General features: G+C 66.2%; 110 protein-coding genes and 2 tRNA genes (2 of these 112 running past the window's edge). 45 read left to right on the plus strand and 67 right to left on the minus strand.

Going from position 1 to position 109,607, the window contains the following annotated elements; all coding sequences use genetic code 11:
• The 3 genes in view from cobT to cobC are tightly spaced (each overlapping or abutting the next) and all read left to right on the plus strand, a layout consistent with a single transcriptional unit that may run on beyond the window.
• Window positions 1-663: the 3' portion of a nicotinate-nucleotide--dimethylbenzimidazole phosphoribosyltransferase gene (gene cobT / locus CFB34_RS27865; protein WP_089440809.1), read on the plus strand. It extends 393 nt beyond the left edge of the window; the window shows 663 of its 1,056 coding nt (coding positions 394-1,056); the start codon falls outside the window, past its left edge; it ends in the stop codon at window positions 661-663.
• Window positions 653-1,429 carry an adenosylcobinamide-GDP ribazoletransferase gene (locus tag CFB34_RS27870; RefSeq protein ID WP_089440808.1) on the plus strand — a complete coding sequence of 259 codons (777 nt, stop codon included), beginning with the start codon at window positions 653-655 and terminating at the stop codon, window positions 1,427-1,429. Before cobT ends, CFB34_RS27870 begins: the two co-directional genes overlap by 11 nt.
• Window positions 1,414-1,998, plus strand: a complete 585-nt coding sequence (gene cobC, locus CFB34_RS27875) for an alpha-ribazole phosphatase (RefSeq protein WP_089440807.1) — start codon at window positions 1,414-1,416, stop codon at window positions 1,996-1,998. Before CFB34_RS27870 ends, cobC begins: the two co-directional genes overlap by 16 nt.
• A gap of 89 nt (window positions 1,999-2,087) precedes the next feature.
• Here cobC and CFB34_RS27880 read toward each other — a convergent pair whose 3' ends face one another.
• Genes CFB34_RS27880 through cobU form a run of 4 tightly spaced genes read right to left on the minus strand, consistent with a single transcriptional unit; the run spans window position 2,088 to window position 5,506 of the window.
• The gene (locus tag CFB34_RS27880; protein ID WP_089440806.1) at window positions 2,088-3,005 is read right to left on the minus strand and encodes a cobalamin-binding protein; all 918 of its coding nucleotides are present in this window, start codon (window positions 3,003-3,005) and stop codon (window positions 2,088-2,090) included.
• Entirely contained in the window at window positions 3,002-4,021 is a 1,020-nt protein-coding gene (cobD, locus tag CFB34_RS27885) for a threonine-phosphate decarboxylase CobD (protein WP_089440805.1), read from the minus strand. The genes CFB34_RS27880 and cobD overlap by 4 nt, the downstream gene beginning before the upstream one ends.
• Entirely contained in the window at window positions 4,014-4,958 is a 945-nt protein-coding gene (cbiB, locus tag CFB34_RS27890; RefSeq protein WP_089440804.1) for an adenosylcobinamide-phosphate synthase CbiB, read from the minus strand. The genes cobD and cbiB overlap by 8 nt, the downstream gene beginning before the upstream one ends.
• The gene (cobU, locus tag CFB34_RS27895; protein ID WP_089440803.1) at window positions 4,952-5,506 is read right to left on the minus strand and encodes a bifunctional adenosylcobinamide kinase/adenosylcobinamide-phosphate guanylyltransferase; all 555 of its coding nucleotides are present in this window, start codon (window positions 5,504-5,506) and stop codon (window positions 4,952-4,954) included. Before cobU ends, cbiB begins: the two co-directional genes overlap by 7 nt.
• A gap of 74 nt (window positions 5,507-5,580) precedes the next feature.
• Here cobU and CFB34_RS27900 point away from each other — a divergent pair, with 74 nt between their 5' ends.
• The 4 genes from CFB34_RS27900 to CFB34_RS27915 all read left to right on the plus strand — a co-directional run bounded on the left by CFB34_RS27900 (window position 5,581) and on the right by CFB34_RS27915 (window position 8,675).
• Window positions 5,581-7,083 carry a cobyric acid synthase gene (locus CFB34_RS27900; RefSeq protein WP_089440802.1) on the plus strand — a complete coding sequence of 501 codons (1,503 nt, stop codon included), beginning with the start codon at window positions 5,581-5,583 and terminating at the stop codon, window positions 7,081-7,083.
• 82 nt (window positions 7,084-7,165) lie between these two features.
• The gene (locus CFB34_RS27905) at window positions 7,166-7,306 is read left to right on the plus strand and encodes a hypothetical protein (RefSeq protein ID WP_174975942.1); all 141 of its coding nucleotides are present in this window, start codon (window positions 7,166-7,168) and stop codon (window positions 7,304-7,306) included.
• Between the two features lie 150 nt (window positions 7,307-7,456).
• Complete coding sequence (locus CFB34_RS27910) at window positions 7,457-7,870, plus strand: DoxX family protein (protein ID WP_089440801.1); 414 nt, start codon at window positions 7,457-7,459, stop codon at window positions 7,868-7,870.
• A 136-nt stretch (window positions 7,871-8,006) separates the two neighbouring features.
• Entirely contained in the window at window positions 8,007-8,675 is a 669-nt protein-coding gene (locus CFB34_RS27915) for a ParA family protein (protein ID WP_089440800.1), read from the plus strand.
• Between the two features lie 131 nt (window positions 8,676-8,806).
• Here CFB34_RS27915 and panD read toward each other — a convergent pair whose 3' ends face one another.
• The 4 genes from panD to CFB34_RS27935 form a co-directional block, all read right to left on the minus strand.
• Complete coding sequence (panD, locus tag CFB34_RS27920; protein ID WP_089426100.1) at window positions 8,807-9,193, minus strand: aspartate 1-decarboxylase; 387 nt, start codon at window positions 9,191-9,193, stop codon at window positions 8,807-8,809.
• 42 nt (window positions 9,194-9,235) lie between these two features.
• Window positions 9,236-10,075 (minus strand): pantoate--beta-alanine ligase, encoded by an 840-nt coding sequence (gene panC, locus CFB34_RS27925; RefSeq protein WP_089440799.1) that lies wholly within the window; start codon window positions 10,073-10,075, stop codon window positions 9,236-9,238.
• A gap of 265 nt (window positions 10,076-10,340) precedes the next feature.
• A complete protein-coding gene (locus CFB34_RS27930) occupies window positions 10,341-11,213 on the minus strand; it encodes a ScpA family protein (RefSeq protein WP_021164248.1) in 873 nt (290 codons plus the stop codon).
• 4 nt (window positions 11,214-11,217) lie between these two features.
• Complete coding sequence (locus CFB34_RS27935; protein WP_089426099.1) at window positions 11,218-11,406, minus strand: DUF3460 family protein; 189 nt, start codon at window positions 11,404-11,406, stop codon at window positions 11,218-11,220.
• Between the two features lie 248 nt (window positions 11,407-11,654).
• Here CFB34_RS27935 and CFB34_RS27940 point away from each other — a divergent pair, with 248 nt between their 5' ends.
• Both CFB34_RS27940 and CFB34_RS27945 read left to right on the plus strand, forming a co-directional pair.
• Window positions 11,655-13,469, plus strand: a complete 1,815-nt coding sequence (locus tag CFB34_RS27940) for an autotransporter assembly complex family protein (protein WP_089440798.1) — start codon at window positions 11,655-11,657, stop codon at window positions 13,467-13,469.
• A gap of 28 nt (window positions 13,470-13,497) precedes the next feature.
• Window positions 13,498-17,580, plus strand: coding sequence for a translocation/assembly module TamB domain-containing protein (locus CFB34_RS27945; RefSeq protein WP_089440797.1), 4,083 nt, complete (start codon window positions 13,498-13,500; stop codon window positions 17,578-17,580).
• Between the two features lie 58 nt (window positions 17,581-17,638).
• Here the strand turns inward: CFB34_RS27945 and metG are convergent, their stop codons facing one another.
• Both metG and CFB34_RS27955 read right to left on the minus strand, forming a co-directional pair.
• Window positions 17,639-19,792, minus strand: a complete 2,154-nt coding sequence (metG, locus tag CFB34_RS27950; RefSeq protein ID WP_089440796.1) for a methionine--tRNA ligase — start codon at window positions 19,790-19,792, stop codon at window positions 17,639-17,641.
• A gap of 376 nt (window positions 19,793-20,168) precedes the next feature.
• Window positions 20,169-20,813: an OmpA family protein gene (locus CFB34_RS27955; RefSeq protein ID WP_089440795.1), complete on the minus strand. Its 645-nt coding sequence runs from the start codon at window positions 20,811-20,813 to the stop codon at window positions 20,169-20,171.
• A 350-nt stretch (window positions 20,814-21,163) separates the two neighbouring features.
• On the opposite strand from CFB34_RS27955, the gene apbC reads away from it, so the two are divergent.
• From apbC to CFB34_RS27980, 5 genes are all read left to right on the plus strand, one after another.
• On the plus strand, window positions 21,164-22,255 hold the full coding sequence (apbC, locus tag CFB34_RS27960) for an iron-sulfur cluster carrier protein ApbC (RefSeq protein ID WP_089440794.1): 1,092 nt from the start codon (window positions 21,164-21,166) through the stop codon (window positions 22,253-22,255).
• 133 nt (window positions 22,256-22,388) lie between these two features.
• Entirely contained in the window at window positions 22,389-22,925 is a 537-nt protein-coding gene (gene sodC / locus CFB34_RS27965) for a superoxide dismutase [Cu-Zn] (RefSeq protein WP_089440793.1), read from the plus strand.
• A gap of 112 nt (window positions 22,926-23,037) precedes the next feature.
• Entirely contained in the window at window positions 23,038-23,607 is a 570-nt protein-coding gene (gene dcd, locus CFB34_RS27970) for a dCTP deaminase (RefSeq protein ID WP_006398615.1), read from the plus strand.
• Window positions 23,608-23,688: 81 nt separating this feature from the next.
• Window positions 23,689-25,968 carry an arginine/lysine/ornithine decarboxylase gene (locus CFB34_RS27975; protein ID WP_089440792.1) on the plus strand — a complete coding sequence of 760 codons (2,280 nt, stop codon included), beginning with the start codon at window positions 23,689-23,691 and terminating at the stop codon, window positions 25,966-25,968.
• On the plus strand, window positions 25,968-26,786 hold the full coding sequence (locus tag CFB34_RS27980) for a lysozyme inhibitor LprI family protein (RefSeq protein ID WP_089440791.1): 819 nt from the start codon (window positions 25,968-25,970) through the stop codon (window positions 26,784-26,786). Before CFB34_RS27975 ends, CFB34_RS27980 begins: the two co-directional genes overlap by 1 nt.
• A gap of 88 nt (window positions 26,787-26,874) precedes the next feature.
• Here CFB34_RS27980 and CFB34_RS27985 read toward each other — a convergent pair whose 3' ends face one another.
• The 3 genes from CFB34_RS27985 to CFB34_RS27995 all read right to left on the minus strand — a co-directional run bounded on the left by CFB34_RS27985 (window position 26,875) and on the right by CFB34_RS27995 (window position 30,008).
• Window positions 26,875-27,558, minus strand: a complete 684-nt coding sequence (locus CFB34_RS27985) for an HAD family phosphatase (protein ID WP_089440790.1) — start codon at window positions 27,556-27,558, stop codon at window positions 26,875-26,877.
• 94 nt (window positions 27,559-27,652) lie between these two features.
• A complete protein-coding gene (argH, locus tag CFB34_RS27990; protein ID WP_089440789.1) occupies window positions 27,653-29,062 on the minus strand; it encodes an argininosuccinate lyase in 1,410 nt (469 codons plus the stop codon).
• A gap of 136 nt (window positions 29,063-29,198) precedes the next feature.
• Window positions 29,199-30,008, minus strand: a complete 810-nt coding sequence (locus CFB34_RS27995; RefSeq protein WP_089440788.1) for a helix-turn-helix transcriptional regulator — start codon at window positions 30,006-30,008, stop codon at window positions 29,199-29,201.
• 215 nt (window positions 30,009-30,223) lie between these two features.
• On the opposite strand from CFB34_RS27995, the gene CFB34_RS28000 reads away from it, so the two are divergent.
• Complete coding sequence (locus CFB34_RS28000; RefSeq protein WP_089440787.1) at window positions 30,224-30,976, plus strand: class I SAM-dependent methyltransferase; 753 nt, start codon at window positions 30,224-30,226, stop codon at window positions 30,974-30,976.
• A gap of 119 nt (window positions 30,977-31,095) precedes the next feature.
• On the opposite strand, the gene ppc is transcribed toward CFB34_RS28000, so the two are convergent.
• Complete coding sequence (gene ppc, locus CFB34_RS28005) at window positions 31,096-34,122, minus strand: phosphoenolpyruvate carboxylase (RefSeq protein ID WP_089440786.1); 3,027 nt, start codon at window positions 34,120-34,122, stop codon at window positions 31,096-31,098.
• A gap of 207 nt (window positions 34,123-34,329) precedes the next feature.
• Between ppc and hemC the strand changes: the two genes are divergently transcribed.
• Genes hemC through CFB34_RS28020 form a run of 3 tightly spaced genes read left to right on the plus strand, consistent with a single transcriptional unit; the run spans window position 34,330 to window position 38,494 of the window.
• Window positions 34,330-35,334, plus strand: coding sequence for a hydroxymethylbilane synthase (hemC, locus tag CFB34_RS28010; protein WP_089440785.1), 1,005 nt, complete (start codon window positions 34,330-34,332; stop codon window positions 35,332-35,334).
• Window positions 35,334-37,304, plus strand: a complete 1,971-nt coding sequence (hemDX, locus tag CFB34_RS28015; RefSeq protein WP_089440784.1) for a fused uroporphyrinogen-III synthase HemD/membrane protein HemX — start codon at window positions 35,334-35,336, stop codon at window positions 37,302-37,304. Before hemC ends, hemDX begins: the two co-directional genes overlap by 1 nt.
• A 2-nt stretch (window positions 37,305-37,306) precedes the next feature.
• Complete coding sequence (locus tag CFB34_RS28020; RefSeq protein ID WP_089440783.1) at window positions 37,307-38,494, plus strand: heme biosynthesis protein HemY; 1,188 nt, start codon at window positions 37,307-37,309, stop codon at window positions 38,492-38,494.
• Between the two features lie 115 nt (window positions 38,495-38,609).
• On the opposite strand, the gene CFB34_RS28025 is transcribed toward CFB34_RS28020, so the two are convergent.
• The 4 genes from CFB34_RS28025 to CFB34_RS28040 all read right to left on the minus strand — a co-directional run bounded on the left by CFB34_RS28025 (window position 38,610) and on the right by CFB34_RS28040 (window position 42,715).
• Window positions 38,610-38,975: a DUF4180 domain-containing protein gene (locus tag CFB34_RS28025; protein WP_089440782.1), complete on the minus strand. Its 366-nt coding sequence runs from the start codon at window positions 38,973-38,975 to the stop codon at window positions 38,610-38,612.
• 18 nt (window positions 38,976-38,993) lie between these two features.
• Complete coding sequence (locus tag CFB34_RS28030) at window positions 38,994-40,298, minus strand: MFS transporter (RefSeq protein ID WP_089440781.1); 1,305 nt, start codon at window positions 40,296-40,298, stop codon at window positions 38,994-38,996.
• A 126-nt stretch (window positions 40,299-40,424) separates the two neighbouring features.
• The gene (locus CFB34_RS28035; protein ID WP_069248588.1) at window positions 40,425-41,183 is read right to left on the minus strand and encodes an SDR family oxidoreductase; all 759 of its coding nucleotides are present in this window, start codon (window positions 41,181-41,183) and stop codon (window positions 40,425-40,427) included.
• A gap of 92 nt (window positions 41,184-41,275) precedes the next feature.
• Window positions 41,276-42,715 (minus strand): aldehyde dehydrogenase family protein, encoded by a 1,440-nt coding sequence (locus tag CFB34_RS28040; protein WP_089440780.1) that lies wholly within the window; start codon window positions 42,713-42,715, stop codon window positions 41,276-41,278.
• Between the two features lie 374 nt (window positions 42,716-43,089).
• On the opposite strand from CFB34_RS28040, the gene ppa reads away from it, so the two are divergent.
• Window positions 43,090-43,617: an inorganic diphosphatase gene (gene ppa, locus CFB34_RS28045; RefSeq protein ID WP_034178734.1), complete on the plus strand. Its 528-nt coding sequence runs from the start codon at window positions 43,090-43,092 to the stop codon at window positions 43,615-43,617.
• A 54-nt stretch (window positions 43,618-43,671) separates the two neighbouring features.
• On the opposite strand, the gene CFB34_RS28050 is transcribed toward ppa, so the two are convergent.
• From CFB34_RS28050 to CFB34_RS28060, 3 genes are all read right to left on the minus strand, one after another.
• The gene (locus CFB34_RS28050) at window positions 43,672-44,493 is read right to left on the minus strand and encodes a GIY-YIG nuclease family protein (protein WP_089440779.1); all 822 of its coding nucleotides are present in this window, start codon (window positions 44,491-44,493) and stop codon (window positions 43,672-43,674) included.
• Between the two features lie 49 nt (window positions 44,494-44,542).
• On the minus strand, window positions 44,543-45,577 hold the full coding sequence (locus CFB34_RS28055; protein WP_089440778.1) for an AraC family transcriptional regulator: 1,035 nt from the start codon (window positions 45,575-45,577) through the stop codon (window positions 44,543-44,545).
• A 303-nt stretch (window positions 45,578-45,880) separates the two neighbouring features.
• Complete coding sequence (locus tag CFB34_RS28060) at window positions 45,881-47,059, minus strand: GNAT family N-acetyltransferase (RefSeq protein ID WP_089440777.1); 1,179 nt, start codon at window positions 47,057-47,059, stop codon at window positions 45,881-45,883.
• A gap of 110 nt (window positions 47,060-47,169) precedes the next feature.
• Here CFB34_RS28060 and CFB34_RS28065 point away from each other — a divergent pair, with 110 nt between their 5' ends.
• Both CFB34_RS28065 and CFB34_RS28070 read left to right on the plus strand, forming a co-directional pair.
• Complete coding sequence (locus CFB34_RS28065) at window positions 47,170-48,876, plus strand: NAD+ synthase (RefSeq protein ID WP_089441316.1); 1,707 nt, start codon at window positions 47,170-47,172, stop codon at window positions 48,874-48,876.
• Between the two features lie 83 nt (window positions 48,877-48,959).
• On the plus strand, window positions 48,960-49,298 hold the full coding sequence (locus CFB34_RS28070) for a P-II family nitrogen regulator (RefSeq protein ID WP_006398637.1): 339 nt from the start codon (window positions 48,960-48,962) through the stop codon (window positions 49,296-49,298).
• 181 nt (window positions 49,299-49,479) lie between these two features.
• On the opposite strand, the gene CFB34_RS28075 is transcribed toward CFB34_RS28070, so the two are convergent.
• Together CFB34_RS28075 and CFB34_RS28080 are read right to left on the minus strand one after the other, a co-directional pair.
• Complete coding sequence (locus tag CFB34_RS28075) at window positions 49,480-50,559, minus strand: porin (protein ID WP_071334967.1); 1,080 nt, start codon at window positions 50,557-50,559, stop codon at window positions 49,480-49,482.
• A gap of 562 nt (window positions 50,560-51,121) precedes the next feature.
• On the minus strand, window positions 51,122-52,048 hold the full coding sequence (locus tag CFB34_RS28080; protein ID WP_089441315.1) for a LysR family transcriptional regulator: 927 nt from the start codon (window positions 52,046-52,048) through the stop codon (window positions 51,122-51,124).
• 133 nt (window positions 52,049-52,181) lie between these two features.
• Between CFB34_RS28080 and CFB34_RS28085 the strand changes: the two genes are divergently transcribed.
• Window positions 52,182-52,679 (plus strand): GNAT family N-acetyltransferase, encoded by a 498-nt coding sequence (locus CFB34_RS28085; RefSeq protein WP_011352855.1) that lies wholly within the window; start codon window positions 52,182-52,184, stop codon window positions 52,677-52,679.
• Window positions 52,680-52,733: 54 nt separating this feature from the next.
• Here the strand turns inward: CFB34_RS28085 and CFB34_RS28090 are convergent, their stop codons facing one another.
• The 4 genes from CFB34_RS28090 to CFB34_RS28105 all read right to left on the minus strand — a co-directional run bounded on the left by CFB34_RS28090 (window position 52,734) and on the right by CFB34_RS28105 (window position 55,941).
• The gene (locus tag CFB34_RS28090; protein WP_039368539.1) at window positions 52,734-53,513 is read right to left on the minus strand and encodes an ABC transporter ATP-binding protein; all 780 of its coding nucleotides are present in this window, start codon (window positions 53,511-53,513) and stop codon (window positions 52,734-52,736) included.
• 17 nt (window positions 53,514-53,530) lie between these two features.
• A complete protein-coding gene (locus tag CFB34_RS28095; RefSeq protein ID WP_039368534.1) occupies window positions 53,531-54,244 on the minus strand; it encodes an ABC transporter permease in 714 nt (237 codons plus the stop codon).
• Entirely contained in the window at window positions 54,241-54,930 is a 690-nt protein-coding gene (hisQ, locus tag CFB34_RS28100) for a histidine ABC transporter permease HisQ (RefSeq protein ID WP_021158491.1), read from the minus strand. Before hisQ ends, CFB34_RS28095 begins: the two co-directional genes overlap by 4 nt.
• Window positions 54,931-55,158: 228 nt before the next feature.
• Window positions 55,159-55,941 carry an ABC transporter substrate-binding protein gene (locus tag CFB34_RS28105; protein WP_143329468.1) on the minus strand — a complete coding sequence of 261 codons (783 nt, stop codon included), beginning with the start codon at window positions 55,939-55,941 and terminating at the stop codon, window positions 55,159-55,161.
• A 369-nt stretch (window positions 55,942-56,310) separates the two neighbouring features.
• Here CFB34_RS28105 and CFB34_RS28110 point away from each other — a divergent pair, with 369 nt between their 5' ends.
• Window positions 56,311-57,006: a pirin family protein gene (locus tag CFB34_RS28110; protein WP_089440775.1), complete on the plus strand. Its 696-nt coding sequence runs from the start codon at window positions 56,311-56,313 to the stop codon at window positions 57,004-57,006.
• A gap of 70 nt (window positions 57,007-57,076) precedes the next feature.
• Here the strand turns inward: CFB34_RS28110 and CFB34_RS28115 are convergent, their stop codons facing one another.
• Window positions 57,077-57,628 (minus strand): periplasmic heavy metal sensor, encoded by a 552-nt coding sequence (locus CFB34_RS28115; RefSeq protein WP_089440774.1) that lies wholly within the window; start codon window positions 57,626-57,628, stop codon window positions 57,077-57,079.
• A 224-nt stretch (window positions 57,629-57,852) separates the two neighbouring features.
• On the opposite strand from CFB34_RS28115, the gene CFB34_RS28120 reads away from it, so the two are divergent.
• Both CFB34_RS28120 and CFB34_RS28125 read left to right on the plus strand, forming a co-directional pair.
• Complete coding sequence (locus tag CFB34_RS28120) at window positions 57,853-58,578, plus strand: response regulator (protein WP_009693256.1); 726 nt, start codon at window positions 57,853-57,855, stop codon at window positions 58,576-58,578.
• Entirely contained in the window at window positions 58,562-59,878 is a 1,317-nt protein-coding gene (locus tag CFB34_RS28125) for an ATP-binding protein (protein WP_089440773.1), read from the plus strand. Before CFB34_RS28120 ends, CFB34_RS28125 begins: the two co-directional genes overlap by 17 nt.
• A 42-nt stretch (window positions 59,879-59,920) precedes the next feature.
• On the opposite strand, the gene CFB34_RS28130 is transcribed toward CFB34_RS28125, so the two are convergent.
• Complete coding sequence (locus tag CFB34_RS28130) at window positions 59,921-60,187, minus strand: hypothetical protein (RefSeq protein WP_011545926.1); 267 nt, start codon at window positions 60,185-60,187, stop codon at window positions 59,921-59,923.
• A 502-nt stretch (window positions 60,188-60,689) separates the two neighbouring features.
• Between CFB34_RS28130 and CFB34_RS28135 the strand changes: the two genes are divergently transcribed.
• Both CFB34_RS28135 and CFB34_RS28140 read left to right on the plus strand, forming a co-directional pair.
• Window positions 60,690-62,447 carry an ABC transporter permease subunit gene (locus tag CFB34_RS28135; protein WP_089440772.1) on the plus strand — a complete coding sequence of 586 codons (1,758 nt, stop codon included), beginning with the start codon at window positions 60,690-60,692 and terminating at the stop codon, window positions 62,445-62,447.
• Window positions 62,448-62,469: 22 nt separating this feature from the next.
• Window positions 62,470-63,807, plus strand: coding sequence for a nitrate/sulfonate/bicarbonate ABC transporter ATP-binding protein (locus CFB34_RS28140; RefSeq protein ID WP_039368511.1), 1,338 nt, complete (start codon window positions 62,470-62,472; stop codon window positions 63,805-63,807).
• Window positions 63,808-63,874: 67 nt separating this feature from the next.
• Here the strand turns inward: CFB34_RS28140 and CFB34_RS28145 are convergent, their stop codons facing one another.
• Both CFB34_RS28145 and CFB34_RS28150 read right to left on the minus strand, forming a co-directional pair.
• Window positions 63,875-64,369: a hypothetical protein gene (locus tag CFB34_RS28145; protein ID WP_089440771.1), complete on the minus strand. Its 495-nt coding sequence runs from the start codon at window positions 64,367-64,369 to the stop codon at window positions 63,875-63,877.
• Window positions 64,366-64,917, minus strand: a complete 552-nt coding sequence (locus CFB34_RS28150) for a hypothetical protein (RefSeq protein ID WP_089426068.1) — start codon at window positions 64,915-64,917, stop codon at window positions 64,366-64,368. The genes CFB34_RS28145 and CFB34_RS28150 overlap by 4 nt, the downstream gene beginning before the upstream one ends.
• Before the next feature lie 288 nt (window positions 64,918-65,205).
• Here CFB34_RS28150 and CFB34_RS28155 point away from each other — a divergent pair, with 288 nt between their 5' ends.
• The 3 genes from CFB34_RS28155 (at window position 65,206) to CFB34_RS28165 (ending at window position 67,561) form a co-directional block, all read left to right on the plus strand.
• Complete coding sequence (locus CFB34_RS28155) at window positions 65,206-65,415, plus strand: hypothetical protein (RefSeq protein WP_089440770.1); 210 nt, start codon at window positions 65,206-65,208, stop codon at window positions 65,413-65,415.
• 138 nt (window positions 65,416-65,553) lie between these two features.
• Complete coding sequence (gene otsA, locus CFB34_RS28160) at window positions 65,554-66,975, plus strand: alpha,alpha-trehalose-phosphate synthase (UDP-forming) (protein ID WP_089440769.1); 1,422 nt, start codon at window positions 65,554-65,556, stop codon at window positions 66,973-66,975.
• Window positions 66,968-67,561 carry an AAA family ATPase gene (locus CFB34_RS28165; protein ID WP_089440768.1) on the plus strand — a complete coding sequence of 198 codons (594 nt, stop codon included), beginning with the start codon at window positions 66,968-66,970 and terminating at the stop codon, window positions 67,559-67,561. Before otsA ends, CFB34_RS28165 begins: the two co-directional genes overlap by 8 nt.
• Window positions 67,562-67,592: 31 nt before the next feature.
• On the opposite strand, the gene CFB34_RS28170 is transcribed toward CFB34_RS28165, so the two are convergent.
• On the minus strand, window positions 67,593-68,960 hold the full coding sequence (locus CFB34_RS28170) for an MFS transporter (protein WP_089440767.1): 1,368 nt from the start codon (window positions 68,958-68,960) through the stop codon (window positions 67,593-67,595).
• 159 nt (window positions 68,961-69,119) lie between these two features.
• Entirely contained in the window at window positions 69,120-69,500 is a 381-nt protein-coding gene (locus CFB34_RS28175) for a DUF5594 family protein (RefSeq protein ID WP_085041199.1), read from the minus strand.
• A gap of 156 nt (window positions 69,501-69,656) precedes the next feature.
• Between CFB34_RS28175 and CFB34_RS28180 the strand changes: the two genes are divergently transcribed.
• The gene (locus CFB34_RS28180) at window positions 69,657-70,019 is read left to right on the plus strand and encodes a hypothetical protein (protein WP_089440766.1); all 363 of its coding nucleotides are present in this window, start codon (window positions 69,657-69,659) and stop codon (window positions 70,017-70,019) included.
• Window positions 70,020-70,199: 180 nt separating this feature from the next.
• Here CFB34_RS28180 and CFB34_RS28185 read toward each other — a convergent pair whose 3' ends face one another.
• Complete coding sequence (locus tag CFB34_RS28185) at window positions 70,200-70,508, minus strand: hypothetical protein (RefSeq protein WP_046544669.1); 309 nt, start codon at window positions 70,506-70,508, stop codon at window positions 70,200-70,202.
• Window positions 70,509-70,650: 142 nt separating this feature from the next.
• Between CFB34_RS28185 and eco the strand changes: the two genes are divergently transcribed.
• Window positions 70,651-71,151, plus strand: coding sequence for a serine protease inhibitor ecotin (gene eco, locus CFB34_RS28190; RefSeq protein ID WP_089426062.1), 501 nt, complete (start codon window positions 70,651-70,653; stop codon window positions 71,149-71,151).
• Window positions 71,152-71,187: 36 nt separating this feature from the next.
• Here eco and CFB34_RS28195 read toward each other — a convergent pair whose 3' ends face one another.
• The gene (locus tag CFB34_RS28195; protein WP_089440765.1) at window positions 71,188-71,811 is read right to left on the minus strand and encodes a TetR/AcrR family transcriptional regulator; all 624 of its coding nucleotides are present in this window, start codon (window positions 71,809-71,811) and stop codon (window positions 71,188-71,190) included.
• Between the two features lie 115 nt (window positions 71,812-71,926).
• Between CFB34_RS28195 and CFB34_RS28200 the strand changes: the two genes are divergently transcribed.
• Window positions 71,927-72,667: an SDR family NAD(P)-dependent oxidoreductase gene (locus tag CFB34_RS28200; protein WP_089440764.1), complete on the plus strand. Its 741-nt coding sequence runs from the start codon at window positions 71,927-71,929 to the stop codon at window positions 72,665-72,667.
• 53 nt (window positions 72,668-72,720) lie between these two features.
• On the opposite strand, the gene CFB34_RS28205 is transcribed toward CFB34_RS28200, so the two are convergent.
• Together CFB34_RS28205 and CFB34_RS28210 are read right to left on the minus strand one after the other, a co-directional pair.
• Window positions 72,721-73,053 carry a hypothetical protein gene (locus CFB34_RS28205; protein WP_089440763.1) on the minus strand — a complete coding sequence of 111 codons (333 nt, stop codon included), beginning with the start codon at window positions 73,051-73,053 and terminating at the stop codon, window positions 72,721-72,723.
• Window positions 73,054-73,265: 212 nt separating this feature from the next.
• Window positions 73,266-73,342: transfer RNA gene (locus tag CFB34_RS28210), tRNA-Met, on the minus strand.
• 571 nt (window positions 73,343-73,913) lie between these two features.
• On the opposite strand from CFB34_RS28210, the gene CFB34_RS28215 reads away from it, so the two are divergent.
• The 4 genes from CFB34_RS28215 (at window position 73,914) to CFB34_RS28230 (ending at window position 76,040) form a co-directional block, all read left to right on the plus strand.
• Window positions 73,914-74,117, plus strand: a complete 204-nt coding sequence (locus CFB34_RS28215; RefSeq protein ID WP_059668540.1) for a hypothetical protein — start codon at window positions 73,914-73,916, stop codon at window positions 74,115-74,117.
• Window positions 74,118-74,385: 268 nt separating this feature from the next.
• The gene (locus CFB34_RS28220) at window positions 74,386-74,874 is read left to right on the plus strand and encodes a hypothetical protein (RefSeq protein WP_089440762.1); all 489 of its coding nucleotides are present in this window, start codon (window positions 74,386-74,388) and stop codon (window positions 74,872-74,874) included.
• A 12-nt stretch (window positions 74,875-74,886) separates the two neighbouring features.
• Window positions 74,887-75,465: a helix-turn-helix domain-containing protein gene (locus CFB34_RS28225; RefSeq protein ID WP_143329467.1), complete on the plus strand. Its 579-nt coding sequence runs from the start codon at window positions 74,887-74,889 to the stop codon at window positions 75,463-75,465.
• Window positions 75,466-75,860: 395 nt separating this feature from the next.
• Window positions 75,861-76,040 (plus strand): hypothetical protein, encoded by a 180-nt coding sequence (locus CFB34_RS28230; RefSeq protein ID WP_143329466.1) that lies wholly within the window; start codon window positions 75,861-75,863, stop codon window positions 76,038-76,040.
• A gap of 512 nt (window positions 76,041-76,552) precedes the next feature.
• On the opposite strand, the gene CFB34_RS28235 is transcribed toward CFB34_RS28230, so the two are convergent.
• Complete coding sequence (locus tag CFB34_RS28235; RefSeq protein ID WP_089440759.1) at window positions 76,553-77,044, minus strand: hypothetical protein; 492 nt, start codon at window positions 77,042-77,044, stop codon at window positions 76,553-76,555.
• A gap of 54 nt (window positions 77,045-77,098) precedes the next feature.
• Here CFB34_RS28235 and CFB34_RS28240 point away from each other — a divergent pair, with 54 nt between their 5' ends.
• Entirely contained in the window at window positions 77,099-77,800 is a 702-nt protein-coding gene (locus CFB34_RS28240) for an SOS response-associated peptidase family protein (protein WP_089440758.1), read from the plus strand.
• Window positions 77,784-78,074 carry a hypothetical protein gene (locus tag CFB34_RS28245; RefSeq protein ID WP_242808708.1) on the plus strand — a complete coding sequence of 97 codons (291 nt, stop codon included), beginning with the start codon at window positions 77,784-77,786 and terminating at the stop codon, window positions 78,072-78,074. Before CFB34_RS28240 ends, CFB34_RS28245 begins: the two co-directional genes overlap by 17 nt.
• Here the strand turns inward: CFB34_RS28245 and CFB34_RS28250 are convergent, their stop codons facing one another.
• From CFB34_RS28250 to CFB34_RS28370, 25 genes are all read right to left on the minus strand, one after another.
• Window positions 78,075-78,353, minus strand: coding sequence for a pyocin activator PrtN family protein (locus CFB34_RS28250; RefSeq protein WP_089440756.1), 279 nt, complete (start codon window positions 78,351-78,353; stop codon window positions 78,075-78,077).
• 91 nt (window positions 78,354-78,444) lie between these two features.
• A complete protein-coding gene (locus tag CFB34_RS28255) occupies window positions 78,445-78,966 on the minus strand; it encodes a hypothetical protein (protein WP_143329465.1) in 522 nt (173 codons plus the stop codon).
• Between the two features lie 171 nt (window positions 78,967-79,137).
• Complete coding sequence (locus CFB34_RS28260) at window positions 79,138-79,704, minus strand: hypothetical protein (protein ID WP_089440755.1); 567 nt, start codon at window positions 79,702-79,704, stop codon at window positions 79,138-79,140.
• 304 nt (window positions 79,705-80,008) lie between these two features.
• Window positions 80,009-81,760 (minus strand): phage tail tip lysozyme, encoded by a 1,752-nt coding sequence (locus tag CFB34_RS28265; protein WP_089440754.1) that lies wholly within the window; start codon window positions 81,758-81,760, stop codon window positions 80,009-80,011.
• Window positions 81,761-82,660, minus strand: coding sequence for a hypothetical protein (locus CFB34_RS28270; RefSeq protein WP_143329464.1), 900 nt, complete (start codon window positions 82,658-82,660; stop codon window positions 81,761-81,763).
• Window positions 82,661-82,690: 30 nt separating this feature from the next.
• Window positions 82,691-85,273, minus strand: a complete 2,583-nt coding sequence (locus tag CFB34_RS28275; RefSeq protein WP_143329463.1) for a hypothetical protein — start codon at window positions 85,271-85,273, stop codon at window positions 82,691-82,693.
• Between the two features lie 166 nt (window positions 85,274-85,439).
• Window positions 85,440-86,393 (minus strand): hypothetical protein, encoded by a 954-nt coding sequence (locus tag CFB34_RS28280; protein ID WP_089440751.1) that lies wholly within the window; start codon window positions 86,391-86,393, stop codon window positions 85,440-85,442.
• Window positions 86,394-86,516: 123 nt separating this feature from the next.
• Window positions 86,517-87,194: a hypothetical protein gene (locus CFB34_RS28285; RefSeq protein WP_089440750.1), complete on the minus strand. Its 678-nt coding sequence runs from the start codon at window positions 87,192-87,194 to the stop codon at window positions 86,517-86,519.
• Window positions 87,195-87,201: 7 nt separating this feature from the next.
• The gene (locus CFB34_RS28290; protein ID WP_089441314.1) at window positions 87,202-87,573 is read right to left on the minus strand and encodes a single-stranded DNA-binding protein; all 372 of its coding nucleotides are present in this window, start codon (window positions 87,571-87,573) and stop codon (window positions 87,202-87,204) included.
• Between the two features lie 125 nt (window positions 87,574-87,698).
• On the minus strand, window positions 87,699-88,187 hold the full coding sequence (locus CFB34_RS28295; RefSeq protein ID WP_089440749.1) for a hypothetical protein: 489 nt from the start codon (window positions 88,185-88,187) through the stop codon (window positions 87,699-87,701).
• Complete coding sequence (locus CFB34_RS28300) at window positions 88,184-89,509, minus strand: AAA family ATPase (protein ID WP_089440748.1); 1,326 nt, start codon at window positions 89,507-89,509, stop codon at window positions 88,184-88,186. The genes CFB34_RS28295 and CFB34_RS28300 overlap by 4 nt, the downstream gene beginning before the upstream one ends.
• Window positions 89,506-89,691, minus strand: coding sequence for a hypothetical protein (locus tag CFB34_RS28305; RefSeq protein ID WP_143329462.1), 186 nt, complete (start codon window positions 89,689-89,691; stop codon window positions 89,506-89,508). Before CFB34_RS28305 ends, CFB34_RS28300 begins: the two co-directional genes overlap by 4 nt.
• The gene (locus CFB34_RS28310; protein WP_089440747.1) at window positions 89,688-90,026 is read right to left on the minus strand and encodes a hypothetical protein; all 339 of its coding nucleotides are present in this window, start codon (window positions 90,024-90,026) and stop codon (window positions 89,688-89,690) included. Before CFB34_RS28310 ends, CFB34_RS28305 begins: the two co-directional genes overlap by 4 nt.
• Window positions 90,023-90,337, minus strand: a complete 315-nt coding sequence (locus CFB34_RS28315) for a hypothetical protein (RefSeq protein ID WP_143329461.1) — start codon at window positions 90,335-90,337, stop codon at window positions 90,023-90,025. The genes CFB34_RS28310 and CFB34_RS28315 overlap by 4 nt, the downstream gene beginning before the upstream one ends.
• Window positions 90,330-90,608, minus strand: a complete 279-nt coding sequence (locus tag CFB34_RS28320) for a hypothetical protein (RefSeq protein ID WP_089440746.1) — start codon at window positions 90,606-90,608, stop codon at window positions 90,330-90,332. The genes CFB34_RS28315 and CFB34_RS28320 overlap by 8 nt, the downstream gene beginning before the upstream one ends.
• Window positions 90,601-90,861, minus strand: a complete 261-nt coding sequence (locus CFB34_RS28325) for a hypothetical protein (protein ID WP_089440745.1) — start codon at window positions 90,859-90,861, stop codon at window positions 90,601-90,603. Before CFB34_RS28325 ends, CFB34_RS28320 begins: the two co-directional genes overlap by 8 nt.
• Window positions 90,858-91,088 (minus strand): hypothetical protein, encoded by a 231-nt coding sequence (locus CFB34_RS28330; RefSeq protein ID WP_089440744.1) that lies wholly within the window; start codon window positions 91,086-91,088, stop codon window positions 90,858-90,860. Before CFB34_RS28330 ends, CFB34_RS28325 begins: the two co-directional genes overlap by 4 nt.
• Window positions 91,081-91,224 (minus strand): hypothetical protein, encoded by a 144-nt coding sequence (locus CFB34_RS28335; RefSeq protein WP_179243652.1) that lies wholly within the window; start codon window positions 91,222-91,224, stop codon window positions 91,081-91,083. The genes CFB34_RS28330 and CFB34_RS28335 overlap by 8 nt, the downstream gene beginning before the upstream one ends.
• Window positions 91,225-91,561: 337 nt before the next feature.
• On the minus strand, window positions 91,562-91,834 hold the full coding sequence (locus CFB34_RS28340; RefSeq protein WP_089440743.1) for a transcriptional regulator: 273 nt from the start codon (window positions 91,832-91,834) through the stop codon (window positions 91,562-91,564).
• A gap of 150 nt (window positions 91,835-91,984) precedes the next feature.
• Window positions 91,985-92,305 carry a transcriptional coactivator p15/PC4 family protein gene (locus CFB34_RS28345; protein WP_089440742.1) on the minus strand — a complete coding sequence of 107 codons (321 nt, stop codon included), beginning with the start codon at window positions 92,303-92,305 and terminating at the stop codon, window positions 91,985-91,987.
• Between the two features lie 3 nt (window positions 92,306-92,308).
• The gene (locus CFB34_RS28350; protein WP_179243651.1) at window positions 92,309-92,533 is read right to left on the minus strand and encodes an AlpA family phage regulatory protein; all 225 of its coding nucleotides are present in this window, start codon (window positions 92,531-92,533) and stop codon (window positions 92,309-92,311) included.
• Between the two features lie 87 nt (window positions 92,534-92,620).
• Window positions 92,621-93,184, minus strand: coding sequence for a helix-turn-helix domain-containing protein (locus CFB34_RS28355; protein WP_059668535.1), 564 nt, complete (start codon window positions 93,182-93,184; stop codon window positions 92,621-92,623).
• A gap of 47 nt (window positions 93,185-93,231) precedes the next feature.
• On the minus strand, window positions 93,232-94,446 hold the full coding sequence (locus tag CFB34_RS28360) for an integrase arm-type DNA-binding domain-containing protein (protein ID WP_089440740.1): 1,215 nt from the start codon (window positions 94,444-94,446) through the stop codon (window positions 93,232-93,234).
• Window positions 94,447-94,621: 175 nt separating this feature from the next.
• Window positions 94,622-94,696, minus strand: a tRNA-Arg gene (locus CFB34_RS28365).
• A gap of 155 nt (window positions 94,697-94,851) precedes the next feature.
• Window positions 94,852-95,034, minus strand: a complete 183-nt coding sequence (locus CFB34_RS28370; protein WP_006398668.1) for a rubredoxin — start codon at window positions 95,032-95,034, stop codon at window positions 94,852-94,854.
• Between the two features lie 199 nt (window positions 95,035-95,233).
• Here CFB34_RS28370 and CFB34_RS28375 point away from each other — a divergent pair, with 199 nt between their 5' ends.
• The 5 genes from CFB34_RS28375 to CFB34_RS28395 all read left to right on the plus strand — a co-directional run bounded on the left by CFB34_RS28375 (window position 95,234) and on the right by CFB34_RS28395 (window position 103,220).
• Window positions 95,234-95,638: a DUF4399 domain-containing protein gene (locus CFB34_RS28375; protein WP_089440739.1), complete on the plus strand. Its 405-nt coding sequence runs from the start codon at window positions 95,234-95,236 to the stop codon at window positions 95,636-95,638.
• Between the two features lie 308 nt (window positions 95,639-95,946).
• Window positions 95,947-97,896 (plus strand): ATP-binding cassette domain-containing protein, encoded by a 1,950-nt coding sequence (locus tag CFB34_RS28380; protein ID WP_089440738.1) that lies wholly within the window; start codon window positions 95,947-95,949, stop codon window positions 97,894-97,896.
• A 241-nt stretch (window positions 97,897-98,137) separates the two neighbouring features.
• Window positions 98,138-100,120 (plus strand): DNA topoisomerase IV subunit B, encoded by a 1,983-nt coding sequence (gene parE / locus CFB34_RS28385; RefSeq protein ID WP_089440737.1) that lies wholly within the window; start codon window positions 98,138-98,140, stop codon window positions 100,118-100,120.
• A 69-nt stretch (window positions 100,121-100,189) separates the two neighbouring features.
• Entirely contained in the window at window positions 100,190-102,511 is a 2,322-nt protein-coding gene (gene parC, locus CFB34_RS28390) for a DNA topoisomerase IV subunit A (protein ID WP_089440736.1), read from the plus strand.
• A 250-nt stretch (window positions 102,512-102,761) separates the two neighbouring features.
• Complete coding sequence (locus tag CFB34_RS28395; protein WP_039370342.1) at window positions 102,762-103,220, plus strand: CopD family protein; 459 nt, start codon at window positions 102,762-102,764, stop codon at window positions 103,218-103,220.
• Between the two features lie 53 nt (window positions 103,221-103,273).
• Here the strand turns inward: CFB34_RS28395 and CFB34_RS28400 are convergent, their stop codons facing one another.
• Window positions 103,274-104,158 (minus strand): LysR family transcriptional regulator, encoded by an 885-nt coding sequence (locus tag CFB34_RS28400; protein WP_089440735.1) that lies wholly within the window; start codon window positions 104,156-104,158, stop codon window positions 103,274-103,276.
• Window positions 104,159-104,271: 113 nt separating this feature from the next.
• On the opposite strand from CFB34_RS28400, the gene CFB34_RS28405 reads away from it, so the two are divergent.
• Window positions 104,272-104,718, plus strand: coding sequence for a multidrug/biocide efflux PACE transporter (locus CFB34_RS28405; RefSeq protein ID WP_089441313.1), 447 nt, complete (start codon window positions 104,272-104,274; stop codon window positions 104,716-104,718).
• Window positions 104,719-104,776: 58 nt separating this feature from the next.
• Here the strand turns inward: CFB34_RS28405 and CFB34_RS28410 are convergent, their stop codons facing one another.
• The 3 genes from CFB34_RS28410 to CFB34_RS28420 all read right to left on the minus strand — a co-directional run.
• On the minus strand, window positions 104,777-105,985 hold the full coding sequence (locus CFB34_RS28410) for a chromate transporter (RefSeq protein WP_089440734.1): 1,209 nt from the start codon (window positions 105,983-105,985) through the stop codon (window positions 104,777-104,779).
• A gap of 190 nt (window positions 105,986-106,175) precedes the next feature.
• Window positions 106,176-108,515, minus strand: coding sequence for an EAL domain-containing protein (locus CFB34_RS28415; protein WP_089440733.1), 2,340 nt, complete (start codon window positions 108,513-108,515; stop codon window positions 106,176-106,178).
• A 219-nt stretch (window positions 108,516-108,734) separates the two neighbouring features.
• A protein-coding gene (locus CFB34_RS28420; RefSeq protein WP_089440732.1) for a PhzF family phenazine biosynthesis protein crosses the window boundary here: on the minus strand, window positions 108,735-109,607 show its 3' portion. 9 nt of this gene lie beyond the right edge of the window; 873 of the gene's 882 nt are visible here — the last part of the coding sequence; its start codon lies beyond the right edge, outside the window; the stop codon is at window positions 108,735-108,737.

Genomic DNA, 109,607 nt, shown 5'->3' on the forward strand with positions numbered 1-109,607 from the left:
GCGCGCGGGACGCGCAACTTCGCGGCAGAGCCGGCGATGACGCGCGACGAGGCGATGACGGCGCTCGCGGCCGGCGCGGCGCGCGTGCGCCTGCATGCGTCGCTCGGCACGAACGTGATCGGCTTCGGCGAGATGGGGATCGCGAACACGTCGTCGGCCGCGTGCCTGATGAGCCGCCTGCTCGACGTGCCGATCGACGCGTGTGTCGGGCGCGGCACGGGCCTCGACGACCAGGGCCTCGCGCACAAGCGCGCGGTGCTCGGCCGCGCGCTGGTCAAGCACTCGCACGCGATCGCGCCGCTCGATGTGCTCGCGACGTTCGGCGGCTTCGAGATCGCGATGATGACGGGCGCGTATCTCGCGGCCGCGAGCGCGCGGATGACGATCCTCGTCGACGGCTTCATCGCGACGGCCGCGCTGCTCGTCGCCGAGCGCATCGCGCCCGGCGTGCGCGACTACTGCGTGTTCTCGCATACGTCGCACGAGGCCGGGCACCGGCGCATGCTCGAGCATTTCGGCGCGAAGCCGCTGCTCGCACTGGACCTGCGGCTCGGCGAAGGCACGGGCGCCGCACTCGCGCTGCCGCTCGTGCGGGCGGCGGCCGCCTTCCTCACGGAGATGGCGAGCTTCGAGTCCGCCGGCGTCGACAATCGTGACGCCTGATCGCGCGCGCGGCGTGCGGGCCGAACTGCGCTACTTCTTCGTCGCGCTCGGCTATTTCACGCGCGTGCCCGTGCCGCGCGCGATCGGCTACGCGGCCGGCGATCTCGACCAGGCCGCGCGCTATTTCCCGCTCGTCGGCGCATGCGTGGGCGCGTGGGGCGCGCTCGTGTATCTCGCAGCGTTGCGCGCGCTGCCGCCGTCGATCGCGGTCGGGTTGTCGATGGCCGCAACGCTGCTCGCCACGGGCGCCTTTCACGAGGACGGCCTGGCCGACAGCTGCGATGCGTTCGGCGGCGGCTACACGCGCGACGACGTGCTGCGCATCATGCACGACTCGCGGATCGGCACGTTCGGCGCGGTCGCGCTCGTGATCTCGCTCGGCGTGAAATGGCAGGCGCTTGCGTCCATGCTGCCGTTGCGTGCCGCGTGGACGATGATCGCCGCGCACGCGGCGAGCCGCGCGGCGGCGGTGAGCCTGCTGATGACGCTCGACTACGTGCGGCCCGAAGGCAAGGCGAAGCCGGTCGCGCAACGGATGGGTACACGCGCGGCATGCGTCGCGGCGCTGTTCGGATTGCCCTGGCTGTTCTGGCCCGACTGGCGCATGGGCGTCGCCGCATGCGTCGCGCTCGTGCTCGTGCGCGCGTGGGCTGCCCGCTATTTCGTGAAGCGGATCGGCGGCTATACGGGCGACTGTCTCGGCTTCACGCAGCAACTGTGCGAACTGGCGATCTATCTCGTGGTGCTCGGATGGACGTCGTCCTGATCCGTCATCCGGCCGTCGGCATCGAGCCGGGCATCTGCTACGGACGCAGCGACGTGCCGCTCGCCACGCCGGCCGAGGCCGGGGCGACGGCGGTGCGTACGCATCTGTCTGCTATCGGCGCGCCGCTTCCCGAACAGGTCTGGACGAGCCCGCTGATGCGCTGCGCGTCGGTTGCCGAACGGCTCGCGCAGGCATGCGACGTGCCGCTGCTGCGCGACGCGGACTGGCAGGAAATGGATTTCGGCGCGTGGGAAATGCGGCGCTGGGACGATATCGATCGCGCGGCGCTCGATGCGTGGGCGGCCGACCTGATGCATGCGTGCGCACATGGCGGCGAAAGCGTTGCACGGTTTGCCGCGCGGGTCGCGCGACGAGCCGACGCGGTGGCGCAGTTCGACCGGCCGCAGTGGGTCGTCACGCACGCGGGTGTGATCCGTGCGTTTGCATCGCATGTATTGCGCGTGCCGCTCGATACATTGCTGTCGCGGCCCGTACCGACAGGGGGTGTCGTCTGGCTGCGGGCGGATGCTGCCGCGCGAACGTGGGACGTGATGCACTGGGACGAATAGCCACGCTGGCCACTGCGTGTGAACGACGCAGCGCGCGGTCAAGTCGTCTCAGGCATCTGGCACGCGATGAACGCGCAAGTCACCGGAAATCAGCGTGCCGCCCGCCGCGCACGCGCGGCATCGAGATCCTCGCACAGCGCGGCCGCGCCCTGCGCGATCCGCGGCGAAGGCCGTGTCAGCAGATCGCCGTCGATCGAGAACAGGTTATTGCGTGCCACGGCCGTCAGTGCGGGCCACGTGCGCCAACGCGCCAGGCTCGGCAGCGGTTCGTCGGAGCGCGTCGTACCCGTGCTGGTCGTCACGATTGCCTCCGGATTCGCCGCGAGCACGGCCTCGTCGGTGACGGTCGGCACGAGCGGCTTGAGCGACGCGAACACGTTGCGGCCGCCGCACAGCTCGATCACGTCGTTGATCAGGTGCGCACCATTGAGCGTCATCAGCGGCCGATCCCAGACCTGGAAGAACATCGTGACGGGCGCTCGTGCCGAGTAACGCGTGCGCAGTGCCGCGATGTCGCGCGTATAGGCGGCCGCGGCCGCATCGGCAGCCGGTTGCGTACCGAGCAGCGTGCCGAGCCGGCGCAGCGACGACGCTACGTCGTCGAGATGCTTCGGTTCACTGAAGAACAGCGGGATGTGCAGCGCGCGCAGCGCGTCGGTCTGCCGCTCGGCATTGCCGTGTCGCCAGACGACGATCAGGTCGGGCTTCAGCGCGGCGATCCGCTCGAGATCGAGCGCCTTGTTGTCGCCGACGCGCGGTATCGCCTGCGCGGCGGGCGGATAGTCGCTGTACGTGACGGTGCCGACGAGCTTCGCGCCGCCGCCGGCCGCGTAGACGAGTTCGGTCGCATGCGGCGCGAGACTGATCACGCGCTGCGCGGGTGCCGGCAGCGTGACGGTATTGCCGGCGTCGTCGCGTGTCGTGACATCGGCGTGGGCGAGTGGCGCGTAAGCGAGCGCGGCCAGCAACGCGACGGGCGCGGGCCGGCGAAACAGGGACGAACTCACGCGGATTCCCGTTGCAGCGTCGGCACGCAGTGCGCGAGCGCGTCGCCGAGGCGCTGCCATTCCGTTTCGCTGCCCGGCAAGCCGACGCGTACGCTCGACGGGGACGGGAAGTGCCGCGTCCAGACCCCGCGTGCGGCGAGTGCCGCATGCAGCGCGGCAGCGCGCGGGTCGTCGGTCCAGCTGAAGAGCGGTGTCGCCCGAACCGCGAAGCCATGCGCGCGCAGCAACGCGGCCAGCCGCTCGCCGTCGGCCGCGAGCCGTTCGCGGGCGGCGGCCTGCCATGCGCGGTCGGCGAACGCCGCGGCGACCGCGTGGCGGGCGGGGCCGCTAACCGTCCATGCGCCGAGCAGGTCGCGCAGCGCGATGATCTGGTCAGGACAGGCGAGCACGAAGCCTGCGCGGATGCCGGCGAGCCCGAAGAACTTGCCGACCGAACGCAGCACGATGAGCCCGGGACGATCGACGTGCGGCGCGAGCGAGCGCGTCGCGCCCGTATCGGCGAATGCCTCGTCGACGATCAGCGTGCCGCCGCGCGCGGCCAGTTGCGCGTGCCAATCGAGCAGGCGCTCGGCCGGCACGAAGTCGGCGGTCGGATTGTTCGGATTCCCGATGATGACGTGACGCAGCGTCGCAGGCAGCGTATCCGCGTCGACGTCGAGCGCGACGACGCGATGGCCGTGGCGCGCGAAGGCGGGCGCGTATTCGCCGTACGCGAGCGCCGCGACGCCGGCGTCGCCGGTCGGTAGCAATGCGGGCAACGCGCGGATCGCGGCCTGGCTGCCGGCAACCGGCAGCACGTGTGCGGAATCGGGCGCTTGGTAGTACTGCGCGGCGCAGGCCGCGAGGCCGTCGCCGTCGTCGGGCAGCCGGCGCCACGCGTCGGCCGGGACGGGCGGCACCGGATAGCCGACCGGATTGATCCCGGTCGACAGGTCGAGCCACGCGTCGTACGGAATGCCATGGCGGCGCGCGGCTTCGTGCAGGTTGCCGCCGTGTGCGATGCGGGTGTCAGACATGATGGGTGGCCATGGCGAGTGCGCCGCTCGCGACCAGCAGCGCGAGCCACAGGGCGAGCGTGCGCGTGACGAGCGACAGCGCGGCGACGATGTGGGCGGCGGTCGCCGTGGCGCCGGTGCCGAGCGCGGGACGGTCTTCGATCTCGCCGTGATAGACGGCCGGGCCGCCGAGCTGCACGTTCAGGCTGCCGGCGCCGGCAGCCATCACCGGTCCCGCGTTCGGGCTGTCCCAGTGGCGCGCCTGCGTGCGCCAGCAGCGCCATGCGGCGGCCGTGTCGCCGAGCAGTGCGTAGCTCGCGGCCGTGAGGCGAGCGGGAATCCAGTTCAGCGCGTCGTCGAGGCGCGCGGCGGCCCAGCCGAAGGTCAGGAAGCGCGGCGTGCGGTAGCCCCACATCGCGTCGAGCGTGTTCGCGAGCCGGAACAGCAGCGCGCCGGGGCCGCCTGCGACGACGAACCAGAACAGCGCGCCGAAGATCGCGTCGTTGCCGTTCTCGAGCGCGGATTCGACGGCCGCGCGCGACAGCGCGCCTTCGTCCGCGTCGCTCGTGTCGCGCGACACGATGCGCGCGGTCAGCGCGCGGGCGGCGCCGAGGTCATGCCGCAGCAACGCGGCAGCGATCGGCGCGACGTGGTCGGCGAGGCTTTTCGCGCCGAGCGCGAACCACAGCAGCGCGATATGCAGCGCGGCCGCGAGCGGCCACGGCAGCACGGTCGTGAGCCATGCGGCGATGGCGACCGGCGGCACGACCGCCGCGGCCCACGCGGCGACGCCGACCACGCGGCCGCGCCGGCCCGTATTCAGCGCGCCTTCGATGCGCGCGGCGAGGCGGCCGAACGCGACGAGCGGGTGCCAGCCGGCCGGTTCGCCGATCGCGCGGTCGACGATCGCGGCCGCGACCGCGAACATCGCAACGACGGGCAGCGACAGCATCAGCATGACGGTGCTCCCGTCTTGAGGTCGAGCGGCAGCCCGGCGACGAGCAGCGTCACGCGTGTCGCGAGCGCGGCGACGCGCTGGTTCAGGCGCCCGAGTTCGTCGACGTAGCGGCGCGTGACCGATCCGAGCGGCACGACGCCGAGCCCGATTTCGTTACTGACGACGATCACCTTCGCGCGCGCGCCGCGCAACGCGTGCTCGAGCCGGTCGACCTGCGCCGCGTACTGCGCATCGTCGAGCGGTTCACCTTCGGCGGGACACAGCAGGTTCGTGAGCCACAGCGTCAGGCAGTCGACGAGCAGGCACGCGCGCGGATCGTCGAGCCGTGCGAGCGTGCCGGCGAGATCGACGGGCGCGTCGGCGAAACCCCAGTCGGCCGGCCGGCGCGCGCGATGGTGCGCGATGCGCTCCGCGAACTCGGCATCGGCGGCGGTCGCGGTCGCGATGTAGGTGACGGGGAGGCCGCTGTCGGCGGCGAGCCGCTCGGCATGCGCGCTCTTGCCCGAGCGCGCGCCGCCGAGGACGAAGGTGAGGTCGTGCGGAATCATCGCGTGATTGTAACGGCGCGGGCAGGGCGGCGCGGGGGATAATGCGGCCTTTGCTTCGCGACGACCTTTACACGATGAATGCACCCGAGCCGCGGCCGCGCGGCACGCTGATGATCCAGGGCACGACGTCCGACGCGGGCAAGAGCACGCTGGTTGCCGGCCTGTGCCGGCTCGCACGCCGCGCCGGCGCGCGCGTGGCGCCCTTCAAGCCGCAGAACATGGCGCTCAATAGCGCGGTGACGGCCGACGGTGGCGAGATCGGCCGCGCGCAGGCGCTACAGGCGCTGGCCGCGGGTGTCGCGCCGCATACGGATTTCAACCCCGTGCTGCTGAAGCCGACGAGCGATCGCGGCGCCCAGGTGATCATTCACGGCAAGGCACGCATGAACCTCAATGCGCGTGCGTATCACGACTACAAGCCGGTCGCGTTCGACGCGGTGCTCGAGTCGTACGCGCGCCTGCGCGCCGGCTACGACACGGTGATCGTCGAAGGCGCGGGCAGCCCGGCCGAGATCAACCTGCGCGATGGCGACATCGCGAACATGGGTTTCGCCGAACGTGTCGACTGCCCGGTCGTGCTGGTCGCCGACATCGACCGCGGCGGCGTGTTCGCGCATCTGGTCGGCACGCTTGCGTGCCTGTCGGACAGCGAGCGTGCGCGCGTGCGCGGCTTCGTGATCAACCGCTTCCGCGGCGATTTCAAGCTGCTCGAACCGGGGCTCGACTGGCTGCGCGCGCAGACGGGCAAGCCCGTGTTCGGCGTGCTGCCGTACCTGCACGGGCTGCTGCTCGACGCCGAGGACATGCTGCCCGCCCAGGCGCGCAGCGCCGCCGCACGGGGCGGCGCCGGCGTGCTGCGCGTCGTCGTGCCGGCGCTGCCGCGCATCAGCAACCACACCGATTTCGATCCGCTGCGCGCGCATCCGCAGGTCGAATTCACGTACTGGAAGAGCGGCCCCGTACCGGACGCCGACCTGTTGATCCTGCCCGGTTCGAAGAGCGTGCAGCGCGATCTCGCGTGGTTGCGCGACGCGGGCTGGGACGCGCTGATCCGTCGCCACCTGCGCTACGGCGGCAAGGTAATCGGCATTTGCGGCGGGATGCAGATGCTCGGCCGCACGCTCGATGATCCGCTCGGCCTCGAAGGCGCGCCCGGCAGCGTGCCGGGGCTCGGGCTCCTCGATTTCGACACGACGCTTCAGCCCGACAAGACACTGAAGAACGTGACGGGGCAGCTCGCGCTGCCGGGCGCGGCCGCGGTGCGCGGCTACGAGATCCACATGGGCGATACGCACGGGCCCGCACTCGCGTCGCCCGCGCTGGCGCTGGCCGCCGACGCCGCGCGGGACGGCACACGTCCCGACGGCGCGGTGTCCGACGACGGCCAGATCCTCGCGACCTACGTGCACGGGCTGTTCGACTCGCCCGACGCCTGCACGGCGCTGCTCGCGTGGGCCGGGCTCGACGGCGCGGAGCGCATCGACTATCCGGCGCTGCGCGAGGCATCGCTCGAACGGCTGGCCGACACGTTCGCGAACCATCTCGACCTCGATGCGCTGTATGCCGAGTTTCGTTGACGCGAGGCCCGCCCGTGCTCGCTTTTTGCGCCGGATCGCATACAACACAGAAGGGCGGAGGTCCGCCTGGAGGAGTGCGACGATGAAGGCTCGATGGTGGTGGAGCGTGCTGCTCGCGGCGCTGCTGGGCGCGTCGGCGGTGGCGCACGCGTGCGATTCGTCCGCACCGGGCGGCAGCCAGTCCGGTTCCGGCGACGCCACACAAGGCAAGAGCGGTTACTGACGCAGGGTCGCGGGGCATGATCGGTCATGCCCCTTTTTATGTTCCGATTAACTCCATATGGGAATCAATTAAAGCGAGTTGGCGTGTTTATCGGTCGAATTGATTCGAATAGAGTGCAGTCCATTCACACCACTCACGAAGGAATTCGCCATGAACCCCAATCGCCTCAACGATTTCGCCGCGACCCTGCTGCGCGTCGCGCTCGGCGTGCTGTACCTCGCGCACGTCGCGCAGAAGGTATTCGTCTTCACGCTGCCCGGCACCGCGCAGTTCTTTGCGTCGATCGGCCTGCCGGGCTGGCTCGCGTACCTGACGACGTTCGTCGAACTGGCCGGCGGCCTGGCGCTGCTCGCGGGTTTCCGTGTGCGCGTCGCCGCACTCGTGCTGCTGCCGTTCATGCTCGGCGCAACCGCGACGCATCTGCCGAACGGCTGGAGCTTCGCGTCACCGCACGGCGGCTGGGAATATCCGGCGTTCTGGGCCGTCACGCTCGCCGTACAGGCGCTGCTGGGCGGCGGCGCGTTCGCGCTCGGCGCACGGGAGGCCGCGGTTCAGCGTGGGTAACGGGTAAGTAATCCTGCCCGGGGCGGCGCAACCCGTTCCGGTGACACCCCGTTTGCCGATATCATCGCTCCCTGTATCCGCAATCGAGCGGCGCCTGCCAGGCGGCGGGCGCCGCGCGGCTTTTTCGGGGGAATTCATGACGGTGATCGTGGTGGCGAATCCGAAGGGCGGCGTGGGGAAGAGCACGCTGTCCACCAATCTTGCCGGCTATTTCGCGGCGCAGGGCGCGTGGGTCGCGCTCGCCGACCTGGACCGGCAGCAGTCCGCGCATGCGTGGCTCGACCTGCGGCCGGCCGGATTGCCGCCGATCGAGGCATGGGAACTCGACCCGGACGCGCCGACGAAGCCGCCGCGCGGCCTCGAATATGCGGTGATCGATACGCCGGCCGGCCTGCACGGCAACCGGCTCAACGTCGCGCTGCAACTGGCCGACAAGGTGATCGTGCCGCTGCAGCCGTCGATGTTCGATATCCTGGCCACGCAGCAGTTTCTGGAGCGCCTCGCCGGCGAGAAGGCCGTGCGCAAGGGCAGCGTCGAGGTCGGGATCGTCGGGATGCGGGTCGATGCGCGCACGCGCTCGTCCGACCAGCTTCACCGCTTCGTCGAAGGGCTCGGCCTGCCGGTGCTCGGCTACGTGCGCGACACGCAGAACTACGTGCAGATCGCCGCGCACGGCCTGACGCTGTGGGACGTCGCGAAGAGCCGCGTCGAGAAGGATCTCGAACAGTGGCGGCCGATCGTCGAATGGGCCGAACGCCGGGCGCCGAAGGCAGAGAAGCCGGAGAAGGCCGCCAAGGCGTCCTGATCGCGCGGCCGCCGGGGCGGCGCACGATGAAATGAGAAAGGGCCGGATGCCGTCGAGTACGGCATCCGGCCCTTTGGCCACAAACGGCACCGCCGCGCCCGCGCGCCACGGCACGCGGGCAGGTGGTCAGCTCAGGTCCAGTTCTGCGTCGGCACGTGATCGCGGTGGCCCTTGATCTTGTTGCCGTCGTCCATGAACACGAGCTTCGGCTTCCAGCCGGCCTGCAGCTCGGCTTCGTCGACCATCGCGAAGGCCGCGATGATCACGAGGTCGCCGAGTTGCGCGCGACGCGCGGCCGAGCCGTTCAGCGAGATCATCCCGCTGCCGCGCTCACCCTTGATCGCGTAAGTCGAGAAGCGCTCGCCGTTGTTGATGTTCCAGATGTCGATCCGTTCGTTCTCGATGATGCCCGATGCGTCGAGCAGGTCTTCGTCGATCGCGCACGAGCCTTCGTAGTGCAGCTCGCAGTGCGTGACGGCCGCACGGTGGATCTTCGATTTGAGCATGTGGCGCTGCATGGTGTCTCCGTGATGCGTGAGAGGCGCGGGCGGGGCGGCCCGTCAGATTTCCAGGTTGTCGATGAGGCGCGTCGCGCCGAGCTTCGCGGCGGCGACGACGACGAGCGGTTCGCCGGCTTCGAGCTGGGCTGCGTCCGGCGCGATCAGGTTCGCGCGGCGGCGGATCGAGATGTAGTCGGGCGCCCAGCCGCGGCCGGCCAGATGCACGCGGGCCAGGTCCTCGAGCTTGCCGAGGTCGCGCTCGCCGCCGAGCACGCTTTCGCGGATGCGCTGCAGCGTCTTCGCGAGTTCGGGCGCTTCGCTGCGCTCGTCGGCCGACAGGTAGCGATTGCGCGACGACAGCGCGAGGCCGTCCTCGTCGCGCACGGTTTCGGCGGCGATGATGTCGACCGGCAGCGCGAGCTGCTGGCACATGCGGCGCACGATCATCAGTTGCTGGTAGTCCTTCTTGCCGAACACGGCGACGCGCGGCTGCACGCAGGCCATCAGCTTCGCCACGACCGTGCACACGCCGGTGAAGAAGCCGGGCCGGAATTCCCCTTCGAGGATCCCGCCGAGATCGTCCGGCGGCAGCACGCGGTATTCCTGCGGTTCCGGGTACATGTCGCGCTCGGTCGGCGCGAACAGCACGTAGACGTTTTCCTTCTGCAGCTTCTCGATATCGTCCTGCAGCGTGCGCGGATACTTGTCGAAATCCTCGTTCGGGCCGAATTGCAGCCGGTTGACGAAGATGCTCGCCACGACCGGGTCGCCGTGCTGGCGCGCGAGGCGCATCAGCGACAGGTGCCCTTCGTGCAGGTTGCCCATCGTCGGCACGAACGCCGTGCGGTTCTGGCCGCGCAGCTGGTCGCGCAGTTCATGGATCGAGCTGATGACTTTCATGATCGGGTAGCGGGTTCCTCGCGCTGGCGCGCGTTGGCGCCGCAGCAGCGGCGTCGGGGTCGAAGCGGAGAACGCCGGCGCGCGGGCGGCGCATCAGGCGTCGGCGGATTGTAGAGGATTTGGCCGCCAAACGCATCGAAAAAAGAACGATCGTTCACTTTTTAGTCGGGCGTGCCGGCAACCGCTCGCGCGGCCGAGCCGGACTGCGGCGTAGCAGCGAGCGTGCGGGGATGAACCGGGAGAACGGGAGAGGCGGGCGCGGGGGTTACGCGGGCAGGTACGCGAGACGCACGTAGATCGGCGCGAACGGCTCGGCCTGCGTGATTTCGAGGAGCGACTCGCGCGCGAGTTCGAGCATCGCGATGAAATTCACGACGACGACCGGCACGCCGCGCGACGTGTCGAACAGCTCGGCGAACTCCATGAAGCGCGCGTTCTGCAGCCGGCGCAGGATCAGGCTCATGTGCTCGCGCACCGACAGCTCCTCGCGCGAGATCTTGTGGTGCTGGACGAGCTTCGCGCGCTTGAGCACGTCGGCCCACGCGGCGCGCAGGTCGTCCGAATTCACGTCGGGGAAGCGCGGCGTGACGCTTTGTTCGATGTAGACCTCGGCGCGCAGGAAGTCGCGGCCGAGCTGCGGCAACTGGTCGAGCCGCTGCGCGGCGAGCTTCATCTGCTCGTATTCGAGCAGGCGGCGCACGAGTTCGGCGCGCGGATCCTCGGCTTCCTCGCCGGTGTCGGCCTTCTTGACCGGCAGCAGCATCCGCGACTTGATCTCGATCAGCATCGCGGCCATTAGCAGGTACTCGGCCGCCAGCTCGAGGTTCGACGTGCGGATCTGGTCGACGTAGCCCAGGTATTGCGCGGTGACCTGCGCCATCGGGATGTCGAGCACGTTGAAGTTCTGCTTGCGGATCAGGTAGAGCAGCAGGTCGAGCGGGCCTTCGAAGGTCTCGAGGAAGACCTCGAGCGCATCGGGCGGGATGTAGAGATCCTGCGGCAGCTTGAAGAGCGGCTCGCCGTACAGGCGAGCGAATGCCGCGACACCGTCGACCGTGTCGGGCGTCGAATCGGCGCCCGCAGGCGCGGCGATCGCGTCGTCCTGGCGGGCGGCGCTGGCCTCGTCGGCGGCGCTCACGTCGTCAGAAGTTCTGGTAGTAGACGTACGGCGTTTGCTTCACGCGCGATTCCTGCTGCTCGGCGCGCTCTTCGAGGTCGATCGGCTGCTTGTCCCACAGCAGCGAGCGGCCCTTGCGCTGCTCGTCCTCGAGCGTCGGCTTCTGCTGCTTGAGCTGGTTCAGGAACTGCGTGACATCGGACTGGTACGGCATGGCTGGGTTTTCCGTTTCGGGCGGCGCACGATGCGCCGGATTCACGATGGCGGGATTTTACCGCATCGCGGGAACGGCCGGCGTCAATCGCGCGTCGAATCCGCTGGCCGGTACCGGTGGACTTCGTGCGGCGGCCCTTGCGGTGCCTTGGCACTCTTTCACAATCGTTTGGCGGCGACGCCGGCGCCCTGTGGTCAAATACAGGGTTTTCCACGAAACCGTAACACTCCGAGACGGCGAGGTCATATTTGGCGGGGCAGTCGAACCAGCAAGCACATACGGCACATGACGCGGTCCCGCGCGGGGAACGCAATCGCGCCGGCGTCGCGGCCCGCGCCGCGCGGGCGGCCCTCGCGGGTTGCCTGGCCGCGTGCTTCGCGCTGCCGGCCCACGCGAAGTACGACGTCGACATCGACGCGCCGCGTTCGATCCGCAAGCTCCTGAAGACGCATCTCGACATCGCGCGCTTCGCGAAGCGCGACGACATCAGCGACGACCAGTTCGACTTCCTCGTGACCGCCACGCCGCAGCAGGTGCGCGACCTCACCGCGACGGCCGGCTATTTCTCGCCGGTCGTGCGCACCGACGTGCGCACGCGCGATGGCAAGCGCGACGTGCGCATCGCGGTCGATCCGGGGAAGCAGACGATCGTGTCGAGCGTCGAGCTGACGTTCAAGGGGCCCATCGACACCGAGGATCCGAAGCAGGAAGCCGCGACCCGTTTCGCGTTCTCGCTGAAGCCGGGCGACCCGTTCACGCAGTCCGACTGGGACGGCGCGAAGGGCGCGGCGCTCAGGCAGCTGCAGTCGCGCCGCTATCTCGGCGGGAAGATCGCGTCGTCCGAAGCGCGCATCGACCCGCGCACGCAGCGCGCGATGCTCGCGGTCACGTTCGACAGCGGCCCGACGTTCACGATCGGCAAGGTCGACGTCGACGGCGTGCGGCGCTATCCGGAAAGGATCGTCACGAACGTCAATCCGTTGTCGGAAGGCGAGATCTACGACGTGCAGCGGATCACCGAACTGCAGCGGCAGTTGCAGAACACGCCGTATTACGCGAGCGTCGCGATCGACGTCGGCGACGATACGGCGAAGCCCGAGCGCACGCCCGTGCACGTGAAGGTCAGCGAGTTTCCGTACAACAACATCCGCGGGGGCGTCGGCTTTGCCACCGATACCGGGCCGCACGTGCAGGGCTCCTATACGTATCTCGACACGTTCGGCGCTGCATGGCCGCTGACCGTGTCGGGCCGCCTCGACCAGATCCAGCAATACGGGCAGGTCCAGCTGTCGATGCCGCCGGGCGAGAAGGGCTGGACCAACAGCGTGCTCGCGTCGTACACGAACACGAACGTGTCGGACACGCGCATCTACAGCGCGCGGGTCGGCGCGCAGCGCACGCGCACCGGCCAGTTCATCGACTATTCGTATTCGCTGATGTACTACCAGGACCGGCTAGACCAGAACGGCGCGGGTCCGACCACGAGCCGCGCGCTCGTGCCGCAATGGGCGTGGACGCGCCGCAACGTCGACGATCCGCTGTTTCCGCGTTCGGGCAACCTGATCCACGCGGAGGCCGGCTTTGCGGTCAAGGGCGTGCTCACCGACCAGTCCTTCATCCGCGGCTACGCGCGCGGCCAGCAGTACCTGCCGATCGGCAAGCGCGACCTGTTCGTGTTCCGCGCGGAACTCGGCGGCGTGTTCACGAGCGGCAGCTCGACCGGTGTGCCGGCGTCGCTGCTGTTCCGCGCGGGCGGTTCGAACTCGGTGCGCGGGTACGGCTACCAGAGCATCGGTAACAGCGTCGACGGTTCCGTGCTGCCGACCAAGTACCTGATGACGGGCACCGCCGAATACCAGCACTGGTTCAACCGCGACTGGGGCGCAGCGACGTTCTTCGACATCGGCACCGCCACCGATGCGTGGGGCGAGCGCGTGTTCTATCCGGGTGTCGGCATCGGCGCGCGCTGGCGCAGCCCCGTCGGCCCGATCAACGTCGACGTCGCGTACGGGTTGCGCAACCATAGCGTGCGCCCGTACCTGACGCTCGGCATCGCTTTCTGACCGTACCGCTTCACCGACGACGAACCGCATGACGAAGGACCCGAACGACACGCCGCCGCCTCACGATCCGGACTCGCCCGACGGCGCGCCCGACGCGCCGCCGCGCGCGCCGCGCCGCGGGCCCGTCGCGCGGATCGGGCGGTTCGTCGCGTGGACGCTCGCGACGGTCGTGCTGCTCGTCGTGCTGGCGGTCGGCCTCGTGCTGGCCGCGGTGACGACCGAGCACGGCACGCGGCTCGCGTGGCAGGTGGCCGAGCGTGTGCTCGGCGCGCGACTCGCGGGCACGCTCGACGGCGGCTCGCTCGCGACCGGCGTGCGGTTGCGCGGATTCGCGTGGACGAGCCCCGACGGCACGGGCACGGAAATCCGCATCGACCGGCTCGACGGCCGCTGGGCGCTGACCCGCGCGCCGTGGCGGCTGTCCATCGCGTATCTTCGCGCCGGCACGATCGACGTGCGGATCGCGCCGGGGCCGTCGACGCCGAGTACGACGCCGCAGGACCTGAGCCTGCCGCTGCAGTTGCGGATCGACGACCTGCGCGTCGATCACCTCGCGATCCACGACGGCGGCTCGACGACGCAGCTCGACCATATCGCGCTGAACGGCCGCAGCGACGGCCGTCACCATGAACTCGTGCTCGACGGCATCGATACGCCGTACGGCGCGCTGACCGCGCGCGCAAAGCTCGACGGCGTGAAGCCGTTCGCGCTGACGGGTGACGCCACCTATGCCGGCAAGCTGTCCGACGAGCCGGTCGATGCGCGTGCGCGCGTGTCGGGCTCGCTCGAAGCGCTCGTCGCCGAAGTCGACGCAAGCGGGATGAAGCTGAACGGGCGCGCGCACGTCGAGGCCGCACCGTTCGGCGCGGTGCCGCTCACGCGCGCATCGCTCGCGTTCGATCACGTGAACCCGCAGGCGCTCGCGCCCGGCGCGCCGGCCGCCGATCTCGCGGTGCGCGCGGAACTCGCGCCGGTGACCGCGCCGGCCGGGGCGGAGCCCGCGAAGGGTTTCGCGGTGACCGGCCCGGTGTCGATCGTCAACGCGAAGCCCGGCACGCTCGGCGACCACCTGCTGCCGGTGATCGACGCGCACGCGAACGTGCATCTCGACGCGCACGCGCAGCGGATCGACGATCTCGCACTGAAGCTGATTCGCGACGGCAGCGTGACGGGCAACGGCACGCTGACGGGCGGCAAGGGCCGTTTCGACCTGAAGGTCGCGAATCTCGACCTGAACGCGTTCGTCGCCGAGCTGCGGCCGATGCGCCTCGCCGGCCCGCTCGGCGTGACGCTCGCGGGCGATGTCACGACCGTCGACTTCAACCTGAACGACCCGAAGCTCGCGCTCGGCGCACGCGCGAAGGTCGCGTTGACGCCGCAGCAAACCGTGCTGACCGACGCACGCGTGACGGCGGGCAAGGGCCGGATCGATCTGACCGGTGTGTTCCGCCACGATGCGCATTCGAGCTACGACGCGAAGGCGACGTTGACCGCATTCGATCCGCTGCTGCTCGCCGCGATGAGCGCGCCGAAGGCAGGTGGCGGCAAGGCGCCCGCCAAGGCGGCGAAGGCGCCGGCCCAGCGCGGCGAGACGCGCGTGTCGGGCACGCTCACGGCGTCCGGCGCATTCGCGCCGCAGGTATCGACGAAGGCGACCTTCAAGCTCGGCGACAGCCTGTACGACGGCGTGCCGCTGACCGGCGCCGGCGTCGTGCAGCTGGCCGGCTCGCGGATCTTGCCGAGCAATGCAAACCTGTCGATCGCGGGCAACCACGTCGACCTGCGCGGCAGCTTCGGCGCGCCCGGCGACCGGCTGCGCTTCGTCGTCGACGCGCCGCAGCTCGACCGGCTCGGCTTCGGCGTCGAAGGGCTCGTGCAGGCGCAGGGCGACCTGACCGGCAGCTTCGCGCATCCGAACGTGACGGCCACCTACAAGGCCGAGCACGTCGTCGTCGGCTCGAACCGGATCGGTGCCGCGCAGGGCCGCGCGGACATCCGCGACGGCGCGCATGGCGCGCTCGTGTTCACGGCCGACGCGTCCGACCTCGCGCTCGGCTCGCTGAAGCTGAAATCGCTGCGCGCCAACCTCGACGGCACGCGCGCGAAGCACACGCTCGACGCATCGGCGCTCGGGATTGCCGACGGTCGCGTGATCGACGTGACGCTCGCGGCGAATGGCGGCGTGGTCGAGAACCGCGACGGGATGCGCTGGGACGGCACCGTCACGCGTCTTGCGAACCGCGGCACGCCGGCCATCGCGCTGCAGTCGCCGCTGACCGTGTCGGCCGGCGCCGGCCGCGTGACGCTCGGCGCGACGCGGCTCACGCTCGAAGGCGCGGCGATCGACCTGAAGTCGTTCGTGTTCGATCACGGCCAGATGCGCTCGGCGGGCTCGGTGACCGGTGCGTCGGTCGCGCGTTTCCTCGAGGTCCGCCAGGCGCTGACGGGCCAGCGGCCACCGGTGCGCACCGACGTCGTGCTCGATGCCGACTGGGATTTCTCGCTCGGCGCGAACGCGACGGGCTACGTGCAGGTGAAGCGCCGCGGCGGCGACGTGACGATCGAGAGCGGGCGCGGCATCGCCTCGCTGGGGCTGACCGACCTGTCCGCGCGCGCGAGCTTCACGCCCGGCAACCGGCTCAACGTGACGGCGCTCGCGAAGGCGAACCGGATCGGCACGCTCGACGCGAACGTCACCGTGCCGTTCGCGCTGCACGATGGCATGTTCGGCGTGGTCAACGACGGCCCGCTGTCGGGCCGCATCGACGCCGACATCCCGGCGCTGAAGACGACCGGCAACCTGTTCGGGCCGAGCTACCTGCTCGGCGGCCGCGCGGCGCTGAAGCTGACCGTCGCGGGCACGCCGGCGAAGCCGAACCTGTCGGGGACGCTGACGGGCGACGACCTGTCCGCGACGCTCATCGACCAGGGCGTGCAGCTGAAGGACGGCATCGTGCGCGTGAAGCTGTCGGAAAACCTCGTCGAATTCCAGCAGGTCGAGTTCCACGGCGGCGACGGTACGCTGCGCATGCTCGGCCGCGTGCGCCTCGACGGCGAGGCGCCCGACCTGACCGCGAGCATCGTCGCGGACAAGCTCGAGCTGTTCGCGGCGCCGGACCGCAAGCTGTCGCTGTCGGGCAAGGCGACGGTCGCGAACGACGGGCCGCGCGGCGCGCTGTCGATCGACGGCAAGTTCGTCGTCGACCGCGCATTGTTCGACCTGCCCGAGGAATCGGCGCCGCACCTGTCGGACGATGTGGTGATCATGCAGCCGGGCGGCACGGTGCGCGGCGAGACGCCGACCGGTTCCGCGGTCGCGAAGCCGAAGCCGGTCGAGGACAAGCCGGCGCCGTCGCTCGCGCCACGCGCGAATGTCGACATCGGCCTCGGCAACAACTTCCGCTTCAAGGGCCATGGCGCGGATCTCGGATTGCGCGGCACGATCACCGTGATGAGCGCGCCGGGCGTGCCGCTGCGCGCGGTCGGCAACGTGCGCGTGACCGAAGGATCGACGTACACGTCGTTCGGCCGCAAGCTCGCGATCGAGAATGGTTTCTTCACGTTCAACGGCCCCGTGTCGAACCCGGGCGTCAACATCCTCGCGATGCGGCGCAACCAGGAAGTCGAGGCCGGCGTGCAGGTGACGGGCACGATCCAGTCGCTGACGGTCAAGCTCGTGTCGGAGCCGAACGTCACGGACAACGAAAAGCTGTCGTGGCTGCTGTTCGGGCACGGCACGGACCAGGGCAACAACGTCGGCCAGCAGGGTGCGATGACGGCGGCGCTCGGGCTGCTCGGCAGCGTGACCGGCAAGCGCGTCGCGCAGACCTTCGGTCTCGACGAGGTTTCGGTCGGCCGCAGTGAAGTCGGCCTGACCGATCCGCAGGTCGTGCTGGTGTCGAAGGCGATCAACGAGCGCTTCGTGCTCGGCTTCGAGCAAGGGCTGCAATCGGCGGCGAACGCGTTCAAGGCGACGATCAACCTGACGCGTTTCTGGTCGGTATCCGCGTACGGCGGCACGTTCCAGGGCGTCGACCTGAACTACACGCGGCGCTTTGATCGCTGGTTCAGCAGCGACGGCGGGCGCGGGCGGCGCGCCGAGCAGCCATGAAAAAAGCCCCGCACATCGTGCGGGGCTTCCTTTTTGCGCAAGCGGCAGCGCGTTCGGCTTACTTCACGCGCATGCCGGGCTTCGCGCCGCTGTGCGGCTCGAGGATGTAGAGGCCCGGCTCGGCCTTCTCGTCGGTGGCCGACGCGGCGAGCACCATCCCTTCGGACAGGCCGAACTTCATCTTGCGCGGCGCGAGGTTCGCGACCATCACGGTCAGCTTGCCGACGAGCTGCTCGGGCTGGTACGCGGACTTGATGCCCGAGAACACGTTGCGGGTCTTTTCCTCGCCGACGTCGAGCGTGAGCTGCAGCAGCTTGTCCGAGCCTTCGACGGCCTGGCACGCGACGATCTTCGCGATGCGCAGGTCGATCTTCGCGAAATCGTCGATCGAGATCGGTGCGTCGTCCGCGCCGTTCACAGCGGCCTGCTTCGCGTTCGCCTTCGCGTTGTTCTTCGCATCCTTCGCGTTCGCGCTCGCGGCAGCCGCGCCGGTGGCTTCGGCCTGCAGCGAGTCGCGGTTCGCGGCGAGCAGCGCTTCGATCTGCTTCGGATCGACGCGCGTCATCAGGTGCTGGTACGCCTTGATCGGCTGCTCCGACGACAGCGGCTTTACGGCATCGGCCCAGGCGAGTGGCGCGATCCCGAAGAACGACTCGACGGCTTCGGCCACGCGCGGCATCACCGGCTTCAGCGCGAGCGACAGCAGGCGGAACGACTCGAGGCTCACGCTGCAGGTTTCGTGGAGCGCGACCGCGTTGGCCGGATCCTTCGCGAGATCCCACGGCTTCGCGCCGTCGACGTACGCGTTCACTTCGTCCGCGAGCTCCATCGTGTGGCGCAGCGCGCGGCCGTATTCACGTGCTTCGTAGTGCGCGGCGATCTGCGGGATCGCCTCGCGCAGCTTCGCGACGAGCGGATGGTTCATCGCGCTGTCCTGCACGCGGCCGTCGAAGCGCTTGATCAGGAAGCCTGCCGCGCGGCTCGCGATGTTCACGTACTTGCCGACGAGGTCGCTGTTCACGCGCGCCTGGAAGTCGTCGAGGTTCAGGTCGATGTCTTCCATCGTCGCGTTCAGCTTCGCGGCGAAGTAGTAGCGCAGCCATTCGGGGTTCAGGCCCGTGTCGATGTAGCTCTGCGCGGTGATGAACGTGCCGCGCGACTTCGACATCTTCGCGCCGTCGACCGTCAGGAACCCGTGCGCGAACACGTTGGTCGGCGTGCGGTGGCCCGAGAACTCGAGCATCGCGGGCCAGAACAGCGTGTGGAAGTACAGGATGTCCTTGCCGATGAAGTGGTACTGCTCGGTGGTCGAGCCCGGGCGGACCCACGCATCGAAGTCGATGCCGTTGCGCTCGCACAGGTTCTTGAAGCTCGCGTAGTAGCCGACGGGCGCGTCGAGCCACACGTAGAAATACTTGCCGGGTGCGCCCGGGATCTCGAAGCCGAAGTACGGTGCGTCGCGCGAGATGTCCCAGTCGGCGAGCTTGGCCTCGCCGGCGTCGCCGAGCCATTCGCGCATCTTGTTGGTCGCTTCGGGCTGCGCGAGGCCGCTCACCCATTCGCGCAGGAACGTTTCGCAGCGCGGATCGGACAGGCGGAAGAAGTAGTGCTTCGAGGTCTTGCGCACCGGCGTCGCGCCCGACACGACCGAATACGGGTTCAGCAGTTCGGTCGGCAGGTAGGTCGAGCCGCACACTTCGCAGTTGTCGCCGTACTGGTCCTTCGCGTGGCACTTCGGGCACTCGCCCTTGATGAAGCGATCCGGCAGGAACATTTCCTTGACGGGATCGTACGCCTGCTCGATCTCGCGCTCGGCGATGAAGCCGGCGTCCTGCAGCGCGACGTAGATCTTCTCGCTCAGCACGCGGTTCTCGTCCGAATCGGTCGAGTAGAAGTTGTCGAACGACACGCCGAAGCTGTCGAAGTCGCGCTTGTGTTCGGCCCACACGCGATCGATCAGCTGCTTCGGGGTCAGGCCTTCCTTCTCCGCGCGCAGCATGATCGGCGTGCCGTGCGTGTCGTCGGCGCCGATGTAGTAGACCTCATGGCCATGCATTCGCAGCGTCCGCACCCAGATGTCGGTCTGGATGTACTCGACCAGGTGGCCGATGTGGATCTGCCCGTTGGCATAGGGCAGTGCGGACGTAACGAGGATCTGGCGGCCACCTTGCGGCGCCGCAGCCTGCACGGAAGTGAGGTCGGATGCGGACATAGGGTCTGTAGAGGAACAGCGGAAAAACGACGGGAAACTGCGATTCTAGCAGGGGTGCGCAACAGCGACGCGGGCGGGCGGCCCAGGACCGGGCGCCGAAACGGGCGGGGCCGCGCATGCGGCGTGCCCGACGGTGCGGTGCTGCGATGCAGCACGAATTCTGCGGGCAAAAAAAACCGGGGCGGATACGGCCCCGGAGCAACAACGACAAGAGGAGAATGGTGACGCGCCGGCAACACCAGCCGCGTACCGTAAATACTGACCACGGCCTGCGACAGAAGTTCGAAAATTTTTTCGATTTGTTACCGGCGCCGCCGGGAGCCTTGTCCGGCGGGGCTGCGCGGGCGGCGGGCCGCGCTTTCTCCTCGTCGCGCGCTTACTGCGCCTGCGCTGCGCGCAGGTAGATTTCGACGCGGCGGTTCTGTGCGCGGCCGGCTTCGGTCGCGTTGTCCGCGATCGGGTTCGATGCGCCCATGCCCTGCGCCGACAGGCGGCCGGCGTTCACGCCGCGCTGCGCCAGTGCGTTCACGACGCTTTGCGCGCGGTTCTGCGACAGCGTCTGGTTCAGCTGGGCCGAGCCCGTGCTGTCCGTGTAGCCGACGATCGATGCCGTCACTTGCGGGTTCTGGTTCAGCGTCGTCGCCAAGTCGTTCAGCAGCGGCGTGAAGGCCGGCGTGATCGCGTACTGGTTCGTCGCGAACGTCACCGAGCTCGGCACGTTCAGCTTCAGCGAGCCGTCCGGCTGCTCGGTCACTTGCGTACCCGTTTGCGCCGCCGACGGCGCGAGCTTGTTCTTGATCGCCTGCCAGTTGTAACCCGTCACGCCGCCGACCAGTGCGCCGACGCCTGCGCCGATCGCCGCGCCCTTGCCGCCGCCCGCCAGTGCGCCGATGCCTGCGCCCAGCGCCGCACCCGTGCCGGTACCGACGGCCGTATTGTTGCCTTGCTGCGTGGCGCAGCCTGCCAGCAGTGCGCCGGCCAATGCGAAGACGGACAAGCGGGTCGCGATTTTCATGTTCATCTTGGATTCCTCTCTTGGTTGAACGAGTCGACAACGACGACAACAACAGTTACGGCTCCCTGCGCGGGCCGCCCGAAAAAGGAGGGCAGCCCGTGCCCGCGGCAGCCGCCGAGGTGGCTGCATGCCCTGTCCGTCAGCGTGGCTGTTGGGACAGTGCGACGCGTCAGCCTCTACAATATAGGCGGTAAGTGGCCGATTTGGCCCCATAGCATGCCGCACGCGAAGAGTGCGCCGGGTCGCGCGTTCGCGCAATGGCGTGCAACAGATTCTTTCACTTTTCCCGATTTTCGCGCCGTAATTTGATATTTTTTGACGTTTGCGCGCGAGAAAAACGTTTTCACGGAGTTTCGATGAGCATTGACCGGGCACAAGTCGACGCCGCTTTGGCGGCTGTCGTCGACCCCAATACCGGCCGTCCGTATGCGGCGAACAAGGGCGTGCGCAACGTCGCGATCGACGGCGACGTCGTGGCGCTCGACGTGGTGCTCGGTTATCCCGCGCGCAGCCAGCACGACGACGTGCGCGCCCGCATCACCGCGGCGCTCCAGGCCGTGGCCGGCGTGCGCGACGCGCGCGTCGCGGTCTCGCAGGAGATCGTCGCGCACACGGTGCAGCGTGGCGTGAAACTGCTGCCGAACGTGAAGAACATCGTCGCGGTCGCGTCGGGCAAGGGCGGTGTCGGCAAGAGCACGACGGCCGTCAACCTCGCGCTCGCGCTTGCCGCGGAAGGCGCGTCGGTCGGTATCCTCGACGCCGACATCTACGGTCCGTCGTTGCCGACGATGCTCGGCATCCATGGCCAACGCCCCGAGTCGCCCGACAACCAGTCGATGAACCCGCTCGTGGGCCACGGGCTGCAGGCGAACTCGATCGGCTTCCTGATCGAGGAAGACAACCCGATGGTGTGGCGCGGCCCGATGGCGACTTCCGCGCTCGAGCAGCTGCTGCGCCAGACCAACTGGCGCGAGCTCGACTACCTGATCGTCGACATGCCGCCCGGCACGGGCGACATCCAGCTGACGCTCGCGCAGCGCGTGCCCGTCACCGGCGCGGTGATCGTCACGACGCCGCAGGACATCGCGCTGCTCGACGCGAAGAAGGGCCTGAAGATGTTCGAGAAGGTCGGGATTCCGATCCTCGGCATCGTCGAGAACATGAGCATCCACACCTGCTCGAACTGCGGCCACGAGGAGCACATCTTCGGCGCCGGCGGGGCCGAGCGGATGGCGAAGGAATACGGCGTGAACGTGCTCGGCAGCCTGCCGCTCGACATCGCGATCCGTGAGCGGGCCGACAGCGGCACGCCGACGGTCGTGGCCGATGCCGACGGCGCGCTGGCGCGTCGCTATCGCGAAATCGCGCGCGGGGTGGCGCTGGCGATTGCCGAGCGATCGCGCGACATGACGTCGAAGTTCCCGTCGATCGTTGTTCAAAATACGTAAAACCCTTGCGGGGCGGGGCCTCACGCTGTTTACGGCGCCGCGAGGCGCGGTATCATGGCGACTTTTCCCGGGTCCCTTTACCCGCCCGGCGCGGCCGTCGTGTCAAACGGCCGTCAGCCGGCATGAGGATCGAATGAAACAACGACATCACGGCGTGTACGCCGGCCGCGTGCGGTGCGCGCTGCTGGCCGCCGCCGCGCTGGGCCTGCTGGCCGGCTGCACCTCCTTTTCCTCGTCGCACGAAAAACGGGCCGACGCACAGCTGCAGCCGACGGTCGGCTCGCAGGCGCGCGGCGCGGTGACGTTCGTCGAGCGTCCGGACGGCGTGCAGGTTACCTACAACCTGGCCGGGCTGCCGCCGAACAGCGATCACGCCCTACAGGTACACGAACGCGGCGACTGCAACGCGGGCGACGGCTCGAGCGCCGGCCAGGTGTTCGCGCCGGCGGCCGACCGGCTGCGCGCGGGTGCCCGCGTCGCCGGCGATCTCGGCAACATCCACGCGGACGCGAACGGCGTCGCGGCCGGCTTCATCGTCGCGCCCGATCTGGCCCTCGATGGCGTGCGCTCGGCGATGAACCGCGCGGCGCTGGTACACCGCGACTCGAGCGACCCCGCGTTTCCGCAGCATGGCGCGGGGCCCGCGCTCGCCTGTGGCGTAATCCGTTGATGGCCGCCGCGTGCGCGGGCCGATGATCGCGTAAAATGTCGGCCTTTCCCTGGCCGCCGTCCGGAATGGCGGCCTTCGTTTCCCGTCACGCAGCGTTTCCAGGCGCCCCGATATGAGCATCAAGTCCGACAAATGGATTCGGCGCATGGCCGAAGAGCACAAGATGATCGAGCCGTTCGTGCCCGATCAGGTCCGCGCGTCCGAGGACGGCCGCCGGATCGTCAGCTACGGCACGTCGAGCTACGGCTACGACATCCGCTGCGCGGACGAATTCAAGATCTTCACGAACATCAACTCGACGATCGTCGATCCGAAGAACTTCGACGAGGGTTCGTTTGTCGATTTCAAGGGCGACGTGTGCATCATCCCGCCGAACTCGTTCGCGCTGGCCCGCACCGTCGAATATTTCCGCATCCCGCGCACCGTGCTCACGGTCTGCCTCGGCAAGTCGACCTATGCGCGCTGCGGCATCATCGTCAACGTGACGCCGTTCGAACCCGAGTGGGAAGGCTACGTCACGCTGGAATTCTCGAACACCACGCCGCTGCCCGCGAAGATCTACGCGAACGAAGGCGTCGCCCAGGTGCTCTTCTTCGAGAGCGACGAAGTGTGCGACGTGTCGTACGCGGATCGCGGCGGCAAGTATCAGGGGCAGCGTGGTGTCACGCTGCCGAAAACCTGATCTGGTTGCATAACGTCTCACCAGTTTCCGGGTGACCGCTGCGCGTGACGCGCCGCGGTCGTTCTTTTTGGAGAATCGCCCATGAAGTTTCGTTTCCCCGTCGTCATCATCGACGAAGATTTCCGCTCCGAGAACATCTCGGGCTCCGGCATCCGGGCGTTGGCCGAAGCGATCGAGAAGGAGGGCGTCGAAGTCCTCGGCCTCACGAGCTACGGCGATCTGACGTCGTTCGCGCAGCAGTCGAGCCGCGCGTCGTGCTTCATCCTGTCGATCGACGACGACGAACTCATGCTCGGCGAGACCGGCCAGGACGGCGAGCTGCCCGAACTCGCGACCGCGATCATCGAGTTGCGCGCGTTCGTCACCGAAGTGCGCCGCCGCAACGCGGACATCCCGATCTTCCTGTACGGCGAGACGCGCACGTCGCGCCACCTGCCGAACGACATCCTGCGCGAGCTGCACGGCTTCATCCACATGTTCGAGGACACGCCGGAGTTCGTCGCGCGCCACATCATCCGCGAGGCGAAGGTCTATCTCGACTCGCTCGCGCCGCCGTTCTTCAAGGAACTCGTCAAGTACGCGGACGAAGGCTCGTACTCGTGGCACTGCCCGGGCCACTCGGGCGGCGTCGCATTCCTGAAGAACCCGCTCGGCCAGATGTTCCACCAGTTCTTCGGCGAGAACATGCTGCGCGCGGACGTCTGCAACGCCGTGGACGAACTCGGCCAGCTGCTCGACCACACGGGCCCCGTCGCGGCGTCCGAGCGCAACGCGGCGCGCATCTTCAGCGCAGACCACCTGTTCTTCGTGACCAACGGCACGTCGACGTCGAACAAGATCGTCTGGCACGCGACGGTCGCCCCGGGCGACATCGTGCTGGTCGACCGCAACTGCCACAAGTCGATCCTGCACGCGATCACGATGACGGGCGCGATTCCAGTGTTCCTCACGCCGACGCGCAACCATTTCGGCATCATCGGGCCGATCCCGCGCGACGAATTCAAGCCGGAGAACATCCGCAAGAAGATCGAGGCGAACCCGTTCGCGCGCGAAGCGATGCGCGAGAACCCGGACATGAAGCCGCGCATCCTGACGATCACGCAGAGCACGTACGACGGCGTCGTCTACAACGTCGAGATGATCAAGGACCTGCTCGGCGACCTGCTCGACACGCTGCACTTTGACGAAGCGTGGCTGCCGCACGCAACCTTCCACGATTTCTACCGCGACATGCACGCGATCGGCGACGGCCGTCCGCGCACCGGCGCGCTCGTGTTCGCGACGCACTCGACGCACAAGCTGCTCGCGGGCATCTCGCAGGCCTCGCAGATCGTCGTGCAGGATTCGGAGAACCGCACGTTCGACAAGCACCGCTTCAACGAGGCGTACCTGATGCACACGTCGACGAGCCCGCAGTACGCGATCATCGCGTCGTGCGACGTCGCGGCCGCGATGATGGAGCCGCCGGGCGGCACCGCGCTCGTCGAGGAATCGATCGCCGAGGCGATCGACTTCCGCCGCGCGATGCGCAAGGTCGACGCCGAATACGGCGACGACTGGTTCTTCAGCGTGTGGGGCCCGGACAACCTGTCGGAAGAAGGCATCGGTTCGCGCGAGGACTGGATGCTGAAGCCGAACGACCACTGGCACGGCTTCGGCCCGCTGGCGGAAGGCTTCAACATGCTCGACCCGATCAAGGCGACGATCATCACGCCGGGACTCGACGTCGACGGCGAGTTCGGCGAGACCGGCATTCCGGCCGCGATCGTCACGAAGTACCTGGCCGAGCACGGGATCATCGTCGAGAAGACCGGCCTGTACTCGTTCTTCATCATGTTCACGATCGGCATCACGAAGGGCCGCTGGAACTCGATGGTGACCGAGCTGCAGCAGTTCAAGGACGACTACGACAACAACCAGCCGCTGTGGCGCGTGCTGCCGGAATTCGTCGCGCAGCATCCGCGCTACGAGCGTGTCGGCTTGCGCGATCTATGCACGCAGATCCACGACGTGTACCGCGCGAACGACATCGCCCGCCTGACGACGGAGATGTACCTGTCGGACATGGAACCGGCGATGAAGCCGTCGGACGCGTTCGCGAAGCTCGCGCACCGCAAGATCGACCGCGTGCCGCTCGACGAGCTCGAAGGCCGCGTGACGAGCATCCTGCTCACGCCGTACCCGCCGGGCATTCCGCTGCTGATCCCGGGCGAGCGCTTCAACAAGACGATCGTGAACTACCTGCGGTTCGCGCGCGACTTCAACGAACGCTTCCCGGGCTTCCACACCGACATCCACGGCCTCGTCGCGGAAGAGGTGAACGGCCGCGTCGAGTACTTCGTCGACTGCGTGCGCGACTGATGGCGGCGCACGGACGAATCCAGGCGATGCGTGCGGCGCTGGCCGCGCTCGTCGTCTGGGCGGCAGGGCTGGCGGGCGTCGGCGTCGCGCACGCGGAAGTCGCGGCGGCCGACCCGATCGACGTCGCGATGCGGCAGTGCCTCGCGCGGCGCGACCGGTCTTCGCCGGCCGGCCAGATCCAGTGCATGGGCGAGGCGCAGCAGCAGTGGCAGGCCGTGATGGACGGCGCGTACCAGCGCCTGTTGAAGGATGCGCCGGCCGATGCGAAGCGCGGCTGGCAGGACAGCCAGCGCCATTGGCTCACGTGGCGCAAAGACGAAGTGCTTCTGCTGAAGGCCGTGTACGACACCACGCGCGGGACGTCGTACGCGATGTCGAGTGCCGACCTGCAACTGCAGCCGGTGCGCGATCGCGCGCTGGCGCTGCGCGCTGCGGCCGATCGTTATGCACCGCCGCCCGCCGCCGTGCCGGTTGCGGCCACGAGCGGCGCGCAGGGCGGCACGAGTGATGCGCCGAGCGCGGTCAAGCCGAACGCCAGGCCGGCGAACGCGCCGCGCGACCCGGCCGTGCGCCGCGTGCGGCCGTGCGAACAGGACGCCGCGTGCGAGCACGCGCTGTTCGACCTGAACCGCTATTACCAGAAGCTGCGCCGCAAGATGCCCGCGCATTCGGCCGCGACGCTCGTCCGCGCGCAGCGCGCGTGGGTCGGGTTCCGCGATGCGACGGCGCCGCTCGTCGGCGAGGACGGCCGCGTCGACCTGATCGGCGCGCGCATCGCGACGATGAAGCGGCTGTCGGAGACGGCCGGCAACAAGTAAGTGCGATGGCGACGCCGATTCGGCGAGACAGCCAAAAGCAAAACGGGCACCCGAAAAAGGTGCCCGTTTTTCATTTGGCGGCCGTGAGTCAGGCGGGCCGTTGCGTCTCGATCCCGCCGAACCACGACGGCACGAGCGCGACCGCATCGTCGAGCGACGCGAGCACGTGCAGGCTCAGCGCGACGATTTCGGGCGTCGGCGCCTTCAGGTCGGGCACGGTGATGACCGATGCACCCGCGCCGGCGGCCGATTGCGCGCCGAAGTCGCTGTCCTCGAACGCGACGCAGGCGTGGGCCGGCACGCCGAGGCGATCGGCCGCGAGCCGGTAGACGGCCGGGTCGGGCTTGCCGCGCGCGACTTCGTCGCCGCCCGCGATCGCGCGGAAGAACGGCAGCACGCCGACCGCGTCGAGTCGCGCGCGGATGACCTCGCAGGCGGACGACGATGCGACCGCGCATGGAATGCCGGCTTGCGCGAGCGCGTCGAGCAGCGCGAACGCGCCAGGCTTCAGCGGAAACTTCGGATGCGGTTCGGGCGCCGCGAGCTGTTCGCGCACGCGGATGCGCACCGCGTCGAACGTATCGGGGTTACCGATCAGCCGTGCCAGGATGACCTGGCCTTCGGCGAACGAGCGGCCGACGATCTGCAGGTAGTCGGTGGTCGTCAGCGTGACGCCGTGCGCATTCGACACGTCGATCCACGTATTCATGATGGTCCGCTCGGAATCGACGAGCAGGCCGTCCATGTCGAAGAGCGCGGCGGAAAAGGTCATCGGCGGCATTCGGGAAGCAGGAAAGGCGATGGGCGACGCGACGGCCGCCCGAATGAAAAACGGACGCCGAGGGCGTCCGTCCGGAACAGCACGCTTACTGGCCGAGCGCGGCGCGCGCGGCCTTGACCGCCGCACGCACCTGGTCGGGCGCGGTGCCGCCGGGGTGGTTGCGGCTCGCGACCGAGCCCTCGAGCGTCAGGTAGCCGAATACGTCTTCGCCGATCAGGTGCGCGACGTTCGGCAGCTCCTGCTTCATCTCGTCGAGCGTCAGGTCGGCCAGGTCGATGCCGCGGTCGTCGCAGATCTTCACGGCGTGCGCGACGGCTTCGTGCGCATCGCGGAACGGCAGGCCGCGCTTGACCAGGTAGTCGGCGAGGTCGGTGGCGGTCGAGAAGCCTTGCAGCGCGGCCGCGCGCATCGCGTCCGGCTTCACGGTGATGCCGGCCACCATCTCGGCGAAGATCCGCAGCGTGTCGGCGACGGTGTCGACCGTGTCGAACAGCGGTTCCTTGTCTTCCTGGTTGTCCTTGTTGTACGCGAGCGGCTGGCCCTTCATCAGCGTCAGCAGCGCCATCAGGTGGCCGTTCACGCGGCCCGTCTTGCCGCGGGCGAGCTCGGGCACGTCGGGGTTCTTCTTCTGCGGCATGATCGAGCTGCCGGTGCAGAAGCGGTCGGCGATGTCGATGAAGCCGACGCGCGGGCTCATCCACAGCACGAGTTCCTCGGAGAAGCGCGACACGTGCGTCATCACGAGCGCGGAAGCCGCCGCGAATTCGATCGCGAAGTCGCGATCCGACACCGCGTCGAGCGAGTTCGCGCAGATGCCGTCGAAGCCGAGCGTCTTCGCCACCGCGTGACGATCGATCGGGTAGCTCGTACCGGCGAGCGCGGCCGCGCCGAGCGGCAGGCGGTTCACGCGGGTGCGGCAGTCGCGCATGCGCTCCGCGTCGCGCGAGAACATCTCGACGTATGCGAGCAGGTGGTGGCCAAACGTGACGGGCTGGGCGACCTGCAGGTGCGTGAAGCCCGGCATGATCGTGTCGGCGTTCTGTTCCGCGAGGTCGAGCAGCGCGCCGCGCAGGTCGTTCAGCAGGCCGCCGATGCGGTCGATCTCGCCGCGCAGCCACAGGCGGATGTCGGTCGCGACCTGGTCGTTACGCGAGCGGCCCGTGTGCAGGCGCTTGCCGGCGTCGCCGATCAGCGCGGTCAGGCGCGCCTCGATATTCAGGTGGACGTCTTCCAGGTCGAGCTGCCATTCGAATTCGCCGCGCTCGATTTCGCCCTTGATCTGCGCCATCCCGCGTTCGATCGCGGCCAGGTCGTCGGCGCTGATGATCTTCTGCGCGGCGAGCATGTTCGCGTGCGCGAGCGAGCCGGCGATGTCGACGAGCGCGAGGCGCTTGTCGAAAAATACCGACGACGTGTAGCGCTTGACCAGCTCGGACATCGGTTCCGAGAAGCGGGCCGACCAGGCCTCGCCCTTTTTGTGCAGTTGGGACGTCATGGCGATTCTTCGAAGGGAGATTGAGCGGCGTGCGCCGCCGAGGAATCCCGCGATTCTAACATTCGCGGGCCTGCCCGCCGCGGCGCGCCGCCGTTCGCGGCGGCCTGCCGACCGTGGCCGGCGCAGGCCGGCCCGTTCAGTCGCGCACCAGCACGACCAGCTTCAGGTCCTCGCGGTGCGCGGGCTTCAGCGTGATCTGCTGGTACACGAGGCGGCCGTCGGCCGGATGGTCGAATTCGCGCAGGCCGCCTTCGCGTTCGAACACGTCCTGCGATGCCCAGTACTGCGCGAACGCGTCGCTGCCGGCGGTCAACGCGTCGATCAGTGCGCGCGTCGGCGCATCGGTCAGGTGACGGATCGAATCGGCGCGGAATTCGGCCGCGAGCCGCCGCGCGCGGGTTTCCCAGTCGACGATCAGCGTGCGCGCGGCCGGCGACATGAACGTGAAGCGCAGCAGGTTGCGGTCGTGCTCGCCGTCGAGCCAGCCGGAGAAGAGCGCGGCGGCCGGCGCGTTCCATGCGAGGGCGTTCCATTGCCGGTCGAGCACGTACGCGGGCGTCGCGATGGCCGTGACGGTCGCGGCGAGCGTCGGCGGCAGGTCGCCGGCCGCGACGTCGGGCTCGGCCGGGTCGCGCTGCGCGGCCAGCTCGAACAGGTAGGCGCGCTCGGCTTTCGACAGTTGCAGCGCGACGGCGATCCGCGCGAGCGCGTCGGCGGACGCCGACACCGGGCGGCCCTGTTCGATCCACGTGTACCAGGTCGGGCTGACGCCGCACAGTTGCGCGACTTCCTCGCGCCGCAGCCCCGGCGTGCGGCGGCGCGGGCCGGGCGGCAGGCCGACGGCCTGCGGCGACAGCCGCTCGCGGTGGGCGCGGATGAATTCGCCGAGTGCGCGGGCGGGCGAGGCGTCGAGCGGCGGGACGGGAGCGGAGGACGGGTGGTTCATGCGGAAACGGCGAAATGGGAACGGAGGCGCGGCAACGGTCAGACAGGTGTATCGAATACCAGAATAACTGCTTAACTTGTACTGGTACAAACGCAGGCCTATTGTAGCGGCTCGCACGCTGGCAGGGCAGCGAGCGTCCCACAAAACGCGTTGCATGGGGCCGGAGCAGGCGCTGAGGCGCCTGTCGCGCCGGCAACGGTACAAAGGAGCGAACGATGAAACACCACGACCAGGTCGCCGACGCATTCGGCACGACGGCCGCCGCCTATCTGACGAGCACGGTCCACGCGACGGGTGCCGATCTGCAGACGCTCGCCGATGCGGTGCGCGCCACGCCCGACGCCGCGGTGCTCGATCTCGGCTGCGGCGCGGGCCATGCCAGCTTCGCCGTCGCGCCGCACGTGCGCGACGTGATCGCCTACGATCTCGCCGCGCAGATGCTCGCGACCGTCGACGCCGCCGCGCGCGAACGCGGGCTCGCGAACATCCGTACGCAGCAGGGGCCGGCCGAGCGACTGCCGTTCGAGACGGCGACGTTCGACTGGGTCGTGAGCCGGATGAGCGCGCACCACTGGCACGACATGCGCGCGGCGCTTGCCGAGGTGCGCCGCGTGCTGAAACCGGGCGGCCGCGTGTTGATGATCGATATCGCCGGCAACGACCATCCGCTTCTCGATACGTACCTGCAGGCCGCGGAAGTGCTGCGCGACGCGTCGCACGTGCGCGACTACCGGGCGGACGAATGGCTCGCGATGTTCCGCGAAGCCGGCTTCGACGCGCACGTGCACAGCCGCTGGCGGCTGCCGATCGATTTCGATACGTGGGTCGCACGCATCCGCACGCCGGCCGACAGCGTCACCGGCATCCGCGCGCTGTGGGCGCATGCGCCTGACGAGGTGCGCGGCTACTACGCGGTGCAGCCCGACGGTTCGTTCGAACACGACGCGTTGCTGATCGACGCGCACTGAGCGCGAGGTGCGCCGGCACGGCTTCGCCGGCGCATGAAAAAAGCCGCGATACGCATCATCGCGTATCGCGGCTTTCTAGACGTCAGTCGGCGCGGGAATCACACCGTGCCGCACGCGGATCAGCCCGTGTTGCGCAGGCCGGCCGCGATCCCGTTGATCGTCAGGTGAATCCCGCGGCGCAGCCGCGCGTTCGTGTCGCCCGCACGGTGGCGCTTGATCAGCTCGACCTGCAGGTGGTTCAGCGGATCGAGATACGGGAAGCGGTTCTTGATCGAGCGCGCGAGCAGCGGGTTGGTCGCGAGGCGGCCTTCGTGCCCGGTGATTTCCGCCAGCGCTTGCGACGTGCGCTCCCATTCCGCGACGATCCGCTCGAACACGTGCTTGCGCAGCTTGCGGTCGGAAACGAGCTGCGCGTAGCGCGACGCGACCGCGAGGTCGGTCTTCGCGAGCACCATGTCCATGTTCGACAGCAGGTTCGAGAAGAACGGCCAGGTCTTGTTCATCTTCTTCAGCAGCGCGACGCGCTTCGTGCGCTCGGCGTCGTCCGGCGCGCCGTCGAGATACGCGCTCACCGCGCTGCCGAAGCCGTACCAGCCCGTCAGCAGCAGCCGGCACTGGCCCCACGAGAAGCCCCACGGAATCGCGCGCAGGTCCTCGATCTTGCGCTGCTTCGGATCCTGCAGCTTGCGCGACGCCGGGCGGCTGCCGATGTTCAGCTCGGCGATCTCGGTGATCGGCGTCGACGAGAAGAAATAGTCGGTGAAGCCCGGGGTTTCGTAGACGAGCGCGCGGTACGCGGCCATCGCCGCATCGGACAGCGTCTGCATCGCGGCCTCGAACGCCGGCAACTGCGCGGGCGCGTTGTTCTGCGGCAGGAGCGTCGCCTCGAGCGTTGCGGCGACGACCGTCTCGAGGTTGCGGCGGCCGATCTCCGGGTTCGCGAACTTGCTCGCGATCACCTCGCCCTGTTCGGTCAGGCGGATCTGGCCGTTCACCGTGCCCGGCGGCTGCGACAGGATCGCCTGGTAGGTCGGGCCGCCGCCACGGCCGACCGTGCCGCCGCGGCCGTGGAACAGCCGCAGCGTGATCTTGCGGTCGCGGAACAGGTCGACGAGCGCGAGCTCCGCACGATACAGCTCCCAGTTCGACGTCAGGAAGCCGCCGTCCTTGTTGCTGTCCGAATAGCCGAGCATCACTTCCTGCTCGGCGCCCTGGTGTGCGATCAGCGCGTCGATACCCGGCAGTGCGAAGTACTCGCGCATGATGCGCGCGGCGTCGCGCAGGTCGGGAATCGTCTCGAACAGCGGGATCACCATCAGGCTGTTCTTCGCATCGCCGCCCGGGACGCCGAGCGCGCCTTCGAGCAGGCCCGTCTCTTTCTGCAGCAGCAGCACTTCGACGAGGTCGCTGACGGTTTCCGTATGCGAAATGATGTAGTTGCGTACCGCACGTGCGCCGAATTGCGCGCGGACTTCGCGCGCCTTCTCGAACACGCCGAGCTCGCTCTGCGCGAGCGCCGAGTATTCGAAATACGGCGAGCGCAGCGGACGCGGATCGGCGAGGGCGGCGAGCAGCACGCGCAGCTTGTCTTCCTCGGCGAGCGCCGCGTAGTCGGCCTCGACGCCCGCGCGGGCGAACAGTTCGGCGACCACGGCTTCGTGGATGTCGGAGCTCTGGCGCAGGTCGATGCTCGCGAGATGGAAGCCGAACACTTCGGCCGCGCGTACGAGCGGCGCGAGGCGCGGCGCGGCGAGCGACGTGCCGTGATGTTCGTCGAGCGACGCGGTCAGCACCTTCAGGTCGGCGACGAACGCTTCGGAATCCGCGTACGGGACCGCCCGCACGGGCGGCGCGCCGCGGCCCGCGCTGCGCACCGGCACCGTGCCTTCGCCGAGACGCACGCGTGCGCTGGCGGCAAGGCGCGTGTAGATGCCGATCAGCGCGCGGCGATACGGTTCGTCGACGCGGTGCGGCGACTGGTCGGGCGAAGCTGCCGCGAGCGCCTTCACCGCGTCGTTCGCACCGACGAGCAGGTTCGACACCGACAGCTCGGCGCCAAGCTTGTGCACTTGTTCGAGATAGTGCTCGAGGATCACCGCGGCCTGGCGGTTGATCGCTTCGTCGAGCGTCGGCGCGGTCACGTTCGGGTTGCCGTCGCGGTCGCCGCCGATCCAGCTGCCCATCTGGAAGAACGCGGGTACGCGCGCGGACAGGCCGTGCTCGGCGAGCGCGGCCTCGATGTCGCCGTACAGCGCGGGCAGTTCGTCGAGGAACGTCGCGCGGTAGTACGACAGCGCGTTCTCGATCTCGTCGCCGACCGTCAGGCGCGAGTCGCGCAGCATGCGGGTCTGCCACAGCGCGGTGACGCGCGCGCGCAGCATCGCTTCGTTGTGCTGGCGCTCGCGGCTCGTCAGTTCCTGGTCGCGTTCGGCGAGCAGGCGCGCGATGTCGTGCTGCGCGTCGAGGATGCTCTTGCGCTGCACCTCGGTCGGGTGCGCGGTCAGCACCGGCACGATCAGCGCATCGTCGAAGAAGCGCTGCAGCAGGCGCTTCGACGCGTTGCCGGTCGTCTTCAGTTGTTCGAGCGCGTACGCGACCGTGCCGGGCTGCGACGCGGAGCCGGCCAGCGCATGGATGCGGCGGCGGCGGTTGTGGTGGCGGTCTTCCGCGATGTTCGCGAGGTGCGAGAAATAGCTGAACGCGCGCACGACGCTCACCGTCTGCTCCGGCGTCAGCTTGCGCAGCTTCTTCTCGAGCGTCTGCGCGGCTTCGCTGTCGTCCTCGCGGCGGAACTTGACCGCGGTCTGGCGGATCGTCTCGACGACGTCGAACACGGTGTCGCCTTCCTGCTCGCGCACGACGTCGCCGAGCAGGCGGCCGAGGAAGCGGATGTCTTCGAACAGCGGGCCGTCCTTGTCGTCGCGCGTGCGCGTGCCGGACTTCGGTGCACCGGCCGTGCGGGCCGCGGTGCGGGCAGCCGGGCCGGCGGCTTTCGTCGCGCGTTTTGTCTGACGTATCGGGTCTTTCGGTTTCGTTGCCGTTTTCGCACGGCCGTTCGCGGCGGTGGCGACGGTGTCCGTCGAGGCGTCGGAGGAGGACAGGGCAGCATTGCGGCGCGCCGTACGCGCCGATCCGGAAGACTTCACGATGGGTTTCCTTGGGAAAGCTCGAGTCAAAAGGAACTGCGGAAACTGCGAAACTGCGGTCAAGCAACCAGCTACGTGCGGCACATCCGCGCATCGGCGCCGCGACCCGCTCGGCGGCAGGCCGGGCGCAGGCTCCAGGCCCGGGCGGGCAGGGGCGTGCGTGCTACCATTGTTCGATCTTCAATCCCGTCCTTCGATGTTCCAGCAATGAATTCCGAGACCCCCGCGGCCGGGCCGCAACAGGCACAGTCGCCCGCGACGTTGACGATTGCTTCGCGCGAAAGCCGCCTGGCGATGTGGCAAGCCGAACATGTGAGTGATGCGCTGCGCAAATTATATCCAGCTTGTGACGTGAAAATCCTCGGGATGACGACGCGCGGCGACCAGATTCTCGATCGCACGCTGTCGAAAGTCGGCGGCAAGGGCCTGTTCGTGAAGGAACTGGAGGCCGCGCTGGCCGACGGCCGCGCCGATCTCGCCGTGCATTCGCTGAAGGACGTGCCGATGGCGCTGCCCGACGGCTTCTCGCTCGCCGCGATCATGGAACGCGAAGATCCGCGCGATGCATTCGTGTCGAACGACTACGCGTCGCTCGACGCGCTGCCGGCCGGCGCCGTGGTGGGCACGTCGAGCCTGCGCCGCGAGGCGATGCTGCGCTCGCGCTACCCGCACCTGGACGTGCTGCCGCTGCGCGGCAACCTCGACACGCGCCTCGCGAAGCTCGATCGCGGCGACTACGCGGCGATCATCCTCGCGGCCGCCGGCCTGAAGCGCCTCGGCCTCGAAGCGCGGATCCGCGCGCTGCTCGACGTCGAGGCGAGCCCGCCCGCCGCGGGCCAGGGCGCACTCGGCATCGAGATCGCATCGCACCGCGACGACGTCGCCGCATGGCTCGCACCGCTGCACGACCCGCAGACCGCGCTCGCGGTCGAGGCCGAGCGGATGGTGTCGCGCGCGCTCGGCGGCAGCTGCGAGGTGCCGCTCGCCGCGCACGCGGTGTGGCGCGCGGGCGAGCTGTACCTGACGGGCCGCGTGTCGACGACCGACGGCAAGCGCGTGCTGACGGCCGAGGAATGCGGGGCCGTCGTGACCGTCGCCGATGCGCTCGCGCTCGGCCGCGCCGTGTCCGACGAGCTCGAGGCGCAAGGTGCGCTCGACATCGTCCGGGCGCTGCTCGCGGGCTCGCAGGCCGCCGGCAAGGGCGACGCCTGATGGCGGGCGGCACGCGCGCGTTCACCGCTGTCCTGACGCGCCCGGACGGCCAGTCCGGCGCGCTGGCGTCGCAACTGGCCGAGGCCGGCTGCGACGTGCTCGAATTTCCGTTGATCGACATTGCGCCGGTCGACGATCCCGCACCGCTCGACGCGGCATTCGCGGCGCTCGCCGACTACGCGCTGGTGATTTTCGTTTCGCCGAACGCGATCGACCGCGCGCTCGCGCAGTACGGCGCGATCTGGCCGAACGCGCTGCCGGTCGGCGTGGTGGGGCCCGGCAGCGTCGCCGCGCTCGAGCGTCACGGTATCGCGGCGCCCGCGCATCGCGTGATCGCGCCGCAGGCACCGGCCGACGGTGGCGTACCTCACTACGATTCGGAAAGCCTGTTCGCGTGCATCGAGGCCGCGTTCGGGGGCGCGCAGGCGCTGGCGGGCAAGCGCGTGCTGATCGTGCGCGGCGACGGCGGTCGCGAATGGCTCGCCGAACGATTGCGCGAGGCTGGCGCGGACGTCACGCTCGTCGCCGCCTATCGGCGCGTCGTGCCCGAGCCGCGCGTCGGCGCGTGGGAGCGCGTGCATGCGCTGCTTCACGGCGAACCGCATGCGTGGCTCGTCACGAGCTCGGAAGGCGTGCGCAACCTGCACGAACTCGCGCGGGCGCACCTGAACGATGCCGAGATCCACGCGCTGAAGCACGCGCCGCTCGTGACGCCGCATCCGCGGATCGAGCAGACCGCGCGTTCATTGGGTTTTGATAGGATTACGCTGACCGGCGCGGGCGATGAGCGCATCGTCCGCGCGTTTCGAACGATGGCCGAGGAGGCCGTCCAACCGGCGACAGCCGCACCGGTGACTAAACGCATGACAGATACCAACGATTCCAAAAGCGTCGCTTCCCAGCCGGCCGCTGCATCCGCACCGCCGTCACGCCCCGCCTACATGGGCGCCGAACCGCCCGCGCGCCGCGGCGGCAGCGCGGTGCTGTGGTTCGTCGTCGTCGTGCTCGGCTGCGCGGCGGGCGTCGGCGGCTACGCGCTGAACCGCAAGATCGACCGGCTCGACGGCACGTTCGTCACGCGCCAGAAGGCGCTCGATGCGCAGACGGCCGAGACGCGCATGAAGACCGAGCAGGCGCTCGCGAGCACGCACCAGGTCGACACGCAGCTCGCGCAGCTCGACGGCAAGCTCGCCGACGCGCAGAGCGCGCAGCAGGCGCTGCAGCAGCAATACCAGGACCTGTCGCGCAACCGCGATGCGTGGATGCTCGAGGAGGTCGACCAGATGCTGTCGAGCGCGAGCCAGCAGCTTCAGCTGACCGGCAACACGCAGCTCGCGCTGATCGCGCTGCAGAACGCCGACGCGCGCCTCGCGACGTCGCAGAGCGCGCAGGCGGTCACGGTCCGCAAGGCGCTCGCGCTGGACATCGAGAAGCTGAAGGCCGCACCGGCGGCCGACCTCACCGGCCTCGCGATCAAGCTCGACGATGCGATCGCGAAGATCGACGCGCTGCCGCTGTCCGGCGAGGCGATCGTCCCGCACGAGGCGCCGAAGGCCGCGCCGGCCGACGCCGCGTCGTCGGCCGTGGCCGGCGAGCCGCGCTGGAAGGTGTGGTGGCATGACTTCTCGGCCGGCCTCGGCCAGCAGTTGAAGGGGCTCGTGCAGGTGCGCCGCATCGACAACGCGGACGCGATGCTCGCGTCGCCCGACCAGGGCTACTTCGTGCGCGAGAACGTGAAGCTGCGCCTCTTGACCGCCCGCCTGTCGCTGCTCGCGCGCAACGACAGCGCGATGAAGGCCGACCTGCACGCCGCACAGGCGTCGCTCGGGAAGTATTTCGACCAGGCATCGAAGGACACGCAGACCGTCGAGGATCTGCTCAAGCAGGTTGACGGCGCATCGCTGACGGTTGCGGTGCCGAACCTGAATACGAGCCTGAACGCCGTTCAGCAGTTCAAGAGCCGGGGGTAACGATGACGCTTCGAGGAATCGTCTGGCTCGCGGTCCTGTTCGCGATCGCCGCTGCGCTCGCCACCGTCGGCCGCTTCGACGCCGGGCAGGTGCTGCTCGTCTATCCGCCGTACCGGGTCGACGTGTCGCTGAACCTGTTCGTGATCGCCATCGTCGTGCTGTTCATCGTCGTGTATGCGCTGCTGCGCATCGTGCGCAACATCTGGCGCATGCCGCAGCGGGTCGCCGCGTATCGGGCGCGCTCGCGCAACGAGAAGGCACAGGCATCGCTGCGCGACGCGATCGCGAACCTGTACGCGGGCCGCTTCTCGCGTGCGGAGAAGGCCGCGCGTGAAGCGCTGTCGGTCGATGCGAACCTGGGCGCGGCGAGTCTCGTCGGGGCCACCGCCGCGCACCGGATGCACGAGTACACGCGCCGCGACGACTGGCTGTCGAAGGTCGACGCGCCGGAATGGCAGGATGCACGGCTGCTCGCCGCGGCCGACATGCGCGCGGATGCGCGTGATGCCGACGGCGCGCTTGCCGCGCTGGCCGACCTGCAGGCGGGCGGCAAGCGCATCCATGCGCAGCAGGTCGCGCTGCGCGCGCAGCAGCAGTTGAAGAACTGGGCCGAGGTGCTGAAGCTCGCGAAGGCGCTCGAGAAGCGCGAGGCGCTGCATCCGGCGGCGGCCGTGCGGCTGCGCCAGCAGGCCGCGGAAAACCTGCTGCGCGAACGCCGGCACGACCCGGACGCGCTGCTCGAGGTATGGCAGTCGCTGTCGCCGGTCGAGCGCCAGTCGCCGCGTCTCGCCGATCTCGCCGCAGAGCTGCTCGTGCCGCTCGAGCGTCGCAACGAAGCGCGCCGCATCGTCGAGGACGCGCTCGCGCACAACTGGGATGCGCGCCTGCTGCGCCGTTATCCGGATACGGCCGGCGCGGATGCGCTGCCGTTGATCCAGAAGGCGGAAGGGTGGAAGAAGGATCACCCGGAGGATGCCGACCTGCTGTTCGCGCTCGGTCGCCTGTGCCAGCAACAGCAGCTGTGGGGCAAGGCGCAGTCGTTCCTCGAATCGGCACTGAAGCTGGCCGACAACGAGGCGCTGAAGGTGCGTGCGCATCGCGCGCTCGCGCGGCTGTTCGAGCATCTCGGCGAAACCGACAAGGCTGCGAAGCATTACCGCGAAAGCGCGCTGGCGATTACCGTGGTCTGATGCCGGTCACTCGGGCCGCCTGCTGCAGGCGGCTCGTACACCCCGCGCAAAAAAGCCCCGAAGGCCTTTCCGGCATTCGGGGCTTTTTTTCGTCCGGGGGGGGCCGGACGACACGTCACGCGCCGAGCTTGCGCAGCAGGTCGTCCTCGCTGATGACGAACCACACCGATTGCCCGCGATTGGACTCGCGTACGAGCGCGCGAAGCGCTTCGCTGCGCGCGAGCCAGTGGTCGATATCACCGACCACGCCGAGCCGGACGCCGTAGTTGACGAGTTTCTGCAGCACGGCGCCCGCCAGCCCGCTTTCGAGCCGGTAGAAGTCGTCGTGCAGCGCGTCCGCGGGCACCGCGACCCAGTCGGCTTCATGTTCGTGCGCGAGCGCGACGAGGTCGAGCGCATCGCTTTCGCGCTGGACCAGGCCAGCGGCGGGGTCGGGGACCAGCACACGGTGGCCGGCCGCCTGGACGATTCGATGGTGCATGCGGGTGGGCTCCTTGCGTCACTTGTCGACCAGCCGCTTCGGCACCGACAGCGCCAGCAGCCCGCCGAGCACGAGGAACCCGGCGAGCATGTACATGCCCGAATCGTTGGCGCCTGTTGCCTGCTTGAGCCAGCCCATCATGTACGGGCTGAGGAAGCCGGCGAGGTTGCCGATCGAGTTGATCATCGCGATGCCGGCCGCGGCCGCCGTACCGCCGAGGAACGCGGTCGGCAGGCTCCAGAACAGCGGCAGCGTCGTCAGGATGCCGATCGTCGCGAGCGTGAGGCCGAGCATCGCGAGCGCGGTCTGGTGCGCCCAGATTACCGACAGCACGAGCCCGAGCGCGCCGATCGCGGCCGGAATCGCGACGTGCCAGCGGCGTTCGCGGTGCCGGTCCGCGCTGCGCGCGATCAGGATCATCGCGACCACCGCGGCCGCATACGGAATCGCCGACAGCAGGCCGATCGTGAACGTGTCGGTCACACCGGTGGCCTTGATGATGGTCGGCAGCCAGAAGCCGACCCCGTAGAGCCCCATCACGAACGAGAAGTAGATCAGCGCCATCAGCCACACGCGCGGGCTCGACATCACGGCGCCGAGCGGCGGGTCTTCCTTGGTGGCTTCTTCAGCAGCGACGTTGCGCGCGAGCAGCGCCTTTTCGTCGTCGGTCAGCCAGTTGGCCTTCTCGATCCGCTCGTCCAGCTTGAGGAACACGACCACGCCGACCAGCACCGACGGGATACCCTCGAGCAGGAACAGCCATTGCCAGCCGTGCCACCCGCTGATGCCGTCGAACGCCTTCAGGATGAAGCCCGAGAGCGGCCCGCCGATCACGCCGGACAACGCGACGGCGGTCATGAAGAACGTCGTCATCCGGCCGCGCCGGTGTGCGGGATACCAGTAGGTGAGGTAGAGGATCACGCCTGGGAAGAAGCCGGCCTCGGCGACGCCGAGCAGGAAGCGCATCACGTAGAACATCGCGGGCGTTGTGACGAACATCGTCAGGATCGAGATCACGCCCCACGTCGCCATGATCCGCGCGATCCACACGCGCGCGCCGACCTTGTGCAGGATGATGTTGCTCGGCACTTCGAAGAGGAAGTAGCCGAAGAAGAAGATCCCGGCGCCGAGCCCGTAGACGGTGTCGCTGAGGTTCAGGTCGCTCGCCATCTGCAGCTTCGCGAACCCGACGTTCACGCGGTCGAGATACGCGACCACGTAGCACAGCAGCAGGAGCGGCACGAGCCGCCACGACACCTTGCGGTAGGTTGTTTCCTCGAATGCGCCGGACGAGCCCGGCAGCGACTGCGTCGATGTTGCCATGTTGTCTCCTGTCCTTGTAGTTGGCCGGAAGGCGCTGCGGCACCCGATCCGGTTTCGTGCGAAGCAATGCGTGGATGTCGTGCCGGCCGGTGAACCCCGGCGCGGCGCGCGAACAGCCCGGTGCGGCTAGATGCAGCGTCCGCCGTCGACTTCGAGACAAACGCCCGTGATGAATTCAGCTTCGTCGGAGGCAAGGTAAAGCGCCGCGTTCGCGATGTCCTGCGGCGTCGAGAAGCGGCCGAGCGGGATCGTCGCGAGGAACCGGCTGCGGTTCTCGGGGGTATCCTCGCAGCCCATGAATTCGGTCATCAATGCCGTTTCGCCGAGCACGGGGTTGATGCAGTTCACGCGGATGCGGTCGGCGCCGAGTTCGGCCGCGAGCGACTTGCTTGCGGTGATCATCGCGCCCTTCGTGCTGTTGTACCAGACGAGGCCGGGGCGCGGCCGCACGCCGGCCGTCGACGCGACGTTCACGAACACGCCGCCGCCCTGTTCGCGAAAGTACGGCACGAAGGTCTGCACACACCAGAACAGGCTCTTCATGTTGACCGCGTACACGCGGTCGAATTCGGCTTCCGTCACGTCGAGCACCGGCTTGTTGCGGTGCGTGGTGCCCGCATTGTTCACGACGATCTGCACTGCGTGGAAATCGTCGAGCGCGGCCTGCAGCAGCGCGTGCCAGTCGTCCTGCCTCGACACGTCGCCGGCCACCGCGATGGCCTTGCCGCCCGCGAGCGCGATCTCGCTCGCGACGCGCTCGGCTGCCGCGCCGTTCAGGTCGTTGACGACGACGTTTGCGCCTTCGCGCGCATAGGTCTTCGCGATGCCTTCGCCGAACCCCGAGCCGCCGCCCGTGACGATTGCCGTCTTGCCGCTCAACCGCATGGTGTGTCTCCTGTGCTGGATATGAGTGTCGTCGTGCTTCGGCACGCGGCCGGGCGCTGCCGGCCGCGTGCCACGTACTGCCTGCGGCGCGGTCAGCCGTGCCGGATCGCGATCGTCTTCAGCGTGGTGAAGCCGTACAGTGCCTCGAAGCCTTTCTCGCGGCCATGCCCCGAGTGGCCGACGCCGCCGAACGGCAGCTCGACGCCGCCGCCCGCGCCGTAGTTGTTGATGAACACCTGGCCCGCCCGCAGGCGCCGCGCAAGACGCATCTGGCGCGCGCCGTCGCGCGTCCAGATGCCCGCGACGAGGCCGTACGGCGTGCCGTTCGCCAGCGCGACGGCTTCGTCCTCGTCGACGAAACGCATCGCGGCGAGCACGGGGCCGAACACTTCCTCCTGCGCGAGCCGGTGCGACGGCGGCACGTCGCGCAACAGCGCGGGCGCCTGGTAGAAGCCGCTTTCGGGTGCGTCGGCGACGACCTGCCCGTGCGCGGCCATCGGAATGCCGTCGTGCTGCGCGTCGGACAGGAAATCCCACACGCGCTGCTGCTGTTTCGCGTTGATCAGCGGGCCGCAGTCGAGGTCGGCGCGGCTCGGGCCGACGCGCAGCTCGTTGAACGCGGTGGCGAGCCGCTCGACGAGCGGCTCGTACACCGCACGCTCGATCAGCACGCGGCTGCCGGCCGAGCAGGTCTGCCCGCCGTTCTGCACGATCGCGGACACGAGCACGGGCAGCGCCGCTTCGAGATCGGCGTCGGCGAACACGATCTGCGGCGACTTGCCGCCGAGTTCGAGCGTGACGGGGACGTGGTTCTCGGCCGCCATCTGTGTGACCAGCTTGCCGGTGGCCGGCGATCCCGTGAACGAGATGTGGTCGATGCCGGGATGGCGTGCGAGCGCGGCGCCGGCTTCATGGCCGTAGCCGGTGACGATGTTCAGCGCACCGGCCGGCAACCCGGCCTCGACGGCCAGCTCGGCGACGCGCAGCAACGACAGGCACGCATCCTCGGCAGGCTTGACGACGCAGGCGTTGCCGGCCGCGAGCGCGGCGCCGACGCTGCGCCCGAAGATCTGCATCGGGTAGTTCCACGGCACGATGTGGCCCGTGACGCCGTGCGGCTCGCGCACCGTCAGCACCGTGTAGCCGGCTTGATAGGGGAGGGTTTCGCCGTGCAGCTTGTCGGCGGCGCCTGCGTAGAACTCGAAGTAGCGCGCGAGCGCGGCTGCGTCGGCGCGTGCCTGTTTCAGCGGCTTGCCGGTGTCGCGCGCTTCGATCGCGGCGAGTTCCTCGATCGAGGCGGCGGCACGCGCCGACAGCCGCATCAGTACGCGGCCGCGCTCGGCGGCGCTGGCGGCGCCCCACGGGCCTGCGAATGCGTCGCGGGCCGCGGCGACCGCGCGCTCGATGTCGGGCGCCGTGCCGCGGGCGATCGACGCGAACGGCTGGCCGTCGGACGGATCGACGACCGCGATGGTTTCCAGTTGCGCGGGTAACGTCCATTCGCCCGCGATGAAGTGCTTCGCCTCTTCCATGCCAACTCCTGTCGACCCGAGTTAGCGCTTTAGCGCTTACTCGGGTCCCATGCTTCGCGGTCGACCCCGAGTTGGCGCTTTAGCGCTCACCCGAGCCCCATGCTTCGCGTTCGACCCCGAGTTGGCGCTTTAGCGCTCACCCGAGCCCCATGCTTCGCGTTCGACCGGCGACAGCGCCTCAACCACCGACACCGATTCCACGTACCACGGCCGATGATTCAACGGCCGGGCATCCGGAACGATTATCGGCCGATCGTCATCCGGACGCCACCGGTCGATTGGCTATAATGGCGCATTCCCTTGCGGGACGCCTGCGGCGATGCATCGGCCGCGGCGCCCTGTCCCGAATTCCCATCGACCTACAGAGAGTGCTCATGAGCTTCAATCATGTTCCGGCCGGCAAGGACCTGCCGCAAGATTTCAACGTGATCATCGAGATTCCCGCGCAAAGCGATCCGGTGAAGTACGAGGCGGACAAGGAACTGGGCCTTCTCGTCGTCGACCGCTTCATCGGCACGGGCATGCGCTATCCGGTGAACTACGGCTACATCCCGCAGACGCTGTCGGGCGACGGCGATCCGGTCGACGTGCTCGTGATCACGCCGTTCCCGCTGCTGGCAGGCTCGATCGTGCGCTCGCGCGTGCTCGGCATGCTGCAGATGACCGACGAGTCGGGCGTCGACGCGAAGCTGGTCGCCGTGCCGCACGACAAGATCTGCCCGATGACGGCAAACCTGAAGTCGATCGACGACGTGCCCGAGTACCTGAAGGACCAGATCAAGCATTTCTTCGAGCAATACAAGGCGCTCGAGAAGGGCAAGTGGGTGAAGGTCGAAGGCTGGGCCGGCATCGAAGCCGCGCACAAGGAAATCACCGACGGCGCAGCGAACTACAAGAAGTAAGCGGCGTACCGGCCGACGGCCGGTTCGTGCGAAACGCCAACCGCGCGTGTCTCCTCAGGAGGCCGCGCGGTTTTGCTTTGTGCGTTGGGGGCGTTTGCGTACGACGGCGGGTACGGCCGCAGGCGACGGGGCGGTGGACGGCGCGTCCTTCGCGCGCTTCGCGCGGCGAGCGGTAGCGGGAGCCGCCGGCGCTTCGGCGGCTTGGGCAGCGGCCGCGCGGCGGCGACCCGATGCGGCGGCATCTTCGCGTCCGTTCGTGCTGAGTTTGCCGCTGGCTGCAGGCGCCTTTGCTTTCGACGAAGCGGGTGCGGCCGGCTTGTCCTTTTTTACCGGTGTGTCGCGCGACGAAGTCTTTTTTGCGACCCCATCGCTTTCGGGCTTCTTGCGCTTTGCGACCGGGGCGGCTTTTGTCGCCGTGGGAGCCTTGGGGGCTTTGGCTTCTGCAGGCTTGTCGACCTTTTCGGCTTTCCCGGCCTTTCCGGGCTTCTTCGGGCTTTTGCCCGTCTTGACCGACTGTTCCGCACGATCGACGTTCTTCGCCTGCTTCCGCCCGCGCGCACCGGCCTTCAACCCGGCCGTATCACCGCTCGCGTCGACAGCCACGACGGCCGGCAGCACCGACTCCAGCGTTCGCAACCCGGCCGCCAGCTCCCGCTTCTGCGCCGCCGTGAGCTGCTTCACCCAGTACTCGGCGCGCGACGCGCTCGACCGGTCGGGCAGTGGAAACGACGCGAGCACCGCACGCGGCTTGCGCGAGCGCGTATAGCGCGCGCCCTTGCCGGATGCGTGCTCGTCGAAGCGCGCGGCCACGTCGGTCGTGATGCCCGTATAGACGCTGTCGTCGGCGCATTCGATCAGATACAGAAACCAGGACATGGCAGGGCGGCAGGATGCGAAGCCGCCAGTGTCTCAGAAAAAGCGCCCGTCAACGCCACCGCTCGCCGTGCCCGTCGCGAAAGCGGCTCGGCGCCGCGCCGAGTTCGCGCGTGAAGAAGCGCGTGAACGCGCTCGTCGAACGGAAGCCGACCCGTGCGCCGATCTCCCCGATCGGCAGTTGCGTATTCAGCAGCAGGTCGCGCGCTTCACCGAGCCGCGCCTGCGCGACGAGCGCATGAAACCCGACCGCTTCGCGGTGCAGCCGCCGGCGCAGTGTCCAGCGCGACATCGCGAAGCGCGTGCAGACGTGCTCCATCAGTGTGTCGGACGGCACGTCGGCGTCGTCGGACGTGCGCAGCCAGTCGCGCACGCATTGCTCGACCGACGCGCCGAACGTCGAGCGGGCGCGCACGCGCTCGCGCGCGGCGTCGGCCGCATGACGCTGGATGTCCGCGAGCGGCGCGTTGTAGCACTCGAACGGCGTGTCGAAGCGCGCGGAGCGCAGCACGACGCGGTTGCATGCGGCATCGAACGACACCGTCGCGCCGAGGAGGTCGCGCAGCGCGGCCGTCGGCGCGAACGCGCGGCCCGCGAACGCGGCTTCGTCGATCCGCACGTGCGGATCGTACAGGCGCGCGAGCGCGACGAGGATCGCGAAATTCGCGAACGCGCTGCTGGCGGCCCGGCCGTCACCCTCGTTCACGTACTCGAGTGCGATCGCGTCGCCGGTTTCATGCGCGAAAAGCCAGTCGACGTTGCCGATCAGTTCGCGGTAGCGCAGGTAGCCGTGCAGCGCGTCGCGCAGCGTCGCGGCGTTGCAGGTGATGCCCGCGAGCTCGGGGAACGGCGCGAGCCACGGCACGACCTGTGGCGGCGGCCGATGCCAGGACAACGGCCAGTCGCTCATCAGCCGCATCGCGGCGACGTGCCGATCGCCGGGGATGCGCCGCGCGTCGTCGGCGAGATCGGCCGCGCCGATGCCGAGCGTCGCATACAGCGGCGCGACGTCGAAGCCGTTGCGGCGCATGTCGTCGAGCGCCTGTCGGTAGACCCGGACGGATACCGATTTCTGTCGTAACTCCATGTCTCTCTCCATGACCTTCGGGTTGCCCCCGCTGCGAGAGGTCAGGTACCGCTCCTGCCGGTCAAGCATGGTGACCGGTCGATTTTTTTGAACTGGGACGCTGGAGTGGGATGACAAGTACAACAGATCGATTCAGTCGGATCAATGAAAACTTCGCTGTTCCCCCGTTCGGCGATTGCGTCCGCGTGGGCGATCGAGGCGTGGCCGACGACGGTGACGCGCGTCGCGCACCGGGCCGAAGGCGCCGTGCGGCATGCGGCGAAGCCGGCCGTGACTTCGTCGCATGCCGGGCCCTTGATGACGTTACGCGCCGCTGCGCCGGAACGGATCGTGTTCGCGCAGTTCGTCGACGTATGCGTGGATATGCTCGGTCTCGCGTTCGAGAAAGCGTGCGACCGCGTCCGAGAACGCCGGGTGCGCGAGCCAGTGCGCGGAGTGCGTGACGGTCGGCAGGAAGCCGCGCGCGAGCTTGTGTTCGCCCTGTGCGCCGCCTTCGAACGTATCGAGTCCGGCCTCGATGCAGAATTCGAGCAACTGGTAGTAGGCCGTTTCGAAATGCAGGCAGGGCACGTGTTCGAGCGCGCCCCAATAGCGGCCATACAGCGTGCCGCCGCCGTTTTCGCCGCGCCGGTAGACGGCGAGCGCACTCGCGATCGGCCGACCGTCGGCTTCCGCGATCACGAGCAGCAGGTTCTCGGGCATCGTTGCGCCGATCGTGCGGAAGAAGTCGAGATTCAGGTACGGGCTCGAATAGTGTTCGCGATAGGTCTGCCGATAGCAGCGCGAGAAGAAGCGCCAGTCGGCGTCGGTGATCTGGTCGCCGGTGAGCCGCCGGAACGTCACGCCCGCGTCGTGCACCTTGCGCCGCTCCGCGCGGATGTTCTTGCGCTTCTTCTGCTCGAGCGTGCCGAGGAAATCGTCGAAGTGGCGGTAGCCGTCGTTGATCCAGTGGAACTGCACGCCTTCGCGCAGCATCATCCCCATCGATTCGAGCAGCGCCGCTTCGTCGCCGGTCGGGAACAGCACGTGCAGCGACGACACGTCGCTCTGCTCGGCGAACGCGAGCAGCGTGGCCGCGAGTCGGCGGCGCGCGTCGTCGTCGGCCGCGAGCAGGCGCGTGCCCTGCACGGGCGTGAACGGCACCGCGCACAGCAGCTTCGGGTAGTAGGGCAGGTCGTTGCGCTGATACGCATCGGCCCAGGCCCAGTCGAACACGTATTCGCCGTACGAATGCTGTTTCGCGTAGACGGGCGCGGCGGCCGCGAGGCGGCCGGTGCGCTCGTCGGTCAGCGTGACGAAGTGCGGCGACCAGCCGGTATCGTCGACCGCGCAGCGCGCGACGTGCAGCGCGTCGAGGAATTCGTGGCGCAGGAAGGGCGTCGGCTGCGCGTCGCGGGCGAGCAGCGCGTTCCATTCTGCGGCCGGCACCTCCGCCGGGGACGACAGGATGCCCGTGCGATAATCGATGCGTTCGTGTTTCAAGCGTGAATCCGTACCGTTCTGTGTCGCCGGATGCGCGGGCCTGCATGGCCTGCACCGGGACGATTTCGTCAGCCGTTCAGGGCGCGCCGCCGGGCTGCGCCGATCCCGCCATGAAGACCCGACTCGCTCTCGCCCAGATCAACGTCACCGTCGGCGACTTCGCCGGCAACGTCGCGCGAATCGTCGCGGCCGCCCGCGCCGCGCACAACGATGGTGCGCAGCTGATGGTCGCGCCGGAACTCGCGCTGTCCGGCTATCCGCCGGAAGACCTGCTGCTGCGGCCCGCGTTCTACGCGGCGGCGGCTGCGGCACTCGACGCGCTCGCCGACGCGCTGAAGGCATTCGACGGGCTCGCGGTGCTGGTCGGCCATCCGCTGCGCGGCGCGGGCAAAGGCGCGCATGCGTCAGCCGTCGATGGTAATGCAAACCGCCCGATCGAGCGCGGCGTGCCGCCCACCGATACCTACAACGCGGTTTCCCTGATCGTCGGCGGCGAGATCGTCGGCACCTACCGCAAGCAGGATCTGCCGAACGCCGAGGTGTTCGACGAAAAGCGCTATTTCGCGACCGACGCCGAGCCGCTCGTGTTCGAGCTGAACGGCGTGAAATACGGCGTGATCATCTGCGAGGATGCGTGGCACGCGTCGGCCGCGCAGATCGCGAAGGCGGCGGGCGCGCAGGTGCTGCTGATCCCGAACGGCTCGCCGTACCACATGAACAAGGAAGCGGTGCGCATCGACATCCTGCGCGCGCGGATCCGCGAAACCGGGCTGCCGATGGTGTACGTGAATCTCGTCGGCGGCCAGGACGAGCTCGTGTTCGACGGCGGCTCGTTCGTGCTCGACGCGCAGGGCGCGCTCGTCGCGAAGATGCCGCAGTTCGTCGAAGGGCACGCGATCGTCGAATTCGACGGCGCGCGGCCGTTGCCGGGCGCGATCGCGCCCGAGCTGTCGACGCACGCGCAGGTGTATCGCGCGCTCGTGCTCGGCGTGCGCGACTACATCGGCAAGAACGGGTTTCCGGGCGTGCTGATCGGGCTGTCGGGCGGCGTCGATTCGGCGCTGGTGCTGGCCGTCGCCTGCGATGCGCTCGGGCCCGAGCGCGTGCGCGCGGTGATGATGCCGTCGCGCTTCACGGCCGACATCTCGACCACCGATGCGGCGGAGATGGCGCGGCGCGTCGGCGTGCGCTACGACGAGATCGCGATCGCGCCGATGTTCGATGCGTTCCGCGCATCGCTCGCGGGCGAGTTCGCGGGCCGCGCGGAAGACGCGACGGAGGAGAACATCCAGGCGCGCATTCGCGGTACGTTGCTGATGGCACTGTCGAACAAGTTCGGCTCGATCGTGCTGACGACCGGCAACAAGAGCGAGATGGCGGTCGGCTACTGCACGCTGTACGGCGACATGGCCGGCGGGTTCGCGGTGATCAAGGACATCGCGAAGACGCTCGTGTACCGGCTGTGCCGCTATCGCAACGAAACGGCCGACTACCCGCTGCGCGACGTGATCCCCGAGCGGATCCTCACGCGCGCGCCGTCGGCCGAGCTGCGCGAGAACCAGACCGATCAGGACAGCCTGCCGCCGTACGACGTGCTCGACGCGATCATGCGGATGTACATGGAAGAGGACCGGCCGCTCGCCGAGATCGTCGCGGCCGGTTATGCGCAGGCCGACGTCGAACGCGTGACGCGGCTCATCAAGATCAACGAATACAAGCGCCGCCAGGCGCCGATCGGCATTCGCGTCACGCATCGCGCGTTCGGGCGCGACTGGCGCTACCCGATCACGTCACGGTTTACCGAACGTCTCGATTGAGCGGTGCTGGGCCGCGTGCGGCCCGCAGGCTTACAATCGGGGTCGCGATTTTGCATCCAAACGAGCATTGGGGGACAACCACCATGAAACGCATCACTGCCATCATCAAGCCGTTCAAGCTGGACGAAGTCCGCGAAGCGCTCGCCGAAGTAGGTCTCACGGGCCTGACCGTGACGGAAGTGAAGGGCTTCGGCCGCCAGAAGGGCCATACCGAGCTGTATCGCGGCGCCGAATACGTCGTCGACTTCCTGCCGAAGATGAAAATCGAGGTGGTCGTCGCGGAAGCGCAGGTCGACCAGGTGATCGACGCGGTGATCGGCGCGGCCCGCACCGGCAAGATCGGCGACGGCAAGATCTTCGTGTCGGACGTCGAGCGCGTGATCCGCATCCGCACCGGCGAAGAGAACGAAGCGGCCGTCTGAGCGCCGCGTCCGCGCCATTTGATCGCTTCCCGGCCGCTTCGGCCGATCGGGCCACGGGTCGCAAGAACCCGTCGCCCAAGAAAAAACGGTGCGGATACCCGGTTGGGTACCGCACCGATACGCGCCTCTCGCAGCAGCGTGGAAAACGTCGTTGAATCGATTCTTTGAGAACGGCGCCTGATCAGAACAGGTGCTGGATACCGGCGTAGACGCCGGTCTGGCTGCCGCCCGGATGCGGGTTGCCGGTCGACACGGCGGTGCCTGCACCGTTCGCGTTCAGACCGAAGTTGGCCGACGAGCTGTTGCGCACCGTCGCGGCCTGCAGGTCGAACAGCGTGCGCTTCGAGATGTTGTACGAACCGCCGATCGTGTAGATGTTCGCGTTGCCGCCGCCGTGGTTCGCGTTCACGTGATACACGGCCGCGATCAGCGCCGCTGCCGGCGTTGCCTGCCACGTCACGCCGCCCCAGACCTGCTGGGTGCCCGTCACGCCGGCGTTCACTGCCGGGCCGCCGCTGCCGTCCGCGCGCGATGCCTGGTAGGCCGCTTGCACCTTGAACTGACCGAGGAACACGTTCACGCCCGCGAAGTATTCACGCGAGTAGTTGAACACGTCCGAGAAGCGGCCGTTGCTGTCGCGGGTTTCGTCGTAGATGCCGCGCAACTGGAACAGCGAGTTCGTGTAGGTGACCTGACCGCCCATTGCACGGCCCGGTTGGCCGGCCGTCGTGTTGCCGTTGAAGCTGGTCGAGTTCGAGAACGAGAACTGGCCGTAGAAGTCGAGGCCGTAGAGCGACGGCGACTGGTACGACACGTTGTTGCTGGTCTTGTTCCAGTTGCGGCCGCGCACCAGCGAGGCCGTCGACCAGGCCGACTGGCCGAACGGGTCGAAGTCCCACACGCCGTTGGCGATCGCGAGCTCGCGACCCAACAGCAGCGTACCGTAGCGGTCGTTCGAGATACCGACGGTCGCGAAACGATCCCAGATCGAGCCGCTGAAGCCGCCCGTCATCGTGTTGAACGCGCCTTCGAGGTGGAACAGGACCTTGTTGCCGCCACCGATGTCCTCGGTGCCCTTCAAGCCCCAGAGGCTGGTGCCCCAGTCGCCGCTTTCCGCGCGCACTTGGTGGCCGTTTTGCAGGCCGTTCAGGTACTCGATGCCGGCATCCAGGCGGCCATACAGCGTGACGCTGCTCTGCGCGTGCGCCGTCACCACCCCAGCAGCCATCAGCGCGGCCGCGACCAAAGCTTTCTTCATCATCTCCTCCATACCCTGTCAAAAAGTCAACCCAGACTGCACGAGATGCCCGGAGCGCGAGCGCCGGGCAAAAGCGGGATAACCAGGGAGACCTCGTGCAGGGCCGGTAAGCGCGGCACGCGGGCAAGCGGACGGAAAACCGTTGAGCGTTCCCGCGCAGCCGGGTCGGCCTGCGGGGTCTCCTTGTAGTGTCGTGAAGCTAAACTACATTTCACGAACTTCGTTTTGCTACTTTGGTTACTAATTTAGCAAAAATACAATTTTGTGGCGATGGAAATCGTTGTTTGACTAACACGTGTCGCCAAATTGCCATGCAACACGGTGGGCAACGGGGGTGCCAAGGGTTTGCAATTAACGGAAAACCCTTGTCCCACAAGGGAGACACGAGTTTTGCAAACGGGGGTCAAGGATTGCCACTATTGACGCTGCGGGGGCGCAGGCGTAAGCGTCAACGACGAGAAACTGGTAAGTATTTCGTAATGAATGGGCGGCTGCCGGACAGGGCCGGCGATTGCCTGAAACGCTTGTCCGGCAACGCGCAGCGCGGTGTACCGACATACCTTGGTCAGGCAGCGGCGGGCCGCGCGCCGAGCAACTGCGCGCGAATCCAGCGGTGCGCATCGGTGCGCGCATGCTTTGCGTGCGAATAGACCTTCACGGTGTAGCGCGGGATCTCGAACGGCGCCGGAAAGAGGCGGATCGGCGCTGCGTGCCGCAGCGCCTGCGCGGCGCGATTGGGCACGGTCATCAGCAGCGCCGATTCCGCGATCACGAACGGCGCGGCCAGCACCGTCGGCAACTGCACGGCGACCTGCCGCGCGAGGCCGAGCCGGTCGAGCACATGGTCGACGACGCCGCGCGACTCGTTCCACGGCGTGACGACCACGTGGCGTGCCGCGAGGTACTGGTCGAGCGTCAGCCGCCGGCGAATCTCCGGATGCGTGGCGCTCGCGATCACGACGTAGTCGTCGGAGAACCAGTCGAAATCCTCGATGCCCGGCGCGTCGGCCGCCGATTCCTCGTGGTAGCCGAGCGCGAAATCGATGCGGCCGGCCGCGAGTTCGTCGACGGAGATCTTCCGGTCGGAATGCACGACGCGGATCCGCAATTGCGGCGCGACATGCTGGATGCGGGCGAGAAACGCCGGCAGCACGGCGAATGCCGTGTAGTCGGTCGCCGCGAACACGAACGTGCGGTCGCTTTGCGCGGGATCGAAGCGGCGTGCGCGGGCGAGCCCCTTCGACATCGTGTCGAGGGCGTCGCCGGCCCAGGTGGCGATGTCGTCGGCGCGCACGGTCGGCTGCATCTCGTTGCCGAGGCGCACGAACAGCGCGTCGCCGATCGTGTCGCGCAGGCGCGCGAGCGCGTGGCTCAATGCGGACGGGCTCAACGCGAGCTCGTGCGCGGCTGCGGCGACGGACCGGTGGCGGTACAGCGCATCGAACACGAGCAGCAGGTTCAGGTCGAGGCGGCGCAGATCGGGATGCATCATGTTCAGGTCCGGATGAAGAAACTGCACTTCCTGCAGGGGTTGCATGAACGTAGCATGACGTTCTGATGGGTGCCAGCGCGGCTGCGCGGCATCGTTTCCCGTTACCAGCCAGGGCCGGAGGAGGGCTCAACCCGTGCAAATCGACATCCGTTCCGCCACCGTCGCCGACGTGCCGCAGATCCTGCGTTTCATTACCGAGCTGGCCATCTACGAGAAGGCGGAACACGAAGTGATCGCGACGCCCGCGTCGCTCGAGCGCAGCCTGTTCGGCGAGGGATCGCCGGCGCGCGCGCTGATGTGCGAGGTCGACGGCGAGCCGGCCGGCTTCGCTGTCTATTTCTTCTCGTATTCGACGTGGCTGGCCCGGCAGGGGCTGTATCTCGAGGATCTGTACGTGTCGCCACGCTTTCGCGGCGCGGGCGCCGGGCTGCGGCTCCTGAAGGCGCTCGCGCGGATCGCGGTCGAGTCGGGCTGCGGGCGTTTCGAGTGGAGCGTGCTCGACTGGAACGAGCCGGCGATCCGCTTCTACGAAAGCGTCGGCGCGGCGCCGCAGAGCGAATGGGTGCGCTACCGGCTCGCCGGCGACGAACTGCGTGCGTTCGCCGACAGCGCGCCGGTGAGCGCCGCGTAAACGCAAAACGGGCGCCGCGCGGCCAACCGCGGGCGCCCGCTCATGCAGCGTGCGTTACTTGAGGCTGCCCGACAGGAACCCGCGCAGGCGTTCGCTCTTCGGGTTGGCGAACACCTCGGACGGCACGCCTTCTTCCTCGACGCGGCCCTGGTGCAGGAACATCACGTGGTTCGACACGTTGCGCGCGAAACCCATCTCGTGCGTGACGACGATCATCGTGCGGCCTTCCTCGGCGAGCTTCTGCATCACCTTCAGCACTTCGCCCACCAGCTCCGGGTCGAGCGCCGACGTCGGCTCGTCGAACAGCATCACGTCCGGATGCATCGCGAGCGCGCGTGCTATCGCCACGCGCTGCTGCTGGCCGCCCGACAGGTGCGACGGATACTGCTTCTCGACGCGCGGCGCGAGGCCGACTTTCTCGAGGTACTCGCGTGCGCGCTCCTCGGCTTCCTTCTTCGGGATGCCGAGCACGTTCACCGGCGCTTCCATCACGTTCTCGATCACGTTCATGTGCGACCAGAGGTTGAAGTGCTGGAACACCATCGATAGCTTGGTGCGCACGCGCTGCAGCTGCTTCGAATCGGCCGCGCGCAGCGCGCCCGTCTTGTCGAGCGCGGTGCGCACTTCCTCGCCGTCGACGAAGATGCGGCCCGCATTCGGCTGCTCGAGGAAGTTGATGCAGCGGAGCATCGTGCTCTTGCCGGAGCCGGACGAGCCGATCACGCTGATCACGTCGCCCGAGTTCGCCTTCAGCGACACGCCCTTGAGCACCTCGTTGTCGCCGTACCGCTTGTGCAGATCGTCGACGAAAAGCTTCTGAGTCTGGGAATTCATCATAGTCCTGCGAAAACTTACTTGCCTTGCGGGCGCAGATACGCGAGCCAGCGGCGCTCGGCCTGGCGGAACAGCCACACGAGCGTGAACGAGATCGCGAGATAGAGCAGGGCGGCGATGCCGAACGCATGGAACGACATGTAGGTCGCCGAGTTGACGTCGCGGGCGATCTTCAGGATGTCCGGCACGGTCGCGGTGAAGGCGACGGTGGTCGCGTGCAGCATCAGGATCACTTCGTTGCTGTACAGCGGCAGCGCGCGGCGCAGCGCCGACGGCAGGATCACGCGGCGGTACATCGTGAACGTCGACATCCCGTACGCGCGGGCGGCTTCGATCTCGCCGTACGACGTCGCCTTGATCGCGCCCGCGAAGATTTCGGTGGTGTACGCGCAGGTGTTCAGCGTGAACGCGAGCAGCGTGCAGTGCATCCCGTCGCGGAAGAACGCGTCGAGCATCGGCGTGCCGCGCACGGCCTGCAGGCTGTAGAGGCCCGTGTAGCAGAGCAGCAGCTGCACGTAGAGCGGCGTGCCGCGGAACACGTAGGTGTAGAGCCACACGGCGCCCGACAGCCACTTCTTCTTCGACACGCGCGCGACCGCGAGCGGTATCGACAGGCAGAAGCCGAGGCCGATCGACACGACCAGCAGCCACAACGTAATCGCGACACCGGTGATGCGATAGCCGTCGGTGTAGAGATAGTTGCGCCAGTATTCTTGGATGAGTTCGATCATAGGTCAGCCTTGCGGACGCCGGTCGAGTAGCGCTTTTCGAGCCACATCAGCACGAAGTTCGAGATCGTCGTGATCGCGAGGTAGACGGCACCCGCGATCAGCGTGAAGAAGAAGAACCGCAGCGTGCCCTTGCCGGCGTCCTGCGACGCCTTCACGACGTCGGCGAGGCCGATGATCGACACGAGCGCGGTCGACTTCACGAGCACCTGCCAGTTGTTGCCGATGCCGGGCAGCGCGAAGCGCATCATCTGCGGGAACATGATTCGCGTGAACACCTGCCAGTTCGTCATCCCGTAAGCGCTGCCGGCCTCGAGCTGGCCGCGCGGCACCGACAGGAACGCGCCGCGGAACGTCTCGGTGAAGTACGCGCCGTAGATGAAGCCGAGCACGAGCACGCCGGCGAGGAACGGGTCGATGTCGATCTGGTCCCAGCCGAGCGCGTCGGTCGCCATGTTCAGCCAGATCTGCAGGCTATAGAACAGCAGCAGCATCAGCACGAGGTCGGGCACGCCGCGGATCAGCGTCGTGTAGACGGTGCCGACGCCGTTCGTGAAGCGGTTGCGCGACAGCTTCGCGCCCGCGCCGAGCAGGCCCAGCAGGAACGACAGCGCAAGCGAAAGCACCGCCAGTTTGACGGTTTGCCAGGTGCCAGCGAGGATCAGCGGGCCGTAACCTTGTAGAAACATTGAGTGGTCCCTGGTGTGGTCCCTTAGGGCGCACGCGGTGCGCCGCGAAAGACGCGTTCCGCCCAAGCTGCGCGGAACGCCCCGTGCGTATCATGACCGTCCGCCCCGGCAGCGGTGCCGGGCCGCCCGTCGCGGGAGCGGCGGGCAGGGGCGGGCGGCGCGTGGTTGACTGCCTGTACTGCCCGGATGCGGGGCGGCCCCGCATCCGTCGTCTCTTCTTTTCGTTACTCAGCGGGCCGAAGCCGAATAGACGCTGAACGCGAAATACTTGTGCGACAGCCGGTCGTACGTGCCGTCCTTGTGCATGTCGGCCAGCGCCTTGTTGATCTTGAGCTTCAGGTCCGTATCTTCCTTGCGCAGGCCGATCGCGGTGCCGTCGCCGATCGTCTTCGGATCCTTCACTTCCGGCCCGGCAAACGCGAAACCCTTGCCGCGCGGCGTGCGCAGGAAGCCGTAGTCGGCCTGCAACTCGTCCTGCAGCGTCGCGTCGAGACGGCCCGAGCCGAGATCGGCATAGACCTGGTCCTGGTTCTGGTAAGGAATGATCGTCACGCCCTGCGGCTCCCAGTACGCCTTCGCGTAGGTTTCCTGCGTCGAGCCCTGCTCGACGCCCACGCGCTTGCCCTTCAGCGACGCGACCGTCGGCAGCAGCGGCGAGCCGGTCTTCGCGATCATCCGCGCCGGTGCGTCATAGACCTTGTCGGAGAAGTCGATCTGTTCGCGGCGCTTGTCCGTGACGGTCAGCGACGACACGATGACGTCGTACTTCTTCGCCTTCAGCGCCGGGATGATCCCGTCGAGATCCTGCGCCACCCACACGCATTTCACGTTGATTCGCTTGCAGATTTCCTTGGTGAGGTCGACGTCGAAACCGACGATCTCGCCGCTCGGCGCGGTCGACTCGAACGGCGGGTAGCTGGCGTCGACGCCGATCCGCACGGTCTTCCACTCCTTCGCGAAGGCGCTGCCCGCCATGAGGGCGAGGGCGGCGCACAGGGCGGCCTTCTTCATTTCCATCCTTCTGTTGCTGACTTTCCGGGAGCGCTCGCGGCCGGTTGGACCGGGCGCCGCGGCGTATTCTAGACGGCCAAAAATCGCCGAGCGGCGCTCTGGCAATGGCGGCCGCCGGAACGGCGAACGCCAAAAGGCCGGTATTTTACCCGAACGCGATACGCGGAAACCGGCAATCCGGGCCGACCGATCGATTCTTCGACGCATTGATCCGGCTGTTGCGATAATCGCTGCATTCACGAGGGACATTGCATCGATTGCATCCGCAAGTGCAACGATGCGGTGCGCAGGCGGCGGATTGTGGCGCGATTGGCACACTCATACAGTGACGGCATGGCAGAACCCTGCATCCCACGGAGTGTCCGTTCCATGTTCCAGATCCGCCGCGCCGCCGATCGCGACCAGCGCAGCCATGGCTGGCACGAATTCCTTCACAGCTTTCCCGGGGCGTCCGGCCGGAGCGGGCCGACAGCGTTCGGCGCGTTGCGCGAACTGAACGAGGAATGCATCGCGCCGACCCGCGGCTACGGGATGCGGCCGTACCGCGACGCGGAAATCGTCACCTACGTGCTCGACGGCGCGCTCGCGCATCGCGACAGCCTCGGCAATGGGGCGATCGTCCGTGCGGGCGGCGTGCAGCGCATGAGTGCCGGCACCGGCGTCATGCTGAGCGAAACCAACGCGTCGCGTGACGAGCCATTGCGCCTGCTGCGGATCTGGCTCGCGCCGGCCGGGGCGGGCGGCCGGCCCGGCTACGGGCAGACGCGCTTTGCCGATGACGAGAAACGCGGGCGGTTGCGGCTCGTCGCGGCACCGGACGGTGGCGACGGTGCGTTGCCGATCGGGGCGGACGCCCGCATCTTCGCGGGGCTGATCGACGGCGACGAGGCGGCGGCGTTCGACGTGCCGGCCGGACGCCGCGCGTACGTGCACGTGGTGCGCGGCGACGTCGAGGTGAACGGCTACGCGCTGTCCGCGGGCGACGGCGCGCGGATCGGTGCCGTGGACGCGGTGGCGTTCGCGCGCGGCCGGGCGGCCGAGGTGCTGCTGTTCGACGTCGCCTGAAACGCAAAAAGGGGACGCGGGCCGGTGCCCGCGTCCCCTTCGATGCCGCTTCGCGGAGCGGCCCGCCCGCTTACTGCGCCGGCGCCGACGCGGCCTTGGCCGCGCGATGCAGCTCCCAACGCTCCTTCATCTTCTCGTGGCGTTGTTCCATCTTCGCGAACTGCTGCTTGAGCGCCGTGCTGACCATCGTCTTCTGCTGGTCGTTCAGCCCGTTGTAGAACGTGAGCCACGCGGCGGACGTCTGCTCGCGCAGTTGCGCGTTCTGCGCCTCGGCCTGCTGGCGTGCCGAGTGCATCGCGCTCAGGTCGAGGATCGGCTGGTTCTGCTGCGCCTTGAACTGGTCGCGCATCTGCTCGTGGCTCTTGCGCATCGCGTCACGGTTCTGCTTCATCGTGTTGACGGCCGCCTGCCATTGCTGCTCCTGCGACGCATTGAGCTTCAGCTGGTCGTGCAGTTTCATGATCGCGCCGAACGGGCCGCCCTCATGCCCGCCGTGCATCTGGTGCATGCCGGGGCCGCCCGGAGGCGGCATGTCGTCGGGCTGCGCGGCATGCGCGGTGCCGAATGCGAGAGCGAGCACGGTGGCGGCCGCGATGGCCACGCGGGAAGTCTTCTTATACATTTCAGAAACTCCTTGTATCCAAAGGGTCCGGCGATGCGGGTCCGGGAAAACCGGGTGCCGCATCCGGTAAGACGCAGGTTAGCGATGCAGGCTGCGGCCGGTGTTACGCGGGGCGGTGGCCGGGTTACCGCGCATTACAGTTCCCTTGCGCGGTAACCCGCAGTAACCCTTTCGTCCCTTTGTTTCGTTCTTCGACTCCGCCCTCGCGCGGTAAACTTCGAGCCATGACTACCCAGATCCTCATCGTCGACGACGACCAAGAACTCCGAGACCTGCTGCGCGACTACCTCGTGCGCCAGGGGATGGAAGTGTCCGTGCTGCACGACGCGGCGACGCTCGAGAAGCGCCTCGAGCGCGAGCGGCCCGACCTGATCGTGCTGGACCTGATGATGCCGGGCGTCGACGGCCTGACCGCGCTGCGCCAGCTGCGTGCGGCCGGCGACGACATCCCCGTGATCATGCTGACCGCGCGTGCGGACGACGTCGACCGCATCGTCGGGCTCGAGCTCGGCGCGGACGACTACCTCGGCAAGCCGTTCAACCCGCGCGAGCTGCTCGCGCGCGTGCAGGCCGTGCTGCGCCGCCGCCGCGCGACGCCGTCGGCCGCGGCACCCGAACAGCGCGAGCCGTTCGCGTTCGGCCGCTTCGTGCTCGACTTCCAGGCGCGCACGCTGTCGGTCGACGGCAAGCCGGCCACGCTGTCGAGCAGTGAATTCGCGCTGCTGAAGATCTTCGTGAACCACGCGCTGCGCACGCTCACGCGCGAGCGGCTGCTCGAGCTGCTGCACGGGCCCGAGTACGACGGCACCGACCGCGGCATCGACGTCCAGGTGTGGCGCCTGCGCCGCATCCTCGAAACGGATCCGTCGACGCCGCGCTTCATCCAGACGGTGCGCGGGCGCGGCTACGTGTTTGTGCCCGACGGCGAGGCCCATGCGCAAACCCATTGATTCACTGTTCGGGCGGCTGGCGCTGCTCGTCGTCGGTGTCCTGCTCCTGTCGCACTTCGCGTGGTTCTTCGCGATGCGACTGGAGCGCAGCCAGATGCAGACGCGTTACGCGGTCGAAGAGGCCGCGTTCCTGGTCGACGCGGTGCGCCAGCACGTCGCACGCACGCCCGACCAGCCGCTGCCGTCGCGCGTGCGGCTCGTGTCGCCGGACAGCGCCGACGTGCCGAAGGGTGGTGATGCGGGGCTGCCGCCGCCGCTGAAGCGGTTCCGCGACGACGTGAGTGACCGCATGCCGCCCGGCACGCAGGTCGAGATCGGCACGCCCGGCCGTCCGCCCGTGCTGTGGGTGAAGGAGCCGAGCGACCGCAACTGGATCGTGGTGCCGGTTCAGCCGCTGCGGCCGCCGCGCTCGCTCGACCGGATGCTGTTGTGGCTCGGCACGATCTTCTCGGCCGGCGTGATCGCCGCGCTGTTCGCGGCCTGGCAACTGCAGCAGCCGCTGCGTTCGCTGGCACGCGCGGTCGCGCGCTTCGGCCGCGGCCAGCCGGTGCCGCCGCTGCGTGAGCGCGGCCCGCGCGAGCTGCGCCAGCTCACGCATGGCTTCAACCAGATGGTGGAACAGGTGTCGCAGGCCGAGAGCGACCGCGCGGTGATGCTCGCGGGCGTGGCGCACGACCTGCGCACGCCGCTTGCGCGGATGCGGCTGCGGGCGGAAATGATGGACGACGCCCGCTTGCGTGACGGCGTCGTGCGCGACGTCGATTCGATGTCGCACATCGTCGATCAATTCCTGGTGTTCGCGCACGGCGGGTCCGATCGCAGCGAGCCGGTGCCGGTCGATCAGGCGTGCGAGCGGATCGCGCGCAGCTATCGCGCGGTCGCGCCGAACGCGCCGACGGTCCAGACCCGGCTCGACGCCGATCCGGGCTTCCGGCTGCCGACGGCGACGCTCGACCGGATCCTGTCGAACCTGCTGGACAACGCGCATGCGTATGGTGCGCCGCCCGTGCTCGTCGAGACGGCGCGCACGCCGGCCGGCTATGTGTTGTCCGTCAGCGACAGCGGCGGCGGGATCGCGCCGCGCGACCTCGCGGCGGCCACGCGGCCGTTCGTGCGGCTCGACCCGGCGCGCGGCGGCAACGGCCACAGCGGGCTCGGGCTCGCGATCGTCGAGCGGCTCGTACTCAGGCTGGGCGGGACGTGCGACATCGGCAACCGTCCCGAAGGCGGCCTGCGTGTCGCGATGACGTTCCCGTTCGAGGTCGTGCCGAAGGACGAACCCCACGCACAGGCCGCATGAGCGGCTGCGGCGCCGGCCCGTCCGGGCTGGCGCCGCGTGCCATCATTCGCCGAACAGCGTGCCGAGCGTCTCGGCCGCGTTGCTGTCGATGGTGTTGTAGGTCACGGTGGTGGCCTCGAAGATGTAGACCGTCGTGTACCGGCCGAGGCGCTCCAGGATTTCCTCCTGCAGCGATTCAGGCACGACGTTCATGTTCAGGTACCACGCCGTCGACGACAGCCGCGTCTGGAACGACCCGTACTCCTGCATCAGTTCGTAGAACGCGTCGGCATCCTGATCGCGGCAGACGATCACCAAGTTTCCTGCCATTCCCTTTCCTCCCGCTCGTCGATCGATCCCCTGGGCCTGTTGACATCGGGCACGCGCATGCGTTGCCGTCGGACCAGCCGCAACAGACCCCGAGGGCCAGCCCTGATCATACCCGCTTAGTCGTATCCGGCTGATGACGCCCGACATGGTTTGCGCGCACGTGCGGCCGGCGGGTTCACGGGCGGCCCGGATCACGGCATAATTCGGGCCTGCATGCCGGCCGAAAGACTGCGGCCGGGCTGCTCGACCCGCGCACCCGCCATCCGCCCGCGCGCCAGGCACGATCCGTGCACCGCCTGCGCCGTTCCCGGACGGTTGTACCTGAAATACAGGTTGGTGTAGTGTCGTGCCGTCGCGGGCTGGCTCGTCCGGGGCGCGGCAGCGCACGCACGCACCGCGCTCGCGCGCGATCGTCAGTCAATCGAATTACCGCACCCGTGCGCTTTGCCATGAATCAACATCGACTGCCGGCTTCGTTCGGCCTTACCGGGGAGGGCGCCTGATGGACGTCGGATTCTTCAATCCGAACCGGACCGCCAACGCGTCCGCGTGGCGCGTCCTGCCGAACCGGTGGGATTTCATCGCGTTTCCGCTGATCATCTGCCTGATCGCGATGGCGGTCGTCGGTTTCCACGAAACGATGGCGCCGATCGGTACGCTGCAGACGCAGAAGATCTCGCTCGACCCGTCGAACCTGCCCGAATATGCGTTGCGCACCACGCTGCGGATGCTTGCCGCGATGGTCGCGTCGCTTGCGTTCACGCTGATCTACGGTACGCTCGCCGCGAAAAGCCGGCGTGCCGGCATGGTGCTGATCCCGATCCTCGACATCCTGCAGTCGGTGCCGGTGCTCGGCTTCATCTCGTTTACCGTCACGTTCTTCCTCGCGCTGTTCCCGAGCCGCGTGCTCGGCGCCGAGCTCGCGGCGATCTTCGCGATCTTTACGAGCCAGGCGTGGAACATGACGTTCAGCTTCTACCAGTCGCTGCGTACGGTGCCGCGCGACCTGGACGAAGTGTCGCGGGGGTTCCACCTGACGTCGTGGCAACGCTTCTGGAAGCTCGAAGTGCCGTTCTCGATGCCGGGCCTGATCTGGAACATGATGATGTCGATGTCGGGCGGCTGGTTCTTCGTCGTCGCGTCGGAGGCCATCACCGTCGGCAACCAGACGATCACGTTGCCGGGCGTCGGCGCGTATCTCGCGCAGGCGATCTCGGACAAGAACCTCGGTGCGATCGGCTGGGTGATCCTCACGATGACGGTCGTGATCGTCGCGTACGACCAACTGCTGTTCCGCCCGCTGATCGCGTGGGCCGACAAGTTCCGGATGGAAAACACCGCGTCGGGCGATGCGCCGCAATCGTGGCTGCTCGACCTCGTGCGCCGCACGCGCCTGATTCATCAACTGCTCGTGCCGGCCGGCTGGTTCTTCGCGAAGGCCGCGCGGATTCCGCTGCGGCTGCCGCTGTCGGGGGCGATGCGCTTTTCGCTGCCGAAAGTCGAGAAGAAGGCGTCACGCACGGTCGACATCGCGTGGGCGACCCTCGTGCTGCTCGGCACGGCCTATATCGTGTGGCGCGTCATCAGCTTCGTGTCGACCGGCGTGACGATGGCCGAGGTCGGCCACGTGCTGGTGCTGGCGCTCATCACGCTGCTGCGCGTGGTCGTGCTGATCTCCATCGCGTCAGTGATCTGGGTGCCGATCGGCGTGTGGATCGGGCTGCGCCCGAAGCTGGCCGAGAAGCTGCAGCCGCTCGCGCAGTTCCTCGCCGCGTTTCCGGCGAACCTGCTGTTCCCGGTGTTCGTGATCGTGATCGCGCGCTTCCACCTGAACGCCGATATCTGGCTGTCACCGCTGATCGTGCTCGGCACCCAGTGGTATATCCTGTTCAACGTGATCGCCGGCGCAACGTCCTACCCGAACGACTATCGCGAAGCGGCGACGAACTTCCGCATCCGTGGCTGGCAGTGGTGGCGGCAGGCGATCCTGCCCGGCATCTTCCCGTACTACGTGACCGGCGCGATCACCGCATCCGGCGGCGCGTGGAACGCGAGCATCGTGTCGGAAGCCGTCCAGTGGGGCAATACCAAGATCGAGGCGCACGGCCTCGGTGCCTATATCGCGCAGACCACCGCCGCCGGCGATTTTCCGAAGATCATCCTGGGCATCGCCGTGATGTCCCTGTTCGTTACCCTGTTCAACCGCCTGCTGTGGCGCCCGCTGTATGCCTTCGCCGAAGCGAAGCTGCGGCTCGACTGAGACCGATTGAGAGCGAAACGCGATGCACAATCCGAATGCTGTAAACGCCCCCGTCCAGACGAACCAGCCGCCGCGCCTCGGTGAGGAAATCCTGCGTGTCGATCACGTCTGTCGCGGCTTCAACAAGACGCAGGGCGAACTGCTCGTGCTCGACGATGCGAACCTGTCGCTGCGCGAAGGCGAGATCGTCGGGCTGCTCGGCCGTTCCGGCTCGGGCAAGTCGACGCTGCTGCGCATCATTGCCGGGCTGATCGAGCCGACCGGCGGGGAAGTGACCTATCTCGGCAAGCCGCTGACCGGCCCGGCCGAAGGCGTCGCGATGGTGTTCCAGACCTTCGCGCTGTTCCCGTGGCTCACCGTGCTGCAGAACGTGGAAGCCGGCCTCGAGGCGCTCGGCGTCGGCGCCCGCGAGCGGCGCGAGCGTGCGCTTGCCGCGATCGACCTGATCGGTCTCGACGGCTTCGAGAACGCATACCCGCGCGAGCTGTCGGGCGGCATGCGCCAGCGCGTGGGCTTTGCGCGCGCGCTCGTCGTCGATCCGACGATCCTGCTGATGGACGAGCCGTTCTCCGCGCTCGACGTGCTGACGGCCGAGACGCTGCGTACCGACCTGCTCGATCTGTGGACGCAAGGCCGCATGCCGATCAAGTCGGTGCTGATCGTCACGCACAATATCGAGGAAGCCGTGTTCATGTGCGACCGGATCCTCGTGCTGTCGTCGAACCCGGGCCGTGTGATCGCCGAGATCAAGGTGCCGTTCAAGCATCCGCGCAACCGGCTCGACCCGGCGTTCCGCAAGCTCGTCGACGACATCTACGCGAAGATGACGGCCCGCCAGACCGGCGAGGCGACGAAGAAGGGGCTCGAGCTCGGCAGCTGGCTGCCCCAGGTGTCGACCAACCTGATGGCCGGCCTGATCGAAACGCTCGCGATGGCGCCGTACCACGGCCGCGCGGACATGCCGGAAATCGCGCGCACGCTGCATCTGGAAGTCGACGACCTGTTCCCGATCGCCGAAGTGCTGCAGTATCTCGGCTTCGCGGACGTGCGCGAAGGCGACGTGTTCCTGACGCCGCCGGGGCGCGTGTTCGCGGAATTCGGCACCCAGGAGCGCAAGCTGATGTTCGCGGATCACCTGCTGAAGCACGTGCCGCTCGCGGCGCGGATCAAGAAGGTGCTGAACGAGCGCCCGGGCCATCGTGCGCCGCGCGTGCGCTTCGAGCAGGAGCTGGAGGATTTCCTGTCGGACGGCGCCGCCGAGGAGACGCTGGACGCGGTGATCGACTGGGGCCGTTACGGCGAGATCTTCTCGTACAACGACCAGACCGAGATTTTCAGTCTCGAGGACGTCGAGTCCTGATCGACGTGCCGGGCCGTGCGGCCCGGCATGCGTGTGCGCCGCGCGTCATGCGCGGCGTATCGCGCGATTACTGCAAATTCCCCCACCGATCGACCGCCGGTTCCGCCGACGCCCACTTCCAGTGCGTGCCTTGCTGGCACGCATTCGCGAAATACCAGTCGGCCTTGTTGCCATCCTTCACCGAGAACGCGAATTCCTTGCAGATCGCGAGCGCCGACGCGTACGCGCGTGTGACGCGCACTTCGCCTTCGCCGTTTTCGAGCGGCAGCGTGTTCTTCACCTTCCACGACTTCACTTCGCCGACGGCCAGGCTGCCGGCCGTCTTCGCGATCGCGTCCTGCTGGTTCTGATGGAGCTGCTTCATCGTGCGGTTGACGGCTTCGTCGGTCGCGGCCTGCACGGCAATCCCGACGCCGACGCCGACCGCCGGGTTCGCGGTGACGAGGCCCGTCGCCGCGCCGGCGAGGGCGCCGCTCGCCGCGCCGACCGACCCGCAGCCCGACAGCGTGGCCGTTGCCGCGCACAGCGCGCCGATGGCCGTGATACGGAGCGCGACGCTCATTGCAGTGCGCCCCAGCGTTCGGTCGCCGGCTCGGCCGATGCCCATTTCCACACGGGGCCGTCGCGGCAGATCGTGGCGACGTAGAAGGCCGATTGCGCGGCTTTGTCGGGTTTCGCGGGCGTATCGACCGCGAACACGATTTCCTTGCAGTCGAGCGGACCGATGCTGATCATCCGGCTGACCGTCACGCGACCCTGCTCGTCGTCCTCGATCGGGAACGAGTGGTGCGTCGACCACGGCGCGACGCCGCCCACGTCGAGCGGGCCCGCCGCCTTCGCGATCTGTTCCTGGGTGTAACGGTGTGCGACCCGCTGCGAGTACTGGACGCCCGCCCGCGCCCCGGCGACGGCGCCGAGGCCGATGCCCGTCGCAACGGCGGCGTTGTTGGTGACCTTGGAGGCGATCGCGGCGCCCGCGATACCGGCGCCGGCAGTCGCGCCTTCGCTGTACAGCGAGTTGCAGCCGGACAGCAGTGCGGCCGTGGCGATCACGGCCAGCACGACGCGCGCCGGCGTGGCCCGGCGCGGCGATTCGAAACGAATGTTCATCCCTGAGTGCAAGTCCTGTCTGGGTGAGCGGCGACGCGTGCACGCCCTGATGCCGCGTCATTGTTTCGCAATTGTCATAGGAAAACTGCAAAGCTTTGACAAATCGCCGTGCGGAAGGCCGCGTGCGCGCGAGCGGCGTTATTGTCGGATAGATGCTTGCGGAGGGGTCGAATCGTTACAAATTGAAGGTAATTGTTACCTTCGGATGCGATCAGGCGACCTAGACTGTTGTGCGATGGAATGTTTCTACGACGGCCTCGGGCCGCACCGCATATGAGACACCCAGCTATGCGCCGTTCGAAACGGCTGTCACCTCGGCCGCCCGACGCGGCGGCCGGCCGTCTGGAGGACCGCCCGCGTCCGCGGACCGACGCGCCATCGGCGCCGCCGCCGGGCGCGCCCGACGACACGCCGTCGGACGGCGATCACAACCAGGGCGGTGCCCGCCCGGAAGGGCTCGACTATCAGCGCGACCTCGGTCAGGAGCAGGACGCTTGATTCCGTCGTAGCCGCATTCCACCGCCGTATTTCATTGCAATTCTCGGAACTGAGTCGCCGCGCGGCCGCCTTCGGGCCGCCGCGCCCGCTTTGGCGTGCATCGCGCGCCAGCCAATCGAATCGAGGAGGGGAAGTCGCATGAGCAGATTGATCGTGGTATCGAACCGTGTCGCCGCCGGCGAGGACACGCGCCCGAGCGCGGGTGGCCTGGCGGTCGGTGTGATGGACGCGCTGAAGGAAACCGGCGGCGTCTGGTTCGGCTGGAGCGGCGAGATCGTCGACGCATCCGACACCGCGCCCGCAATCCAGCGGGACGGCAACGTCACTTATGCGACGGTCGGGCTGACCCGCCGCGACTACGACCAGTACTACCGCGGTTTCTCGAACGCGACGCTGTGGCCGGTGTTCCATTACCGCGGCGATCTCGCGCGCTTCGACCGCCAGGAGTACGCGGGCTATCTGCGCGTGAACGCGATGCTCGCGAAGCAGCTCGCCGCGTTGCTGCGTCCCGACGACCTGATCTGGGTGCACGACTATCACCTGTTGCCGTTCGCGCATTATCTGCGCGAGCTCGACGTGAAGAACCCGATCGGCTTCTTCCTGCACATTCCGTTCCCGTCGCCCGACATGCTGCGTCTCGTGCCGCCGCACGAGGAGCTCGTGAAGTTCATGTGCGCGTACGACGTCGCGGGCTTCCAGACCGAGGCCGACAAGCAGGCGTTTACCGACTACATCGAGCGGCGCGGGATCGGCGCGGCAAGCGACGACGGGATGCTGCACGCGCATGGCCGCGTCGTGAAGGTCGCCGCCTATCCGATCGGCGTGCATCCCGATGCGATCGCGCAGGCGGCCGTCCAGTACGGCACGCGCAAGCCGGTGAAGATGCTGCGCGAGGCGCTCGACGGCCGCAAGCTGGTGATGAGCGTCGACCGCCTCGATTATTCGAAGGGGCTCGTCGAGCGCTTCCAGTCGTTCGAGCGGATGCTCGCGAACGCGCCGGGCTGGCAGGGGCGCGTGTCGCTCCTGCAGATCGCCCCGCCGACGCCTTCCGACGTGAAGACCTATCAGGACATCCGCGAGACGCTCGAGGGCGAGGCCGGCCGCATCAACGGCCGCTTCTCGCAGCTCGACTGGACGCCGATCCAGTACCTGAACCGCAAGTACGAGCGCAACCTGCTGATGGCGTTCTTCCGGATGTCGCAGGTGGGCTACGTGACGCCGCTGCGTGACGGGATGAATCTCGTCGCGAAGGAGTACGTCGCGTCGCAGGATCCGGCCGATCCGGGCGTGCTCGTGCTGTCGGAGTTCGCGGGCGCGGCAGCCGAGCTGACCGGCGCGCTCCTCGTCAATCCGTACGACCTGTCGCAGATGGCCGAGGCGCTCGAGCGCGCGCTGTCGATGCCGCTCGCGGAGCGGCAGGCGCGCCACGAGGAAAACCTCGCGCGGTTGCGCGCGAACGACCTGTCGGTCTGGCGCGATACGTTCGTGGCCGATTTGCGCAGTGTCGCGGCGGCCGCGTCGGTTACGCGGCGCGCGGGCCGGCGGGTTGCGCATGCGTGAAGTCGTGCAGGCGCCCGGCGCCGCCGACGAGGCGAGCGAAGAAGCCGCCCGCCGCTTCTTTATCGTCACCGGTGGCCCGGGCTCGGGCAAGAGCACATTGCTCGACGCGCTCGAATGCGCCGGTTTCGCGCGCTCGCAGGAAGCCGGTCGCGGCGTGATCCGCGACCAGATGGCGATCGACGGCCACGCGTTGCCGTGGCGTGATCCGGCGGCGTTCGCCGAGCTGATGCTGAGCTGGGAGATGCGCTCGTACGATCTCGCGCGCCACGCGCGCGGGCCCGTGTTCTTCGATCGCGGTGTGCCGGACGTGGTCGGCTATCTCCGGCTGACAGGGCTCGCGGTGCCCGCGCATGCGCAAGCCGCGGCCCGCCGTTTCCGCTACCACCGGCGCGTGTTCATCGCGCCGCCGTGGCCGGACATCTATACGCAGGACACCGAACGCCGGCAGGATTTCGCGGAAGCCGTGCGCACCTACGACGCGATGGTCGAGTGCTACACGTCGTATGGCTACCGGCTGGTCGAACTGCCGCGCGAGAGTGTGAAGACGCGCGTGCGCTTCGTGCTGGACGCGCTCGACGCGGCATGATGCTCGGCCACGCACGCGGTGCGCGGGGGCGTCAGGTCGCCGTGTCCGGCTGCGGCGACGTGATGCGCAGCATGCTGACGACCGCGGCCACCGCCGCGAATGCCGCGGCGACATAGAGCGCGATCGTCGGCCCGCGACCGGGCACGAGCCCGAAAATCAACGCGACGAGCGCGGCACCGAGCGTCTGCCCGGTCAGCCGCGCGGTGCTCAGCATGCCGCCCGCGCCGCCGCTGCGTTCGCGCGGCGCCGACGACAGCATCGCGCGGTTGTTCGGCGACTGGAACAACCCGAAGCCCGCACCGCACAGCGCCATCCGCCACACGATGTCGACGGTGCCCGGGTGCGCGCCGATCGTCGCGAGCGACAGCAGCCCGGCCGCGAACAGCGCGAGCCCGATCCCGCCGAGGATGCCGGCCGAATAGCGATCCGACAGCACGCCCGCGAGCGGCGCGGCGAACACGATCACGAGCGGCCACGGCGTCATGTACAGGCCCGTCTCGACCTGCGAGAAGCCGAGCGAGTTCTGCAGCCAGAACGGCAGCGCGACGAACGCGAGCATCTGCGACGTGAACGACGCCGTCGACGTGTAGACCGACAGCGCGAACATCGGGATGCGCATCAGGTCGACCGGCAGCAGCGGCGCCGGCTGCGACAGCTGGCGCTTCACGAAGAAGTAGCCGACGATGAACGCGACGGCCAGCTCGGCCGCGACGTACGCATGGCCTTCGCCGTGGCCGAGCCCGTCCACGGCCGTGATCAGCAGCCCGAACACGCACGCGTTCATCAGCGCGCTCGCGAAATCGTACGGTGCGTCGTGCAGCGGGTTGGCCGGCAGCGCACGCACGCTGCCGAGTACCGCGGCGATGCCGATCGGCACGTTGACCGCGAACAGCCACGGCCACGACGCGAACGACAGGATTGCGGACGCGACCGTCGGCCCGATCGCCGACGACAGCGCCACCACCATCGCATTGATCGACAGCCCGCGCCCGAGCATCGACGACGGGTAGATCATCCGTACGAGCGCCGCGTTGACGCTCATGATGCCGGCCGCGCCGAAGCCCTGGATCACGCGCATCACGGCCAGCATCGGCAGCGAGCCGGCGAGCGCGCAGCCGAGCGACGCCGCGGTGAACAGCGCGAGCCCCGCGATGTAGATGCGGCGATAGCCGATGCGCTCGCCGAGCGACGCGAGTGGCAGCAGCGTGATCGTGACCGCGAGCTGGTACGCGTTGACGATCCAGATCGACGCGGCGTCGGATGCGTGCAGGTCGCGCGCGATCGTCGGCAGCGCGACGTTCGCGATGGCGCCGTCGAGCACGGCGAGCGTGATGCCCAGTGCGACGCAGACGATCGCCCAGTAGCGTTGCGGAAGCGGCAGGCCGGTATCGGCGTTCATGGCGGGAGCAGAGGCGTGGTTGTCCGCGCGCCCGGTTGCCGGTTGCGTGCGCAACCATGCGAAAGGGTGGAGGCGGCGATGAGCGGCCCGGCCGGCGCAACTGCACCGGAGCGGGGCCGGTCGAGTGTATCACCGGGCCGCATCGCGCGACGCCGGCGCTCAGCCTTCGAAGTCGAGGCCGCCGAGTCGCACGAGCGGGTCGGCCTGCGTGCGCGACAGCAGATCGATGTCGCGCGCGCTCTGCCATGCACCCAGCTTTTTCGGCAGCGCGGCGAGGTAGTGCTCGAAGCGTTGCGGGCCGTCCGGCTCCATCAGCCGCTCGATTTCGTCGGTGTCCCAGGTCAGTTCGAGGTTCAGCGGATGCTCGAAACCGCTGACGTGCTCGTGCGGTGCGCTGCGGATCTGCACGCGCGTCGGGTGCCCGTGGCCGCCATACGGGACGACGTCGGTCAGCACGTGTTCGGCGAAGAAGGCGGCGATTGCCTGTGCGATGCGCGGGGCGAATTCGGTATCGAAACGGCGGGCGGTTTCCGGCTGCATGACGGCGTCTCCTGTATGCCGAAAATCGTAGCACGGCGACGGCGCATTTCGATGGGCGTGATACCGGTAATCGCGCGTTACCACTTGCTGCATCTATTACGGCCGCAAGCCGCCACAATGCCTCACATCCAGTACCACTTCGCGTGGGAGTCCATCATGAAAAAAATTGCCGCAGTGTGTGTCCTCGCCGGTTCGCTTGCCGTGGCAGGCCCGGCGTCCGCGCATGGCCGCGACGGTGGCGCCGTCATCGGCGCGTTGATCGGCGGCGCGGTGCTCGGCGCGATCGTGACGTCCGCGATGAATCCGCCCGTCGCGTATCAGGCGCCTGCGTACCAGGCGCCGGCCTATCAGCCGCCGACGTACTACCAGGCGCCCGCGTACCAGCAGCCTGCGTATCCGACCTACCAGCAGGCGCAGTACCAGGACGACGGCCCGAACTATTGCTACGACCGCTACCAGCGCGCGTATGTGTGCGGCGCGCCCGTATCGGGTGGCTACGCGCAGCCGGCAGGCTGGTGAGCAGGCTGACCCGCGAAGCGTGAGCGGGCGGCGGTGGCGCCGTTCGCTTCAGCGCACCGAACGACAAAAGGCCCTCGCTTCGTGCGAGGGCCTTTGTCTTATGTGCGGTCATCCGTTTGTTTGCAGGACGCGTCGGCCGTCGGCGGCCACTACGTGGATACAAACGGTTGCAAATACGCGTCAGTGGCGATGGCCGCCGCCTCCGCCGCCATCGTTCCAGTCGCCCCCGCGGTGTCCGCCGCCGCGCCCCCAGCCGTTGCCGCGGTTGCCACGGTCGCCGTCCCAGCGGTGGTAGTCGCGCCGGCCGCGATCCCAGTCGCGTCCGCCGCCACCGCCCCAGATATTGACCGTGCCGTACACGGGCGACGGCGCGTACGCGTAGCCGGGATCGGAATAGTAGGGCTGCCCGTAGCCGTAGCCGGCGTCCGGGGCGACGACGCAGCCGGCCAGCAAGGTCGCGACGCCGGCGGCAGCAATGAGCTTCAGCATGATGTTCTCCTTGGTTCCCCTATCAGTACCGCGCAAGGGGATTGCCAGCTGTTTGCAATTGTGTCGTCAAATTACAGCGCCGTAAGGTCGTGCGACGGAAGTGTTAGCATCCGAGGCTCATTTGTTTTTCAGGAGCACATCGATGAAATTCGCGATCCGGGCCGCACTGGCCGCCTTCTGCGTGACGACAGCCGCCGCCTGCGTGGCGGGACCCGCTTCGGCGCCCGCCGTGACGGCCGAGTCGATCAAGATGTTTCCGCAGGCAGCGGCCGGCCAGCAGCGCGTCGTGATCGCGCTGCCCGCGCTCGAGAACGAAGGCGATGCGCGCGTCGAACTGATGATCGGCAAGACGCTGCAGACCGACTGCAACCAGCAGTGGTTTGGCGGTGAGCTGACCGCCGAGGACGTAAAGGGCTGGGGCTATACGTACTACCAGCTCACCGACGTGAAGGGGCCGGCATCGACGCTGATGGCATGCCCCGGCCAGGCGCCGCAGCAGCGGTTCGTGCAGGTGCGCGGCGACGGCCAGCTGCTGCGCTACAACAGCCGCCTGCCGCTCGTCGTCTATGTGCCGGACGGTTTCGAGGTGCGCTATCGCGTGTGGCATGCGTCGAAGGACGTGCAGCACGCGGCGAAGCAGTAACGTTGCGGCGCGGCCGCGCGTGGCGGCGTCCGGCCGCTACGCGCGGCTCGCGCCATCCTTGCCGACGAGCGCCGGCCACGCGGCCAGCGCGGCTTGCGCGACGGCCTCCAGATCGCGACGGCTCGCACCGTCGCGTGCCTGGATCGACATCCCCTGCTGGACCGTGACGTAGTACCGCGCGATTGCGTCGAGATTCGCTTGCGCGCCGATCTCGCCGGTCGCGACCCCTTGCCTGAGGCGCTCGCGCAGGTTCTCCACCGTGCGCTCGCGCATCGCGATCAGCGTTTGCCGAACCGTATCGGAGCGCTCGGCCGGATGCAGTGCCGACAGCACGATCAGGCAGCCGGCCGGCTTCGAGCGCCGCGTGAACACGCGTGCGGTATCCATCAGGTAGTTCCGTACGGCGTCGTGCGCGCTGCCGGCCTGTTCGACGCCCGCCCAGATTTCCCGTCCCTCCGTTGCGCCGTAGTGATCGAGCGCTTGCCGGAACAACGCTTCCTTGCTGCCGAACGCCGCATACAGGCTCGGCGACGCGATGCCCATCGCGGCCGTCAGGTCGGCCATCGACGCGCCTTCGTAGCCGAGGCGCCAGAACACCTCCATCGCGCGATCCAGCGCCGCTTCCTTGTCGAAGCTTCTCGGTCGGCCTCGTTCAGCCATTGCGTCCGTTCCTTGATCGATTTCTGTATCGATCGATAAATTAAATCAATTGACTGTGTCGCGCAACTTGTCACATTCTGTGTCGGTCGTTACATAAATGAGGAAAGGAACCGACATGAACCGACTTCAGGGCAAGCGTGCACTCGTCACGGGCGGCAGCCGCGGCATCGGGGCGGCGATCGCGAAGCGGCTGGCGGCCGAGGGCGCGGACGTCGCAATCACCTACGAGAAATCGGCGGAGCGGGCGCAGGCGGTCGTCGCCGGCATCGAGGCGCTGGGCCGCCGCGCCGTTGCGATCCAGGCCGACAGCGCCGATCCGGTGGCCGTGCGCGATGCGGTCGATCGTGCGGCGGAGGCGTTCGGCGGTCTCGACATTCTCGTCAACAACGCGGGGATTTTCCGGGCCGGCGCGCTGGACGACCTCACGCTCGACGATATCGACGCGACGCTGAACGTGAACGTGCGCGCGGTGATCGTCGCGTCGCAGGCGGCGGCGCGGCATCTCGGGGAGGGCGGGCGCATCGTGTCGACCGGCAGCTGCCTAGCCACGCGCGTGCCCGATGCGGGGATGAGCCTCTATGCGGCGAGCAAGGCCGCGCTGATCGGCTGGACGCAGGGGCTCGCGCGCGATCTCGGTTCGCGCGGCATCACCGTCAACATCGTGCATCCGGGGTCGACGGATACCGACATGAACCCGGCCGACGGCGAGCATGCCGCTGCGCAGCGTTCGCGGATGGCGATCCCGCAGTACGGCAAGGCCGACGACGTGGCGGCGCTCGTGGCGTTCGTGGTCGGCCCGGAAGGGCGGTCGATCAATGGGACCGGGTTGACGATCGACGGTGGTGCGAACGCGTGAGTGTGTGAATGCCGACGCCCGGCGTGACTTTTCGACCGGGCGGTGTGTGTTCGTTATCGGCAGCCGAGCCGGTGATGCTCGGTTTCGAGATCGGCGCGCTTGTCGTAAGCGCGCAGCTCGTTGCGTGGCTTGCCGTCCGGGGCCATTCCGCGCACGACCTTCTGGCCGCGGTCGGGGGCGTGCGTAACGGCGTCGATCCCGGCGGCCAGTTCGCGGCAGCGTGCGTTGGGGGACGTGTTTTCCGCGGGCGGGGCTGCGGCGTTCGTGATGTTGGCGATGCCGGGGCTGACATAGCGAGGCTTCGCGGGCGCGGTGAGGGTGTCGGCGGCGTTTGCCGTGCCGGTCATCGCTGAAAGCGCGGCGAGTGCCGCGATCGCTCGAATCATTGCGGGAGTCCGGATGCTGAAGAAGGTTCGGAATTCTACGCAATGTGTGGCGCAGGGCCGCGGCGATCGGGCGGGATGCGATCGTGTGTCGCAGGGGATGCCTGGGGCTGAATGTTTTGCGATTCGTCTGCATCGCAGCCCGTCGGTGCTCACGCAGCAGTGCATGCGGAAAGCAAAAAGCCCGCTTGCTTTCGCAGAGCGGGCTTCGATATTGGTTGCGGGGGTAGGATTTGAACCTACGACCTTCGGGTTATGAGCCCGACGAGCTGCCAGACTGCTCCACCCCGCGGCGCGAAGTGTACTCGGGCTGATGGGGAGAGTCAACGATCTTTGATCGCGAGTCGAACGGAACCCTCGGTTTGCCGAGCGCGACGATTCGATTTGGCGTGTGCGTTGATTGCTTGTGCTTCCCGATCGGCTTCAACGTCAGGCGCTTTTCGTCGACGTCGTTGCGGTGTTGGGTCGTGGGAAAGTGGATGAGGCCATGAAGATGGCTGGTCCCCCGACAGAATTCATGCCTGTATAGCTGGTTTGGGGTCGATGGCTGGCGATTCCAGAAAGACCCCCAAAACAACCCCCGGGTGACTGCGATAGAGGGTGCCATGTCGACGTAAAATCGAATCGAGTGCGAATATCGGTTCGAGCGGGGGCTGGGTGAGCGCCGCCTTCGACGTGATGTAGGTAGGCACGGCTACTTGCGTCGGCCAAGCTCGGTGCCGAAGTTGCTGCTGCGCTGTTTCTTCATGGAGGATGCTGCAATGCAGTCTGTCACTCTCAGCGAACTGGCCGCCGACTGCGCGAAGCTTTTGGAAAAGATCAAGACTTGTACTGAAGTCGAAATGCAGAGTAATGGTTTGCAGATGGTGCAGGCCGCGCCGGCGCCGTATGTCACCGTGCCACTTGCTTCGACGATAACTGGGCTTAGCCAGAAGGCGATTCGGCGCAAGATCGAAGACGGAAAATGGATCGAGGGCCGCGAATATCGCCGCTCGCCGGATGGCGGCATATTCATCTCAATCAAGGGCTATCAACGGTGGGTCGAGGGAGGCGTCGCCTCTTCGTAACTGAAGCATGTGACGCGTACGGCCCAAGTGCCGTTTGCTTTTCGTGGCGCAGAATCCAAAGCAAAAAGCCCGCTTGCTGTCGCACAGCGGGCTTCGATGACGGTCAAAGGGCCGTGGCTGCCCCTACTCGACGTTGCAGGCCTGTTCCGTCTCGGGGCACAGAAGGGTTTTGTCGGCAGAGGTGGCGTCGGCTCGAATGCAAGCATCTTCTGCCGCTTTCGATCCGATATTCTCTAGCGCATCGGGAGCAGACAAGGAGGCTTAGGTTATGGATGTCCGAAATGACCTTGTGGGAGACGGGCTGACGAATGAACTAGCACGCCGGCAAGCGGCCCGATCAGCTCTTGAGCAATGGTGGGAACGCTTGGCGCAGCTTTCCTCTGCATGGGATCTTGAGACGGTCAAACACCTTGTCGTGTTGAATGCTGCCGGCCTAGCAGGTGCTGCGACTTTGTTGGCAGGAGGGCGGCTCCAACAGCCGAAATGGATTGGCGCGGCGACGTTGCTCGGGTATGGGCTCGGCGTTGCCTTGGCTATTCTTAATATGTACCTCGTCCGGGTGAGCCTTGATAGAAGGCTCAATGAAGTCAAATCGAGGATGAGCGAGGTGTACGACTTGTCAAAGCGTATTGATCACGCGTTTGATCCTCTTATCGCCGGAAGAAAAATCAATATCGCGGGACAAGCATGTGGTTGGGTCAGCGCAATGCTCGCGGTTGCGAGTACGTTGACGATCGGCATTAGCCTCGTCAACTGATCGACCTATCTGATGAGTGATACGAGCAAGTTTGATAATTTGGTGCGCCGGCTGCGCGCACGTGTGGAGCGTAGTGCGAGTCGCGAGCAGTCACTCGACTGGAAGGCCGCGGACGCGATCGACCGTCTGCAGGCTGAATGCGCGAGGCTGGCGGCCGAAGCGCGATCATTGCAGAGCAAGTCGGCGGAAGCGGAACGACATGCCGCCACTGCACCCGCGCAACCTCCGGCGGATGTCGGAGTGCCGGAACCGCATGCAGCGTCGACGGCGCCTGCTCTTGGCTTGCAAGAAGCAGCGGACTTGCTCAACGTCTCTTACTCAACCGTTTTCGCGAATAGGCGAGCCCTGGGCTTTTTCCAGGTTGGGCGCCAGTGGCGTATATGGCCGGAAACGCTTCGGGAGGAACTGGAGCGGCGAACGAAGAAACCGAGCTCCAAAGAACCTGGTATCGATCCGCGCCTGCCGGCTGATCGGATCCCGCCCGTCCGGCCGCATATCGTATCGCTGTCCGCGCGCCAGGCACGGAAGGAGTTGGATGCTCTGCTGAAGCCTGCAACGCAACGGCGGCGCCGGCAAAACGAGTCGAAATGAGGTCGCTTCCGTCTCACTGCCCAAGGACCGCGCCAGAAGAGGGGGCATGGATCAAGCGCATGTTCGCGCGCAGCGAGCGTGACGGCGGTCGGGCCGTGTACAACCACGCCGAGTACCTGCACGAGCGCCGGAAGATGATGCGGTGTCAGCTACGTGGATTGACGGAGGGAACTAAATGGGGGCAGTGTGCAGTGCACAAACCCGATGCGACCATCCGACCTTTCGGTCTACAATGTCATCAAAGCGTTAGTAACGGTATTCCCTGAGTGCGGGCCGCGGTCGAGCGGCGCATCATGCGAAGAGTGGTGCATCGCCCAGATTTTCACTTATCAGAATCTTGCAATACGCCGTTGTCATCGGGAACAGAGTCGCAGGGTTTGCAAATGGAGGCTTCCATGAACAAGCATAAAAATGACGAGCATCTGCGCGACGACGAAACCCCCCCCGTCGAGGAACGAGCAGTAGTCATCAACGTTGCTAGGACGATTGAGGCGCTGCGTGGCCCATTCGTGGTAGTTCCGGCGGGTCTGACGCGCGAAGAGAAGCGCAGGTTTATTTTGAGCCACGCAAAATAAGATCAATATATGGCGTATATTTGGGGTTTTAACGCACAGTTTGCTATTGAGTTCGCAAGATTTAAGCAGGATCAACAAGACGCGGTTATCGATTTCACCGATACATTCGAGAAGCACGGCCTTTCCGATTTCTCCAAGTATCCTGGAAAGATCACCTACTCGTGGAAAGGTGTGCCACCTGGGTCGTCCGAGTTTATCTACGCAAAGGCGAACGACTTGTGGCATTACCACGTTGGTCTTCCGACCTATACGCAGTGGGCGAAGTTTGCGACTTCGGACTGGGTGCTCCATTTCCAGTGGCCTGGTCAAGGGGACCATATCAACCTAGTGGATCTCTGTTACCACTACACGTCGAATGGCCAGTTCTATATGCCATCTGCGAAATATTTGGTGCCGAAATCGGATGAGTAGGCGCGGCCGCCCAAGCGGCTCTGCTGAGACCAAAGCCCCGCCCTGAGCGGGGCTTTTCATTCCCGGGGTTGTTACTTGCCCGGAAAGATGGCGACTGTGGTTCACCGAATCCCCGCCCGCCGCATCTCCTCGCGCAGCAAATGCATCAATCGATGCAGTTGTCCCTGAGCGCCGGCTAGATCTCCCTTGTTCGCGACGTTCTTGTCCGTGTACGTGTACCAATCCTCGATGCGCTCGAGCGACTTGCGTAGTGCGCGGATCTCGAGGATGAGCCAGCGCACCTGAAGGTCAGTGTACTCGCGCCACAGGGTGCGAAGCTCAGTGTCGCTCGGTGCATCGAACTCCGGGGTCAGCGCCTTCATCTTGAACCGCGGATCCGTGAGCGGGACACGGTTGCGATCGATCCTGGTTGCCTCGATAGGCCGGCAAGGGCCGAGGTACGTCGATCTCTCGTCCTGGTCGATCCAAAACTCAAATTCACGCTTCGTGAGCTCGATCGGTGTCCTCAGACGATTCTTGTCGCCCTGGAACCCGTACTCCCAAATGTAAGCCCACTGCGGCCTGATCACGATGTCACCACTGTATAAAAACACAGTATATTTCGGGATAAGCTACACGAGTCAAGATCATAAAAATGGGGACGGCCGATGTGTACAAACTACCGAGCGCCGCATGAGGACTATGAGATCCGAGAGCTGAGGATCGAGCCCTTCAGCGATCTGTACCGAGACTTCCCCTGGAAGCCGGAGATCTACCAGGACTACCTCGCACCGATCGTCGCGAATGTCGACGGGCAACCCAAGCCGCTGATTGCCGGCTTCGGCTTCTGGCCGCGGGCACTGCAGAAGGCCAATATCGAGAAAGCGAAAGAGCAGGGCCGTAAGCCGCCGATCATGCGCAGCACGATGAACGTGCGCGACGACAACCTCGGGAAGTCGCCTCTATACGGTCCGGCTTGGCGTGCGGGGCGCCGCTGCCTGATCCCAGCCGACTGGATCTATGAGCCGTGCTACGAAACCGGTAAGAACGTGTGGCACCGGATCGGGCTGGTCGACTGGCGAACGATGTGCGTCGCAGGCATCTGGCGGCCGCTCCAGGGCGCCGACGGCGCCGAGCATCACACAATGTCGATGATCACGGTGAACGGCGAGGGGCACCCTATCTTCTCGCGAATGCACAAGCCGGATGACGAGAAGAGGGCTGTCGTGATCCTACGGCCGGACGACTACGAAGAATGGGTGACGACGTCTAACGTAGAGGCGGCGCGGGCGATGCTGCAGTTGTATCCAGCTGAGGATATGCTTGCTGAACCCAAACCGACGGGAGACGAAGATGGCACTCACCAATGATCAGCTGGCTGAACTCTTGGTAGGTATCGCGCGATCACAAAAGGCAATCACCGATGCAGTCAAGCTTCATCTGGGTCAAGCCGATGGCCTGAAATTCCAAGCAGGTGCTTTAATCCCGACTCTGCAAGGCGCAGCCGCCATTGCGAATCGCGGGCAGCCGACGTTTCACGATCTTCCGTCGCGAATATTGCTGCAAGTCCAAGGAGCTCCTAGACCTGGCGCGCAGCGTCTCGAGGACTGGGTGACGCAGGAGTTGAACCGTTTGGCGCCGTAGCTATTCGGTTATCCACTTCCTTCCATGAAATGACTCGTACTCCTTGACAGCTGCGGCGCGCTGCTTGTCGATGTAGATTGCTAGGTCCATGATGTGGACGCCTTTAGCGGCCTTCTGTGACGCTTCCATGCGTACAAGCGGGATGGCGATGTGTCCTGCGGTGATCTTGCGCATCAGATTCGGAAGCGTCAGGGGCGCGAAGTAATCGCGGCACACATCCTCGATCGGGATGACTGCGCGTGCTCCGTACTGTGCCATCAGCAGAAAGACAGTGTTCATGGACAATACCCATCGGTCGAAATGTCCAATACGGAATGGACAAAGCCGTCGGAGTGAAATGTCTTTCGCGCGAGCATCACGAACCTGCGGACTATTGCTGTGTAGATTTTTGTTGCGCGGTCGTATCGGCCGGCGCGATGGCATCCTCGAGCATCAGTGCGATGTATCCTGCCCGTGTCATTGCTGATGCTGACTGAGCAAACATCCAGCCTCCGGCAATCGCAATTACCGGAATTGCATACTTCAGGTCCATATGAAAGTAAGCATACGGATAGGGTGCGGATGGAAGCGAAGCCAGTTTGTACAAGATTCTGACCGATAGCATTATCACGGCAGTAAACGCCATGCCGATGAGGAAAAAACTTGCTCGATGTCGAAGTCTGCATTCGCGTTGGAAATAGATTTCGCGAAGCTCTGAACTCGTGCGTAGTTTTGCGACCTGCCTTTCGTGATCCGCCTTTGCCAGTGCAGTCCTGCTTGACCATGCAGCGTAACCGCGTAATGTCAGTTTCGTAATTCCCGTTCGCACATAGTCGGCGACGACTTTTATTGCGACTGCGCCAATTACTGCTGTCATCCACCAAGTTGGCGATGCAAGGTCATCAAGCGTCATAATTTGGTCCCCGGCATACGTATACGAAAGTCCGCGCTGCGGCGGCTTAGTTTGATCCCGGTGCCATTTTATTAGATGCCGGATAGGCTCGCTAGCCTTAACAGAAAGCCCCAATCGCACACGGATAGCGGGATCGTGGCTTAGGCGCCGTGTGCCGCTCTGTGGCCATTTTCACCCGGCGTCGCTGAATTGCACCTCCGGCTCGCCGAGCTGGGCAATCTGCTTGTGGACATGGGCGACCAGTACCGCGGTGATCTTCTCGGCTTCGACGCCGAGCTCGGACGCGATTAGCGGGCCAACCTTGGCCGGCCAGTTGAGCCACGCATCGCGTTGAGCCCGGAACTCCTCGAAGAGGACCGTGCTCGCGGTATCGAGCTCCACCAGGGCGCCGGACTTCTTCTCGAAGTCGAGGCGGTGCAGTAGGGCGAGATAGACCTCCTTGATACGCCTGGCTTCGTCGAAACTCGTTCCGTCGACGTCGATCTCGCCGATGAGACGTTCAGCGGCCTGATCGAGCGATTCGCCGGGCCGGATCTCGATATTGACGACTGCCTCCTTGCCCGCGTCGAGCTGAACGGGTGAGCCGCCGCGCCGAACCCGGCCGAGCCGAGCCAGGGACGCATCGACATCGACGCGCGCGCCTTGCATCACGAGCTTGCCCTCGCGCTTCCAATTGAGCACTGCCTGTCGTGACACGCCGCACAGGTCCGCAAATTCCGACTGCTTCATAAGTGCCATGTTGATTTCCTCTGGCAAGGTGCGGCCGGCGCGGCCGCGAAATTGGGTGTTCGAGCGCGTTCGCTCGTCAATTTGTCAACCATCTGTCAAGCAACTTGACAGAATTTCGCTTGGCGACGCACGTTGAAAAATCTTTTCGTTTCATGGGTTTAAGCCTGTTTTGTCAAGCAATAGAATTTCTCTATCGATGATTCTGTCAAGCAAATCCGGAAGTTTGTAGCTGGTCGAAATCCGGGAGTCATTCGTCCCGCCCGTCCGCGGTTTCGTTTCCAGGACCCGGCCTCAGGCCGGCCTTCGTTGGGCATCACGGGCCCATGAGCAACGAGTGACCGATTTGACCGGTTGCCATGACCTCGCCGTTCGAGTGCACGCTCGCGCGCGTGCCGTGCGGCGCACCTGGCATATGGATCGTGACCTCGAGTTTCTGCGTCGTATAGCTCGACCGTACCGCCGAATCAATCTCAGCTGCTATCTGCCCGCGTCGGTACTCTTCCCGCGGATCCTTCGGACGCTCATACAGTCGCGACACAACCCCACCAGAACCCACTGGTGAGTCTTGTGCCATAAGTTGGATGCCGGCCTGCTGCGCCCCCTTATCCGGACCGTAGCGGAGTTCGTGGTCGACATAGTCAAGTTGTTGCTCGAGCGTCGATTTGCGAATGTCGATGCCGAAGAGTTTCTTGAACGCAGCTTGGCGATCTTCGTGCCACTGTGCGATTCCGTACGCGTGCCCGTTGTCACCGACGGCACGCGGGTTATATCCACTTTCCGGCCATAGGCTCGCGGCAATGCCGGCCGATTGCGCTCGAGTCCATCCCTTCATCATGAAGTACTTGACGACATTGGGTGTCATGGGGTCTTTCGCGGCGCCGTTTCGGCGTTTTGACCCAATCGGATCACCGTCCCATACGTCTCCGGGCTGAGTCAGGCGCGTATCTCCTTCGCCCTGGTTTAGCCCCTGGCTGTATACCAGACCGAGAGCTCCGGCGACGATCGGATTAGCCGCCAGCGGCATCAGCATCGTGGAGAGCGTTGTTGCCTTCCCAATTAGGGATGCAAGTCCAGCGATCGGGCCGGCAAATGTGACCGCAGCGATCCCAAGCGCGATGCCCTTGACGCCCCCGAGGGCCTCGCCTACACCAGCGATCGATTTCGCGGTCTTGTCCCAGTCGACGTTGTCGATCCAATGCGCGATCTTCGGACCGTAATCGTCAGCAAGACGCGCGAACTCGTCGACAGCTCGGCCGAGAGCCGGCGCAAGCGCCGAGCCGACCGAATTTTTCAATTTATCGACCGACGCATCGAGCGCGATCATGGACTGGTTGAATTTCTCGCCCTGCGCGATCTGCTCCGGCGACATCGTCGCGTGAAGCGCATCGAATTTCGAGACGAACTGGTCGATCGTGCCGCGGCGAATCATCGCTTGGATACCGCCCAGGCCGAAAATATCGAGGAATTTCCGCTGTGCCTGCGTGTTCGTGATCTTCGATGCCGCCGCCGCGACATCATGGAGGCCACGCACGACGTCGATCGTGCCATCCTTCAGGCGATGAATGCCGATCCCCTTGTCGGAGAGGACGCCGGCAACGAAGTTGTTCCGACCCGCCGATGCATCCTCGAACGCGTCACCGAGCGACTGCATGCTGCTTGTCATCGCGTCCGCAGACAGGCCCGCGACGCGAGCCGCGCCGCGATAGCGCTGCAGGTCGGTCGTCGTGACACCGATCACGCTCGACGTGTTGGCGATCTCCGCAGCGGCACGGCCCCAGCTGGTCGCAAACGCAGCGATGCCGGCCACGCTGCCAACGCCAACGATCGCCGCAAGCGGAGGCGCAATCGACGCGACGCTGCGCGCGACGGTCTGCGCCGACTTGCCGACCGATTCGAATTTCTTGCCGAGCTGATCGAGGCCAGTTTCCTTGTTGAAGCCCGCTACCGACGACTTAACGTCTGCGATCGGCTTCGTGATCTTCGCGATCGATTCATTGACGCGCTTGGCGACCGCCGTCGCCTTGTCCACTGCATTGATGGTTATGCTGAAAGAGGGGGATGCCATTTAGACGCTCCCGTATTCTTCGACGATCACAATGGCGTCGCCGCCCTTGCCGCCAGTCAACGCAGCGGCGTTCGGACCTTGCGACGTGCCGCCGCCGCCGCCGCCGTATCCAGCTGCAGGTGCACCGTTCGAACCTACACTCACGGCCGGTGCACCCGCGCCGACTTCAGCGTTTGCTCCCTGGCCAGCGGCCAAACAAGTCGTCGCCACGGCGAAGGCGTATCCGCCAGCGGCACCCGGCACACCGACTACATTCGCGCCTGACGGCGCCCCCGTCACCGTCACGGAGGCGGGAGGGAAGGGCGGAACAGCCGGGCCAGCGCTCTGACCCCCGTTCCCGCCGGGGGCAGTCACAAGCGCACCAAACGATGCCGAGGCGCCGTTCGCGCCCGTGATGCCAGACAGTCCATTCGGGCCCACCGGTGCGGTAACGGTGGCGGAGGCAGGTACCGATGCGCCCGTGATCCATGCTTCGGCATATGCCCCGGCACTCCCACCCGAGCCGATCGACACCTGCCCCGGACCAGTGGCAGGTGACCCGCCGCCGGCAGCGCCGCAAGCCTGTACGCGAACCCGGAGAGCCGTCGTGCCCGCCCCCTTGTTCCAGGTGAAAGTCCCTCCCGTATAGGGAGTGATCCGGAGCAGTCTCCCTGGCGTGCCCTGTTGGAACAACACCTGGATCGCTGCCAAAACCTGACTGTTGACAGTCTTGTTCGGAGTGATGCCGGCTGCTGCGACGATATTGAGCAACTCCATCATCACCGAATTCATGAAGTCTGCTCGGAGGATGGTCGCAGGCACGCCGCCCGCGGGGCTGCCGTCGGTGAAAAATCCTGCCGTTCCGGGTGCGGCCGGTGGCGGCATCGACGCTGACGCCGTCGGATCATCGTATTGGAACATTCGAATTTCCTAGTTGTAGATCACGAAATTTCACTGAACCAGCACGGCGCGAATGTAACCATTGCACGCCATAGAACTCGTCGAAAATGTCGAATTTCCGACCAGGTACACGGGCGTCGAAGTCGCGAAGGTTTCGCGCACGACCGGCGTCGACAGTGACATCGACCCAACGGTGTTGCCCGTTGCACTGATACCGCCAACATCAGCTCGATTCGGCTGTGGTGCCACCGTTGCGGATGTCAGGCTGATGCTCGAATGCATGTAGTTGACGACCGTCGTCGACGCCGGCGAAAACTGCACACTACCGCTCACATCCCACGTGCCGGCCGGCAGCGTGATCGACGTGCAGTTGGTGGGGGTGTTGCTGGTCATCGACGTGCCTGACGTCGTGTTGCTATTCAGCTGGCCAACTGTAGGAAGCGAAATTCCACCAGTGCCAACCGCTGTGTTGTTGATCTGCCGAACGCTCGTCGACGTTCCCTGCGTGATCGCGTAGTTGTAGGTGGCGTTGTATTGGAATGTACTGTTCGACAGGCCGTTAGTAAGCGTCAGCGACGGCGACGCACCCAACCAGTTGCCATTGAAGTCGATCGATGAATTTCCGGAGTTGAAACACAGGTTGCAGGCGGTTTGGTTCTCGATGTAGTTCCCCGAGACGACTGCTCCGAACACGTTCGAAAAAAGAATGCCGGAGTAGTTCGCCTCCATGTCGTTTCCGGTAATGGAGATCGCATTGAGGCTCGAAGGCGTGTTCAGGTTGATGGCCGGAGCCGAGTTGACGAGACCGTTCGTAAAGAAGCCGTTCTGGCTGATGGTCGCGCTGTTGCAGCTCGTATCGATCGAACAATCGATCGCGGATCCGACGGTACGGAAGAACGTGTTGTGATCGATGACAGGAGCATAGGTGGACGTGAAATTCACCCCCACTTGGTACCCGTAAATGATGTTGTTCAGAAAATACGGGCGTTCTTCATTGACGAATGAGACAGCGGTCTGGCCAGCACCCGTCACGTACGGGTTGTAGAAGTAGATTCCTTCGACCCGAACAGTAGGATTGACGTTGCCGTTCGGCGAGCTCGGGTTGAACACGAACGTGGAAACGGGGGTTGCCGAATCATTGAAGATCTTCGTGCACTGCCCGTCGCCCTTGATCCAGTAGTTGTTTGTCGAAGACTCCACCAACGAAGCGGTGATGCGATACGTTCCGCACGGGATATGCAGGATGCCGTTTGCCGACGCGTTCAGCGCGTTCTGCAGCGCCGTCGTGTCATCGTTGCCATTGCCGTGCGAGCCGTTCGAATTCCCCAATGCGCCATATGCCTTGGCATTGGTCATCGAATCGATCAGGCCACGCGTGTTGGCGCTAGTGATGTAGTTGTCGAAACCGGACCCGCTGACCGTTCCCGTAACCGACAGGCCGTCAACGAGCGTCGCAAGCCCGGTCGATGTGGAAATCGAAAATGGAGTATCGGCATAGGATCCGGAAACGTACCGGTCGACGTAAAGGCCGCCGGCAGAATTCGCATGAACCGACCACGCAGTCGAACCCGATTTACCGAAATTCAGATACGCAGCGCTTGATCCCGCCGAATCGTTGATGGTGAGCGTCGGGCTCGGATAGCTGACCGAAAACGCGCCAGAAGCAGCAAGCGTCGTGAATGCACCGGTGCTCGGCGTAACAGCGCCGATGGGCGAAGCATCGAGCCCGGGAGAAATGGCGACGCTTCCTGCGCTTGCTCCGATCGTCGGATTTCCGCCGTTCGACCCCGTGAATGTCAGGTAGCGATTGGCCGACGGTGTGTTCGTTACCGCAGCCTGCGTTACACCTGACGTGGTCAAAACGATCGCACCCGCGCTCTTCGCACCGAGAACGAGGTTGACGTTCGAATCCGAGCCCTGTGCCGAAATTGCAGGCGCCCCACCGGTTGCGGCGCCTTGAAGTTGGAGGTAGTTGACGGCGGATCCAACATTGGCAACGACTGCCTGGGTTCCACCACCAGCCCCGATGACGACCGAACCCGAATTCTTCCCTTGCAGGTTCAAATTGACATTAGTGTCGCTGCCTTGGGCCGATAGGATCGGCCCATTGCCAGTTATTGCGCCAGAAACTTGCACCCAGTTGACTGCACTGGCGGCCGTAACTGCACGCAACGCTTCAGCGCCGGCCGAGCCGCCCAGGCTGACCTGGCCGGTGAATACACCAGAGGCAGCCGCCAGCGACGTAAATGCACCCGCTGCCGGCGTGCTTTGACCGATCGGAGCGCCGTTGATGGAGCCGCCGGTGATAGTGGCGCCCGAGCTGGAAAGCGAGTTTAGCGTAGCCGCGCCCGTCGCAGAGAGGGACGTAAATTTCCCGGAATTCGGCGTTGTCGCGCCGATTGGCGCACCGTCGATCGAACCGCCGATGATTGCCGGTTTTGAAATCGAATTATTGAGATCGACGGCCCGGAGAACCTGACCGGGAGCGAATTGCGCAAACGCCGGGGAGGCGACGAAAGCGAGGACAGTCAGCGTGACGCCGATCGCTCGGGAGAGCAAGTTCCGCGGCCACTGATCGTCCTGCTGGACGATCTGGTCATGCGGCGTGACACGGCCGCCCATATTCATTTTCATCAATTTTCTCCAGTGCACGCCAAAGCGCGTAGTAGTCCTATTCGAGTTACTGCCGCCTGCCGCGTTAGAACCCAGCCCGGAGAGGCTGGGAGAGGTCCCGCTTCCAAAAGCATCAGCAGTTGCCGGTGTTACAGCCCACCGCCGGCTGGGGCCCAGAGTTCATCCCTCACTGCTCGGCGGACTGCTGCGCGTCGGTGATCGCGGCGGTCATGTTCATTTCTTGAGCGTGCCTCCATGTCCGGAAGCCGCTGGAATCGCCCTTGATTTCGTACGGCTCGGCGAGGGCCTCTTCGATCGTTTTCATCTGCACCGGCGGTTCTTCGGGTTCTTCGGGGCGATCGATGCGGCCGCCGGGGCCGTCCCACGCACCCTTGCGGACATATGGAGCGGGGCGCTTGGCAAGCGGCACATACGGGCGGTGCTTCCGCGCGAGCGCCAACACGTCCGTGATCGGTCGCATCGCTTCGGAAATCAGCGTCTCCGCTTTTGCGGTGTCGTCGTTCCTGAGCTCTAGCAAGTTGGTGGAATTTTCGTAGGTGCCGGAACGTGTAGTGACACGCATGCAATGATCGAGATCGGGAATGAGTGCGCTCTGCAGGAAATCCGACGTGCGGTCATCTCGCACGAGACCATTCAGTGCTCGAACCTTCGCGTAAATCAGTTGCAGTTCGTGGACCTTGTCGCGCAGCTCTTCGGCGATGTCGGACCGCAGAGACTGCGACGCGATACTGGCCTCGACGCGGACGAAGCCAATGGCAATTTCGATTTTTTCGTCGAGGCCCGGCGCCAGTGCTTCGAGCGTTTCGATACGCGCCTTCGCTCGACGTACAGCGAAATCTTTCTCCGCGATGTTGCCGTCCAGCACCTTGATCTGCTTCTGCTTGGCGGGAAGCTGCGCTTCGTCAATGAGCACCACTTCGGCATCAAGAGCCGCCATTTGTTGGCGAAGGTTCGAGAGCTCGTCCTCGAGGAATTTGATTTCCGACGGGGCAGCATTGACCGCGTCGTCGAGTTTCTTACGTTGGTCGAGCAACTCGCGCAGATTGCTGATCGTCTCAGCGTCGATGCTCAGATTGGGCTTCGTCTGGGCGGCGATACCGGACTGGTGGGGGCGTGGCATAGAGTCCTCTCGGTCTGGGCGCCCGCGTGAGGCGGTCGCAAGATGTTGAGGACACTCTAGTTACGGTAGTCGGTCAGAGCGACCGTACGGTGACCGTAGTGTCACCGTAGTGAGGCCATATGATTAATCGTTGTCTCTCGGATACCAGGCAGCCGAAGTCGTTTTCTTGGGAAGACCTAGGTCGCCAATAAGGTCGACTGAGCGGGGGTAGTGCTTTTGCAGTGCGGCTCGGGCATCTCCCGGGGATAGCTCTTTCGCATCAACCAGATAGAGCACCACGCCGACGACATTCCAGCGCGCCACCCGCTTGGCTTTTTCCATTTTTCGATATTTTTTCAGAGCGGGATAGTCTTCTGCGTCGCTCAATCTCTTCTGCAGCCAATCCAGGCCGTTGGTGCGACTAATGAAAGGTCCTAGAGCGCTTGCAAGTTCGACACTCTTAGGCCATTCGTCTGCCTGCTCCGCTGGCGTCGCGGATTGCCAAGCGTGCGCGGTATCGTCGCGCGGCCCTGTCGGCAACTGAATGCCAACTCCGGCGCGGTCGAGCCATGCGTTGAGATCAGCAACGCTGATGACGCACCAGTGCGAGGTCATGAAGGCGGCGATTCCCTCTTGCCTGATAGGCAGCCTGCCATCCGGCTCGCGATAGACGATCTCGTTTTCGCAGACTGCGTTCTGAAGTGCGGCGAGGTAGCGCTGCTGGACATCGCCACGCGGATCGTTGCTGTCGTCGTCAGCATCGGCAGGATAGAGCGCCGCCGCGATCTCCGTGGCGGCCTCCGTGAGCGTGTAGAAATTCATTTTTCCCTCAAAGGTCCTCTTCCGTGCCGGCCGCCGTGTGCCCATCTGACGTGGGCGAATGAATGGACTTCCGCTTGCGCTGCACGTGGTACGCCGTCAAAAGCCCGTGAGCGACCATGTCGAGTGCCGGCTTCACGAGGCCATTCTTGTCAGTCCAAACCTTCGGCGTGAGCGCGCCGGAGAGCGACACGCTGTCCGCGTCTCCGAGAGCAAGCAGTGCGGTCTGCACGTCGTCGTTGAACGCGATTACATTCACGACTATTGGCTTGCCGTCGCCAGCGGTCGCACGCACCTTGCACGTCACGAATCGCTTTCCGTTCTGTCCTGTCCCGATCTGGGCTTCACCGTAGAGGCGCCCGCTTACCAATCCATCGATCATCATTTACCCCTCTGGTCGTATTTCGAGGCGAGCGGAGTTCTGCCGCATCCACATATGATCCCATGTTGTCAAACTGACGAATCCTTCCTTCGTTGCCGATTCTTGGCTGCATGTATTGACGGCGATCACCGATCGAACCTCCATGCTCGCCGGCTCGCTGCCTGCCTGGTTTCCACTTCGAGTCGAGCAACCCGAAGCCGCTCACGGAAGTGTGCAAGATCCGGGCGCAAGGTCGAAGGAGGTTGGCGCTTGATAGCCCCGATGATGATGTCGTAATCATCGTCTGGCCAACGTTCCAGCCGCGCGAGTTCGTCGACGACGTTGGATAGTTCCCGCTGCATCGATTGCAGCTGTTCCGGATCGAGGGCGGGCATCCACGGCAAATATAGACCGGCGCCAGGCTCACGGAGCGCCCCGGCGCAATCGGCGGGAGTCTCCGCACCCTCGACTTCCGACGCTCTCAGATAGGCGAGAATTTCCGACTTATGAGCAGCGACCTCTGGTTTGATGACGGCAATTGCGTCAGACGGCCCGCGCAGTTTCACCTTGTCGCCGTTTGAGCTCAGACGGATTCCCATAGCTTTCGCTTTGTTGACAATTGTGATGGCGTTCACAGGTCTGTCTCCGATTCTTCGCCTGAACATTTCGAAGAATTCTCCGAAGGCGACACTCCCTTGGCAATGTCCCCTTCGGGAGAACCACCAAAATTGACCGCCCGCAAACCGTTGCCAGAGCCGAAGGGGACATGACCTACCGAAGAGGACACGGTATAGAGAGTGGAATTCTTCGTGTCTTCTTCGAGGGCTGTCTCCTTCGCGAGCGCCCATTCCCATCCTTCCTTCATTCCAATTTTGCGTTTCTGGACGTCGAGTTTCGATGCGGCGCGCTGCATCATTTTCCAGTTGAAACCGGCACCGTCAGCATCAGCTTTCAGAACCTTCGTTCGGACCGGTCCATCCGACAGCAGGCCTGCCAGAAATTCGCAGGCCTCGTCCAGCCCTGTGCGCTCTTCGTCGTCTTGCTCAACGTCACCGAGAATGTCGCGGGCGGAGCCGTCGATCAGTGCTCCCCAAACAACTCGATTTGCCTGTATACCGTTCGTTTCCGTTCGGTCGAGCACATACGACACACCACCGTCGTCCGGGGCAATATTCGATTTCGCGCGGGCCAAAATCCGGCGCTCGGCTGCCTCATCCTTGCCGGCAACGAGCACCATGCGGGCGAGGGCAACGAATGCCTGAGAGCCAATAACACGCTCGGCAGGGGAACTGCCCTTGGTACCCTTGGCGAAATGCGAAATGCCGAGTACGCAGCAGCCGTGCATGCTTGCCATATCAACTAGCGATTGGAGGTTTCTTCGCACGTCATTGACACGGTGGGCATCGCCGGAGACTGCGGAAACGATCGGATCGAGGATCAGCAAACGCGCTGCGTCCATGTCGGCCAGCCGTTCAGATAACAGAGGCATATCGGCAGCCGGGTCGAATGGAAGCAATTCCCCGTTCTCGTCAGTGCGGCCCGTGATGATATGCACCCGATCAAGATCAGCGCCGGCCGCCATCAGCCGAGGAACGATCGTATCGGCGGGATTGTCCTCGCCGCTCCATATGAGAACATCACCGATACGATTACAGGCCGATCCGTCCGGCCAGGTGCCGCCGGTTGTGACGGTCGCTGCCAATGTTATGGCCAGGGTCGTCTTACCCGTTCCCGACGATCCGGCCAGCAAGGCCAATTTCCCCTCCGGGAGCCAATCCGGCCAAAGCCAGCGAATGGCCTCCGGCACAATGGCAGAAGCGCGCGAGATCGTTACAGCCGGCCGCGCCTTTTCGTTATTCACGCCGCGGGCCTGCGCAAAGAACGCTGAGCGCGCTGCCGCGACGCGACTCGCCTCGAGTTCATCATCGAGAGCAAAATCGGCAAGGTGGTCCGTCATAGCAGGCCCTCCGCTGCCGTCCGGTTGAGCCAGATCTTGGCGGCAGCCACGATGTTTGCTGTCACCCACTCTTTGTGCTTTTCCCACTCACGGTCACCCATCTGTTTCTTGCAGCGCTCAATTTCGCGTTCGATCATGGAATTGACGAGCGCTCGGATGCTTTCAGCTTTCGTTGAGTTCACGGACCCTCCGTCAACAGCACGAAGCCGCATGTGGGATAGGCGGTCACCATGGCGAGGAAGCCTTCCCGGAAAAGCTCAGATGAAAAGTCGATTGCGTTCGTGCTGGATGACAGGCCAGCGAACCCTATCGCAATAGCAGACTCGATCAACGACATGGCTTCACCGATGGCGACCGGAAGGGCTTCCTGCGTGTCGACAATCCAACCTGCTGCGCAAAAGGCGCCGCATGTAAAGGTCATTTCTTCAAGTTCGTCCACGGCCGAGCTGTACGCGACTAGGGAACTGACCAATGTGTCGAGCTTCTCGGTGCCCGAGATACCAGGTGAATCGTTCATACGGCCGCCTTGTCTGTTGAGGACTGCTCAGCGCTATACATGCGCTGAAATGCGCTTTCTTCATGTTGCTCGTTGGCTTGCTCCACATCGCGAAGCGGTTCAAGCGACCAGTCGTCAGCGATGAACGCTCGCGTTACGACGAAGCCGATTCGATTCTCGCGTATGCTCAATGCGGGATTGTCCAAGAGAGTTACTAGCCATTCACTGTCGGTATATGCCGACCGAACCAGAACTATCTTCCCGACAAGCAGCGTATTCCATGCGCTCGTGATGCGGGCCAGATCGCCGGGGCGACAACGGAGGTTATTCATGGATTTCCTCCCGTTTTTCCACTTCGTCGATCAGCTCGTCACCGCGGATCGGCGTCAGATTCCAGTCATGGAAGAGGCCAAATCGACAAGGCATGACGCGTTTCGACCGAATGTCGCGGCCCAATACTCCAGATCCTTGAAACTCAACCAGCCAGTCGTATTCGAGTTCAGGACTGGACTCGACGATGCGCACAAGCAATCCGATCCGTTCTGCGACCGGAAGCCGCGTCACGATCGCCAAATCGCCGATCTTGCATTTCAGCTCACGCATGACCGGTCCCCTGTTTATCGATGACGAGTGCGCGACCAATGGTTGACTCGACCACTCCCTTCGCGAGTTGAACAAGCGTCACAACACCGAACAGGGTTGCCGTTTTGCTGTTCATCGCCTCTTCGAGCAGGATCGAGAGAGCTTGTTCGAGCGTGTCGGACGCCTGTTGCAGAGTGTCGGCCATCGGTGCGTCAGTACTGATCAGCACAAGATCCTCGGTGGCGCCGACATCGATCGGATAGGGCTTATTCATGTAGACGCCTCCGCACGGGCACGGCGTTCAGCGACACGAATCCGCGCGAGTTCGTATTCTTCCCGCAACATCTGCGTGAGCAAGGGAAGGACGGTTTCGAATTGCTCGGGCTCGAAGTGATCAGCATCGACAGACAGGCCGAATATCGCTCGGCCGCTGATAGCACAGTCTCGGCTTACACCCGGGACACGCAGGAACTTGCCCGCGTCGCGACTGTTTTTAGCCATGGAGCACCTCCGCGCGGGCGAGTTTATCCAGGTCGAGCAGCGCATCACCGAGAACGTCGATAGCGTCGTTCGGTCGATCCGAAAGGGCAGCGTCACGCAGCGCGCGACGGATGATGTCGAGGACGGTCGAGTTCATGCACGTACCTCCGCAGCTTGACGGTCCGCTCGGGCAGCAGCTTCGATGCGGCGCTTGAACGAGCGCTCGAATGCTGCGAGGCAGTCTGCATAAGAGGGAATGCGCCCGAGGCCCGCGACGAGGTTGTCGAATGCCGCCCGACACCACCGGTTCGGGCGTGCCGTCGGGCGAGTTGCCAACCAGTTTTCAGCGGCGCGGGTGCCGGCAATCGCAAACAGATCCGGGCTGACGTTCAGCGTCGGTTTCGCGTGTCGGCCGGTGCGCCAGGAGCTCGGTATAAGGTCGAACTGATCGGTTGATGGGGTCGGGATGGCGGCGGTAAGCGCGCCGCCGGCGGTTACTCGCTGTCCAGCTCGATCGTCGCGCCGACCTTGCGCATTCGATTCAAGATCCGATCGAACGTCTCCGCATCCAGCTCGAGCCGAGCCATCGCAAAGAACAGCATGTGCATTCCCATGTCGCGACGATTGTTCGGATCCTCGGACAAATACCGGCGCCACTGACGGCCATTGGCCAGGCTGAACAGTTCGGCCATCTCGCCGCTGCTCAGGCCCAATTGCTCCTTGAGCTGTTCCAGATCTTCTGGCGAAGGGGGCGCGTATTGAGTCATTTTTTTTAGGCGCGTACGTACGCGCACGAAGAAGGGTCTTCATGGATCATTCCTCTCGGAGTTTCGAACCACGCGGATTGCGCGGCTCTATGAGACGGAATTTAATACCCGATGGGTACTTCGTCAAGGCGAATGCGCTCAGGGTTTTCATCAGCGCATCTCCCTCGCATCGAACGCCCGGCCGGCGATCATCAGCGCTTGGACGAGCTCGGCAAGCTGAGACGGGTTGAGGGTGACGCCTTTCTGGCTCGGGCGGTATTCGCCGCCGCTATCCAGATACCAGCAGCGCACGTCGAGGAACTCGCGGCCGCGGTACTGGCGAAGCTGGACGCGGAGACGTTCCGACGCGCTACGGTGGACGTCGAGAAAGCAGCCACCTTGTGCCAGCGTCGAGGTATCATTTCCTCGGGTCGTCTGGGTCGCGCTCTTGCCGGAGTCGCGGCCCTTTTGCGTTTGTGGGGTCGTCACCATCGCTCAGCCCTCCGAGCGATAGTTCAGCGGATCGGCGAACCAACGGTGAATTTCTCGATTCGACCAGACAGCACAACGTTTCGTGAGGTACTGCCTCTTCGGAAATCTACCCGCCAGTTCACGCTGACGCACACTCTCCCGGCTCAAGGGAACGAATCTGTTCAGGTCGTTCCAGCGCGAGAATCCATCCATCGGAAGGGTGTCTGCTAGATTTTGACGCGTCGACATACATTGCACTCCTTGTGCGTTGTTTGAGGAGTGCATTTGGCGGCCGCAAGGCCCCCTTGCGGCTAGGGCGAGTAGAAAATGACGGCGCTACTTGGTTTTTGACGTTACACCGAAAGGGTCATGCGGAACGAGCGCAAGACCCTTGCGCTCAACTGACTGGGGAGATTCCTGTCGGATTATTTGAGCGAGGCGCTGACGACTGATGCCGAACTCAGTCGCCGTCTTCGTCTTGTTTCCGCCATTACGCTCGAGAGCTTCTATCATTTGTGTGCGTCGGTCGACAGGCATCGGCTTCTTGATCTCGACATGTGCCGCCATCGTGTCGACGAGTGGTTTTGCAGCTTCGATGTTCTTTTCCACGAACCAACGAAGCACATCATTGATCCGTGCGACCCACTCTGCAGTAACGGCGCTCGGTTCGTCTTCGAACCCTGCGTTGTGGGCATCGTAGGGCAGCAATGTCTTCGGGTGAAAGACAGCGATCTCGCCCTTCGTGCCGGCGATAATCAGTGCGTTCGTGAGTCGCGCGAATCCTTCAGCGAAGATTTGCTGATCCTCGATTTGCATGTATGGATAAGCCGCCATGATGAAAAGCGGGCACAAGTGCGGCGGAAGGTCGTCGCCCGGTTCGGCAAACGTCAACTCTGTCATTTCATCAATCCTTCAGACGTGGCAGCGTGTCGTCGCACAGGAATTCTTTACCCGAGAGACGGAAACGGAAGGATTGCCGCACCCAAACGCAATTCATCGAGGCGGTCGGCCCAGTGCTGCATCATCTTGCGCCGCTCCGGCAAATACTCAGCGTGGACGTAGGCGGCAGTGACCTGATTGCGTTCTGCGTGCGCCATCTGACGTTCGACGACGTCGCGGCTATATCCCAGTTCGCGCAGCGCTGTCGCGGCAAGGCCGCGGAAACCATGCCCGGTCATGCGTGATTTATAACCCATCCGATACAGGGCATACAGCATCGTATTGTTTGAGATGTGGCTGCGGCCTTGTACGCTGTAGAACACGAACCGGTGCTGGCCGTTGATCGTGCGGAGCTGGGCGAGCACATCGAGCGCCTGCCGAGAAAGGGGCACAATGTGCGGGTCGCGCATTTTCATGCGCTCCGCTGGCACCCGCCACTCCCCAGCATCGACGTCGATCTCTGGCCACTCCGCCTGGATCATTTCCTTTGTCCGCACGAACGTCAACGCCATGAACCGCAAGGCAAGCCGCGTGACCAGGTCGCCCGAGTATTCGTCAATGTCGCGCATGAGCTGCGGGATCTCGGTCGCTTTCACGCGCGCCATATGCTGCACACCGGTGCTCTTCTTCAAGACGGTCTCGGCGTCGATGTCAGCCGCCGGATTGCGAGTACAGCGGCCGGTCATGATGCCGTACTGGAACACGGCACGCGATCGCTGCAGTACCCGCTTGGCCGTCTCGCGAACGCCTCGAGATTCGACGGTGCGGATGATCGCCAGCAGTTCGGGAGCATCAATGCTCGCGATAGGGCGGGCGCCGAGTCGAGGAAATACGTCAACTTCAAGGCAGTTGATGACTTTGCCTGCGTACACCTCGGACCATCCACCACGCTGGGTCTCAAACCATTCGCGCGCGACTATCTCGAACGAGCTGGCGGCAGCCAGTTGCGCTGCTCGCTTGCCGGCTTTCTTGGCTTCGCCCGGGTCGATGCCTGCGGCAAGCTTTTCGCGCGCGCTATCGCGGCGAACCCGTGCCTCAGCGAGCGATACCTCCGGATACGTACCGAGCGCCAGGCTCTTTTCTTTGCCGTCGACGCGGTACTTGAGAACCCATCGCTTGCCGCCGGCCGGCGTTATCAATAGCAGCAGTCCGCCGCCGTCATAAAGCTTCTGCTGTTTCTCGGCGGGCTTGGCTGTGCGGACCTTGAGGTCGGAAAGCGCCATTTGCTGGTGCCTCGGGGGTTGTTTAACGGGGGTGTTTTGCGAAGCCCCCAAAACAACCCCAAGACGGGGGTTGTTTCCACTGGTGGTCGCTGGTGGAAGTTTGCAACAAAAAACCCCGAACAGCCAAGCATGACGGGGTTTTTGTGGCGAAGCTGGTGAAGCTTTGGAGGATCTTTGGTCCCCCCGACAGGAATCGAACCTGTATCTAGCGCTTAGGAGGCGCTTGTTCTATCCATTGAACTACGGGGAGCGCCATGTCCGGGGAAACGCAAAAAACGCGAACCGGACGGCAGTGTGGACAGCGCGCAGAGTATAGCAAACGCGCAGCGCGTCGGCGGGGCGGAATGCATGCCGACGCGCGTGATCGCGTCATTACCCGCGATCGGAAATCAGCGTGTCAGCGAATCAGAAATCGACGACGACGAAATCTTCCTTGCCCACATCGCACAGCGGGCAGCGCCAGTCGGCGGGAATGTCGGCGAAGCGGGTGCCGGGCGCGATGCCTTCGTCGGGCAGCCCTTCCGCTTCGTTGTAGACCCACCCGCAAATCAGGCAGACCCAGCTCTGGTATTCGGTTACTTCACTCATGTAGCACTCGGGAAAATGGAAATCCGGTGATGCCGTCCGCGGCGTGGCCGGCGGACGAAAGGCGCAATGGTACCGGAATTTCGTCGAACGGCTCCGCAACGTCGTTTTAAACGTACGCATCGCGAACAACGCAACCGAAACACGCCTGCCGTGCGTGCGGTGTATGCTTCCGGGGCTGTCCAATCATAAGGAGAATGCGATGCTGAACAGAAAGTGGATCGCAGGTGCGGTATGCGTGGCGGCGATGGCCGTGTCGACGATGGCGCGGGCCGAGGCGCGCGTGTATTTCGAAGCGCCGAGCGAAGGCGCGACGGTGTCGAACCCGGTGCATGTGAAGTTCGGGCTTGAAGGGATGGAGCTTCGACCGGCCGGCGACAACACGCCGAATACTGGCCATCATCACCTGCTGATCGACGGCCGGCCGATTCCGAAGGGCGACGTGATTCCCGCGAGCGAGCGTTCGCTGCACTTCGGCAAGGCGCAGACCGAAACCGACATCAATCTGCCGCCCGGCCAGCACACGCTGACGCTGCAGTTGGGCGACGGCGTGCACCGCTCGTACGGCCCCGAATTGAGCTCGACGATCACGATCAACGTGAAGTAATCGCATGTGCCGCGCCGGGCGCCCGAGGCGCCCGGCGCGGAATGGTCGATCGGCCGGCTGCAGGCCGCCGGCCGACGTTGGCCCTTTCGCTAAGAATTCGCGGCCGACGTCCGCTACCGGCAGCCGGCCGTGCCCCGCGCGCCATCGCATCGCGTCGTTGGGCGTCGATCGCCGCCCGCTGGCCGCCAAAAGCACGTCCCAACCCGCCTCCCAACCCGTTTGCCGGCCTTATCCGTCCGGCCATGCCGGTAACGCCGCCCGCGACCGGTACAATGGGCGCTTCCGATTCCTCTCTTCGCCGTCTCCCCATGTCGCTCTATTCCATTTCCGGCGCGCAGCTCGCGTTCGGTCACGTCGCGTTGCTCGATCACGCGGATTTCTCGCTGGAAGCCGGCGAGCGCGTCGGCCTGATCGGCCGCAACGGCGCGGGCAAGTCGTCGCTGCTGAAGATCGTCGCCGGGCTCGCGAAGCCCGACGACGGGCTCGTCACGCGCCAGCAGGAACTCGTGACCGTCTACGTGCCGCAGGAGCCCGAATTCGAGCCGGGCGCGACGGTGTTCGATGCAGTGGCATCGGGGCTCGCGCATACACGCGAACTGCTCGAGGAATACGATTCGATCGCGCACCGCCTCGCGGATATTCCCGAAGGCGCCGAGCACGATGCGCTGCTCGCGCGGATGAACGCGCTGCAGTCGTCGCTCGATGCGCACGACGCGTGGAACTGGCGCACGCGCGTGTCGATGACGCTCGCGCAGATCGGCCTGGCGGACATCGATGCCCCCGTCGATGCGTTGTCGGGCGGGATGCAGAAGCGTGTCGCGCTGGCACGCGCGCTGGTGCTGCAGCCCGACGTGCTGCTGCTCGACGAACCGACCAACCACCTCGACTTCGACGGCATCCGCTGGCTGGAGGAACTGCTCGTCGCGCAGCGCGCGGGCCTGCTGTTCATCACGCACGATCGCGCGTTCCTCGACCGTGTCGCGACGCGCATCGTCGATCTCGATCGCGGCCGGCTGCTGTCGTACCCGGGCAATTTCTCCGCGTACCAGACGCGCAAGGCGCAGCAGCTCGAAATCGAGCGCGTGGAAAACGAGAAGTTCGACAAGCTGCTCGCACAGGAAGAAGTGTGGATCCGCAAGGGCGTCGAAGCGCGCCGCACCCGCAGCGTCGGCCGCATCGCGCGGCTCGTGCAGATGCGCAACGAGCGCGCGGAGCGCCGCAACACGCTGGGCAACGTGAAGCTGGATGTCGCGCAGGGCGAGAAATCCGGCAAGATCGTCGCCGAGCTGACCGACGTGACGAAGCGCTACGGCGGCCGCGCGGTCGTCGATCGCTTCTCGACGACGGTGATGCGCGGCGACAAGATCGGCTTCATCGGCCCGAACGGCGCCGGCAAGACGACGCTGCTCAAGCTGATTCTCGGCGAGCTGAAGCCCGACGAAGGCACGGTGCGCATCGGCACCAACCTGCAGGTCGCGTATTTCGACCAGATGCGCGCGCAGCTCGACCAGGAAAAGAGCCTCGCGGATACGATCAGCCCCGGCAGCGAATGGGTCGAGATCGGCGGCGTTCGCAAGCACGTGATGAGCTATCTCGGCGATTTCCTGTTCGCGCCGGAACGCGCGCGGTCGCCGGTGAAGTCGCTGTCGGGCGGCGAGCGCAACCGGCTGCTGCTCGCGCGCCTGTTCGCGCGTCCGGCCAACGTGCTGGTGCTCGACGAACCGACCAACGACCTCGACATCCAGACGCTCGAACTGCTCGAGGAGTTGCTGGCCGACTACGACGGCACGGTGCTGCTCGTCAGCCACGATCGCGCGTTCCTCGACAACGTCGTGACGTCGGTGATCGCGGCCGAGGGTGACGGCAAGTGGCGCGAATACGTGGGCGGCTTCAGCGACTGGCAGATCCAGAGCGCGCGCGCCGATCAGCTCGCGCAGCAGGAAGCCGCGAAGCGTGCGGTCAAGGAAGCCGCGCCGGTCAAGGAAGAGGCGGCGAAAAGCGCCGCGGGCCGTAACACGCAACGCACGGTGAAGCTGTCGTTCAACGAGCAGCGCGAACTCGATGCGCTGCCGGAGAAGATCGCGGCGCTGGAAGAGGAGCAGAAGACGATCAATGCGCGGCTCGAAGACGGCTCGATTTTCGCGAAGGATCCGCAGGAAGGCACGCGCCTGACCGAGCGGTTCGCGGCGATCGACGACGAATTGCTCGAAGCGCTCGAACGGTGGGAAACGCTCGAAGCGAAGCGCAAGCCCGCGTAAAACGCAGGCGCGTCGCGCGGCCGGCGGCCGCTGCGCGCGATTCCGCGATTGGCGTGCCACGCGGAACCAGTAAAATACCGCGCGTCCCGGGCAGCGCAGCGCACGCCGCGCGCCCGCTTTCGGAGCAGTCCAAGCACACCGTTGTTTCGATTCGCTTTTTTACGGAACTCAACGTTTTGTCCACGACGTTATCCACACCAGGTGTGGACAACGTCCCGATGAATGACGAAATTCAGCGCCTATGTCAACGAAGAAACCCAGCGCGGCCTATAGCGAAGCATCGATCAAGGTGCTCAAGGGTCTCGAGCCGGTCAAGCAGCGGCCCGGCATGTACACCCGTACCGAGAATCCGCTGCACATCATCCAGGAAGTCATCGACAACGCGTCCGACGAGGCGCTCGGCGGCTACGGCAAGCAGATCACGGTCACGCTGCACGCCGACCAGTCGGTTTCGGTCGAGGACGACGGCCGCGGCATCCCGTTCGGCATGCACCCGGAAGAGGGCGTGCCGGTCGTCGAGATCGTATTCACGCGCCTGCACGCGGGCGGCAAGTTCGACAAGGCCGCGGGCGGCGCCTACACGTTCTCGGGCGGCCTGCACGGCGTCGGCGTGTCGGTGACGAACGCGCTGGCCACGCGCCTCGACGTGACGGTCTGGCGCGACGGCAAGATCGCGGAACTCGGCTTCGCCGAAGGCGATGTCGTCAAACCGCTCACGACGCAGGCCGCGGGCCGCGGCGAGAAGAAATCCGGCACGCGCGTGCAGGTGTGGCCGAATCCGAAGTATTTCGATTCGCCGAACCTGCCGCTCGGCGAGCTGCAGCGCCTGCTGCGCTCGAAGGCCGTGCTGTTGCCGGGCGTCGAGGTCGTGCTCGTCAACGAGAAGTCGGGCGAGCGCCAGACGTGGAAGTATGAAGACGGCCTGCGCGGCTACCTGCTCGACGAAATGAACGGCAGCGAGCTGCTGATCCCGCTGTTCGAAGGCGAGCGCTTTGCCGATTCGCGTTCGGGCGACGACACCTTCGCCGAAGGCGAGGGCGCGTCGTGGGTCGTCGCATGGAGCGAGGAAGGCTCGCTCGTGCGCGAGTCGTACGTGAACCTGATCCCGACGCCGGCCGGCGGCACGCACGAATCCGGCCTGCGCGACGGTCTCTACCAGGCGGTGAAAAGCTTCGTCGAACTGCACAACCTGCAGCCGAAGGGCGTGAAGCTGCTCGCGGAAGACGTGTTCGCGCGCGTGTCGTTCGTGCTGTCCGCGAAGGTGCTCGATCCGCAGTTCCAGGGGCAGATCAAGGAACGCCTGAACAGCCGCGACGCGGTGAAGCTCGTGTCGTCGTTCTCGCGCCCGGCGCTCGAGCTGTGGCTGAACCAGCACGTCGAGCACGGCAAGAAGCTCGCCGAACTCGTGATCAAGCAGGCGCAGGCGCGTACGCGCGCGGGCCAGAAGGTCGAGAAGCGCAAGAGCTCGGGCGTCGCGGTGCTGCCCGGCAAGCTGACCGATTGCGAGACGGAAGATATCGCGCGCAACGAGCTGTTCCTGGTCGAGGGCGACTCGGCAGGCGGCTCCGCGAAGATGGGCCGCGACAAGGAATACCAGGCGATCCTGCCGCTGCGCGGCAAGGTGCTGAACACGTGGGAAACCGAACGCGACCGCCTGTTCGCGAACAACGAGGTGCACGACATCTCGGTCGCGATCGGCGTCGATCCGCACAGCCCGGATGAAAGCGTCGACCTGTCGAACCTGCGCTACGGCAAGATCTGCATCCTGTCGGACGCGGACGTCGACGGCTCGCACATCCAGGTGCTGCTGCTCACGCTGTTCTTCAAGCATTTCCCGCAACTGATCGAGCGCGGCCATGTGTGCGTCGCGCGCCCGCCGCTGTTCCGCGTCGACGCGCCCGCGCGCGGCAAGAAGGCCGCGCAGAAGCTTTATGCGCTCGACGAAGGCGAACTCGAGGCGATCCTCGACAAGCTGCGCAAGGACGGCGTGCGCGAGACGCAATGGAGCATCAGCCGCTTCAAGGGTCTCGGCGAAATGAGCGCCGAGCAGCTGTGGGATACGACGATGAACCCCGACACGCGCCGCCTGATGCCGGTGAAGCTCGGCGAGCTCGACTACGAGGCGACCGTCGCACGCATGACGATGCTGATGGGCAAGGGCGAGGCAGCCGCGCGACGCGGCTGGCTCGAGGAAAAGGGCAACGACGTCGAAGCGGACATCTAAGCCGAACCCCTGCGCGGCCGGGCAAGACGCCCGGCCCGGCCTTACGCCACTTACGAATACGGAATTCAGATGGACGACAACACTTCCGATCTCTTCGCCAGCTCCGATGCACCGGACGCCGAAGCGCTGACGCTCGGCAACTACGCGGAGCAGGCGTATCTCAGCTACGCGGTCAGCGTCGTGAAGAGCCGCGCGCTGCCTGACGTCTGCGACGGCCAGAAGCCGGTGCAGCGCCGGATTCTCTACGCGATGAACGAAATGGGCCTCGGCCCTGACGCGAAGCCGGTGAAGTCGGCGCGCGTGGTCGGCGACGTGCTCGGTAAATACCACCCGCACGGCGACCAGTCGGCATACGACGCACTGGTGCGTCTCGCACAGGATTTCTCGCTGCGCTACCCGCTGATCGACGGGCAGGGCAACTTCGGCTCGCGCGACGGCGACGGCGCGGCGGCGATGCGATACACCGAAGCCCGCCTCACGCCGATCGCGAAGCTGCTGCTCGACGAGATCGACCAGGGCACGGTCGACTTCATGCCGAACTACGACGGCTCGTTCGAGGAGCCGAAGACGCTGCCGAGCCGCATGCCGTTCGTGCTGCTGAACGGCGCGTCGGGCATCGCGGTCGGTCTCGCGACCGAGATCCCGTCGCACAACCTGCGTGAAGTCGCGGCAGCGGCGGTCGCGCTGATCCGCAATCCGAAGCTGTCGCACGCGGAGCTGATGAACCTGATTCCGGGGCCGGATTTCCCGGGCGGCGGGCAGATCATCTCGAGCGACACCGAAATCGCGGCGGCGTATGAAACCGGCCGCGGCAGCCTGAAGGTGCGCGCGCGCTGGAAGATCGAGGATCTCGCGCGCGGCCAGTGGCAACTCGTCGTGACCGAGCTGCCGCCGAGCACGTCGGGCCAGAAGGTGCTCGAGGAAATCGAGGAGCTGACGAACCCGAAGCTCAAGCTCGGCAAGAAGACGCTGACGCCCGAGCAGCTCAACACGAAGAAGGCGATGCTCGACCTGCTCGACGCGGTGCGCGACGAGTCGGGCAAGGAAGCGGCCGTGCGGCTCGTGTTCGAGCCGAAGTCGCGCACGATTGACCAGACGGAATTCGTGAACACGCTGCTCGCGTACACGAGCCTCGAGTCGAACGCGACGCTGAACCTCGTGATGATCGGCGCCGACGGCCGGCCGGGCCAGAAGGGCCTGCTGACGATCCTCGACGAATGGGTGAAGTTCCGCCAGCTGACGATGACGCGCCGGTGCCGCCATCGTCTCGCGAAGGTCGACGACCGCATCCACATCCTCGAAGGGCGGATGATCGTCTTCCTGAACATCGACGAGGTGATCCGCATCATCCGCGAGTCGGACGAGCCGAAGGCCGCGCTGATGAGCGCGTTCGGCCTGAGCGAACGGCAGGCGGAAGACATTCTCGAAATCCGGCTGCGCCAGCTCGCGCGGCTCGAGAAGATCAAGATCGAGAAGGAACTCGAAGCGCTGCGTGACGAGAAGGCGAAGCTCGAGGAACTGCTCGCGAACGAAAGCGCGATGAAGCGGCTGATGATCAAGGAGATCGAGGCCGACGCGAAGCAGTACGGCGACGATCGCCGCACGCTGATCCAGCAGGAGAAGCGCGCGACGTTCGAGGCGAAGGTGGTCGACGAGCCGGTCACGGTGGTCGTGTCGCAGAAGGGCTGGGTGCGTGCGCTGAAGGGCCACGGGCTCGACCCGGCCAGCTTCTCGTTCAAGGCCGGCGACAGCCTGTACGCGGCGTTCCAGTGCCGCACGCCGGATCGTCTGATCGCGTGGGGCAGCAGCGGCCGCGTGTACTCGGTCGACGTGTCGATCCTGCCGGGCGGGCGCGGCGACGGCGTGCCCGTCACGTCGCTGATCGAGCTCGAGTCGGGCTCGCACCTGATGCATTACTTCGCGGCGCCGGCCGACCAGCAACTGCTGCTCGCGTCGAGCAACGGCTTCGGCTTCCTCGCGAAGGTCGGCGACATGGTGAGCCGCGTGAAGGCCGGCAAGGCGTTCATGACGATCGACGCGGGCGCGGTGCCGCTCGCCCCGATGCCGGTGCTGCCGAACGCGACGCAGGTCGCGTGCCTGTCGAGCGGCGGCCGCCTGCTCGTGTTCGGGATGGACGAGATGAAGACGCTGTCCGGCGGCGGTCGCGGCGTGATCCTGATGGCGCTCGACGACAAGGAAACGCTCGTGCAGGCGCTCGCGATCGATCCGGCCGGCGTCGTGCTGATCGGCACCGGCCGCGGCGGCAAGGTGATGGACGAAACGCTGTCGTATGCGGGGCTGGCGCCGCACGTCGGCAAGCGCGCCCGCAAGGGCCGCGCGCCCGACACGAAGCTCAAGGTCGTCAGCGAACTGCGTCCGCTGCTCGGCTGACGCTGCGCACGTTCGATCGCCCGGTTCGGCCGCGATCGGGGGCCGCACCTCCGCTTCGGCGGACGTGCGGCCTTTTCTTTTGGGTCGGGGATGCGGGTAAGCAAGCGTGGCGCTGTCACGCGGAACTTGCAAAATAATGTGAAATCGCGCCTGGGGTCTGAACCGCTCGGCGACAATCCGGTCGAACGTCGCTCGATGCTGCGTGCGACGCGGCCGTTCGCCGCACCCCACTCCTCACAGGATTGCCGTCATGTCCCATGCTGTCTCCGTCGCGCTGTTTCTTCATCTGCTGGCCGTTGCCGTGTGGGTGGGCGGGATGGTCTTCGCCAACTTCTGCCTGCGTCCGGCGCTGTCCGACCTGTCGCCGCAGCTGCGGTTGCCGCTGATCGAAGGCGTGTTCGGCCGCTTCTTCAACTGGGTCTCGGGCTCCGTGATCGTGATCCTGCTGACCGGCGGCTTCCTGCTGGTGGAATTCGGCGGTGCGCACGCGACGTGGTCGCTGCACGCGATGGCCGGGCTCGGCGTCGTGATGATGCTGATCTTCGGACATATCCGGTTCGCGCTGTTCCCGCGCATCCGTCGTGCCGTGCAGGCGCAGAAGTGGCCGGACGGCGCGCGCGCGGTAAATACGGTGCGCCTGCTCGTCCTCGTGAACCTCGTGCTCGGCGTCGTCACGATCGGCGCGGCGGTGTTGTCGCGCGGTTTCTGATTGACCGCAGCCGGCCGGCCCGCGCGTAGCCGCGGGTGCGCCGGCAAGCGCCGCTACGCGGCCAGCATCGCATCGAGCAGCCATGAGCCGGCCGGGCCGAGCGGCCGGTTGCGCGACCATACCGCATCGACCCGCACACGGCGCGGCCAGCCGCGCGCACGCAGTTCGCACAGGCGATCACGTGCGAAGTGGTCGACCATCCAGCGCGGCAGTTCGGCCCAGCCGAACCCCAGCACGGCCATCTCCAGCAGCATCAGGTAGCTCGGCGCCAGCCAGTGCTGCGTGCCGACGACGATCCGGTCGTCGACGCCGCGGCCTTCCGTTTTCACGTAGGTATTGAGGCGCAGTTCGCGCACGTCGCGCAGCGCGGCGTGCGGCACGTCGGCGTCGCCGTATTCGGCGAGCGCGTGCGTGCGGCCGACGAACAGCCCGATTTCCGACTCCTCCGCGATCGTTGCCGCGCCGATATCGGCCGGGTAGGCCGCGCGCGCGGCCATCAGCCCGAGCTGCGCGCGCCCCTGCTGGATCAGGTCGAGCACGTCCTCGTGCTCGGCGATCTGGCATTCGAGCTCGAGCGCCGGGAAGCGCCGTTCGAGCGCCATCAACGTTTCTTCGTAGCGCTTCGACTGGTACGTATCGGACACGACGAGCGTCAGGCGTGCTTCCTCGCCACGCGCGAGCCGCGCGGCCGTCCGGTCGATCGCCGCGCCGGCTTCGAGGGCGCGCTGCACCTGCGGCAGCAGCGCACGCCCTGCATCGGTCAGCGTCGGTGCGCGCGTCGAGCGGTCGAACAACTGCACGCCGAGATCGATCTCGAGGTTCGCGATCGCCTCCGACACGGTCGACTGGCGCTTGCCGAGCTTGCGCGCGGCGGCCGTGAACGAGCCGAGCAGCGCGGCTTCGGCGAAGGCGAGCAGGGCTTCGGGGGCATGGCGCATGCGGCGCTCCTGGTGACGATATATCGGTAAAACCGATGATATCAAACTGGATTCATACGGTTACGCCGATCAAAATGGCGGCCATGAACGAAGTAGACGAATCGGAGGGAATCATGAAACACGTCAACAAAACGGTGACGGAACGGCTGCTGCATGCACTGACGTTCGAGCTGGTCGCGATCGCGCTGTGCGCGCCGATCGGCGCGTGGCTGCTCGACATGCCGGTGTCGCACGTCGGCGTGCTGACGGTGATGGTGTCGCTGATCGCGATGGCGTGGAACATGGCGTTCAATACGCTGTTCGACCGCTTCGAGCGTCGCGCGGGGCTGACCCGCACGCTCGGCATGCGGATCGCGCATGCGGTTACGTTCGAACTCGGTCTCGTCGCGATGGTGGTGCCGGTCGCCGCGTGGTGGCTGAACGTGAGCCTCGTCGAGGCGCTGCTACTCGACCTCGGCATCGTGCTGTTCTTCCTGCCTTACACGTTCTGCTTCAACCTCGCTTACGACGCGCTGCGCGCCCGCTGGATGGCACGCCGGGTCGCGGTGCAGGCAGGTTGAGGACGGCCTGGACGGGCGAATGCCGGTAGAACCCGGCGGGGCGGGGGGGCGCCGCCCGTCAGCGTGCGGCGGCCAGCAGCCACACGCCGCAAGCCACCGCGACCGTACCGTACACGGCATAGACGGGCAGCTTGAAGCGCGCGAAGCACAGTGTCGCGAAGGCGCCCGTCAGCCAGTAAACGGGGTCGACGGGTTCGCGGTACAGGATCCTCACGACGGCGACGACGAGAAAACCCGTGGTCGCCGCCCGCAGCAGGCGCATCCCGTGCTCGAAGCGCGAATGGCGCTTGAGCCGGGACAGGTGGTTCTGCGCAAACACGACGAGGCATCCCGACGGAATGAACAGCGCGGCCGTCGCGAGCAGCGCGCCGATCCAGCCGTCGGTCAGGTAGCCGAGAAACGGGACGACGTTCAGCAGCGGCCCCGGCGCGACAGGGGACAGCGCGAACGCCAGCGTGAAGTCGTGATCGGAGATGCCCGTTGCGGGCGTGACGAACAGCGTCTTGAGCACGGGCAGCGCGGAAAAGCCGCCGCCGAACAGCGTCATGCCGGCGCCGGCGAGACGCGGCCACAGCAGCGTCGCCTGGTAATCGCCGGGCAGCGGCACCGCGAACAGCGTGACGAGTACGCCGAGCAGCACGAGCAGGTTGCGGTCGCGGGTCGACAACGTGAAATCGACCGCGTCGCGTTGCGGCGGCCCCGTGAGCCAGCCGGCCGCGAATGCGGCGAAGAGAATCCCGACGAAGGCGGCCGGATTATGTGCGAAACCGAGCAGAATCGTCGACAGCGCGGCGATCAGCTGCTCGCGCCGTGTGCGTGCGAGCGAGCGCAGCTGCTTGACCCACGTGACGCCGATCAGCGCGGCGAGCACCATCCCGAAGTGATTGATCAGCATCGGCGCGGCAAGCGAGCGCACGAGCGGCGTGCGATAGAAGATCGCGAACAGCGTCATCAGGATGGAGAACGGCAGTACGCTCGCGATGCCGGCGATCCACGCGCCGATGCGGCCGTGCAGGATCTGGCCGACCTGCACCGCCACGTTGCAGCCGACAGGGCCCGGCACCAGCCAGGCCAGCGCGACGAGGTCGCCGAATACGTTGGGCTCGATGCGCTTCAGCCGCTCCACGTAGTGGCGCTCGAGCTGCGCCATCATCGACAGCCCGCCCCACGAGACCGCCGAAATGCTGGCGACGACCTTGAACAGGTCCCACAGGGACGCCTGCGCCTGTTCGACATCAGCGGTCGCTTCGATTTCGACGGTAGTCATGTTGGTGGTGTGAGCGCGGGGCCCGATCTCTCGCGTGCGGCCATGCCGGCGGCCCGCCGACACGTTGGCCCTCCCAATTGTCCGCCGCGCATCGTGACACTGCCATGCGCGAAAACGCTAGTTCACGAACTAAACAATTGAATCGGAAAACGAAACAGTGACGGCGCGCGCAACGCGCGCCACGGTGCGCTTACGCGCCCGTGCTGCCGGTCGCGCGATGCGCGATCACGTTCGGCGCGTCGCCGCGCACGCCGAAGCGTGCGATCAGCGCGGGAATCGCGTCGGCCGGCACCGGTCGCGAGAACAGGAAGCCTTGCGCCTCGATTTCGCCGAGCGCGGCGAGCCAAGTGATCTGCTCCTCGGTTTCCGTGCCTTCGACGACGACGGTCAGGCCGAGCGAGCGCGCGAGATGCACGATCGACGACACCATCACGCACACGCTGCGATCGTTCGGGATCGCCTGCACGAACGAGCGGTCGACCTTCAGCGTGTCGACGGAGAAGCGGTGCAGGTACGACAGCGACGAATAGCCGGTGCCGAAATCGTCGAGTGCGATGCGGATGCCGAGCTTTTTCAGCGCGACGATCTTCTCGGACACGAGTTCCGGATATTCCATCATCGCGGTCTCGGTGATCTCGATCTCGAGCCGGTTCGCGTCGATGCCGGTTTCCTGCAGCGCCTGCGAGATCGTCTCGATCAGGTCGCCGCGCCAGAATTGCACGGGCGAGATGTTGACCGCGAGCGTCAGCGTGTCGTGGCCTTCGTCGCGCCAGCGCGCGATCTGCTCGCACGCGGTGCGGATCACGAAGTCGCCGATCGGCACGATCAGGCCGGTCGATTCGGCGATCGAAATGAATTCGTTCGCGGAGATGACGCCGTGTTCCGGATGATCCCAGCGCGCGAGCGCCTCGAAGCCGGTGATGTGGCGGTGCGTGAGGTCGATCTTCGGCTGGTACGCGAGGAACAGCTGCCCCTCGGCGAGCGCGACGCGCAGTTGCTGCTCCCAGCGCATCAGGTGGTCGGCGCGGTGCGACAGGTGCGGCGCATAGAACTGGTAGCAGTTCTTGCCGGCATCCTTCGCGCTGTACATCGCGAGGTCGGCCTTCTTCAGCAGGTCGATCTCGCTCTCGTTCGCCACCGTGTGCAGCGCGATGCCGATGCTCGCATGCAGCACGAACGAGCTGCCGCGCACGTCGAACGGTTCGCCGAACATCCGGATGATCGCTTCCGCGAGCCGCACCGCGCGCCGCTCGACGTCGTCGCCCTTCATCACCACGACGAATTCGTCGCCGCCGATGCGCGCGAGCGAGCCTTCGTCGCCGACCGCATCGGACAGGCGCGACGCGGTCATCTGCAGCACGATGTCGCCGGCGTTGTGGCCGAGCGTGTCGTTGACGGTCTTGAAGTTGTCGAGATCGATGAACAGCAGCCCGAGCCGCGACAGGCTCGCCGGCATCGACACGTCGTTGCGCAACCCGCGCAGCGTCGCATAGCGGTTCGCGAGGCCGGTGAGCAGGTCGTATTCGGCGAGCTGCGTCATTTCGCGCTCACGGCCGAGCAGCTTGCCGATCAGGCCCGTCGCGACGCCGAAGAACGCGAGCATCGCGAGCGTGATGAAGCTCGTCATCAGCAGGTAGACGTTGCGCGTGTGGTAGTAGTCCGCGAATTCCTCGGTTTGCGACAGCCCGACCATCACCGCGAGCGGGTAGCCGTCGAGGTGGCGGTACGACACGATGCGCGTCACGCCGTCGATCGGGTCGATGATCGTGCCCGTCACGCGCTCGGCGATCGGGTAAACACCCGACGCGGAAAACGCGCCCGGCGCGTTGCTGACCGAGCCCGTGCGCCGCGCGAGCACCGCGCCGGTATCCGACACCACCGCGATCACGCCTTCCTTGCCGATCGCCGCGTTGTTGTAGAAGTCGTTGGTGAAGTAGCTCGGGTCTTCCGACACGACGACGATGCCCGCGAAGCTGCCGTCCGGGTTGTTCAGGCGCCGTGTCATCTGCAGCGTCCAGTGGCTCGACACGCGGCCGAGTACGGGCTTGCTGATGAACAGGCGGTCGTCGTTGTGCGCGAGGTGGACCTTGAAGTGCTCGCGATCGGACAGGTTGATCGGCTGCGGATGCAGCTCGGCCGTGTTCGCGAACAGGATGCCCTTCGCGTTGACGAGCGACACCTGGATCAGCGTGTCGCTCGGCACGACGCCTTTCTCGACGGCGCTGGCGAGGTTGAAGCGGGCGGGCGACTTCTCGAATTCGAACTTGACGAAGCGGGTGATCTGGTCGACCTGGTGGATCGCCTTGACCGTATGCTGTTCGAGCGCGGAGGACAGGATCGCCGCGGAAGCCGCCGCTTCCTTGTACGCGCTGTCCTTTTCCACCGACAGACGCGCGATGATCACGGCCCACAGCAGCGCGAGCGCCAGCATCCCGAGCAGCGGGATCGCAAATAGCGCACGCCGGCGCGATTTGCGCGGCGCGCGTAGCGGCCGGGTCGGCGGCGTGTGGTTGGACCGGGCGGAGCTCATCGAAGCGGGTGGCGTCCTGCTCGCGTGCGCCATCCGTCCGGATGGCTGATTATTGGCTGGGGTCGTCCCGACGTCTGTTCGTTCGCGGGACACGCAACCATGGACAGACCTCCGAAACAACGGATTAGGCCCGATATTACTGGTTGGAACGTTTTTGCGATAGTTGGGCGAATCGTAGGGGGCGCCGGGCAGGCCGGCGCCATCGCACATCGCGAAATGTCAGGCGGGTGACAGGAAAGTGCCGTCGACGACGGTGACGACCTGGCCGCCGATCCAGGTGGTGCCGTCTTCGTCATAGCTGACGACGATGCGGCCGTCGCGGCCGATCGCCGTACCCTGGCGGGCCGTATACGACTGGCCGGGGCGGCGTTCCTGCCGCGTCAGCAGCCCGGCGAGCGCGGCGTTCGCGCTGCCGGTGACGGGATCCTCGCCGAAGCCGAAATTGCCGCCCGTCATCAGGCAGCGGATTTCGAACGTCGCGGGGCCGCCTTCGGCGTGCGGCGCGTAGACCGCGATGCCGTCCGTGCCGTAGCGGTGCGTGAGCGCCGCCAGTGCGGCCGGATCGGGCGTCAGGCCGATGCAGGCATCGGCCGACTTCAGCCGCATGACCAGCCATGGTGCGCCGTTGTCGACCGCGCACGGCTCGGCATCCAGATCGAGCGCGTCACTGCGCAACGCGGCAGCCAGCGCCGCGTAGTCAGAACGGTCGAGCGGCGTGACGCGCGCCGGCGGCGCGGCGAACGCCCAGCCGTCGGCCTGCTCGCGCAGCGCGACCCGGCCGACCCCGCACTGCTGGATCAGCCGGCCCGGCGTGCGCGGCTGTGCGCCGCTTTCCAGGAACGCATGCGCGGTGCCCAGCGTCGGGTGACCGGCGAACGGCAGTTCGCCCTCCGTCGTGAAGATCCGGACGCGGTAGTCGGCTTCCGGATCGGTCGGCGTGCAGAGGAAGGTCGTTTCCGACAGGTTCGTCCAGCGGGCGATCGCGAGCATGTCGTCGTCGCCGAGCGAATCGGCGTCGAACACCACGGCGAGCGCGTTGCCCTTGAACGGCACCGACGTGAACACGTCGACCTGCTTGAAACGGACGAGACG

Origin of the sequence: Burkholderia sp. HI4860 (genome assembly GCF_002223045.2) — a bacterium.
In the GTDB taxonomy this organism is placed as follows: Bacteria; Pseudomonadota; Gammaproteobacteria; order Burkholderiales; family Burkholderiaceae; genus Burkholderia.

What these genes read in the sequence shown, in the direction of transcription:
- CFB34_RS28400 (WP_089440735.1), bottom strand. Translation starts at nt 104,158, where the DNA reads ATGCGCCATGCCCCCGAAGCCCTGCTCGCCTTCGCCGAAGCCGCGCTG.
- CFB34_RS28335 (WP_179243652.1), bottom strand. Translation starts at nt 91,224, where the DNA reads ATGAACTCGACCGTCCTCGACATCATCCGTCGCGCGCTGCGTGACGCT.
- parE (WP_089440737.1), top strand. Translation starts at nt 98,138, where the DNA reads ATGTCAACGAAGAAACCCAGCGCGGCCTATAGCGAAGCATCGATCAAG.
- eco (WP_089426062.1), top strand. Translation starts at nt 70,651, where the DNA reads ATGAAATTCGCGATCCGGGCCGCACTGGCCGCCTTCTGCGTGACGACA.
- CFB34_RS28130 (WP_011545926.1), bottom strand. Translation starts at nt 60,187, where the DNA reads ATGGCAGGAAACTTGGTGATCGTCTGCCGCGATCAGGATGCCGACGCG.
- CFB34_RS28285 (WP_089440750.1), bottom strand. Translation starts at nt 87,194, where the DNA reads ATGAATTTCTACACGCTCACGGAGGCCGCCACGGAGATCGCGGCGGCG.
- parC (WP_089440736.1), top strand. Translation starts at nt 100,190, where the DNA reads ATGGACGACAACACTTCCGATCTCTTCGCCAGCTCCGATGCACCGGAC.
- CFB34_RS28200 (WP_089440764.1), top strand. Translation starts at nt 71,927, where the DNA reads ATGAACCGACTTCAGGGCAAGCGTGCACTCGTCACGGGCGGCAGCCGC.
- CFB34_RS28255 (WP_143329465.1), bottom strand. Translation starts at nt 78,966, where the DNA reads ATGACGCTTGATGACCTTGCATCGCCAACTTGGTGGATGACAGCAGTA.
- CFB34_RS28040 (WP_089440780.1), bottom strand. Translation starts at nt 42,715, where the DNA reads ATGGAAGAGGCGAAGCACTTCATCGCGGGCGAATGGACGTTACCCGCG.
- CFB34_RS28145 (WP_089440771.1), bottom strand. Translation starts at nt 64,369, where the DNA reads ATGAGCGTCGCGCTCCGTATCACGGCCATCGGCGCGCTGTGCGCGGCA.
- CFB34_RS28055 (WP_089440778.1), bottom strand. Translation starts at nt 45,577, where the DNA reads ATGGAGTTACGACAGAAATCGGTATCCGTCCGGGTCTACCGACAGGCG.
- CFB34_RS28125 (WP_089440773.1), top strand. Translation starts at nt 58,562, where the DNA reads ATGCGCAAACCCATTGATTCACTGTTCGGGCGGCTGGCGCTGCTCGTC.
- argH (WP_089440789.1), bottom strand. Translation starts at nt 29,062, where the DNA reads ATGACGTCCCAACTGCACAAAAAGGGCGAGGCCTGGTCGGCCCGCTTC.
- CFB34_RS27945 (WP_089440797.1), top strand. Translation starts at nt 13,498, where the DNA reads ATGACGAAGGACCCGAACGACACGCCGCCGCCTCACGATCCGGACTCG.
- CFB34_RS28155 (WP_089440770.1), top strand. Translation starts at nt 65,206, where the DNA reads ATGCGCCGTTCGAAACGGCTGTCACCTCGGCCGCCCGACGCGGCGGCC.
- CFB34_RS28275 (WP_143329463.1), bottom strand. Translation starts at nt 85,273, where the DNA reads ATGAAAATGAATATGGGCGGCCGTGTCACGCCGCATGACCAGATCGTC.
- CFB34_RS28315 (WP_143329461.1), bottom strand. Translation starts at nt 90,337, where the DNA reads ATGAATAACCTCCGTTGTCGCCCCGGCGATCTGGCCCGCATCACGAGC.
- cobD (WP_089440805.1), bottom strand. Translation starts at nt 4,021, where the DNA reads ATGTCTGACACCCGCATCGCACACGGCGGCAACCTGCACGAAGCCGCG.
- CFB34_RS27910 (WP_089440801.1), top strand. Translation starts at nt 7,457, where the DNA reads ATGAACCCCAATCGCCTCAACGATTTCGCCGCGACCCTGCTGCGCGTC.
- sodC (WP_089440793.1), top strand. Translation starts at nt 22,389, where the DNA reads ATGAAACAACGACATCACGGCGTGTACGCCGGCCGCGTGCGGTGCGCG.
- CFB34_RS28195 (WP_089440765.1), bottom strand. Translation starts at nt 71,811, where the DNA reads ATGGCTGAACGAGGCCGACCGAGAAGCTTCGACAAGGAAGCGGCGCTG.
- CFB34_RS28020 (WP_089440783.1), top strand. Translation starts at nt 37,307, where the DNA reads ATGACGCTTCGAGGAATCGTCTGGCTCGCGGTCCTGTTCGCGATCGCC.
- CFB34_RS28300 (WP_089440748.1), bottom strand. Translation starts at nt 89,509, where the DNA reads ATGACGGACCACCTTGCCGATTTTGCTCTCGATGATGAACTCGAGGCG.
- CFB34_RS28220 (WP_089440762.1), top strand. Translation starts at nt 74,386, where the DNA reads ATGGATGTCCGAAATGACCTTGTGGGAGACGGGCTGACGAATGAACTA.
- CFB34_RS28105 (WP_143329468.1), bottom strand. Translation starts at nt 55,941, where the DNA reads ATGAAGAAGGCCGCCCTGTGCGCCGCCCTCGCCCTCATGGCGGGCAGC.
- dcd (WP_006398615.1), top strand. Translation starts at nt 23,038, where the DNA reads ATGAGCATCAAGTCCGACAAATGGATTCGGCGCATGGCCGAAGAGCAC.
- CFB34_RS28150 (WP_089426068.1), bottom strand. Translation starts at nt 64,917, where the DNA reads ATGAACATTCGTTTCGAATCGCCGCGCCGGGCCACGCCGGCGCGCGTC.
- CFB34_RS28135 (WP_089440772.1), top strand. Translation starts at nt 60,690, where the DNA reads ATGGACGTCGGATTCTTCAATCCGAACCGGACCGCCAACGCGTCCGCG.
- CFB34_RS27935 (WP_089426099.1), bottom strand. Translation starts at nt 11,406, where the DNA reads ATGCCGTACCAGTCCGATGTCACGCAGTTCCTGAACCAGCTCAAGCAG.
- CFB34_RS28170 (WP_089440767.1), bottom strand. Translation starts at nt 68,960, where the DNA reads ATGAACGCCGATACCGGCCTGCCGCTTCCGCAACGCTACTGGGCGATC.
- CFB34_RS27955 (WP_089440795.1), bottom strand. Translation starts at nt 20,813, where the DNA reads ATGAACATGAAAATCGCGACCCGCTTGTCCGTCTTCGCATTGGCCGGC.
- panD (WP_089426100.1), bottom strand. Translation starts at nt 9,193, where the DNA reads ATGCAGCGCCACATGCTCAAATCGAAGATCCACCGTGCGGCCGTCACG.
- CFB34_RS28270 (WP_143329464.1), bottom strand. Translation starts at nt 82,660, where the DNA reads ATGTTCCAATACGATGATCCGACGGCGTCAGCGTCGATGCCGCCACCG.
- CFB34_RS28205 (WP_089440763.1), bottom strand. Translation starts at nt 73,053, where the DNA reads ATGATTCGAGCGATCGCGGCACTCGCCGCGCTTTCAGCGATGACCGGC.
- CFB34_RS28330 (WP_089440744.1), bottom strand. Translation starts at nt 91,088, where the DNA reads ATGGCTAAAAACAGTCGCGACGCGGGCAAGTTCCTGCGTGTCCCGGGT.
- CFB34_RS27975 (WP_089440792.1), top strand. Translation starts at nt 23,689, where the DNA reads ATGAAGTTTCGTTTCCCCGTCGTCATCATCGACGAAGATTTCCGCTCC.
- CFB34_RS28240 (WP_089440758.1), top strand. Translation starts at nt 77,099, where the DNA reads ATGTGTACAAACTACCGAGCGCCGCATGAGGACTATGAGATCCGAGAG.
- CFB34_RS28415 (WP_089440733.1), bottom strand. Translation starts at nt 108,515, where the DNA reads ATGAGCTCCGCCCGGTCCAACCACACGCCGCCGACCCGGCCGCTACGC.
- CFB34_RS28360 (WP_089440740.1), bottom strand. Translation starts at nt 94,446, where the DNA reads ATGGCGCTTTCCGACCTCAAGGTCCGCACAGCCAAGCCCGCCGAGAAA.
- hemDX (WP_089440784.1), top strand. Translation starts at nt 35,334, where the DNA reads ATGGCGGGCGGCACGCGCGCGTTCACCGCTGTCCTGACGCGCCCGGAC.
- CFB34_RS28405 (WP_089441313.1), top strand. Translation starts at nt 104,272, where the DNA reads ATGAAACACGTCAACAAAACGGTGACGGAACGGCTGCTGCATGCACTG.
- CFB34_RS28280 (WP_089440751.1), bottom strand. Translation starts at nt 86,393, where the DNA reads ATGCCACGCCCCCACCAGTCCGGTATCGCCGCCCAGACGAAGCCCAAT.
- CFB34_RS28310 (WP_089440747.1), bottom strand. Translation starts at nt 90,026, where the DNA reads ATGAACGATTCACCTGGTATCTCGGGCACCGAGAAGCTCGACACATTG.
- cbiB (WP_089440804.1), bottom strand. Translation starts at nt 4,958, where the DNA reads ATGCTGATGCTGTCGCTGCCCGTCGTTGCGATGTTCGCGGTCGCGGCC.
- CFB34_RS28050 (WP_089440779.1), bottom strand. Translation starts at nt 44,493, where the DNA reads ATGTCCTGGTTTCTGTATCTGATCGAATGCGCCGACGACAGCGTCTAT.
- CFB34_RS28175 (WP_085041199.1), bottom strand. Translation starts at nt 69,500, where the DNA reads ATGCAGCCGGAAACCGCCCGCCGTTTCGATACCGAATTCGCCCCGCGC.
- CFB34_RS28410 (WP_089440734.1), bottom strand. Translation starts at nt 105,985, where the DNA reads ATGACTACCGTCGAAATCGAAGCGACCGCTGATGTCGAACAGGCGCAG.
- ppa (WP_034178734.1), top strand. Translation starts at nt 43,090, where the DNA reads ATGAGCTTCAATCATGTTCCGGCCGGCAAGGACCTGCCGCAAGATTTC.
- CFB34_RS28080 (WP_089441315.1), bottom strand. Translation starts at nt 52,048, where the DNA reads ATGATGCATCCCGATCTGCGCCGCCTCGACCTGAACCTGCTGCTCGTG.
- CFB34_RS28395 (WP_039370342.1), top strand. Translation starts at nt 102,762, where the DNA reads ATGTCCCATGCTGTCTCCGTCGCGCTGTTTCTTCATCTGCTGGCCGTT.
- CFB34_RS28090 (WP_039368539.1), bottom strand. Translation starts at nt 53,513, where the DNA reads ATGAATTCCCAGACTCAGAAGCTTTTCGTCGACGATCTGCACAAGCGG.
- CFB34_RS27980 (WP_089440791.1), top strand. Translation starts at nt 25,968, where the DNA reads ATGGCGGCGCACGGACGAATCCAGGCGATGCGTGCGGCGCTGGCCGCG.
- CFB34_RS28215 (WP_059668540.1), top strand. Translation starts at nt 73,914, where the DNA reads ATGGTGCAGGCCGCGCCGGCGCCGTATGTCACCGTGCCACTTGCTTCG.
- cobC (WP_089440807.1), top strand. Translation starts at nt 1,414, where the DNA reads ATGGACGTCGTCCTGATCCGTCATCCGGCCGTCGGCATCGAGCCGGGC.
- CFB34_RS28250 (WP_089440756.1), bottom strand. Translation starts at nt 78,353, where the DNA reads ATGAACACTGTCTTTCTGCTGATGGCACAGTACGGAGCACGCGCAGTC.
- otsA (WP_089440769.1), top strand. Translation starts at nt 65,554, where the DNA reads ATGAGCAGATTGATCGTGGTATCGAACCGTGTCGCCGCCGGCGAGGAC.
- CFB34_RS28325 (WP_089440745.1), bottom strand. Translation starts at nt 90,861, where the DNA reads ATGAATAAGCCCTATCCGATCGATGTCGGCGCCACCGAGGATCTTGTG.
- CFB34_RS28120 (WP_009693256.1), top strand. Translation starts at nt 57,853, where the DNA reads ATGACTACCCAGATCCTCATCGTCGACGACGACCAAGAACTCCGAGAC.
- CFB34_RS27995 (WP_089440788.1), bottom strand. Translation starts at nt 30,008, where the DNA reads ATGAACCACCCGTCCTCCGCTCCCGTCCCGCCGCTCGACGCCTCGCCC.
- CFB34_RS28110 (WP_089440775.1), top strand. Translation starts at nt 56,311, where the DNA reads ATGTTCCAGATCCGCCGCGCCGCCGATCGCGACCAGCGCAGCCATGGC.
- hisQ (WP_021158491.1), bottom strand. Translation starts at nt 54,930, where the DNA reads ATGTTTCTACAAGGTTACGGCCCGCTGATCCTCGCTGGCACCTGGCAA.
- CFB34_RS28165 (WP_089440768.1), top strand. Translation starts at nt 66,968, where the DNA reads ATGCGTGAAGTCGTGCAGGCGCCCGGCGCCGCCGACGAGGCGAGCGAA.
- CFB34_RS28025 (WP_089440782.1), bottom strand. Translation starts at nt 38,975, where the DNA reads ATGCACCATCGAATCGTCCAGGCGGCCGGCCACCGTGTGCTGGTCCCC.
- CFB34_RS28345 (WP_089440742.1), bottom strand. Translation starts at nt 92,305, where the DNA reads ATGGTGACGACCCCACAAACGCAAAAGGGCCGCGACTCCGGCAAGAGC.
- CFB34_RS28245 (WP_242808708.1), top strand. Translation starts at nt 77,784, where the DNA reads ATGGCACTCACCAATGATCAGCTGGCTGAACTCTTGGTAGGTATCGCG.
- hemC (WP_089440785.1), top strand. Translation starts at nt 34,330, where the DNA reads ATGAATTCCGAGACCCCCGCGGCCGGGCCGCAACAGGCACAGTCGCCC.
- CFB34_RS28035 (WP_069248588.1), bottom strand. Translation starts at nt 41,183, where the DNA reads ATGCGGTTGAGCGGCAAGACGGCAATCGTCACGGGCGGCGGCTCGGGG.
- CFB34_RS28030 (WP_089440781.1), bottom strand. Translation starts at nt 40,298, where the DNA reads ATGGCAACATCGACGCAGTCGCTGCCGGGCTCGTCCGGCGCATTCGAG.
- CFB34_RS28075 (WP_071334967.1), bottom strand. Translation starts at nt 50,559, where the DNA reads ATGATGAAGAAAGCTTTGGTCGCGGCCGCGCTGATGGCTGCTGGGGTG.
- CFB34_RS28140 (WP_039368511.1), top strand. Translation starts at nt 62,470, where the DNA reads ATGCACAATCCGAATGCTGTAAACGCCCCCGTCCAGACGAACCAGCCG.
- CFB34_RS27905 (WP_174975942.1), top strand. Translation starts at nt 7,166, where the DNA reads ATGAAGGCTCGATGGTGGTGGAGCGTGCTGCTCGCGGCGCTGCTGGGC.
- CFB34_RS28340 (WP_089440743.1), bottom strand. Translation starts at nt 91,834, where the DNA reads ATGACTCAATACGCGCCCCCTTCGCCAGAAGATCTGGAACAGCTCAAG.
- CFB34_RS28225 (WP_143329467.1), top strand. Translation starts at nt 74,887, where the DNA reads ATGAGTGATACGAGCAAGTTTGATAATTTGGTGCGCCGGCTGCGCGCA.
- CFB34_RS28185 (WP_046544669.1), bottom strand. Translation starts at nt 70,508, where the DNA reads ATGCTGAAGCTCATTGCTGCCGCCGGCGTCGCGACCTTGCTGGCCGGC.
- CFB34_RS28290 (WP_089441314.1), bottom strand. Translation starts at nt 87,573, where the DNA reads ATGATCGATGGATTGGTAAGCGGGCGCCTCTACGGTGAAGCCCAGATC.
- apbC (WP_089440794.1), top strand. Translation starts at nt 21,164, where the DNA reads ATGAGCATTGACCGGGCACAAGTCGACGCCGCTTTGGCGGCTGTCGTC.
- CFB34_RS28115 (WP_089440774.1), bottom strand. Translation starts at nt 57,628, where the DNA reads ATGTATAAGAAGACTTCCCGCGTGGCCATCGCGGCCGCCACCGTGCTC.
- CFB34_RS28380 (WP_089440738.1), top strand. Translation starts at nt 95,947, where the DNA reads ATGTCGCTCTATTCCATTTCCGGCGCGCAGCTCGCGTTCGGTCACGTC.
- CFB34_RS28000 (WP_089440787.1), top strand. Translation starts at nt 30,224, where the DNA reads ATGAAACACCACGACCAGGTCGCCGACGCATTCGGCACGACGGCCGCC.
- panC (WP_089440799.1), bottom strand. Translation starts at nt 10,075, where the DNA reads ATGAAAGTCATCAGCTCGATCCATGAACTGCGCGACCAGCTGCGCGGC.
- CFB34_RS28065 (WP_089441316.1), top strand. Translation starts at nt 47,170, where the DNA reads ATGAAGACCCGACTCGCTCTCGCCCAGATCAACGTCACCGTCGGCGAC.
- metG (WP_089440796.1), bottom strand. Translation starts at nt 19,792, where the DNA reads ATGTCCGCATCCGACCTCACTTCCGTGCAGGCTGCGGCGCCGCAAGGT.
- CFB34_RS28265 (WP_089440754.1), bottom strand. Translation starts at nt 81,760, where the DNA reads ATGGCATCCCCCTCTTTCAGCATAACCATCAATGCAGTGGACAAGGCG.
- CFB34_RS28070 (WP_006398637.1), top strand. Translation starts at nt 48,960, where the DNA reads ATGAAACGCATCACTGCCATCATCAAGCCGTTCAAGCTGGACGAAGTC.
- CFB34_RS28260 (WP_089440755.1), bottom strand. Translation starts at nt 79,704, where the DNA reads ATGGCACTTATGAAGCAGTCGGAATTTGCGGACCTGTGCGGCGTGTCA.
- CFB34_RS28375 (WP_089440739.1), top strand. Translation starts at nt 95,234, where the DNA reads ATGCTGAACAGAAAGTGGATCGCAGGTGCGGTATGCGTGGCGGCGATG.
- CFB34_RS28230 (WP_143329466.1), top strand. Translation starts at nt 75,861, where the DNA reads ATGAACAAGCATAAAAATGACGAGCATCTGCGCGACGACGAAACCCCC.
- CFB34_RS28370 (WP_006398668.1), bottom strand. Translation starts at nt 95,034, where the DNA reads ATGAGTGAAGTAACCGAATACCAGAGCTGGGTCTGCCTGATTTGCGGG.
- CFB34_RS28095 (WP_039368534.1), bottom strand. Translation starts at nt 54,244, where the DNA reads ATGATCGAACTCATCCAAGAATACTGGCGCAACTATCTCTACACCGAC.
- cobU (WP_089440803.1), bottom strand. Translation starts at nt 5,506, where the DNA reads ATGATTCCGCACGACCTCACCTTCGTCCTCGGCGGCGCGCGCTCGGGC.
- CFB34_RS27900 (WP_089440802.1), top strand. Translation starts at nt 5,581, where the DNA reads ATGAATGCACCCGAGCCGCGGCCGCGCGGCACGCTGATGATCCAGGGC.
- CFB34_RS27915 (WP_089440800.1), top strand. Translation starts at nt 8,007, where the DNA reads ATGACGGTGATCGTGGTGGCGAATCCGAAGGGCGGCGTGGGGAAGAGC.
- CFB34_RS28350 (WP_179243651.1), bottom strand. Translation starts at nt 92,533, where the DNA reads ATGTCGACGCGTCAAAATCTAGCAGACACCCTTCCGATGGATGGATTC.
- CFB34_RS28355 (WP_059668535.1), bottom strand. Translation starts at nt 93,184, where the DNA reads ATGACAGAGTTGACGTTTGCCGAACCGGGCGACGACCTTCCGCCGCAC.
- CFB34_RS28320 (WP_089440746.1), bottom strand. Translation starts at nt 90,608, where the DNA reads ATGCGTGAGCTGAAATGCAAGATCGGCGATTTGGCGATCGTGACGCGG.
- CFB34_RS27985 (WP_089440790.1), bottom strand. Translation starts at nt 27,558, where the DNA reads ATGACCTTTTCCGCCGCGCTCTTCGACATGGACGGCCTGCTCGTCGAT.
- CFB34_RS28180 (WP_089440766.1), top strand. Translation starts at nt 69,657, where the DNA reads ATGAAAAAAATTGCCGCAGTGTGTGTCCTCGCCGGTTCGCTTGCCGTG.